Below are 86,698 nucleotides of genomic sequence, written 5' to 3'. Positions count from 1 at the left end.
CCAGAGAGTTGCCAATATGTTTTTTCATTGATCTAGCTTCCCTGCCAGATGTGGAATCGAGGATTGAGTGTAGATAGGAGTTGGCAGATGCCAAGTTGGACTCGAAGCGATGTGGTGATAGTGGGTGGCGGGGTAATGGGGTTGCTTAGTGCTTTGGTTCTGGGGCGTCAGGGGCTGAGGGTGACTTTGCTAGAGCGTGGCGAGGTGGGTGAGGAATCCTCATGGGCGGGCGGGGGCATCGTCTCTCCGCTTTACCCGTGGCGCTACAGCCCTGCCGTTACTGCGCTGGTATCTTGGTCGCAGGACTTCTATCTGCCCTTTGCCGCCCGTCTTGCCGAACAGGTCGGGATTGATCCTCAGGTACATCCAACGGGGCTGTATTGGCTTGATTTGGAGGATGAGGTACAGGCGTTGTCCTGGGCTTATAGCGAGGGCAAGATACTTTCACGTCTGTCAATAGATACGGTCCGTGCATTCTTGCCGGCGCTTGGAGTGGATTTCGCGAGTGCTATCCACATGCCTGGTGTGGCCAATGTACGTAATCCCAGGCTAATAAAAGCTCTGCATAAAGCGCTGCTGGGACTGTCAAATGTGCAACTGCATGAGCAGTCAGAAGTACAGGGATTCTTGATTGAGGCAGGGCGCCTCATTGGTGTTACTACCCCAGCAGGTGATCAGTATTCGGATCGAGTCTTGTTAGCGGCGGGAGCTTGGAGTGGTCACTTGCTTGCGCAGCTTGATATTCGACTTCCAGTTGCGCCGGTCAAGGGGCAGATGATCCTTTACAAGTGCGAGCCGGGCTTCCTGCCGGCCATTGTCCTGGCCAAAGGGCGCTACGCGATTCCGCGCAAGGATGGGCACATCCTGGTCGGCAGTACGTTGGAGCATGTCGGTTTTGACAAGACGCCCACCGAGGAGGCTTTGGCGAGTCTCAAGGCCTCTGCCGAGGAGCTTCTGCCGGCGCTGGCCGACGCTGAAGTGGTCGGCCACTGGGCGGGGTTGCGTCCCGGGTCGCCGGATGGCATCCCGTTCATCGGAGAGGTGCCGCAGTTTCCGGGGTTATGGCTGAATTGCGGTCATTACCGTAATGGCCTGGTGCTGGCGCCGGCGTCCTGCGAGCTGCTGAAGAACCTGATGCTGGGCGAAACCCCCATCGTCGATCCAGCGCCGTATGCGCCTGCTGGGCGCTTGGGGTTGGTCTAGGGGGATTCGGTGTCAGTCAATGCCCAGCTTCTTCAGGCGATAACGCATTGAGCGGAAGGTCAGGCCCAGGCGCTGGGCGGCGGCGGTGCGGTTCCAGCGGGTTTCCTCGAGGGCCTGCATGATCAGCTTGCGCTCGATCTCTTCCAGATAGTCTTCCAGGTTGTCGATCTGCGCCAGCGAGGCCTCGCCGCTCTCGCCCGCCGGTGCAGCATCTGCCAGGCGCAGGTCGGCGGCTTGGATCTGGTCGTTCTCGCACAGGGTGTAGGCGCGCTCCAGCATGTTCTCCAGTTCGCGCACGTTGCCGGGAAAGCGGTAGCACTTGAGCTTGTCCAGCGCCTCCAGGCTCAGGCGGGCCGCCGGCAGGCCGCTGCCCTCGGCGAGGCGTTTAAGCATGGTGTCAGCCAGCAGCGGGATGTCCTCGCGGCGCTCGCGCAGCGGCGGTACGCGCAGCTCGATGACGTTCAGGCGATAGAACAGATCCTGACGGAAGCGCTCTGCAGCGACTTCGGCAGCCAGATCCTTGTGTGTGGCGCAGAGGATGCGCACGTCCACCACCACCTCCTGTTGGCCACCGACGGCACGCACGGCTTTCTCCTGAATGGCGCGCAGCAGCTTGACCTGCATGGCCAGCGGCAGGTCGGCCACTTCGTCGAGGAACAGGGTGCCGCCATTGGCCGCCTGGAACAGGCCCTGCTTGTCCTCTATCGCGCCGGTGAAGCTGCCCTTCTTGTGGCCGAAGAATTCGCTTTCCATCAGTTCTGACGGGATGGCGCCGCAGTTGACCGGTACGAAGGGTTTTTCGGCGCGCGGGCCTTGCTCGTGGATCAGGCGCGCCACCAGCTCCTTGCCGCTACCGGACTCGCCGCTGATATAGACCGGCGCCTGGCTGCGCGCGAGCTTCTGGATCTGGTTGCGCAGCGCCTTCATTGGCGGCGATTCGCCGAGCAGGCGGGTGTCTACCGGTCCCTCCGTGGTTTCGCCGCTGCGCAGGCGCAGGGCGGTGGCGACCAGCTCACGCAGGCGGCCGAGGTCTACCGGCTTGGTGAGGAAGTCGAAGGCACCGGCCTTGAGGGCGTTGATCGCGGTGTCCAGGCTGCCATAGGCCGTGATCATGGCGACCGGTACTTCGGCATGGCGCTGCTGGATGTGCTGGACCAGTTCCAGGCCGGTGCCATCGGGCAGGCGCATGTCGGTCAGGCACAGGTCGAAAGGCTCCCGGGCCAGCCACTCGCGGGCTTCCTTGACGTTGCGGGCGCTGCGAGTGTCGAGCTTCATCCGCCCCAGGGTGATCTCCAGGAGTTCGCGGATATCGGGCTCGTCGTCGACGATCAGGGCTCTCTGCCGGGTGCTCATGTTCAGCTCAGCTTGCGTGGGTGGGCGAAGGTGATGCGGAAGCAACTGCCGCCCCCCTCGCGCAGTTTGTAATCGAGGCGTGCTTGATTGCTCTCGCACAGTTCGCGGGAAATATACAGGCCGAGGCCGGTACCCTTGTTGTCCGTGGTGTAGAAGGGCTCGAAGATGTGCTGCATCTGGTCGACCGGTACGCCGGGGCCGTCATCCAGCACCTCGAGTGTCGGCAGGTCGCTCTCCGGATCGCGATAGAGCTTGAGCCAGACCTGTCCGAGTTGGTGCTTCTGCGCGCTGTAGCGCAGGCCGTTCTGCACCAGATTGCTCAGGATCTGCGTCAGCTGGTGCGGGTCCATGCGGGTCTGCAGGCTGCCGCTCTGGGTCTCCAGGTGCAGTGTCTGGTCCAACCGTGCGGAACTGCGGAACTCGCTGGCGAAGCGATGCAGCCAGTATTTCAGGTCAAGCAGCTGAGGCTCGGCCTGACGCCTGCGCGACAGTTGCAGGACGTTTTCGATCACCGTGTTCATGCGCCGCGAATGGTCCTGGATGATCTGCGCCAGGCGTCGATCCGGCTCTTCCAGGTCCTCCGACTCCTGCAGCAGCTGGGCGGCGTGGCTGATTGCGCCGAGCGGGTTGCGGATCTCATGGGCGATGCCGGCGGTCAGGCGACCCAGGGAGGCCAGCTTGAGCTGCTGCGCCTGCTGGGTAACCTGCGAGATATCGTCGAGGAAGATCAGGGTGTGCTGTTCGCCGCTGCGTTGTAGCGGGATGAAGCTTGGCTGCAGCAACGGGCCGTCCGGCATGGCCTGCAGGCTCTGCGGGCGCAGGGTCGGGTTGTGCTGCCACTGCTGCAGGCGCTGGACCAGCTCCGGGCAGTGCGGGTCGAGCAGTTTGTGCTCCAGCTTGCTGCGACCGAGCATGCTGAGGGCGCCCTGATTGGCCAGCAACACGCGATGCTGCTTGTCCAGGACCAGGATGCCGGTGCGCATGCGTTGCAGGATCAGCGAGTTGAGTGCCTCCAGGCTGGCAACATCGACGGCACGCTGTTCGGCCAGGAACTCGCTCTGCTGCAGTCGGCTGGCCAGGCCCTGGAGGAAGATCGCGGCGGCGAAGCACAGGGCGCCGAGGGCGCCTGCCTGGACGAACTGCGGAGCTGGCGTGTTGCGCAGCAGGCTGAGATAGAAGGTCAGGGCCAGCATGCCGATGGCGGCGACGGCGGCGATCAGCAGGCCGATACGGCCGCGCAGCAGGATGTTGGCGATGGCCACCGCGACTATCAGCAGGTTGCCGATGCCGCTCGGGGTGCCGCCTGCGGCGAAGAACAGGGTACACAGCAGCAGCACGTCGAGCAGTGCCAGGCTGAAGACCTGGGCCAGGTGGCTCGGGCGCTGCAGCAGTACGGCGACCAGCACGTTGAGTACCAGGTAGGTCCAGCTGCCATAGCGGAACAGCTCGGCGTGTGCCAGCTCCAGCAACTGGTCGTCCAGGTCGCTGGAAATCAGCAGCACCAGCGCCAGGCCGATGATCACCCGATAGAGGTTGTACAGGCGCAGTATGCGTCTGCCGGGGGCGCCGTCGAGGGTCAGCTGCTCGGTGCTCACTGGCTGCCCTGATCCAGATGGGCCTGGCTGCAGAACCACTGCGCCCCTTGCGCCAGCGCCTTGTCACGCGGCACGTGCACGCCGCATTGGGCGCACCGCACCATCGGCGCGGGCGCATCTTCCCTGGGCGTGGCCTGGGCGCTGGCGGCGGGTTTCTTGAAGCGCCGCCACAGCCAGACAGCGGCGGCGATCAGGGCAATCCAGAACAGCAGGCGGAACATGGTGTGCTCTTCTTGTTGGCAAAGGCGCAGTTTAGCCAAGTGCATCGGCGCAGCGCAGCAGCTAATGCGAGAGGCATGAAAAAGGGAGGCCTAGGCCTCCCTTTTTGCAGTGCTGCATGGCTCAGTCGAACAGGCCAAAGGTCATGTAGCTGAACCAGGAGCGGTCGTCGGCATTGCCTTCGGCCTCGCTCTCCAGGTCCTCTTCGACCTCGTCCTGGTTCTCCGGCTGCAGCTCGTCCGGGATTTCTTCCTTGGCGTCTTCGTACTGACGGATCACGTCCTGGCTGGCGCGGGTTTCGCCGGGCGGCAGCGGAGCATCGGATTCGATCAGGCCCAGCGTGGCTTTGGCCAGCCAGGAACGGTTGTCGGCTTCCTCTACTACCGGCACGAACTGGCCATCGACCAGAGTCGGGTGATCCGGGTAGTTGAGCTTCAGGGTTTCCAGGCTGGTGGCGGCCAGGTCGTCCAGGTCCAGGCGCTGGTAGGCCTCGACCATCAGGGCCAGGCCGTCACCAACGGAGGGCGTCTCCTGGAGGTTTTCCACCACATAGCGGCCGCGGTTGGCGGCGGCCACATAGGCCTGGCGGGTCAGGTAATAACGACCGGCGTGGATCTCATAGGCGGCCAGCAGGTTGCGCAGGTAGATCATGCGCGCCTTGGCGTCCGGTGCGTAGCGGCTGTTGGGGTAGCGGCTGGTGAGTTGGGCGAACTCGTTGTAGGAGTCGCGCGCGGCGCCCGGGTCACGCTTGGTCAGGTCCAGTGGCAGGAAGCGGGCGATCAGGCCGCGGTCCTGGTCGAACGAGGCCAGGCCCTTGAGGTAGTAGGCGTAGTCGACGTTGGCGTGTTGCGGGTGCAGGCGGATGAAGCGCTCGGCGGCGGACTTGGCGGCCTCCGGCTCGACATTCTTGTAGTAGGCGTAGATCAGCTCGAGCTGGGCCTGCTCGGCGTAACGGCCGAAGGGGTAGCGCGACTCCAGGGCCTTCAGCTTGGCGATGGCGTTGTTATAGCTGTTGCTGTTGAGGTCGTCCTGGGCCTGCTGGTAAAGCTCGGTCTCGCTCAGGTTCTCATCCACTTCCGGTTTGTTGGAGGAGCACGCGGCGGTCAGAACGAGGGTGGCGATCAGCAGCAGGTGTTTCACTTGCATGGTGGCTTGCGTCCCTGTGACGGCGGCTGTCTAGGCCTCTACCGTCCTGTTATGATGGGCGCCCCGGAAAATGCCGGGGCAAAGACGCCGTATTTAACCACAGCGTGCCGCCGAAACCAAAAGCCGCACCGCCCTCCGCAGCAGCCCATGTCCGAAGATTCCGATCAGCTCATTCAACTCACCGCCGAAGTGCCCTCCGACCTCGGTGGTCAGCGCCTCGACCAAGTCGCCGCTCAGCTGTTCGACGAGTATTCGCGCTCGCGTCTGACCGCCTGGATCAAGGAGGGCCGCCTGACCGTCGATGACGCCGTGCTGCGGCCCAAGGACGTGGTGCACGGCGGCGCCATGCTGAGTCTGCAGGCCGAGCAGGAGGCGCAGGGCGAGTGGGTGGCGCAGGATATCCCGCTGAATATCGTCTACGAAGACGAGCACATTCTGGTGATCGACAAGCCGGCCGGGCTGGTCGTGCACCCGGCCGCCGGGCATGCCGACGGCACGCTGCTCAATGCATTGCTGCACCATGTGCCGGATATCATCAACGTGCCGCGCGCCGGTATCGTCCATCGCCTCGACAAGGACACCACCGGCCTGATGGTGGTGGCCAAGACCCTGCAGGCGCAGACCAAGCTGGTCGACCAGCTGCAGAAACGCTCGGTCAGCCGCATCTATGAATGCATCTGTATCGGCGTGATCACCTCCGGCGCCACCATTGATGCGCCGATCGGCCGCAGTTCGGCCAACCGCCAGCGCATGGCGGTGATCGACGGTGGCAAGCCGGCGGTCACCCACTACCGCGTGCTGGAGCGTTTCCGCTCGCATACCCATGTGCGGGTCAAGCTGGAGACCGGCCGTACCCACCAGATTCGCGTGCACATGACCCATGCCGGCTACCCGCTGGTGGGTGATCCGCTGTACGCCGGGCGCTTCCGCATTCCGCCGGCCGCCAGCCCGACCCTGGTGCAGACGCTCAAGGAATTCCCGCGCCAGGCCCTGCACGCGCGCTTCCTCGAGCTGGAGCATCCGGCCACCGGGCAGCGCATGAAGTGGACCTCGCCGCTGCCCGAGGATCTGGTCTGGCTGCTGTCGCTGCTGCGCCAGGACAATGAATCCTTCGTCTGACTGGCTGACGCCCGACTGGCCTGCGCCCGCCAGCGTACGTGCCTGCGTCACCACGCGTGCTGGCGGCGTCAGCCTGCCGCCCTTCGACAGCCTGAACCTCGGTGATCATGTCGAGGATGACCCCTTGGCCGTTGCCGCCAATCGCCAGGTGCTGGTCGATGCCCTGGGTTGCCGTCCGGCCTGGCTCAAGCAGGTGCACAGTCCTGATGTGGTCGAGGCCGATCCCTGGCAGGTGCCGACTGCCGATGCCAGCTGGTCCGCCACCCCGGGCACCGCCTGTGCGGTGCTGACCGCCGACTGCCTGCCGGCACTGTTCTGCGACCGCGCCGGTACGCGTGTGGCGGCGGCGCATGCCGGCTGGCGCGGGCTGGCCGGCGGCGTATTGGAGAATACCGTCGCCGCTCTGGGTATCGAGCCTGCCGAGCTGCTGGTCTGGCTGGGCCCGGCCATAGGTCCGCAGTCCTTCGAGGTCGGCGCCGAAGTACGTGAGGCCTTCGTCGCCGTGCACGCCGAGGCGCAGCGTGCTTTTGTGCCGAGCGCCAATGCCGGTAAGTTCATGGCCGATCTGTACGCGCTGGCGCGCATCCGCCTGGCCGCCAGCGGTGTCACTGCCGTGTATGGCGGCGGGCTGGACACCTTCAGCGACCCGCGTTTCTTCTCCTACCGCCGTGCCGCCCGTACCGGGCGCTTCGCCTCGCTGGTGTGGATCGCGCGGCCCTGATACGGCAGCAATCCGCGCGCGACTGATCCGTATCAACGGCTCGACGCTTGAATCGGTAAAAACTGTCCTCATCTAGAGAGCAACTTCGGGCTTCACTATTGGGAGCAGTTCAGCGCTCCGGCCCGCTCACAGAGGAAGGACACATTTCATGCGAATCGACCGTTTGACCAGCAAGCTGCAGCTTGCGCTTTCCGACGCCCAATCCGTTGCCGTGGGCCTCGACCATTCCGCCATCGAACCGCTGCACCTGATGCAGGCTCTGCTGGAGCAGCAGGGTGGTTCGATCAAGCCCCTGCTGATGCAGGTCGGCTTCGATGTGGCAGCCCTGCGCAAGGCGCTGACCAAGGAACTCGACCAGCTGCCCAAGCTGCAGAGCCCCACCGGTGACGTGAACCTGTCGCAGGACCTGGCGCGCCTGCTCAACCAGGCCGATCGCCTGTCGCAGCAGAAGGGCGACCAGTTCATCTCCAGCGAACTGGTGCTGCTCGCCGCGATGGATGAGAACACCAAGCTGGGCAAGCTGCTGCTCGGCCAGGGTGTTTCCAAGAAGGCGCTGGAGAATGCCATCGCCAACCTGCGTGGCGGCCAGGCGGTCAACGACCCCAATGTCGAGGAGTCGCGCCAGGCCCTGGACAAGTATTGCGTCGACCTGACCAAGCGCGCCGAGGACGGCAAGCTCGATCCGGTGATCGGCCGTGACGACGAGATCCGCCGCACCATTCAGGTCCTGCAGCGCCGTACCAAGAACAACCCGGTACTGATCGGCGAACCCGGCGTCGGCAAGACCGCCATCGCCGAGGGCCTGGCCCAGCGCATCGTCAACGGCGAGGTGCCCGATGGCCTCAAGGACAAGCGCCTGCTGGCCCTGGACATGGGCTCGCTGATTGCCGGCGCCAAGTTCCGCGGCGAGTTCGAGGAGCGTCTGAAAGCCGTGCTCAATGAACTGGGCAAGCAGGAAGGACGCATCATCCTGTTTATCGACGAGCTGCACACCATGGTCGGCGCCGGCAAGGCCGAGGGCGCGATGGACGCCGGTAACATGCTCAAGCCGGCCCTGGCCCGTGGCGAGCTGCATTGCGTTGGCGCCACCACCCTGGACGAGTATCGCCAGTACATCGAGAAGGACGCCGCGCTGGAGCGCCGCTTCCAGAAGGTGCTGGTGGACGAGCCTTCCGAGGAGGACACCATCGCCATCCTGCGTGGCCTCAAGGAGCGCTACGAGGTGCACCACGGTGTGACCATCAACGATGGCGCCATCATCGCCGCGGCCAAGCTGTCGCATCGTTACATCACCGACCGCCAGCTGCCGGACAAGGCCATCGACCTGATCGACGAGGCCGCCAGCCGCATCCGCATGGAGATCGACTCCAAGCCGGAGGCGCTGGATCGTCTGGATCGTCGCCTGATCCAGCTGAAGATCGAGCGCGAGGCGCTGAAGAAGGAAGACGACGAAGCCGCGCTGAAGCGCCTGGAGAAGCTGCAGGACGACATCGCCAAGCTGGAGAAGGAATACGCCGACCTGGAGGAAATCTGGAAGTCGGAGAAGGCCGAGGTGCAAGGCTCGGCGCAGATCCAGCAGAAGATCGAGCAGGCGCGCCAGGAGATGGAAACCGCACGGCGCAAGGGCGACCTGGAAACCATGGCGCGTATCCAGTACCAGACCATTCCGGACCTGGAGCGCAGCCTGCAGATGGTCGACCAGCACGGCAAGGCGGAAAACCAGCTGCTGCGCAACAAGGTCACCGACGAGGAGATCGCCGAGGTGGTCTCCAAGTGGACCGGCATCCCGGTGAGCAAGATGCTCGAGGGCGAGCGCGACAAGTTGCTGCGCATGGAGGACGAACTGCACAAGCGCGTCATCGGCCAGCACGAGGCCGTGGTGGCGGTGGCCAACGCGGTGCGTCGCTCGCGCGCCGGCCTGGCCGACCCCAACCGGCCGAGCGGCTCCTTCCTGTTCCTCGGCCCTACCGGTGTGGGCAAGACCGAGCTGTGCAAGGCGCTGGCCGAGTTCCTCTTCGACACCGAAGAGGCCATGGTGCGCATCGACATGTCCGAATTCATGGAGAAGCACTCGGTGGCCCGCCTGATCGGTGCGCCGCCCGGCTACGTGGGTTACGAGGAGGGTGGTTACCTGACCGAGGCGGTGCGCCGCAAGCCCTACTCGGTGATCCTCATGGACGAGGTGGAGAAGGCTCACCCGGACGTGTTCAACGTGCTGCTGCAGGTGCTGGAGGACGGCCGCCTAACCGACAGCCAGGGCCGCACCGTGGACTTCAAGAACGCCGTGGTGGTGATGACCTCCAACCTCGGTTCGGCGCAGATTCAGGAGCTGGTTGGTGATCGCGAGGCGCAGCGCGCGGCGGTGATGGATGCGGTGAGCAGCCATTTCCGTCCGGAGTTCGTCAACCGCATCGATGAAGTGGTGGTGTTCGAGCCGCTGGGCCGCGAGCAGATCGCCGGCATCGCCAATATCCAGTTGGCGCGTCTGCGTCAGCGCCTGGCCGAGCGTGAGCTGAACCTGGAGCTGACCGACGAGGCGCTGGACAAGCTGGTGGCGGTCGGTTTCGACCCGGTCTACGGTGCGCGGCCGCTCAAGCGGGCGATCCAGCGCTGGATCGAGAACCCGCTGGCGCAGCAGATCCTGGCCGGCAAGTTTATGCCCGGTGCGCTGATCCGGGCGCGAGTGGAGGGCGAGGAGATAGTCTTCGCCTGATCGCGCTGCTCAGCCAAAGCCCCGGGAAACCGGGGCTTTTTCATTCAGGCCTGCAAGTGGCGCAGCAGCAGGGCCAGGGCGCTGATCTGGTCGTCGGCGAGATCGATGATGTGGAAGCCGCACCAGCCGCTGTGGCCGGGCTCGCCGGCGCGGCTCCACAGGCAATCGGCGCCGACGCGGATTTCGTGAATGCCGTCCAGGGGCTGATCCAGCACCAGGCGACATTCCCAGACCGAGTCGGCCTCCGGCGGTGTCTCGCTGATCAGCATGAAGCCATCCTCGGATAGGTCGACCACCCTGCCGAGCCTGCGCCCGCTGTGCAGGTCGAGTGCCTCGATATTCAGTTGCGCGGTGTGGCGGCTGTGCTGGCGGCGGTCGTCCATTCAGGCTCCTTGTCCGACTTCTTGGGCGCGTCCGGTGAAACGCTGCAGAACCCGGTAGATGGCGCTGAGGGCGCGATCCACCAACGGGGCGCTACGTTCGGGCGCGACGATGCGCGCCAGGCCTTTTTCCATTTCGCCGGCCAGCTGGCGGATCGGCTTGACCGCGACCCGCTGGCCGCTGTGGTCGACGAACATGTAGTTGTGCGTGGTCGGGCTGAACCAGGACAGCTTGAGCGTGACGGTTTCCTTGTTCTGCACGAATTCGAACCAGGTGCCGAACTCCAGCTGCTGCAGCTCCTTGATCAGCGCCTGGGTGCGCGCCGAGAGCGGCGTGTCGCGCTTGATCGGCTCGGCCAGCGCGGCGTCCTCGCCGAGCATGGCGCCCAGCGGGCTTTCCGGTAGCTGTGTCTTGATCTGCGCGGCCAGCTGCGGCTGCTGAGCCTGGACTGCGTGCTGGCAGGCAACGATGTCCTGCAGCAGACGACGGATGCCGTCTTCGTGGTAGCCGCCGAGCAACTCCAGGCCTTTGCGCAGCTCGTCGAGCAGGGCGACGCGCAGGCCCTGCAGGCGGGTGCGGCCCTCGGCATCCAGCGGCGCACCGCTCCAGGCCAGCTGCTCGGCGACTTCGCCGGCGCGGTGCCACTCGGCACTGCGTTCGCCATGGCGCAGCAGGATGAATACCAGCACGTCGGCCCAGGTCAGTTCCAGAAAGTTGTGGATCACTCCCGGCAGCTGCCGCTCGCTGAGCACCTTCTGGATCACCGCGACGGCCTGCTGGCGGGCGCCGAGCAGACGGTCGCGGCCCTTGGCGGCCTCCACGGCACGGCGCTCGCGCAGTTCGACCTTGTGCCGCAGGGTGGCGACGAACTCGTTGAATTCTTCCAGCAGGCTGTCGAACAGCTGCAGGTCGCCGTTGAAGTCGTGGATCACGCGCTCCACCGCCCAGTGGATCTTCGCCAGCAGGCCGCGTTCGTCGCCTTCGCCGCCGTACAGCACGCCGGCCTGGGCCATGGCGTTGAGCAGGCGGCGGGCAGGGTGGTGGTGCTGGGTGAACAGGGCCTTGTCCTGTACCGCCACCTTCAGATAGGGCGTGTGCAGGTGCGACAGGGCGGTCTTGCAGGCGTGCGGCAGGTTATCGTCGTCGAGGATGAAGTCGAACAGCATGCCTACCAGGTCGATGACGTCGGTTTCCTGATCTGCCAGCTTCTGCTGGCCTGGCAGGCTGCTGAGCGATTCCAGCTGTTGCTGCAGGCTGACCTTGAGTTCCTCGACCGGCTGCGGCCCCTGTAGGCGCTGGGCCAGGGTGCTGGCGGACTGCTGCTGCAGGCGGGTCAGTGCCTGTAGCAGTTCGCCGGCACTGTAGGTGCTGGTGGCCGTGCGCGGGGCGAAGCTGGCGATACTGCGTGTGCCGCCGGGCAGCGGCGCGTCGAGGTCCTGCTGGCGGCGCTCGCCGAGCAGCGCGGCCAGGCCGCCGAGCAGCTCGCTGGGATCCTGCGGTGGTGGTGCGCTGAGGTCTGTTGGCGGGTGGATGGGTCTTTCTGCCGCGCGCGCGCTGTCTTGCACGCTTGCACCGCCCGAGCCGGCCGCCGGCGAGGTGGCAGGTGCGGCCAAGGTTCCTGTTTCGCTTGCAGGCGCCGCGGCCTTGGCCGGCGGTGCGGCGGACGAGGGTGTACGCTGGGCGGTGAACTTGAGGTTGGGCAGGATGCCGGCATTGATCAGGCGCTGATTGAGCATCTCGTACAGGGTGTCCAGCCCCTGCATGATGTGGCGATCGAACAGCGTGTAAAGAATCACCTTGATGCGCAGTGGCAGCGGGTGCGGCGTCAGTGCGTCATGGAAAGCCTCAGCCAGGGCCTGCGGGCCGAAGGGATTGCTGTCTTCGCCAAGCTTCTGGCCGTTGTTGAGCAGCGCCAGACGTTGCTCCAGGGCGAACAGGGTACGAGCGCTGCGCGCCTTGACCTTGCTGACCATGTTGGTCACCTGCAGGCTTTCTTCGTACTCCTCGTTCTGCACCAGGGTCAGGCTGTCGGTGTCCAGGGCGTCCTGGGTGGTCTTGGGCTTGAGCTTGCCGTCGAGGAAATCGGCGAAATTCTGTGCGACGCGCTGGTGGTAGCTGCGCTCGATCTGCGGGCGCAGTTTGCGCACGTCGCGCATGGCGTCGAAGAACAGGCTCTGCACCTTGTTGTTCTCGGCTTTTTCCGCGCAGTCGAACAGCGTGTCATCAACCTGGGTGAACAGCCCCGAGAGGTGCTCGGCGAGATTGTTCATCACCAGCTTGCGGCAGTCCTGCACCAGTTCGCCGAAGCGTGGCTGGATGGCGCGGCTGGCAATGCCGGGGCTGTGGGGTGGTGGAGCGTCCTGTGAGCTCATGCAAAGTCCTGGGGGCGGCGGTTGGCCGCCATGTGAGACGAGTCAGACTGATAGGCAATATCCTAGCCGTTTATCTGGCACTAAGGTGCGAATCAAATAAGTCGTTGTCAGGCTTGACATAGTTTTCCCGCTACGTAAAATGGCGCGCCTCTGATACGGGAAACGGCGCAAGCCGGCCGTTGAAGAGGTTGGAATAGAGTTGTTCCGCGATAGCTCAGTCGGTAGAGCAAATGACTGTTAATCATTGGGTCCCTGGTTCGAGTCCAGGTCGCGGAGCCAAATTCCAATCGGGGTATAGCGCAGTCCGGTAGCGCGCTTGCTTTGGGAGCAAGATGTCGGGAGTTCGAATCCCCCTACCCCGACCATATTTGGGTCGTTAGCTCAGTCGGTAGAGCAGTTGGCTTTTAACCAATTGGTCGTAGGTTCGAATCCTACACGACCCACCATCATTGAAACAAAAAGCCCGCCTAGTGCGGGCTTTTTGTTGTCTGCCGTTCATGACGGCAAGCCTCCGGGCACGGGGCGGCGAACCGCCCCGGTCCTCTTCAGTGCAGCTTCAGGCGTGGCTCGGTGCTGCGGCCCAGGCGATCGGCGAGCATCAGCAGGGCGGTGCGGGGCAGGCCATACAGTGCCATCTGGTGCATGCGGTACAGCGAGATGTAGAACATCCGCGCCAGCCAGCCTTCCAGCTTCACGCTACCCATCAGGTTACCCATCAGGTTGCCCACGGCCGAGAAGCGCGACAGCGAGATCAGCGAGCCATAGTCGCGGTAGCGGAATTCCGGCAGTGCCTGGCCGTCCAGCCGCAGTTTGAGTGCCTTGGCCAGCAGTGAGGCCTGCTGGTGCGCCGCCTGGGCGCGTGGTGGGACGGTGCGCTCGCCGTCACCCAGTGGGCAGGCCGCGCAGTCGCCAAAGGCAAAGATGTTGTCATCCTGCGTGGTCTGCAGGGTCGGGCGGACCAGCAACTGGTTTATCCGGTTGCTTTCCAGGCCGTCCAGTTGTCCCAGGAAGGCCGGTGCGCGGATGCCGGCGGCCCAGACCTTGAGGCTGGCCGGCACTTCCATGCCCTGGGCGGTGAGCAGCGCATCCGCGGTCACCTGGCTGACGGCAGTGCCGGTCAGGACAGTAACGCCGAGCTTCTCCAGGGTTTTGTGTACCGGGCCGCTGATGCGCTGGGGCAGCGCCGGCAGTACGCGCGGACCGGCCTCGATCAGGGTGATGCGCATGTTCTGCGGCTGAATGCGATCCAGGCCATAAGAGGCCAGTTCATGCGCCGCGTGGTGCAGTTCCGCCGCCAGCTCCACCCCGGTGGCGCCGGCGCCGACGATTGCCACGCTGATGCGGCCATCGTCGCGCTTGCCGGCATGGGCGCGCAGGTAGTGGCTGAGCAGTTGGCGATGGAAGCGTTCGGCCTGCTCGCGGGTGTCGAGGAAGATGCAGTGCTCGGCCGCGCCGGCCGTGCCAAAGTCGTTGGTGGTGCTGCCGACGGCGATCACCAGGCTGTCATAGGCCAGTTCGCGTTCGGGCAGCAGGATGCCGCCGTCTTCGTCCAGGGTGGCGGCCAGCTTGATGACCTGGCGCGCGCGGTCGAGGCCGCTCATGCGCCCGAGCTGGAACTCGAAGTGGTTCCACTTACCCTGGGCTACGTAGTTCAGCTCATCTTCGGAGGAGTTCAGCGAGCCCGCGGCCACTTCATGCAGCAGCGGCTTCCAGATATGGGTGAGGGTGGCATCGACCAGCACGATGCTGGCCCGTTTGCGCTTGCCCAGGGTTCTACCCAGGCGGGTAGCAAGCTCCAGGCCGCCGGCGCCGCCGCCGACGATCACGATGCGATGGGTCATGGGGATTTCTCATAAGGCTTAAGGAAAGCGGTAGGCCCGGATGGGCGAGCGCGAGGCAGCTCATAGCACCAGTCCGGCAAGCAGGCGGGAAAGCAGGCCGAGGCCGATCGTCACGGCGATCACCAGCAGCAGGAGAAGCCAGGGGCGGAACGGCTTGCGTTGCACCTGGTGCTGCGGAGCGCTGAGGTACTGCTCGACGCGCTGCTGGTCTTCCGGGCTGAGGCGACTGGACATGGCGATCCTCTCGAAGAATGCCCTCATTCTAGACGCGCCGGTCACGCCGGCTCAACGCGCACTTCATCGTCCAGGCGAATGATGCCGCCCTCGATCACCCTAGCAGTGATGCCGCCATGCCCGCGCATGGCCTGGAAGGTGCCGGGGCCGAGGCGCTGTTCAAGGCGCGCGCAGGGTTGGCACCAGCCGGTGGTTTCCAGCAGCGCGCGGCCGATGCGGAAGCGCCGGCCCTTGAGGCTGAACAGGTTGATGCCGCTGACCGCAATGTTGCGGCGCAGGTCTGCCGGGGTGATCTCGCGGCCCAGCAGGGCGCTGACCACGGCCAGGTGCTCCCACTGGATCAGGGTCACCTGGCGCGCGTTGCGCGGGCCGGGGCGGGCATGGTCGCCGGTCAGTCCGGCTTCGCGGCGCGCCTCCACGGCCTCGGGTTCGAGCATGGCCTCGCGCGATTGCGGGCGCACGCCGAGCCAGCGCACGCGGCCGCGTTGTGGCACCTCGGCGAGCAGTTCCGGCAGCGTGTTCACAAGGCGATACCGACGTCGAACAGCACGGTGCGCCCGAGGCTGTGGCGCAGGAAGTCCGGGGCATCGCGGTGGGCGAAGAGTACCCGGGCGTAGTTGGGGCCGACCAGCGACAGCGAGCGCCAGCCCTGGCGCAGGTATTCGCCGGGCGGTGGGAAATGGCTGTTGAGGTCGAGCACGTCGCGCTTGAGGCTGACATAGGCGAGCAGATCCAGGTCGCCCAGGTCGAGGCCGCGTTCGCGATAGTTGTGCGCCTTTTTGCGTAGGGTAGGGCTCAGGCGCGCCTGCAGTTCGACGGCCGGAATACGCCGGGGGCGCGTTTCACGGCGCAGCAACTGGCTCAGTGACAGCGCGCTGCGCCGGCGTTCGAGTTCTTCCTTCCATTCATCGTTGAGGCGGCGGCCCTTGTCGAGCACGAAGAAGACTTCGAAGTTGGCGTCGCGGAACAATACGTCCGGGGGCTCCTGTCCGGTGCTGAATTCGTCCTGTCGATGGCGCACGTTGAGGGCCGTCAGCAGGCGCTGGCAGACCCAGCGCTCACGCTCCCATCTGCGGGCGTTGGAGAGGAATGCGTTGGCTTCTTCGGCCTGGCGTGTGAGCAGGCGCAGGTAGTCGGAGTCGTCCATGGCGGCAGCATAGCGTAAAGCCGGGTGAGCCGGCTGCGGTGTAAGATGAGCCGGCCATTGCGAGGTTTTGCATGCTCATGCGCGCCGCTACACCTGCCGATCACGCCGCTCTGTTCACCCTCTGGCGCAGTGTGCCGGGGATTCAGCTGCGCGCCGAGGATGAGTACGAGCCCTTCTGCCGCTATCTCGAGCGCAATCCCGGATTGAGCCTGCTGGTGGAGGCCGAGGGCGGGCCGATTGCCTCCCTGTTGACGGGGCACGATGGGCGACGCGGCTATCTGCACCATCTGGTCGTGGCGCCGGCCTGGCGCGGGCGCGGGCTGGCCAGTGCGCTACTGGCCGAGGTGCTTGCGCGCCTGGCGGAGCAAGGGGTGCGCAAGTCCCATGTGTTCGTGCTGGGGGCGGCGCCCGAGGCCCTGGCATTCTGGCGCGCGCGCGGCGAGTGGCTGGCGCGTGATGATATCGAAGTCTTTTCCACGAGGAGTTGAGCGATGAGGTTGCTGCGCTGGTATTGTTTGCCGCTGCTGATCACCTGGATGGGCGTTGCCCTGGCGCAGGGCGAGGCGACTCGCCTGGCGCCCTGGACGCTGCTCGATCAGTTCGACCGCCCCTACACCCTGGAGCCGGACCTGCGCGTGCTGCTGGTCGCGCGCGGCATGGACGCCTCCGGGCTGCTGGACGAGGCGCTGGCCGAGCTCGGTGGCGATTACCTCGAGCGCCACTCGGTGGTGTTCCTCGCCGACATCAGCGGCATGCCGGCACCCATCGCGAGCCTGTTCGCCGTGCCGGCCATGCGTGATTATGGCTATCGCGTCATGCTCGACCGCAGTGGGCGGGTGGCCAGTCGCTATCCGGGCAAGAAGGCCGAACTGCTCTGGCTGGACCTGGATAACGGCGAGCTGCGTGGTCAGCGCCAGTTCACCGATGCCGGCGCATTGCGCCAGGCCTTGCAGGCGCTGGGGCAGTGATCGCCAGCGAGCTGCTGCTGCCGACCAGCCAGTGGCTGGGCTGGCTGCTGTATGCAGCTGTCCTGGGCTGGGCGCTGTGGCGTTCGCCCTGGCTTGAGCTGTTCAGCGATCAGCGCCGCCAGCATCTGCTGTTCGGTACCGTGCTGGCGCTGTTTCTGCTCTGGCTGGTGCGGCGCGACTTCGCCTCGGGGTTGTCGTTCCACTTCATCGGCATGACGGCCGTTACCCTGCTGCTCGACTGGCCCCTGGCAGTGCTTGGCGGCTTTGCCGCTCAGCTCGGCCTGCTCGCCCTGGGGCGCCTGGATCTGTTCGCGCTGGGGGTCAACGGCATGCTGCTGGTGGTCGTGCCGGTTGTCATCACCGAGTTCTGCGCACTGCAGGTGGAGCGGCGGCAACCGCGCAACCTGTTCGTCTATATCTTCTGTTGCGGCTTCTTCCCGGCCGCGCTGGCGGCATTGGCCTGCCTGCTCGGCGGTCTGGCAGTGCTCTGGCACGATGGTCTGTATGCCATGCCTCCGTGGCTGGACGACTTCGTCGGCTACCTGTGGCTGGTGATGTTTCCCGAGGCGTTCATCAACGGCATGTTGGTCACCGGCCTGGTGGTGTTCTATCCGGACTGGCTGGAAACCTTCAATCGTACGCGCTACCTGTCTGCACCCTGGAAGGACGGCGGTCCGGATGGTCCGCCATAAGCGGGATTTATCCCGGCGCCAGGCCTGATCTGGATCAAGATTCGCCAGCGCCACGCCCTCATGCTGGAAAAAATTGCAGAGGGTGAGGCCATGGGTGTGCATCAATGGGCGCGGCAGGAACTGGAAAGCAGTCTTGAGCGGGCGCGAACGCAGGGGTTCGACCCTTTGATGACGTTGCGTGCACTACTCAGCGAGGCGGTGGAGCTGAATCGCCTGGAGCGGGAATTGGCCGACCTGGCGCAGGAGCTGCAGTTTCTCGCCGACAATCTCGACCCACAGCGCGACTACGCCTTTATGCGGCCCTGAGCCCTAGTGCTCGCGCGGCGGCAGATCCCCGGAGAAGGGCGAGTCCTCCAGCGTGTCGCCGGGAATCGCATGTGCCTCGGAGGCCCAGGCACCCAGGTCGATCAGCTTGCAGCGCTCGCTGCAGAAGGGGCGGTTGGGGCTTTGCGGTCCCCACTCGACCGGCGCGCCGCAGGTCGGGCATTCAACAGTGGCGCTCATGCTTGGCCTCCGCGCAGGGTCAGGTAGAACTGGTGCAGGCGCTCGACCTCGCCTTTCAGCCAGGTCAGGTCCTTGTCGTTGGTCAGTACGTCGTGGGCATGGCGCAGGCGCTCTTCGCGGCTGGTCTGTGCCTTGAGGATGGCGCGGATCTGCTCCTCGGAGCTGTTGTCGCGGGCCATGCTGCGTTGCAGCTGTAGATGCTCCGGGGCATCGACTACCAGTACTCGCTGGGTGATGCGGTGCTGGCCGGACTCCACCAGCAGCGGCGATACCAGAATGGAATAGGGCGATTCGGCGCGAGCCAGGTACTGGGCGATTTCCTGGAAGATCAGCGGGTGCAGCAGGCCTTCCAGCCAGCGGCGCTGCGCTTCATCCTGGAAAACCAGTTGGCGCAAGGCGGTACGATCCAGGCTGCCGTCGGCCTGCAATACCTGCGGGCCGAAGCGTTCGGCAATCTTCGCCAGGGCCGGGCGCCCCGGCTCCACCACCCAGCGAGCGGCATGATCGGCATCCACCAGGTGAATGCCGAGGTCGATAAAGTGCTGTGCCACGGCGCTCTTGCCGCTGCCAATGCCTCCGGTGAGGCCGAGAATCCAGGGTTTGCTCATCTAAAACCGGCGAACTGCAGATAGGTCGCGGTTATTTGATCACCCCAGAGCAGTGCGATCCAGCCGGCAATGGCCAGATAGGGGCCGAAGGGGATGGGCGTGCTGGTTTCCTGGTTGCGCAGGCGCAGCATGATCACACCGAGTACTGCACCGACCAGCGACGACAGCAGGATGGTTAGCGGCAACACCTGCCAGCCACCCCAGGCGCCGAGCATGGCCAGCAGCTTGAAGTCGCCGTAGCCCATGCCTTCCTTGCCGGTCAGCAGCTTGAACAGCCAGTACACCGACCACAGGCTGAGGTAGCCGGCGATGGCCCCCCACAGCGCATCCTCGAGGCTGGTGAACAGGCCGAACTGGTTGCCGATCAGGCCCAGCCACAGCAGTGGCAGCACCAGGGCGTCGGGTAGCAGCTGGTGATCGCAGTCGATCATGCTCATCGCCAGCAGCCCCCAGGTCAGCAGCAACATGCCGGCCGCCTGCCAGCCAAAACCGAAATGGAAGGCGACATAACCGGACAGCAGGCCGCAGGCCAGCTCGACCAGCGGGTAGCGCTTGCTGATTGGTGCCTTGCAGCCGGCGCACTTGCCGCGCAGGAACAGGTAGCTGAGCACCGGGATATTCTCCCAGGGGCGAATCTGGTGGCCGCAGTTGGGGCAGCAGGAGTTTGGCAGCACCAGATTGAAAGTGCCCTGCTCGGGTTCTTCCGACAGCTCGAGAATCTCCCGCGCCTGCTTGCGCCAGTCGCGCTGCATCATCACCGGCAGGCGGTAGATGACGACGTTGAGGAAGCTGCCGACCAAGAGGCCGAGCAGCGTGGCCAGTAAAACAAAGGCCGGCAAATTGCCGGCCAAGAGGTCGATTTGCATTGATTAGCCGCCTACGACCTGGCCCATCTGGAAGATTGGCAGGTACATGGCAATCACTAAGCCGCCAACCAATACGCCCAGTACGGCCATGATCATCGGTTCCATCAGTGCTGTTAGGCCGTCGACCATATTGTCCACTTCGGTCTCATAGTAGGTTGCTACCTTATCCAGCATCTCGTCCAGTGCGCCAGACTCCTCTCCGATTGCGGTCATTTGCAAGGCCATAGCAGGAAACACGTTGGTGCTGCGCATCGAGAAGTTGAGCTGCATACCGGTTGAAACATCCTGTTTGATTTTGTTTACCGCAGTACGAAAGACCACATTGCCAGTTGCACCGGCCACTGAGTCAAGCGCGTCGACCAGTGGAACACCGGCTGCGAAAGTGGTTGCCAGTGTGCGGGCGTAGCGAGCTACCGAAGACATATAGACAATCTTTCCCATAATGGGAGCCTTTAACACTGCGCGGTCTACTCCGTCGCGAAATTTTTCCGAGCGTTTATAGACGGCCGAAAGGCTATACATTGTGGCGGCGATTACCAAGAGTACAGCGAGCCACCACTCCTGAAGCAGTTCGGAAAGGCCTACTACCATGAGGGTGAATGCCGGAAGCTCTGCGCCGAAGCCGGCAAAAACCGACTGGAATTGCGGTACAACTTTTATAAGTAGAATGGCCGATACAATTAGCGCCACGACAATAACTGCGATTGGATAGTTCATCGCCTTCTTGATTTTGGATTTTAAGGCTTCGGTTTTTTCCTTATAGGTCGCAACCCTGTCGAGCAACGTTTCGAGGGCGCCAGATTGCTCACCGGATTCGACTAGGTTGCAATATAGGTCATCGAAATAGAGTGGTCGCTTGCGCAGTGAGGCTGCCAGGCTATTGCCGGCGGCAACATCTTGTTTGATCTCATCTACCAGCTTGCGCATGCTCGGTTTTTCCAAGCCTTCTCCGATGATGTCAAACGACTGCAGGAGCGGTACGCCCGCCTTCATCATGGTGGCCATCTGGCGAGTGAAGATGGCGATATCCATGGGCTTGATCTTGCCGCCGCTGCCGCCGAAAAGCGGCTGAGCTTTCTTGCGCACCTTTAGCGGGTTGATACCCTGTTTGCGTAGTTGTGCTTTCACCAGGGCGGGATTTTGCCCGTTCATCTCTCCCTTGATCTTGGATCCGCGCCGGTCGGTGCCTTCCCAGGCGAAGGTGCTGGTTTTTATTGCTTTTTCCGCCATGGTTTAGTCCTTGGTCACGCGGTTGACTTCTTCCAGGCTGGTCACGCCCTGGATTACCTTGATCAGGCCGGAGCGGCGCAGGTCGTTGAAGCCGTCCTTGCGCATCTGTGCGGCGATATCGATGGAGTTTCCGTCTTCCATGATAATCCGCTGGAGCGATGGAGTGTTTTTAACCACTTCATAAATACCTACACGGCCTTTGTAACCGCCCTTGCAGTTTTCGCAGCCGACCGGGCCGTAGACCTTGAAGGTACCGATCTCCTGCTCAGTGAAGCCTTCCTCCAGAAGGGCTTCTTTAGGCAGGTTGACCTCCTTCTTGCAGCTGGAACAGAGCTTGCGCGCCAGGCGCTGGGCGATAATCAGATTGACCGAAGTGGCGATATTGAAGCTGGGCACGCCCATATTGCGCAGACGTGTCAGGGTTTCGGCGGCGCTGTTGGTGTGCAGGGTGGACATTACCATGTGGCCGGTTTGCGCAGCCTTGATGGCGATTTCGGCGGTTTCCAGGTCGCGAATCTCACCGACCATGATCACGTCGGGGTCCTGACGCAGGAAGGCGCGCAGCGCTTGAGAAAAGTCCATGCCCTGTTTGGGGTTGACGTTGACTTGGTTGATGCCCTCCAGGTTGATCTCCACCGGATCCTCTGCCGTGGAGATATTCACGTCCACGGTGTTGAGAATGTTCAGGCCGGTATAGAGGGATACCGTCTTGCCCGAACCGGTGGGGCCGGTGACCAGAATCATGCCCTGCGGCTGCTTGAGGGCTGTCAGGTAGAGTTCCTTTTGGAATTCCTCATAGCCGAGCGCGTCAATGCCCATCTGTGCGCTGGAGGGGTCCAGAATCCGCATCACGATCTTCTCGCCCCACAGGGTGGGTAGGGTGTTGACGCGAAAATCGATGGCCTTGGTCTTGGAAATCTTCATCTTGATTCGACCATCCTGCGGCTTACGCCGCTCGGAGATATCCAGGCTGGCCATGACTTTCAGGCGTGCGGAAATGCGCGGGGAGAGCTGGATCGGAGGGCGGGCTACTTCATGCAGGATGCCATCGGTACGAAAACGCACGCGATAGGCCTTCTCATAGGGTTCGAAGTGCAGGTCGGAGGAGCCGCCCTTGATGGCGTCCAGTAGCATCTTGTTGACGAAGCGCACAACGGGGGCGTCATCGGCCTCATTGCCCTGCCCGGCGTCCTGTTTGTCGTCATCGACCGCTTCTACGTCCAGGCCGTCGAGGTCCATGTCGCCGAGGTCATCTATGCCGCTGCCGGCATTGTCGAAGAACTTTTCGATGGCCTCGCCTAGCTTGTCATCGTCAACCAGAACGCCTTCGGTATTGAGACCTGTACTGAACTGGATGTCGGTGATCGCTTGATGATTGCTGGGGTCGGAGACGCCAACGTAGAGTTTGTTGCCTCGTCGCCAGAGGGGTAGTGCTCGGTGCTGGCGAATCAGTTTCTCGGTAACCAGATCGCGAGGCTGCCCCTCCTTATCCAGCGCTCCAAGGTCGAAGAAAGCTACGCCGAACTGTTCGGCAGCGAGCTCAGCGAGTTCGCGAGCTTTGACCAGCTTGTTCTGTACCAAGTAGGTGATGAGCGGCAGTTTGTTGCGTGTCGCTTGCACTTGCGCCAGCTGCGCGCCTTTTTCATCGAGAAGGCCTGCTTGGGCCACCTGGCGGGCCAGGCCAGAAAGGGAAACCGCATCGTTCATCTGTAGAATCCATGCCAGGGGGCAGATATTCGTGCCTTATAGCCTAGTTGCTCTGGGCTGCCAAACTCAGCTTGTCGGGGTGACAAAAAGTGTCGCAAGGTGTCTGTTTGCGTTGTTTGGTGCGGCGCGGGCTTTGCGTGCACGTAACCTGCGCGGGTTTTTAGGGTTGGCATGTTGAATGCATGATCAGCAATAGGCATTTGCCTAATCACATCCCAAGGGAGACTATTATGAAATCTCAAATGCAAAAAGGCTTCACCCTGATCGAGCTGATGATTGTTGTTGCTATCATTGGCATCCTGGCCGCCATCGCCCTGCCTGCTTATCAGGATTACGTCAACCGCGGTCGTACTAATGCGTGCTTGGGTGAGGCTTCTGCTCACACTAAGGCTCGCGCTGCCGCAGTTATTGGTGGTACAACTCTCTCCGACTACACCGCGAGCGCGAACACTGCCTGCTCCGCTGCAACCAACCAGAACCCTACTACTATTGCCGCTCTGACTGGTAATGCGACCTTCACTGCTCGTGATGCCGCCCCAACTACTATTACTTGCGATTGGACTACCACTACCTGCAGTCGCTAACATTTTGGCCAAGACCCCGGCTTGTTCGGGGTCTTGTTTGTTTGGTTTCTTGGGGTTTGTGTTTTGCTGGGGCTTATTCTTTACTTCGTTCGGATTTTAGATTCTAACTTGGATCTATAGGATTCGAGTTTGGTTGGGAGTAATGGTGGTTTCTGTTAAGGATGCCCCTGAAGATTGCCTGTATTTAGTTTGCTATTGGTCATGATTTTTGGGTGGTGGCTGCTTTTCCTTCCCTTCTCCCCTTCCACATTTTTGATGGGGTATTCATAGATAGCCCAGTGCTTTTTTAATTTGAAGGCCTGGGTCGATCTTTTTTTGCATCATTTCAAAAAATTGTCCCGCGATGCGCGAGGCTTTGTGTTTTTTGTGTGTTTACAAGCGCAGTCTCATTGATAAGTCGACTGCCTTGATGTCCTTGGTCAGGCTGCCGATGGAGATGTAGTCAACGCCGGTCTCCGCAATCGTGCGCAGGGTCGTTTCGTTGATGCCGCCTGATGCTTCTAGCTTGGCGCGGCCGGCGGTGAGTCTTACCGCGGTGCGCATGTCTTCCAGGCTGAGTTCGTCGAGCATGACGATATCGGCCCCGGCTTCCAGCGCCTGCTGCAGTTCATCCAGACTTTCCACTTCAACCTCCACCGGCTTGCCGGGGGCGATGCCGTGGGCGACGCTGATGGCCTGGGCGATACCGCCGCAGGCGGCGATATGGTTTTCCTTGATCAGGAATGCGTCATACAGGCCTATGCGATGGTTGTGGCAGCCGCCTTGGGTGACGGCATATTTCTGCGCCAGTCGCAGGCCGGGCAGGGTCTTGCGGGTATCGAGCAGCTTCACCCCGGTGCCTTCGACCAGGTCGGCAAAATGGCGGCAGCGGGTGGCGACGGCCGAAAGGGTCTGCAGGAAGTTCAGGGCGCTGCGTTCGCCGCTGAGCAGGGCGCGAGCCGGGCCTTCGAGGTTGAAGAGGGTCTGGTTGGGGGCGACCCTTTCGCCATCGGCGACCTGCCAATGCACGGCCACGCGCGGATCGAGCTGGCGGAATACCGCATCGACCCAGGCGCTGCCACAGATAACGGCGGCGTCACGGGTGATCACGCGGGCCTGGGCCAGGCGTTCTTCAGGTATCAGTTGGGCGGTGATATCGCCGCTGCCAATGTCTTCGCTCAGGGCGCGACGTGCGTTGGCTTCGATTTCGGCGCCGAGTTCGGCGAGGGTCAGGTTGGGCATCGTGGCCTCCGCATGCTAGTGGCGCGATTATAGGGATAGCCGACGGCTGGTGCAGCGTCGTCGGGCGAATCGACTAGACCCTAGAATGAGCAGCTCGGCCGCTGCGAGTGACCGTTCGTAACCTTGATCTCCCCGCTCTGTGATCTGAGTCATGTCTGCGATAGGGGGTATTTGGTCATGCTTCGCATCCCCCTATACTGAGGGTGGCTGCGATTTTTGGCGCCATCTATTTGACGTTTTTGGGTGATGCCCAGCTGATCGTTTAGCAGGCCTGTTCTGATCTGGCAGCCTGCGGGAGACTCGCAATGAAGACCGACGCGAAAGTGGTGCACCTGAGCAAGGTGGCGCCCGAGCAATCGCCTACTTCACCAGCAGGAAGGCTTCCCGTGGCCCTCATTCAGGTACGTGACAAGGCTGCGCAGCAGCTGAAGCTGAGTCTTCAGGGGCTGTTTGATAACGCCGACGACACACTCTTCGAAATGGCTGATCGTGCTGCCAGCAATGCCGAGCAGAATGCCTTTTTCGAGGCGATGCGTGATCTGCGCCTGAAGCGCAAAACCATCGAGCGAGGCTTCCTGCAGCGAGTCTTCGAGAGCTTTGCCACGCTGAATCAGTACGAAATAGGTGTTCCGGCACCGCAGCTCGGAAATGTGTCCTTCGAGAACCTTTCCTTGGTTCAGGATGATGTACTGGAAGAATCGGTGGCTCTCGATGCCATGGTTTCCCGCGTACTAAGTCGTGATGGCACTGCCCTCGGCCACCTCACGACCCGCCTCAATGCGGTGATCAGCAAGAAGCTCGACGATAAAACCAACCCGCTGGGGCCACGGCTGCTCTGCGAGCAGTTCCTCGCCGCCTGCGAGGGGCTCGGGGTGGAGATCCGCGTCAAACTGATCATCCTCAAGCTTTTCGAAAAACACGTGCTGGGCGATCTCGATCAGCTTTATGCCGATGCCAACCAACAGTTGGTCGAGGCCGGCGTGCTGCCGGAGCTGAAGTCCGCACCGCCGGTCCGTCGCCAGCCGGGCCGGTCGCCGGCTGGCGCTGCGCGTACTGCACGTGAGGAAGGCGCCGAGTCGAGGGGCGCCGCCTCAGCTGGTTACGCCGACGAGGGCGTTCAGGAAGTCTTTGGTGCCCTGCAGGAACTGCTGTCGCAGGTGCGTGGCAGTGCCGTGTTGCCGCGGCGCGAGATTCCTGCCGATGCCGTGCCGATTTCCAGTAACGACCTTATGCGCCTGCTGTCGCACCTGCAGCAGCATTTCCCGGTGGGCGGCCAGCAGGCCAGCGACGACTATGACCTGCGCAACCAGCTCGAAGGCCTGCTGACTCGCGTCAGTGCCAAGAGCGGCAAGGCCCGGGTGGTGGGCGAAGTCGATGAGGATGTGATCAATCTGGTGGCCATGTTGTTCGAGTTCATCCTCGACGATCGTACCCTGCCGGATTCGCTCAAGGCCCTGATTGGCCGTCTGCAGATCCCGATGCTCAAGGTCGCAGTGCTGGACAAGACCTTCTTCAGCCGCGGCAGTCACCCGGCCCGCCGCCTGCTCAACGAGATTGCGACTGCCGCACTGGGTTGGAATGCCCAGGGTGACGAGCAGCGCGATGCCTTGTACCAGCGCATCGAGCAGGTTGTGCAGCGTCTGCTCAACGATTTCACCGACGACCCCGCGATCTTCTCCGACGTGCTCGCCGAGTTCATTGCCTTCACCGGCGACGAGAAGCGCCGCAGCGAGCTGCTTGAGCAGCGCACCCGTGACGCCGAGGAGGGCCGCGCTAAGGCCGAGCTGGCGCGCCAGCAGGTCGAACAGGCGCTGAACTCGCGTCTGCTCGGCAAGGTCCTGCCCGAGGTGGTGGTGCGCCTGCTGCAGGAAGGCTGGAGCAAGGTGCTGCAGCTGACCTGCCTGAAGCATGGTGCCGAATCTGCCGAGTGGGTATCCGCCCTGGCGGTGATGGACGACCTGATCTGGAGCGTCGAGCCCCACGAGTCGCCGGAAGACCGCCTGCGCCTGCTGGAGCTGGTGCCGAGCCTGCTCAAGTCGTTGCGCGACGGCCTCGCGAGTGCGGCCATCGACCCCTTCGTCACCAGCGAGTTCTTCAGCAAGCTGGAGAGCGTGCATGTGCAGGCCTTCCAGCGCTTCAAGCGCGAGGTCGCCGAGCCTCAGCCCGTGCCGCCGAGCGAGGTCGACAGCGGCGCCGCCGAGGTGCAGTCCGACAGCGTCGTCGAGTTGGGCGCGGGGCCCTTGCTGGAGCTGCCGCCGCAGGAGCTGGAAGAGATTGTCGAAGCACCTGCCATGGTCGAGGTGGTCGAGGAGATCGTCTTGTTGGCGCCCGGCGAGAATCGCCAGCAGGAGCCGGAAGCCAGCCTGCCAGACGATGATGAGGCGCTGCAGAAAGTGGACGAGCTGCGTGTCGGCAGCTGGGTGGAAATCCAGGAAGACGAGGAGCACAAGCTGCGCGGCAAGCTGGCGGCCATTATCAAGCCGACCGGCAAGTACATCTTCGTCAACCGCACCGGCATGAAGGTGATGGAGAAGACCCGCATGGGCCTGGCCGTGGAGTTCCGCCGTGGTGCCATTCGCCTGCTCGATGATGCCCTGCTGTTCGATCGTGCTCTGGAGTCGGTGATCGGCAACCTGCGCAAGCTCAAGGGCGCCTGAGGCGCTGTTGGCTGCAAACGCCCGGCCCTGTGCCGGGCGTTTTCGTTAGCGCACTTCTGCTAGAGTGGCGGCCAGTCATTAAGGAGCCCTTATGCGGCTGGACCCTGCCAGCGGCTGGTGTGACGGCGTTCGTCACTGCCCCTCGCCGAATTTCAACGAGCGCCCGCAGGGGGAGGTGTCCCTGCTGGTGCTGCACAACATCAGTCTGCCGCCGGGGCAGTTCGGGACCGGCAAGGTGCAGCAGTTCTTCCAGAACCAGTTGCCGGTGGACGAGCATCCCTACTTCGCCGGTATCGCCCAGCTGACCGTGTCCGCGCATTTCCTTATCGAGCGCGATGGCGGCGTGATCCAGTTCGTGTCGTGCAACCAGCGAGCCTGGCACGCCGGGGTATCGCGCTTCGGCGAGCGGGAGAACTGCAATGATTTCTCCATCGGTATCGAACTGGAAGGCACCGACGAGCTGCCATTCGAGGATGCTCAATACCGGGCCTTGACCGAGCTGACCCGTGCGTTGCTGTGCGCCTATCCTGAGATTAGTGTCGAACGCATCTGTGGTCACAGCGATATTGCGCCGGGGCGCAAGACCGATCCCGGCCCCTGTTTCGACTGGGCGCGCCTGCGCGATGCCCTGCAGCATGAGGAGAGTGGAAGATGAACTTTCTGGTGTTGTTGCTGGTGCTGTGGGTGGAGAAGTTCTCCGCCGGGCGCCTGCGCATCCAGCAGGACGGCCCCTGGCTGCAGTGGCTGACGGCCAGTTCGGGGCGCTCGCCCTGGTTCACCCTGGCGCTGGCGGTGTTGCTGCCCGTGGCCCTGCTCGGGTTGCTGGTGCTCGCGCTCGAGCCGCTGGCGTATGGCTGGCTGTTGTTGCCGGTGCATCTGCTGGTGCTGGTCTACAGCCTGGGGCGCGGTGACCTGCTGGCGGACCTGGGGCCGTTCCGCGACGCCTGGCGCCGGGGTGATGATCAGGCCGCCCTGCATGTGGCCGAGCGTGACCTGGGGCTGGTGGCCGATGCCGAGGCCGAGTTGCTCGAACGCGTGCGCGCCTACGAGTTGTGGCAGGCCTACCAGGGCTTTTTCGCGGTGATCTTCTGGTACGCGCTGCTCGGGCCGCTGCCGGCACTGGCCTATCGCCTGCTGGCGCTGACCGCCGAGCGGGCGGCCGATACGGCAGTGGCCGAGCGTGCGGCGCAGCTGCGACATGCCATGGACTGGCTGCCGGTGCGGGTGCTGGCGGCCAGTTTTGCCCTGGTCGGCAATTTCTCTGCCGTCAGCCATGCCGTGCTGCATGACCTGCTGGCCTGGGACATCCCTGCTGCGCAACTGGTGGCCCGTGCCGGTGTCGCCGCTGCCGAGCTGAGTGAGGCTCAGCCCGGCGAGCCCGGTGTCGCCAGCCTCGACGAGCTGTGGCAGCTGCTGATCCGTGCCGCCGTACTCTGGTACGCCGCCTTCGCCGTGTGGATCCTGCTGCTCTAGTTACTCGGGCCATAGCCAGGCGGCGCCGCGTACGCCGCTGGAGTCGCCGTGGCGGGCCTGGACCAGGCGGGTGTTGACCTGATCCGAGAACACATGGCGCACCAGCAGCGGCGGTACCTCGTGGTACAGCGCCGGGATGTTGGACAGGCCGCCGCCCAGCACTATCACCTGCGGGTCGAGGATGTTGATCACCGAGGCCAGCGCCCGCGCTAGCTGCTCGCAGTAGCGCGCCAGCGCCTCAGTGGCCGCGGGCTCGCCGCGCTCGGCGGCGGCCACCAGCTCGCGGGCGTTCAGCCCCAGGTCGCTGCGGGCGGCCCAGCCGGGGCCGCTGAGAAAGGTCTCGATGCAGTCGTCCAGGCCGCAGTAGCAGCGCCTGGTCGGGCCGTCGGCGGTACTGCGCCAGGGCAGCGCATTGTGCCCCCACTCGCCGGCGATGGCGTTGGGGCCGCTCAGCAGTCGGCCGTGGATGGCGATGCCGCCGCCGACGCCAGTACCCAGAATCACCCCGAAGACGTTGTCGGCACCGGCGCCAGCGCCATCACTGGCCTCGGACAGGGTGAAACAGTCGGCGTCGTTGGCCAGGCGCACCGGCCTCTCCAGCAGGCGCTCCAGGTCGCCTTGCAGGTCCTCGCCGATCAGGCAGGTGGAGTTGGCATTCTTGATTAGCCCGTGGTCCGGCGAGCGGGTGCCGGGAATACCGACCCCGACGCTGCCGCAGCTACCCAGTTGCGCTTCGGCTTCGCGCACTAGACTGACGATGGTCTGCAGGGTGGCCGGGTAGTCGCCCTGCGGAGTGGGGAGGCGACGGCGTAGCCGCTCGTCGGAACCCTGCAGGGCGATGATTTCCGTCTTGGTACCACCCAGATCAATGCCGAAGCGAAGAGACATGCGCATTCTTAACCTTAAGTTACACAGACCGGCGCCGATATCCGGTATACAAGTGGTGGGGGAGCTGCGCCTGGCAAATGGCCAGCCCCGCTAGAATTCAGAAAGCCTCGACACCTTGCCGTTCAAGCGACCAGCCTTCTCCCGGCTGGCATACAACAATAATGGCAACAGGAGACGTCTAGTGAATAGCGTGTTGTACCCTGCCATCGCGCTGATGAACCGCCTGAGCTTCGGCATGAAGTTCAGCCTGATCAGCGTGCTGTTCTTCCTGCCCATGCTGGTCACCAACTACTACTTGGTGCGCGAATCCTACGACGCCTTCGTCGATACCCGAACCGAGCTGCAGAGCCTGGAATTGCTCAAGCAGAGCCAGAAGATGCGGCAGGAGCTGGAGCGCCTGAACGATCTCTACGAGATCAATGCGGTGCTCGGCCAGTCCGGCGAGGCGGACAAGCTTGCGGCACTGATTGCACCTCTGGAGAAAAGCATCTCCGAGACCCTCGACGCCTTGACCTCGCCCAGCGATGACGCGCAGAAGATCGAGGAGTTCAACGCCCAGCGTGATGCCATCAAGACGGCCCTGGACGCGGTTGCCGCCGAGTCGTCGCTGCGCAGCAAGGCCGGTCTGGTGGTCAAGGCGCTGGACAATGCCGAGGTCTTCATCAAGTTCGTTGCCAGCCAGTCCGGCCTCAGTCAGGACAGCGACCTGACCGTGCGGCAGATGGCCGAGCTGCTGACCACTGCCACGCCGCCGGTGACCGAGGCGCTGAGCAAGGGGCGTGCGCTGGGTTCCTACTCGCTCGGCCAGGGCATTCTCGGCTCTTCCGACAGCACCAAGCTCGACGAGATGCTGGCCCAGCTGGAGCAACTGCACGCCGAGTACGGTTTCAAGCTGCAGAGTGCGCTGGATGGCAACGCGCGTGCACGCAATGAGCTGAGCACGGCAGCCGAGGCCAGCCGTGCCTCGCTGATGGAAATCAGCGGTGTGCTGGAAGAGCAGCTGCTCATGGCCGACACCCTGGACGCGCCTTGGCAGGGCTTCTTCGACCAGCTCAGCGCCGCCATCGACAAGACCTACACCTTCAACGACCAGATGCTCGGCTTCCTCGATCACGAGCTGAGCCAGCGTCTGGAAGGCAAGCGTACGCAGATGGTACTGCTGGTGGTGGCGCTGGTGTCGGTGTTCCTGGCCATCGGCTATCTCTACGGCGCTTTCTACGTCTCCACCCGCGCCACCCTCAAGGGCTTCGGCAGCACCCTCAATCAGGTGGCCGCCGGCGACATGACGGTGCGCGTCAATGTGCGTAGCCAGGACGAGCTGGGCGAGCTGGGCGAAGTCTTCAACGGCACCGTGGCGAAGATTCGCGACCTGATCGACCTGGTCGGCCAGACCGTGGTCGAGGTAGAGCGCCAGGCCGATCGCGTCGAGCTGGTCTCCGGCGAGAGCAGCCAGGCCGTGACCGCTCAGCGCGGTCAGATCGAGCAGGTCGCCACGGCGATGAACGAGATGTCCGCCACTGCCCAGGAAGTCGCGCGCAGCGCTGCCGCGGCGGTGAGCAGTGCGCAGAGCGTCAACGACGAGACGGTCAGCGGGCGCGCCATGGTCGAGTCGCAGGTCGGCAGCATCCAGCGTCTGGCCAGCGAGATCGACCAGTCGGTCGGCGTGATCAATCAGCTCGCTGCCGACAGCGCCTCCATCAGCCAGGTGCTGGACGTGATCAAGGGCATCGCCGGGCAGACCAACCTGCTGGCGCTCAACGCTGCCATCGAGGCCGCGCGTGCCGGCGAGCAGGGCCGTGGCTTCGCCGTGGTGGCCGATGAGGTGCGCAACCTGGCCAAGCGTACCCACCAGTCCACCGAGGAGATCGAGCAGATGATCGGTCGCCTGCAGAATGGTGTGGGCGCCACTGTGACCGCCATGAACGGCAGCCACCAGATGGTGGAGAGCACCGTCAACCAGTCGGCCCAGGTGCAGCAGGCGCTGGAGAACATCCTCGGCGCGGTCGGCATGATCGTCGACCAGAACCAGCAGATCGCCGCCGCTGCCGAGCAGCAGACCGCCGTGGCCCACGATATCGACATGAATATCGTCGAGATCAACCAGGCCGGCGAGCGCACCGCCGAAGGCGCAGTGCAGACCGAACAGGCCAGCCGCCAGCTGTCCGATCAGGTCGCGCGGCTCAAGGAGCTGATCAGCGCCTTCCGCGTCTGATAAGTCCTGTGCAATGTGCAAGGCCCGCCATTTGGCGGGCCTTGTCGTTTGTGGGGGGAGGGCAGGTGAATCCGTGTTGCCGGCTCGCGGGTTGCACCCGCCCTACGAGGTTGCTTTCCAGCCGAACAGCTCGGCGGCATTGCGGCTGCTGGTGGACGCCAGTTCTTCAGGCGTCACCCCGCGCAGTTCGGCCAGGGCTGCGCAGATGGCCGGCAGATGCTCAGGGCTGTTGCGCAGGCCGGGGTACATGGCCGGTGCCATGTCCGGCGCGTCCGTCTCCAGCACGATGGCCTCGGCCGGCAACTGCGCCACCACCTTGCGCAGGCGCAATGCCTGCGGCCAGGTCGGCGCGCCGCCCAGACCCAGTTTGAAGCCGAGGCGCAGGTACTCGCGGGCCTCCTCGTAACTGCCGGCGAAGGCGTGGATGATGCCGCCGCGCTTGAGCCGCTGGCGCTTGAGCGTGGCAATGGTGGCGGCATGGGCGCGGCGCACGTGCAGCAGGGCGGGCAGCTCGAACTCTGCCGCCAGCCTGAGCTGGGCCTCGAACAGCTCCTGCTGGCGCTGGCGGTCGAGCGTCTCGATGAAGTAGTCCAGGCCGAACTCGCCGACCGCGCACAGCCGCGGGTGGCCGGCCAGGCGCTGCAGCCAGGCGCGCAGTTCGTCCAGGTGCTCGGGGCGGTGCTGGTCGAGGTAGACCGGATGCAGGCCGAAGGCGGCGTGCAGGCCGTCGTGCGCCTGCACCAGGTCCCACAGGCGCTGCCAGTTGCCCTGGTACACGCCGAGCACCACCAGTTTCTCCACACCCAGCTCGTGGCTGCGCTGCAGCATCTCGGCGCGATCGGCGTCGAATTCGGGGAAGTCGAGGTGGGTGTGGGTGTCGATCAGGCGCATGGGCGCAGCATCGGCGATTTGCCGGCCCTGCGCCAGCCCCGGAGCGGCGCCTTCCCAGCGGCCGCAGCGTTCGGTTGTAACAAGGCGCCGATCTGACAGTGCATGGGCTTGGTAGGCATCGACAAGGCCTGACGGGGCTGCCCGTCGGCGCCGGCAGCCAAGGTTGCGCCTTACCATGTTGCCAAGCTGTTCGGCTAACTGGAGGTGCTGCACAGCCAGCTCGGCGTGCTGGAGCGCCGTCGCATGTCCCTGACTGCAGGCAGCTGTTCGCAGCCGCCTGACCTCTATGATCAGCAGCATCGGCGTCCAGCCGGTTCAGGCCAGCAAGCCTCAAGCCAATGCCACTAACGGACTGTGCGTGGCGGTCGAGCACGACTGGGAACCTGCTCAAAGCCTGTTGCGTGTCGGCCGCCGGGACACGACGTATCAGAATGCTCAGTCCGTGTGCGGGTCCAGTGCCTTTTTCGCTTCTATTGCTTGTCCTGGCTCTAGTTCGCGAGACCTTGAACAGGTTCTAAAGCGAACGGTTAAACTGGCAGCTTTCCGCTTCCGGTTGCTCCGCCATGTCCTTCGCCAACCTTGGCCTGATCGATTCCATCCTGCGCACTCTTGAGGCACTCGATTACCGCGAGCCCACGCCGGTGCAGAAGCAGGCCATTCCCGTCGTGCTCAAGGGCCGTGACGTACTCGCTGCGGCGCAGACCGGTACCGGCAAGACCGCCGGCTTCGCCCTGCCGCTTCTGCAGAAACTGACCATGGAAGGCTCGCAGGTGGCGGCCAACTCGGTGCGCGCGCTGGTGCTGGTGCCGACCCGCGAGCTGGCCGAGCAGGTGGCGCAGGCGGTGCAGCAGTACGCGCAGAATCTGTCATTACGCACCTACACGGTGTACGGCGGGGTCAGCATCAACCCGCAGATGATGAAGCTGCGCAAGGGCATCGACCTGCTGGTGGCCACCCCCGGTCGCCTGCTCGACCTGTACCGGCAGAATGCTGTGCGCTTCGACCAGTTGCAGGCGCTGGTGCTGGACGAGGCCGACCGCATGCTCGACCTGGGCTTCGCCAAGGAGCTGGACGAGCTGTTCAGCGCACTGCCGCGCAAGCGTCAGACCCTGCTGTTCTCCGCCACCTTCTCCGACGCCATCCGCCTGATGGCCAAGGAGCTGCTGCGCGACCCGCTGTCCATCGAGGTCAGCCCGCGCAACACCACGGCCAAGGGGGTCAAGCAGTGGCTGGTGACGGTGGACAAGAAGCGCAAGAGCGAGCTGCTGCTGCACCTGTACCGCGAGCGCGGCTGGGACCAGTTGCTGGTGTTCGCCAAGACCCGCAAGGGCGTTGACGAGCTGGAGCAGCTGCTGCTGGCCGAGGGCATCGCTGCCGACTCGATCCACGGTGACAAGCCGCAGCCGGCGCGCCTGCGCGCGCTGCAGCGGTTCAAGGCCGGCGAGGTGCGTGTGCTGGCCGCCACCGATGTGGCCGCGCGTGGCCTGGACATCAGCGAACTGCCGCGGGTGGTCAACCTTGACCTGCCGATCGTCGCCGAGGACTACGTGCACCGCATCGGCCGTACCGGTCGTGCCGGCGCCACAGGTGAGGCGGTATCGCTGGTCTGCGCCGACGAAGTCGAATTGCTGGCGGCCATCGAGACGCTGATCGGCCAGGTCATCCGCCGCCAGGACGAGCCGGGCTTCGAACCGGATCACCGGGTACCGGTCACGGCCCCCGGCGGCGCCGTGCTGAAGAAGCCGAAGAAGCCCAAGGTCAAGCTGGTGCCGGGTGCCGGCAAGGGCAAGATCCACATGGGCAACTGGTTCGAGGCCGACGACGACAAACCCAAGGCCAAGGCCGTGCGCGCGGTGCCCAAGTTCGGCGAGAAGCCGCGGCCGAAGAAGAAGTAGCGGGCCTAGGGCGCCTGGCGCAATTGCGCCTCGGCCGCCTCGGTGACGTCGTAGATCATCAGGCAGACGTGCTCGACCTCACGCCCTGCGGCGGCCAGCGGCATGATGGTGAGGTTCTGGTACATGAAGTCGGCCTGCCCGGTGATCGGCCGGTAGGTCTCGAAGCGCAGCAGGTAGGGGCGCTGCTGCCACAGGCTGAAGGCGCGGGTGCCCAGGCGCAGCACGGTGCCGACCTTGCGCTCCAGCCAGACCCGGTCGATTTCCGGGAACAGCTGGAACAGGCTGCGCCCCTGCACCTGGTCGGCGCCCAGGCCCGAGTGGTTCTCCATGAAGCTGTTCCACACTTCCACGCGGAAGTTGCGGTCCATCACCAATACGCCGACATCCAGGCACTGGACGATATCCAGCAGCCAGTGCAGTTCGCGCATGTCGATCTGGGCTTCGCCGGCCATGGTCTACTCCATCAGGTACTGGATCTTGGCAGTCAGCCGCGGAATCGAGTTCTCGGTGAACAGCAGCAGCAGGTCGAAGTTCACCGCGTGGTCCTCCAGTCCGTAGCTGATTTCCACCGCCAGGGTCTTGCGCCAGCGCGCACCGTTGAACTGGATCAGCTCGTCGATGCTGCGCGCATGCTGGCCGAGCAGTTGCGGATGGCCCTGGGAGAAGCGGATGTCGAGCTGCTCGGCGATGCCGGACAGGCAGGCGCCGATCAGCACGCTGGCCAGGTCCAGCAGCATTTCCGAGGTGGCGACATCACCGCCTGGGCGCAGGCCCAGCAGGTGGGCGATGTCGGCGGTCTGCGAGTCGTGAAACAGCAGCAGCGCCTCGCCGGCAATGGCCTCGCCAACGAAGCCCTGGCACACCGCGCTGAGCTGTTCGCCGCGGTTGGCGTCGGTCAGGGCCATGTGCAGCTCGCTGGCCTCGAACAGGTTCACGGCGGGAATCGGCAGCTGCACGAACACGCCCAGCTCTTCGGCCAGCAGGGCGGCGGCACGGCCCATGGCCACGTTGGTGACTTCGCGCAGGGCGTCGCGGAAGCCGACCTTGGTCTCCACCGGCGCGGCGCCGGCGGCCGCTGCGGTGTCAGTGCCGGCCACCGACAGCTGCAGCAGGCCGAGGGCGTCGAGGGTTTCACGCAGCGCCTCGGCCGGGGCCGGTTTGCGGATGAAGGCCAGCGCCCCCAGCTCGGTGACGCGGCGCCGAGCTTCCTCCTGGACGTCCCCGGAGACCACCAGAATGCGACAGGCGTGGCCCTCTTCGCGCACCTGGGCCAGTACCTGGTAGCCGTCCATCACCGGCATGGTCAGGTCGAGCAGCACGACCTCGCCCAGTCCCTGGCGAATGGCGGCCATGGCTTCCTCGCCCTGGCTGGCCTGGGTGATGCTCACCGGCCATTCGGGGGGCAGGGCGCGAATCAGCTGCTTGCGCGCCATGGCGGAGTCGTCGCAGACCAGCAGTGGAATCACCGAAATCACCACGCGAGATTTAGGGTCGATAGCGCAAGCATAGACTCAGCGCTGCTCGTTGGACTCATAGCTATAGGTATTACGACCGGCGTTCTTCGCCACGTACATGGCGCGGTCGGCCTGCTGCACCAGCGATTCGATGTCGTCGCCGTCGCGCGGGAACAGGCTGACACCCATGCTGGCCTGTACCTTGACCTCGTGGCCGTCGAGCAGCATGGGCAGCTGGAAGCGTTCGTGCAGCTTGTGCAGCACCGCCACCACCCGGCCGGGATCGTCCAGCTGCTCGATGAGGATGACGAATTCGTCGCCGCCCAGGCGCGCCACCGTGTCGCTTTCGCGGGTGGCCGAGCGCAGCAGATTGGCCACGGCCTGCAGCACGCGGTCGCCGATGCTGTGGCCGAGGCTGTCATTGAGCTGCTTGAAGTGATCGAGGTCGACGAACAGCACGGCCAGCGGCTTGGCGCTGCGCCGCGCGGCAGCCAGGGCGTGTTCCAGGCGCTCGAAGAACACCCGGCGGTTGGGCAGGCCGGTCAGCGGGTCGTGCCGGGCCAGATGCTCCAGGGCGTTACGGCTGCGGCTCAGCTCCTCCAGGTGTTCGACGATTTCTTCCTGCATCTGCACGAAGCTGCGTGCCAGCTGGCCCAGTTCGTCCTGGCGCTGCACCGGCAGGGGGGCATTCTTGCGCTCGCGGGCGAACTGCTGCACGGCCAGGTTGATGCGCTTCAGCGAGCTGGTCATGGCACGTGAGGCGATGGTTGCGATCAATACGGCCAGCAGGCTGGCGAAAATCACCACCTGGATGATGCGCTCGCCGAGCCGGCTGCTCTCCTTGAGGACATATTCCTCCGGCTGGGCCAGGCCGAGTACCACGAAGCTCTCGCGGTTGCCGGCGTTGGTCGCGAGACGCACGAAAGCGGCCACCAGGCTGGTGTCCTTGCCATCGCTGCGGCCGATCAGGCTCTCGGTGTGTGTATCGAGCAGCTGCTGCACGTCCGGGAACTCGTCCTGCAGGAAGCGCCGGCGGCCCTGATCGAAGCCGAAGGTGCGGCGCTGGTCGGGGTGGATCAGCAGGTCGCCCCAGCGGTTGCTCAGGTAGACCTGGTAGTGCGCTGGCAGGTCGCTGCGCAGCTGGTCGAACAGCTGGTTGAGGTCGATGTTGATGACGATCAGCGCGCTCGGCTGGCCGTCGGCTCCCGCTACCGGGGTGGACACATGCAGGGTCGGCCTGCCCACCCCGGAATGGGTGCCCAGCTCATGGTTGATCACGATGGGCGACAGGCGCACCTGGCCAGGAGGCAGGCGCAGGGTGTCGAACACGTAGTCGAAGTGCGCCTTTTCCTGCAGGCCCGGGTAGAGGATGCGCACTGGCTGCTCGCCGTCGAGATCGACACGGACCTGCTCCAGGCCGTGGCCGGCGGCGCTGATCAGGCGAATCTGCATGTACTCGGGGTGCACGCGCATCAGGGTCTCGAACAGCTCGGCCAGGTCGTTCTCCGCCTGCTCGCGGACGGGGGCGCTGGGCGCCTGGGGCAGTGACTTGCCCTGGGCGATGCCGGCCAGCACCAGGGCGTCGCGCGAGACGCCGTCGATGTTGCCGCGCAGGTTGCGCCCTAGCACCTGGGTGGCGGTCAGCAGGTCGCGCTCGGCGGCCTTGAGCAGGGTGGCGCGGCTGCTGCTGTAGCTGTAATAGCCGGTCAGGCCGCAGGCCAGTACGCCGAAAACAGCCAGCAGGCAGCCCAGCTTGAAGGCGATGCCGAACTTCATTGCGCCTCCACCAGCGGTGTCCGCTCGCCGGAAAGGATGCGCTCCCACAGGCGCGCGCGGCGCTCGGCATCCTCCACCGGGCGCAGCCAGATCATGCGTCCGGGCAGGTCCAGGCTTTCGGGCTCCTGCAGGGTATTGGACAGGCCCTGACGTTCGAGCAGGGCGCGGCTCATCGGCTCTTCCAGGCTGAAATCGATCCACGCTTCGGCCAGCGCCAGGTCGCGCGCGCCACGGCTGATCGCCCAGCAGTCGAGCCAGGCCAGCGCGCCCTCGCGGGGAATCACGTAACCGACGTCGGCTCCGGCGTCACGCAGCTGCTTGAGCTGTTGGCGGCCGTAGTTGGCCCAGAGCAGGGCGATGCGATGTTCCTCGAACAGGCTGGCCGCTTCCTCGGGCAGCGAATAGAAGGTCAGCACGTTGCGGCGCAGGGCGATCAGCTGCTCGCCCAGCTGCGGGAAATCGTCGGCGGCGATGCGGAACGGGTCGCGGCCGCGCGCCTGGCTGGCCAGGGAGAAGTTATGGCTGCTGCCGTTGAAGGCTAGCACCCGGCCCTGCAGTTTGGGGTCCCACAGGCTGGTGATGGACTGTGGCGGCTCGCGGAACTGGCTGCGGTCATAGATCAGGCCCATTTCCGAATAGGTGTAGGGAATGGCGTAGACCTTGCCGTCATGGGTGATGCCGGGAATTTTCGGGTAGTCGCGGAAGCGCCAGAGCTGGCGGGCGGTGTTCTTGATGCGTGCCGGCTGCAGCGGCTGCAGCAGCTTCTGCTGGACATAGTGCTCGATCTCCGCGGTGTTGGCGGCGATCAGGTCGTAGTCTTCGCCGTTGTTGCGGGCCAGCTTGCTGCGCAGTACGTCGTCATTGCCGACCAGGGTGACTTCCACCCGGACTCCATGGCGTTGTTCGAACTGCCGGACCAGATCGGCATCGGCATAACCGGGCCAGGTCAATAGCCGCAGCGTAGCTTCGCCGGCGGCAAGGCCCGGGGCCAGGGGTAGCAGTACGGCAAGCAACACCAGGAACGGGCGCATCATCGAGTTGACCGGAAGCAGGGGGCGCACCAGCAGTGTATACGATGGCAAATTGCCCTGCCGCCAGCGTTTTTGCGGGTCCGTGCTAGCGTTTTTCCAGTCATCCACCGCATGCGGGAGAACATCATGGAAGAAGGGCAAGCTCTGGTCTCGGCGGGTACCGCCAAGGTCAATCAGTTGTTGGAACTGGCGGCGCAGTACGGCGCCGCCTTCGCCGTGAAGATTCTCGCGGCCATCGCCTTCTGGGTGGTCGGCCGCTGGCTGATCGGCTTCGCCGTCGGCCTGTTGCAAAAGGGCCTGGGCCAGCAGAAGGTCGACCCGACCGTGCTGCGTTATCTGGGCAACTTCGTCACCGTCACCCTGAATATCCTGCTGGTGATCGGCATTCTCGGCTACTTCGGGGTACAGACCACCACCTTCGCGGCGCTGATCGCCGCGGTGGGCCTGGCGATCGGCATGGCCTGGTCGGGGTTGCTGGCCAACCTCGCGGCCGGCGGTTTCATTATCGTCCTGCGGCCGTTCAAGGTGGGTGATTTCGTCACCGTCGGCGGCGTGACCGGCACGGTTACCGAGATCGGTCTGTTCGTTACCGCGATCAATACGCCGGACAATGTGCTGACCCTGGTGGGCAACAACAAGATCTTCGGCGACACCATCCAGAACTACTCGCACAACGCGTTTCGTCGCGTCGATCTGAAGGCACAACTGGCGGGATCGGCCGACTGGAAGGGGGCTGCGGCGCTGCTCCGGCAGCGCATCGCCACCATCGAGCATGTGCTGGCGACACCTGCAGTGGAGGTCGAGATTCTCGAGTTCAACCTGGTCGGGCCGGTGCTGGCGGTACGGCCCTACTGCCATACCGACCATTACTGGCAGGTCTACTTCGACACCAACAAGGTGATCAAGGACGCCCTCGGCGAGGCCGGTTTCCCGGCACCGATGCCGGCGCAGACGGTCATCGTGCAGCAGGCCGCTGGCTGAGGGCTGGCGTCAGGCGTTCTGCTGCTGCGGAGCGTCCAGCGCCTTGAGTTCGTCACGCACCTGCGCCAGGCAGGCCTGGTGCAGGTTGCGGTAGTGCTTGGGCGCGCGCCGCGCGTACTGCTCGATCTGCTCCAGCTGGGCGCGCGCGTCACGCTCGCGACCGGCCTGGCGCAGCAGCTGGGCGTAGTGGTAGCGCGCCTCGGGGCCGGCGAAGTGGCCGAGCAGGGCGTGGTATTCCTCCTCGGCCTTGGCCAGCTCGCCGAGTCGGGTGAGGGCGCGGGCATACAGCAGATGCCCTTCGCTGGAACGGTACTGTGGGTTGTGCTGGATCAGCTGGTCCAGGGTGTCACGGCAGCCGGCGGCATCGTCCAGGGCGAACTGGGCGCGTGCCAGGCCGAGCATGATGTCCGGTGCGTGGCTGTGCACGCCGCGCAGGGCAGCACGGTAGTGGTCGGCGGCCTCAGCGGGCTGATCCAGGCGCAGCAGCTCGTCGGCCAGCTGCACGCGGGTTTCGCGGGTGTCACTCAGTTCCAGGGCGTCGCGCAGGGCGCGCAGGTGGCGCTGCGGGTCGAGGCGGTCGTGCAGACGGTTGACGGCGCGGCGGCCGCTGCGGCTGCCGAGCAGGTCCGGCAGCATGATGCCGAGGAAGTAGATCAGGCAGCCGAGGCCGGGCAGGGCGATGATCAGGTACAGCCAGTTGCGTTCCTGGCCGCTGCGGACCACGTGCAGGCCACAGATGATCTGGCAGGCGATGAGCAGCAGGGCGAGCAGGGGCATGGGCACAACATCCTTGTTTGGCGGGAGCCCTGTTTAGCATGGCGTCGCCCCGCTGTCATCGCCGCCGCCGGCGTTATGTGCGGTCGACCCACTTGGGCGCGGCGGTCGGTTGCCAGGCATCCATGCGTGCCAGCAGCTCGGCGGGTGAGGCGCTGACCTGAAGGATGGCGCGGTGCTGCTCGCGGACGAAGCGCTCGGCCACCAGGTGGTCGAGGAAGTCGGTGAGGCGGGCGTAGAAGCCGTCCACCTCGAGCAGGCCGAGCGGCTTGGCGTGGTAGCCGAGCTGGCCCCAGGTCCAGACCTCGAACAGCTCCTCCAGGGTACCCAGGCCACCGGGCAGGGCGATGAAGGCGTCGGCCAGCTCGGCCATGCGCGCCTTGCGCGCGTGCATGCCGTCCACCACTTCCAGGCGGGTCAGGCCCTTGTGGCCGATCTCGGCGCGCTCCAGGCTCTGCGGGATGATGCCGATGACCTCGCCGCCAGCGGCCAGGGCGGCATCCGCGACCACGCCCATCAGGCCGACGGCGCCGCCGCCATAGACCAGGGTCAGGCCGCGCTCGGCGATGTGGCTGCCGAGCTGGGCTGCAGCTTCATGGTAGATGGGCCGGGCGCCGGGGCTGGCGCCGCAGAATACGCAGACTGACTTCAGGCTCATGCACTGTGCTCCCGTGAACGAAAGGGCGCACAGGGTAACCCTGTCCGATCGGTCAGGCGAGTTCCTGCGGGCAGCGGCCGCTGGCGCCGGCGGCGTAGGTGGCGAGAAGACTGTGCAGCAGGTCGTGCAGGTTCATGGCGATCACTCCCGGGCAATGGGTTAAGCCTAGGTGGTACCGCCGGCGAATGCCGGTTGATTGTCTCGATCAGGCCGATAGCCAGGCGGGGACACTCAGGGCAGCGAGGTCAGGTTCTTCCCCGGGCGCTCGCCGAAGAACCTGTCCAGCCAGGCCTGGTAGTGCTTCACCGTGGCGGCTGGCACATAGGCGTGCTGGGCGGCGACGAAGTGCGCAATCACTTCCGGTTGCCGGGCGATCTGGTCGATGCGCCGGACCAGCTCGGCGCCGGCGGCGTTCTTGCTGCAGTAGATGCCGCTGACGAAGGGCGTGTTGGCCTCCTGCAGTGGCAGCAGCGTGACCGCGAGCGAGGTCTGGCGCTGCTGCTGGGCAAACTGGATGACTTCCGCGTACTCCAGCAGGTAGTCGACACGGCCGCGTTCGAGCATGTCGAACAGGTTGTTGCCGGCGCTGCTGGTCTGCACGCGTATCAGCTGTGGCTGGGCGCCGGGGGCCTGCAGCAGCGGGTCGAGCACGGGCCCGTAGCTGCGGTCCTGGATCAGTCCGCCGCGCAGGCTGGGATTGCGCAGCAGCTGTTGCAGGGACACTTCCGTCTGGTCGCCGGCAATGCGCTGACGGTCTTCGCTGCGAATCAGCAACTGATGCGGCATGGCGACGAATAGGCTGACGTAATGGCCGAGCTGATCCCGCTCGGCGGTGCGGAAGGTCGGCAGGAAGCAGCTCAGGGGCTCGCGCTTGACCTGCTCGAAGCCGCGCGTGAGGTTGACCAGGCTGTAGCGGTGTTGGTACTCCGGCAGGCGCAGGGTGATCTGCTGCAGCAGGTCGATGATCACGCCGCTGCGCGGTTCCCCATCCTCGATGTTGACCAGTCCCGGCCAGGGGCTCATGCCCCAGGTGACTTCGAGTGGAGTGGGGCTCTGCGCCCTGGCCAGGCCGGTGACGCAGAGCAGTAGGCCAAGCAGCAGGCGCGCGAGCATGGAGTAAACCGCGTTGAGGGAAATCCAGTGGCAGTTTAGCAACAGCCGGCCGATATCAGCTCCCCAGCAGCCACAAACCGGCACCTGCCGATGCCGCGCCGGCCACACGCACCAGCGGCGCAGCGGCTTGTGGCAGCCAGCGCACCAGCGCGTAGCCGGCGCCATGCAGGGCGGCGGTGGCGGCGACGAAGCCGGCGGCGTAGCCCCACGGGCTGGCCAGTGCCGGCAGCTCCAGGCCATGGGCCACGCCATGGGTCAGGGCGAACAGCGCGGTCAGGCCCAGTGCCATGGCTACCGGCAGGCGCGCGGCAACCGCCACCAGCAGGCCGAAGGCCAGTACCGAGCCGGCGATGCCAGTCTCCATCAGCGGGATCTCCAGCCCGGCGAAGCCGAGCAGACCGCCGAGCAGCATGGTGGCGACAAAGGTGCCCGGCAGCGCCCAGCGTGCCGCGCCGCTCTGCTGCGCGGCCCACAGGCCGACGGCGAGCATCGCCAGCAGGTGGTCGAGACCGGTGATGGGGTGGGCGACGCCCGCCAGCAGGCCGGAGTGGTCGTGGCCACCATGGGCGAAGGCCAGCGCGGGGCTGAGGAACAGGGCGATGGCGAACAGGGTTTTGCGCAGTTGCATGGTGGATCTCCTTAGGCGGCGCCGAGCATGCCGTGGCGTTCGATGAAGTCGATGATCTGGTCCAGACCCTGGCCGACTTTCTGGTTGCTGAACACGAAGGGCTTGTCGCCGCGCATCTTGCGCGCGTCGCGGTCCATCACTTCCAGCGAGGCGCCGACCATCGGTGCCAGGTCGATCTTGTTGATCACCAGCAGGTCGGACTTGCAGATGCCGGGGCCACCCTTGCGCGGCAGCTTGTCGCCGGCGGACACGTCGATCACGTACAGGGTCAGGTCCGACAGCTCGGGGCTGAAGGTGGCGGAGAGGTTGTCGCCGCCGGACTCGACGATGATCAGGTCGAGCCCCGGGAAGCGCCGATTGAGCTGGTCGACCGCCTCCAGGTTGATCGAGGCATCCTCGCGGATCGCCGTGTGCGGACAGCCGCCGGTTTCCACGCCGATGATCCGCTCGGGCGCCAGGGCTTCGTTGCGCACCAGGAACTGGGCGTCTTCCTGGGTGTAGATGTCGTTGGTGACCACGGCGATGTTGTAGCGCTCGCGCAGGGCCTGGCACAGCGCCAGGGTCAGGGCTGTCTTGCCGGATCCGACCGGGCCGCCGATGCCGACGCGCAGGGGTTGGCTGTTCATGGCTGAGTTCCTTGTTTCATGAGCGGAAGAGACGGCTGTACTGGCGCTCGTGCGCCATGCTGGCCAGGGCCAGGCCGAAGGCGGCGCTGCCCCAGTGTTCGGGTTCCAGGGTGATGGCCTGATGGCGGGCCTGCTCCAGCAGCGGCAGCAGTTCCGAGGTCAGGCGCTGAGCGGCCTGCTGGCCCAGCGGCAGGGTCTTCATCAGCACCGCCAGCTGGTTTTCCAGCCAGCCCCACAGCCAGGCGGCCAGGGCATCCTCGGCGCTGATGTCCCAGGTGCGCGCGGCCAGCGCCCAGGCGGGGGCCAAGCCGAGCTCCGGCTGCGTGTGCAGAAAGGTTCGGGCCGCCTCGTCGAGCTCCGGCAGGCCCTCGAGCAACTGCTTCAGCGAGTAGCCCATCTGCCGGCTCTCCAGGGCCAGTTCGCGGCTCTCGCGGCTGGCGCGGTGACGCTCGGCGAGGTCGGCCAGGCGGTCCCAATCGGCCACCGCTGCGGCGCGGCAGTGGGCCAGCAGCAGTGGCGCCTCGAAGCGCGCCAGGTTGAGCAGGAGTTGATCGGCGATCCAGCGCCGGGCGCTGTCCGGGTCGTGCACCAGGGCGCTGTCGACCGCCATTTCCAGCCCCTGGGAGTAGCTGTAGCCACCGATTGGTAGCTGCGGGCTGGCCAGGCGCAGGAGTTGCCAGGCGGGATTCACAGGCGCACGCCGAACTGGTGCAGGCGCGGGCCGTAGTTGAACTCGGCGTCACCATGATGGGAGTGGTGATGGCCGCCGCCGTAGGCGCCGTGTTCGGGCTGGAAGGGTGCTTCGACCTGGCAGGTGCTGGCGCCGAGCTGGTCGAGCATGGCTTGCAGCACGTGGTCTTCGGGCAGGCGCAGCCAGCCGTCGCCGAGCTGCAGGGTGACGTGGCGGTTGCCCAGGTGGTAGGCCGCGCGCAGCAGTTCGAAGCTGCTGGCGCAGGTGACGTGCAGGAGTTTCTCCGGGCGCGCGCAGACCCGCACGATGCGCCCGTCCTCGGCGCGCAGGCAGTCGCCGTCATGCAGCGGCGGCTGGCCGCGTTCGAGGAACAGACCGACGTCCTCGCCGGCCGCGCTGAAGCAGCGCAGGCGGCTTTTGCTGCGGGCATCGAAGGTCAGGTGCAGTTCTTCATCCCAGTAGGGCTGGGGGGGGAGGCGGTGATGGATCACCAACATAAGAGGCTTCCGGCCAGGCAATGGTCCGGTGACCAGAGCAAGGCCCTTGCCAAGCCGCTGATGCCCGCCGCTGGCGGGGGTGTGCCAGAAGTTGGGGCTTACGGATGCCTTATGTTGGTGCGCCGTCTATCGAGAAGAGCTGTTCTGGTGCGTTCAGTCGCGGCCCTGGCCGAGACCGCGCCAGTGCTTGGCACCAATGAAGATGAAGCGCAGCTGCTGGGTCATCTTCGCTTCGGGCGTGAGGTGCGCGGGCAGGCCTTCGGCGGGCGGGTCGATCAGCTCCGGCAGGGTGGCGAACACGGTCTTCACCACTAGGTCGGAGACCACGTCGAGTGCCGCGTCGTCCAGGTGCGGGGTGCGGTTCATCAGCTTGAGGTCGGCGGCCAGGTCGTCGGTGATCTGCTGGCGCAGACGGCCAATGGCCTGGCGCACCGGTTGCGAGCCACCGTACTGCTCGCGGGCGAGGAAGAGGAACTGGCTGCGGTTGTCGCTCACCGCGTCGAGGAAGATGCGCGTGCTGGCCTCGATGATGCTGCCCATCTCGAACTGGCTGCGGCGCACTTCGCGCAGGGTGCTGCGGAAGGTGGCGTCGACCTCGGCGACCAGGGCCAGGCCCAGCTCGTCCATATCCTGGAAGTGCCGGTAGAAGCCGGTTGGCACGATGCCGGCGGTGCGGCTGACTTCGCGCAGGCTCAGGCTGCCGAAGCCGCGACCGCTGTCCATCAGGTTGCGCGCGGCATCCATCAAGGCCTGGCGGGTCTGCTGTTTCTGTTCGGCGCGTGGTGACATGGCATTCGGCAGGTGGCGAGGTAGCGGCGCACTCTAACAAAAGCGTTTTGCCGGCGTCGAATGACAATCAGTGAACACTTGTTGACTGAAATGGAGGGCTTCTGGCATTTTGTGAACACTTGTTCACTGGAATATGCCGCATGTCGCTCTTGCCTCTTTCCGTCATCCGCTGGCTGGCACCGCTGCTGGGGCCTTTGCGCGTACTGGTTGCGCGAGGCTGGCTGCGCGAGTCGGAAGTCGACGCCGTGCTGGCCTGGCTGCACCCGGCCTGGCGCCTGAATCGGGTCTTCGCCCGGGTGGCGGGGCGCTGCTGGGTCAGTGACGACCTGCTGGCGCTGCGCCTGCGCTGCAATGGCAATGCGCGTGGCTGGCGCCCAGGCCAGCATGTGCAGCTGTACCTGCCGATCGACGGGGTGCGCCACAGTCGCAGCTACAGCCTGACCCGGGTCGAACGTGGCGGCGGCATCGAGCTGGGCATTCGTCGTCAGCCGGGTGGCCGCTTCTCCAATCATCTGCTCGACCACCTGGCGGTGGGCGATCTGGTCGAACTGGGCGTGGCCCAGGGCGAGCTGTGCTGGCCGCAAGCGGCACCTGGCGTCGGGCTGCTCGCCGCCGGCAGCGGTATCACGGCACTGCTCGGGCTGCTGCGCGAGGCGCTGCAAGCCGGCTATGCGGCGCCGGTGACGCTGCTGCACTACGTGCGTGCCAGCGGCCAGCAGGCATATGCCGCCGAGCTGCAGACGCTGATGCAGCGCCACCCGAATCTGCAGGTGCACTGGCAGCTCACCGGTCCCGAGGCGGAGCCGCAGGGCGGGCGCTTCCGGGCTGCGCACCTGCAGGGCATGGAGGGCTTTGCCCTGCTCGCCTGCGGGCCGGCAGGGTTCGTCGAGGCGGTGCGGGCGAGCGCTGTCGGCGCGCTGCAGGCGGAGGCTTTCAGTCCCCTGCGGTACGCGCCGGAGGCCGGCCAGGCGCTGCGCCTGAACTTCTCCCGCAGCCGCCTGGAAAGCCAGGGCGACGGCTCGCGCAGCCTGCTGGAGCAGGCCGAGGCGGCCGGCTTGCGGCCGGCCCATGGCTGCCGCCAAGGCATCTGTGCCGGCTGTACCTGCACCCTGCTGGGTGGCGCGGTGCGCGACCTGCGCAGCGGCCAGGCCTTCGCCGAACCCGGCCAGCCGATCCGTATCTGCGTCAGCGCGCCGCTGGGCGATGTGCAACTCGATCTCTAGGACAACGACGATGCGACTTGACCGTGAACTGACCCCCGTGGAACTCGACGCCTTTGCCGCCGAGCTGGATGAACTGCGCCGCCAGACCCTCGCCTCGCTGGGCGAGAGCGATGCCCGCTACATCCGCCGGATGCGCGGCGCGGTGCGCCTGTGCTGCTGGAGCGGCCGCGCGCTGCTGATGTTCGGCTGGTTCCCGCCGACCTGGTTGCTTGGCAGCCTGTTGCTGGGCCTGGGCAAGATCCTCGAGAACATGGAGCTGGGCCACAACGTGATGCACGGCCAGTACGACTGGATGAACGATCCGGAGCTGGCCGGGCGTCGCTACGAGTGGGACATCGTCGGCCCGGCCGACTTCTGGCGGCACACGCACAACCATACCCATCACACCTGGACCAATGTGATCGGCATGGATGACGACGTCGGCTACGGCGTGGTGCGCCTGTTCCCCGAGCAGCGCTGGAAGCCCTTCTACCGCTGGCAGCCGTTGTGGGTCACGCTGCAGGCGCTGCTGTTCCAGTACGCCGTGGCGATCCAGCACCTACGCCTGGACAAGTGGTACAAGGGCCGCATCAGCGGCGCCGAGGTACGCCCGCTGCTGCGCCAGTTCGGCCTCAAGGTCGCGCGCCAGTGGTTCAAGGACTACGCCCTGTTCCCCCTGCTGGCGCTGCTGCTCGGTGCCAACGCCCTGGCGGTGCTGGCGGGCAACGTGCTGGCCAATCTGCTGCGCAACCTGTGGACCTTCCTGGTGATCTTCTGCGGCCACTTCACCGAGCGCGCGGCGGTGTTCAGCCAGGAGTCGGTGCAAGGGGAGAGCCGTGGGCACTGGTACCTGCGCCAGCTGCGCGGCTCCAGCAACCTGGAGGGGGGTCGCCTGTTCCATATCCTCACCGGCAACCTCAGCCACCAGATCGAGCACCACCTGTTCCCCGACCTGCCGGCGCGCCGCTATGCCGAGCTGGCGCCGCGTGTACGCGAGATTGCCGCGCGCTATGGCCAGTTCTACAACAGCGGGCGCCTGTCGCGGCAGTTCGCCAGCGTATTGCGGCGCATCTGGATCTACCGCCTGCCGCCGCTGACGCCGGCACAATAAAAAAGCCCGGCAGGCGCCGGGCTTTGTGGGGCTGCGCGAGGCCTGATCAGGCGGTGCGACGCGCGACCCGCTCGGCACCGCCTTCGGCAACACGGCGGTTTTCGAGCAGGCGATCAGAACCGCCTTCGGCGACATGGCGGATCTTGATCAGGCGGTCCGCGCCGCCCTCGGTGACAGTGGACGGGCTGCGGATCTGCTGCAGCTCGGTCAGTGGCGGTTGTTCGTCACCCGGCAGGGCGAAAGCGCCAAAGCTCAGGGTGGACAGGATCAGGCTGGCGATCAGTTGCTTTTTCATCTCGGGTCTCCTCGAAGGAGCAGGAAAGTGGCTACGGAGCACATGGTACTCAGGCGCCGGCGAGACAAAAGTTGATCGTCCTGATGTTGCCCATCGATGCCGCTAATGGCGGCTGCGCAGGCTCTGCAACGGGCTATTCGGCGATGAACAGGCAGGTCAGGTAGCGGTTGCTGAAACCGTAGCGGAGCATCGATGCCAGGCGCGCGAGCAGGTAGGTGGGGTGGCGTCGGTAGTAGTTCAGCACCGCGTTGCCTACGCCTTCGGAGCGATGACGCTTGGCGTGGTCCGGACGGCGGGAGAACAGGCCGCGGAATTGCCACCACTGGATCTGCTCCAGCTCCTGGGTATCAGGGCGCAGGCGATGGTGACGGAACAGGGCGAGGAAGCTCCTGCGGCTGAAGTCGTGCAGGTGGTGCGGGTTGCCGTCGAGGGTCGGCGTGATCGGCACCGAGGCGATGACCCGGCCGCCGGCCGCGAGCAGGCGCGCGTAGTTGGCCACCAGCTGGCGCGGGTTGGGCAGGTGTTCGATGGTTTCCAGGCTGACGATGCTGTCGAAGCGCTGCGTGGCGGCGAAGGATTCGGCATCGGCGCAGACATAACGCAGGTTGGGCAGCTGGTAGTGCTGGCGGGCGTAGGCGATGGCGGCAGGGTCGATGTCGACGCCCGTCACCTGTTTGTCCGGGTGTCGCTCGGCCAGCAGGGCGCTGCCGTAACCGCAGCCGCAGGCCATGTCCAGCACCTGCTCGCCGCACAGATGACGGGCGGCGAACTCGTAACGTTCCAGGTGGATGCGCAGTGCGTTCTGGTCGCCCGGGCTGGCAGGGTCGAGGTCGGGCGGGTAGATGCGTTCGATGCTGTGCATGGCGTATCCCTCGCCGGAGCCCTCAGCCCCGTTGCTCGCGCCGTTGGCGCCATTGTGTCCATTCGAAGCCGAGCACCACCAGCAGCGACAGGGCGAACGGCAGCAGCAGGTAGAAGGCGCGGAACACGATCAGCGCGGCCAGCACATCGACCTTGGGCAGCTCCGGCATGGCGGCGAGGAAGGTCACTTCCAGCACCCCCAGGCCGCCGGGGGCATGCGACAGCAGGGCCAGGGAGAAGGAGGCGAGGAATACCCCGAGCACCACCAGGTAGCCCGGATTGCTCTCGGCCGGCAGGGCGAAGTAGATGATCGCCGCGGCGCAGGCCAGCTCCAGCGGACCGGCAACCAGCTGGCGGGCGACGATGCCCAGGCGTGGATATTCGACGCGCAGTTTGCCCCAGGTCCAGGGCTTGAACTGGCGCCAGGAGCCGAGCACGTAGAGCGCCACCAGACCCAGCAGAATCGCGCCGATGGCGACCGACAGCCAGGGCCCGACATCGACCACGCGGCGGATCAGCTCGGGCTGGCAGATCAGCACGGCGCCACCTGACAGCAGCACGCCGAGGGCGAAGGTGAAGGAGCAGAACACTATCAGCACGCCGATATCCTGCGGCGCCAGGCCCTTGCTCCTGTAGGCGCGGTAGCGCACCACCGCACCGGAGAACACCGACGCGCCGATGTTGTGGGCCAGGGCGTAGGTGGTGAAGGAGCAGAGGGTGATGAACCACCAGGAGATCTTCTTGCCCAGGTGAGCGATGGCGATGCGGTCGTACCAGGCCAGCGCGAAGTAGGCGCCCAGGGTGGCGCCGGCGGCCATCAGCCAGTTGTGCAGACGGATGGCGTGGAGACTGTCCTGCAGCTCGTCCAGGGAGATGGTGCGAATCTCCTTGTAGAGCAGGTAGCAGGAAAATACGACTGCGGCCAAACCGATGACGGTCCAGATCCAGTCGCTTCTCTTCATCATCGACGATGGCTCCCCGTCTTCTTTCAACGCAGTCCATTGGCTACTTGGGCGCACACGCGGTAAAGCGGGCAGGCGGTGTGCAAATCGGCGTGCAGTATCCCGAAGGCGAGCGCTGGGCTCAAGCTGCGCGTTTGCGGCGGGTGTTACAGAGTGCTTCGCCCCGGGCTGTCGGAGTGCCGCCATTGCTGGTGTGCAGGCGAATAACGACGGCGGCTGTGACGGTCTCCAGAGGGCTGCCGCTGGCGCCGTGCTGAGCGTCGCCGCCAGGCGTTGCCCGGGAACGTGGCAGTGCGGCGTGATGGCCATGCCGGGGCCGGCGCTGCAGCGCTGAGGTCGTGGTTGTACTGTCAAAAATATGCAACTGCCCGCTGCCGGTGTGCCGGGTTCTAGTGCAGGTTTTTCAGTGGTTTACAGTTCGTAACAAGGCATGTCGTCGGCTGTGAGCATAAAAACGGCCAATTTTGTTTGACATATTTTACGGTTTTGCCAGACTGCGCGGCCTGGCGCGGGGATCATCGGTGCTCCGTGTTCAAAGCAGGCCAGGAGGGCCATAACAAAAACCTGTAGCCCGCCGTCCCAGCCCCTCCGCCTTGCGGGGCAGCCTGTGGCGGGCCGATGTCGCTGGAACGGAAAAATGCTGATCTGGTTCGTCGCGCTGTACCTGCTGGCCACCGTGGCCATCGGTTTCTATGCCTCCACCCGGGTACACAACACCCGAGACTTCGCATCCGGCGGTCGCAGCATGGGCTTCCCCATCGTCGCGGCCATGGTGTTCGCCACCTGGTTCGGTTCCGAGGCGGTACTGGGCATTCCCGCCACCTTCCTCGAGGAAGGCTTCGCCGGCATTGTCGAGGACCCCTTCGGTTCCTTCTGGTGCCTGTTCATCGTCGGCGCGATTATCGCCCGTCCGCTGTATCGCCTGAACCTGCTGACCATCGGTGACTACTTCAAGAAGCGCTATGGCTCGCAGGTCGAGCTGATCGTCAGCCTGGTTATCGTCATGTCCTACCTGGGTTGGATCGCCGCCCAGCTGATCGCTCTCGGCGTGGTGTTCAACGTGCTTTCCGATGGTGCCATCAGCACCACCCAGGGCATGCTGCTGGGCACCTTCATCGTCCTGCTGTACACCCTGTTCGGCGGCATGTGGTCGATCGCCCTGACCGACTTCTTCCAGATGATCATCATCGTGGTCGGTCTGATCTACCTGGTCTGGCTGTTCAGCGACATGGCCGGCGGTGCCGACCTGGTGATCAGCAAGGCTGCCAGCGAAGGCAAGTTCACCTTCATGCACAGCTTCGAGCCGAAGGACATCGTCGCCTTCATTGGCGCGGCGGTGACCATGATGCTCGGCTCGATTCCGCAGCAGGACGTGTACCAGCGCGTGATGTCGGCCAAGACGGAAAACATCGCCGCTCGCGCCTCCATGGCCGGCGCCGTGTTCTACCTGGCCTTCTGCATGCTGCCGATCTTCCTGGTGTACGCCGCCTCGATGATCGATCCGGCGCTGGTGCAGAAGTGGCTGGCCGAGGATGCGCAGATGATCCTGCCGCTGCTGATCCTGGAAAAGACTCCGCTGTTCGCCCAGATCATGTTCTTCGGCGCGCTGCTGTCGGCCATCATGTCGACCGCCTCCGGCACCCTGCTGGCGCCGTCGGTAACGCTGACCGAGAACGTGCTCAAGCGCTTCCTGCCGGAGCTCAACGACAAGCAGTTCCTGCTGCTGATGCGCTGCACCATCCTGGTATGCGCCGTTGCCACTCTGACCTTCGCCCTGTACTCCGATGCCAGCATCTACGAGATGGTCGGCAATGCCTACAAGGTGACCCTGGTCGCCGCCGTGGTGCCGCTGTTCGCCGGCCTGTTCTGGAAGCGTGCCACCACCCAGGGCGCGCTGGTCGCCATCGCCTTCGGCCTGTGCTCGTGGATCTACCTGGAGTACAGCTGGACCGAGGAGGCCTTCTGGCCGCCGCAGCTGGCTGGCCTGCTGTTCAGCATCGCCGGCATGGTCATCGGTACCCTGCTGCCGCAGTTCAAGCGCAACGACAACGGCATGCTGATCGCCCAGCCGCAGTAAGCGTCGCGTATTGATAAAGAAGACCCCGCCCCGGCGGGGTCTTTTCGTTGCGGCCGGTAATTCGGCATAGGGGGAGAGGGCATGCACAGGCCCGGCCTGACGTAGCCCGGATGCAATCCGGGAGCGGGGCCTCCTGCCTCCCCGGATTGCATCCGGGCTACCTGCCCTCAGCTCAGCCGGCGCAGCAGGCCCAGATAGCAGTGCGCCTGCTGGCCATGCAGGTGCAGTTCGCCCGGCTCATCGTTCAGCAGCAAGGCCTGGCGCGCATGCAGGCTGAATGCGTGGCCATCCTGCAGGCGCACCTCGGCGAGCTCGGTCAGTGGCATTTCTCCATGCAGCTGCAAGGACTTCAGCCCCTGCTGCCAGTCGGCGCGCCGACTCATCAGGTTCAGATCGAGCACCTCGCCGGCCAGTGGCCTAGCGCTGATCGGCTCCTCGCCGGAAAAGTCCAGCGACTTGCCGCCGGCGCACAAGGTCGTGGTACCGCTCTGCCGTTGCAGCAGCAGTTCGCCCTCCAGCAGCGCCAGGCTGCGCTGGATGCCGGGGAAGGCGGAGAAGGGGCCGGCGCCGCTCACCCGCGCGCAACTGATGCGCCAGGCGAAGTCATCCAGCCCGGCCGCGGCCGGGGCGATGGCCAGCTGGCGGGTGCTGCCACCGCCGTTCTTCCAGGTGCTGGCGGGCAGACAGTCGAGGTCGATGAGCTGGATGGGCATGTTTTTCTCCCCTTAATGTATATACATATTTGAGCAAAAGACGGCTCCCCGTCCATCCCGCGGTGCGGTTTCCATGTGTCTCTATGGTTGTTTAGCCGTCTGGATTGCAGCGTGGGGGTTGACGACTCGCTGGTCACGGTTTAAATGTATATACATTAACGCCGAGGATAGCTCCGCAATGTCCCAGTCTTCCCGCAAGCGCCTGCTCTGGCGCGACCTGACCCTCTTCGATGGCCTGCAGGTGCTGCCCGAGCCCATGGCCGTGCTGGTGGAGGGCGACCACATCGCCGGCCTGTGGCCCGAGCGCGAGTTCGACCCGGCCCTGGCCATCGGTGCCGACAAGGTCGGGTGCGGTGGGGTGATGACCCCAGGCCTGGTCGACTGCCATACCCACCTGGTGTATGCCGGCGACCGTGCCGGTGAGTTCGAGCAGCGCCTGGAAGGCGTCAGCTACGAGGAGATCGCCCGCGCCGGCGGCGGCATCCTCAGCAGCGTGCGCGCCACCCGGACCGCCAGCGAGGACCAGCTGATTGCCGCCAGCCTGCCGCGCCTGGATGTGTTGCTGGCCGATGGTGTGACCACGGTCGAGATCAAGTCCGGTTACGGCCTGACCGTCGCCGACGAGCTGAAAATGCTGCGCGTGGCCCGCCGCCTCGGCGAGCTGCGTCCGGTGCGGGTAATGACTACGCTGCTCGGCGCCCATGCACTGCCGCCGGAATACGCCGGCCGTGCCGACGACTATGTGCGCCTGGTCTGCGAGCAGATGATCCCGGCGGTCGCCCGTGAAGGCCTGGCCGACGCGGTGGACGTGTTCTGCGAGGGCATCGGCTTCTCCCCGGCGCATTGCGAGCGCATCTTCCAGGTCGCGCGCGAGCATGGCCTGGCGATCAAGGCACACGCCGAGCAACTGTCCAATCTCGGTGGCAGCGCCCTGGCGGCCAGGTACGGCGCACTGTCCGCCGACCATGTCGAATACCTCGATGAGGCCGGCGTGCGCGCCATGGCCGAAGCCGGCACGGTGGCCGTGCTGCTGCCCGGCGCCTTCCAGGTGCTGCGCGAAACCCAGCTGCCGCCCATCGAGCTGCTGCGCCAGTACCAGGTGCCGATGGCCGTGGCCAGCGACGCCAACCCCGGCACCTCGCCGATCTGCCTGCCCACCCTGATGGCCCATCTGGCCTGCACCCTGTTCCGCCTCACCCCGCGCGAGGCCCTGGCCGGCATGACCGCCCACGCCGCCCGCGCCCTCGGCTTGCCGGAGCTGGGCCGCATCGCCGTCGGCGCGCCCGCCGACCTGTGCCTGTGGGATATCCGCCAGCCCGCCGAGCTGGCCTACGCGGTGCAGGCCGGGCGCCTGCGCCAGCGCATCTTCTGTGGAGAGATTACCCATGCACGCTGACCGCCATTCCATGGCCTGCTGGACCGGCCGCGTCGACCCCGAGCCGGACAGCCCACGCTGGCACCAGCGCATAAGAGCGCTGAGCGAAGACAGCCAGCCTGGCCTGGCCCTGCTCGGCTTCGCCTGCGACGAGGGCGTGCGCCGCAACCACGGCCGCGTCGGCGCCGCCGGTGGGCCGCAGGCGCTGCGCAAGGCTCTGGCCAACCTGGCCTGGCATCGCCGGGCGCCGGCCTATGACGCCGGCGACGTGGCCTGCGAATACGGCGACCTGGAAGGCGCGCAGGCGCGCCTGGGGCGCAACGTCTGCGCGCTGCTGGATGCTGGCCACCTGCCGCTGGTGCTCGGTGGTGGCCACGAAGTGGCTTACGGCAGCTGGTCCGGGCTGGCCGAACACCTGTCCGGCAACCATGCCCCGAAGATTGGCATCGTCAACTTCGATGCCCATTTCGACCTGCGCGACCCGGCCCATGTGCACTCCTCCGGCACTCCCTTCGCTCAGATCGCCGAGGCCAGCGCCGCCCGCGGCTGGCCATTCCGCTATGCCTGCCTCGGCGTCAGCCGCGCCAGCAACACCCGCGCGCTGTTCGCCCGCGCCGCCGAGCTGGGCGTGCTGGTGCGCGAGGACCGCGAGATCCGCGAGTCGACCCTGGACGCCATCGGCGCCGAGCTGGACGCCTTCGCCGCCAACTGCGACGCCCTCTACCTGACTTTCGACATCGACGTGCTGCCGGCCTGCGAGGCCCCCGGGGTCAGCGCCCCGGCCGCGCGCGGGGTGCGCCTGGAGCTGCTGGAGCCGCTGCTCGAACGGCTCAAGGCCAGCGGCAAGCTGCGCCTGGTCGACTTCGCCGAGCTCAACCCCGAACACGACATTGATAGCCGCACCGCCAAGGCGGCGGCGCGCCTCATCCACCTGCTCAGCCTCTGAGCGCCGAACAACAAGAGGAAACCGCTGTGACCACCAAGTACCGTGACGTTGAAATCCGCGCCCCGCGCGGCACCACGCTGAATGCCAAGAGCTGGCTGACCGAAGCGCCGCTGCGCATGCTGATGAACAACCTCGACCCGGACGTGGCCGAGAACCCCAAGGAACTGGTGGTGTACGGCGGCATCGGCCGCGCCGCGCGCAACTGGGAGTGCTACGACAAGATCGTCGAGACCCTGAAGGAACTGAACGACGACGAGACCCTGCTGGTGCAGTCCGGCAAGCCGGTCGGCGTGTTCAAGACCCACAGCAATGCACCGCGCGTGCTGATCGCCAACTCCAACCTGGTGCCGCACTGGGCCACCTGGGAACACTTCAACGAGCTGGACGCCAAGGGCCTGGCCATGTACGGCCAGATGACTGCCGGCAGCTGGATCTACATCGGCAGCCAGGGCATCGTCCAGGGCACCTATGAAACCTTCGTCGAGGCTGGTCGCCAGCACTACGGCGGCGACCTCAAGGGCCGCTGGGTACTGACCGCCGGTCTCGGCGGCATGGGCGGCGCCCAGCCGCTGGCCGCTACCCTGGCCGGTGCCTGTTCGCTGAATATCGAGTGCCAGCAGTCGCGCATCGACTTCCGTCTGCGCAGCCGCTACGTCGACGAGCAGGCCAATGACCTGGACGACGCCCTGGCGCGCATCGCCAAGTACTGCGCCGAAGGCAAGGCCATCTCCGTCGCCCTGCTGGGCAACGCCGCCGAGATCCTGCCGGAGCTGGTCAAGCGTGGCGTGCGCCCGGATATGGTCACCGACCAGACCAGCGCCCACGACCCGCTCAATGGCTACCTGCCGATCGGCTGGACCTGGGCCGAGTACAAGGACCGCGCGCAGACCGACCCGCAAGCCGTGGTCAAGGCCGCCAAGCAGTCGATGGCCGTGCACGTGCAGGCCATGCTCGACTTCCAGAAGATGGGCGTGCCGACCTTCGACTACGGCAACAATATCCGCCAGATGGCCAAGGAGGAGGGCGTGGCCAACGCCTTCGACTTCCCCGGCTTCGTCCCGGCCTATATCCGCCCGCTGTTCTGCCGCGGCATCGGCCCGTTCCGCTGGGCCGCGCTGTCCGGTGATCCGCAGGACATCTACAAGACCGACGCCAAGGTCAAGGAACTGATTCCTGACGACGCCCACCTGCACCGCTGGCTGGACATGGCCCGCGAGCGCATCAGCTTCCAGGGCCTGCCGGCGCGTATCTGCTGGGTCGGCCTGGGTCTGCGCGCCAAGCTCGGCCTGGCCTTCAACGAGATGGTACGTTCGGGTGAGCTGTCGGCGCCCATCGTGATCGGTCGCGATCACCTGGACAGCGGCTCGGTGTCCAGCCCCAACCGCGAGACCGAGGCGATGCAGGACGGCTCCGACGCCGTGTCCGACTGGCCGCTGCTCAACGCCCTGCTGAATACCGCCAGCGGCGCCACCTGGGTCTCGCTGCACCATGGCGGCGGCGTGGGCATGGGCTTCTCCCAGCATTCCGGTATGGTCATCGTCTGCGACGGCACCGATGAAGCCGCCGCGCGTATCGCCCGCGTGCTGACCAACGACCCGGGCACCGGGGTGATGCGCCACGCCGATGCCGGCTACCAGATCGCCATCGATTGCGCCCGCGAGCAGGGCCTGAACTTGCCGATGATCGGCTGAGAGCATGTCCAAAGCCTGCTGCGCGTCGGCCAAACGGCGTTGCAAATGGCTTCGGACTGCTCATTTACCGCTCGTAAACTCCGCGTCCTCAGCCATTTGCGCCACCCTTTGGCTCTAGCTCGCGAGACTTTGAACACGCTCTGTGGAAGACAGAACATGAATACGCTGAACCTGAAACCCGGCCAGCTGACCCTGGCCAATCTGCGCGCCGCCTACCAGGCGCCCGTGCACCTGACCCTGGACGCCGCGGCCCATGAGGCCATCGACGCCAGCGTCGCCTGCGTCAACCAGATCATCGCCGAGGGCCGCACCGCCTACGGCATCAACACCGGTTTCGGCCTGCTGGCCTCGACCCGCATCGCCACCGCCGACCTGGAGAAGCTGCAGCGTTCGCTGGTGCTGTCGCATGCCGCCGGCATCGGCGAGCCGCTGAGTGATGCCATGGTGCGGCTGATCATGCTGCTCAAGATCAACAGCCTGGCGCGTGGCTTCTCCGGTATCCGGCGCAAGGTGATCGAGGCGCTGATCGCCCTGGTCAACGCCGAGGTCTATCCGCATATCCCGCTGAAAGGCTCGGTGGGCGCCTCCGGCGATCTGGCGCCGCTGGCGCATATGTCGCTCGTTCTTCTGGGGGAAAGCCAGGCGCGGCATAAAGGTGAGTGGCTGCCGGCGACCGAGGCGCTGGCCATCGCCGGCCTGGAGCCGATGACCCTGGCCGCCAAGGAGGGCCTGGCCCTGCTCAACGGCACCCAGGTGTCCACCGCCTACGCCCTGCGCGGGTTGTTCGAGGCCGAGGACCTGTACGCCGCCGCCAGCGTCTGCGGCGCCCTCACCGTGGAAGCGGCGCTGGGCTCGCGGGCGCCCTTCGATGCGCGCATCCATGCCGCCCGTGGGCAGAAAGGCCAGATCGACGCGGCCGCCACCTACCGCCACCTGCTCGGCGCCAGCAGCGAAGTCGGCCGCTCCCACGCCGCCTGCGACAAGGTGCAGGACCCCTATTCGCTGCGCTGCCAGCCGCAGGTGATGGGTGCCTGCCTGACCCAACTGCGCCAGGCCGCCGAGGTGCTGGCGGTGGAGGCCAACGCGGTGTCGGACAACCCGCTGGTGTTCGCCGCCGAGGGCGAGGTGATCTCCGGCGGCAACTTCCACGCCGAGCCGGTGGCCATGGCTGCCGACAATATCGCCCTGGCCATCGCGGAAATGGGCTCGCTGTCCGAGCGACGCATCTCGCTGATGATGGACAAGCATATGTCGCAGCTGCCGCCCTTCCTGGTGGCCAATGGCGGGGTCAACTCGGGCTTCATGATCGCCCAGGTCACGGCCGCGGCCCTGGCCAGCGACAACAAGGCCCTGGCCCACCCGCACAGCGTCGACAGCCTGCCCACTTCGGCCAACCAGGAAGACCATGTGTCGATGGCGCCGAACGCCGGCAAGCGCCTCTGGGACATGGCCGCCAACACCCGTGGCGTACTCGCCGTGGAGTGGCTGGGTGCCTGCCAGGGCCTGGACTTCCGCGAGGGGCTGAAGAGCTCGCCGGCCCTGGAACAGGCCCGTGAGCTCCTGCGTGCCAGGGTGCCCTATTACGTCGAAGACCGCTTCTTCGCCCCGGACATCGCCGCCGCCGACGAGTTGCTCGCCGAGCGCGTGCTGACGCCGTTGCTGCCGGCCGGGATGCTGCCGTCGGTGGGCTGATGTACTAAAGAAGCGTGCTACGGACTGAAGGGACAGACGGGCCGCCCCCTCTCCCGTTCACGGGAGAGGGTTGGGGAGAGGGCTGGGCCTACGCGGGCCGCCCCGTCCTCTCTCCCACCAGTGGGAGAGGGGCGCCAAGCTCCGCTATCATCCGCCGCAACCGGGCAATTCCAAGGAGCCACCGTGACCAGCAGCACCCCGCGCTACAAGGCCATCGAGGACTTCCTGCTCGAACGCATTCGCGGCGGCGCCTACCCGGTCCACCACCAGATTCCCCCGGAAGAGCAGCTGGCGCGCGACTTCGCCGTCAGCCGCATGACCGCCAACAAGGCGATCAACAACCTGGTGCAGCAGGGCTACCTGGTGCGCCAGGCCGGCCTCGGCACCTTCGTCACCGACCGCAAGGCCGAATCCTCGCTGCACGAGGTGATGAACATCGCCGCCGAGGTGCGCGGCCGTGGCCACGCCTACAGCAACGACGTGCTGCGCTGCGAGGCGCTGGCGGCCGACGACGAGGTGGCCCTGCGCCTCGGCCTGCGCCTGGGCGCCCAGGTGTTCCACAGCATCCTGGTGCACCGCGAGGACGGCGTGCCGATCCAGCTGGAAGACCGCTTCGTCAATCCGCGCTGGGTGCCGCATTACCTGGACAGCGATTTCAGCCAGCAGACGCCCAACGAGGTGCTGGTGGCCAGCTGCCCGATCTCCGATGTCGAGCACGTGGTCGAGGCCGTGCTGGTGGACGCGCAGACCGCCGCCTGGCTGGACATCGACCCGGCCGCGCCCTGCCTGTCGATGATCCGTCGCACCTGGTCGGACGAACACCTGGTCAGCTACGCCCGCCTGCTCCACCCCGGCGACCGCTACAAACTGCGTTCCCATAACAAGCGCCGCTGATACCTGGCCGTTGCGTCAGGCTTGGCGAGCGATGGTGATGCTTCCTGCTCTACAATCGCTGTTTTCCCGCCAGACCAAGGAGCCGCCGTGGAATCGGTAATCGCGGTCGAGAACCTGAGCAAGACCTACAAGTCCGGTCACTCCGCCCTCAAGCACATCAATCTGGAGATCCGCAAAGGCGAGATCTTCGCCCTGCTGGGCCCCAACGGCGCCGGCAAGACCACCCTGATCAGCATCATCTGCGGCATCGTCAATCCCGGCGCGGGCCGGGTGCGGGTCGCCGGCTTTGATATCAAGGCCGACTACCGCGCCGCGCGCTCGGCCATCGGCCTGGTACCGCAGGAGCTGGTCAACGACGTGTTCGAGACGGTCTGGGCCACGGTCAGGTTCAGCCGCGGTCTGTTCGGCAAGAAACCTGATCCACAGTACCTGGAGCAGCTGCTCAAGGATCTGTCGCTGTGGGACAAGCGCGACGCCAAGATCTTCGAACTGTCCGGCGGCATGAAGCGCCGGGTGATGATCGCCAAGGCATTGAGCCACGAACCGTCGATCCTGTTTCTCGACGAGCCCACCGCCGGCGTCGACGTCGAGCTGCGCCGCGACATGTGGAACATGGTGCGGCGCCTGCGCGAGCGCGGCGTGACCATCATCCTCACCACCCACTACATCGAGGAAGCCGAGGAGATGGCCGACCGCATCGGGGTGATCCGCAAGGGCGAGATCATCCTGGTGGAGGACAAGCAGGTGCTGATGCACAAGCTCGGCAAGAAGCAGCTGACCCTGCAGCTCAAGCACCCGCTGGCCAGCGTGCCGGCGCAGCTGGCCAGCTATGGCCTGGAGCTGACCGACGACGGTCATGCCCTGGTGTTCACCTTCGACGCCCAGCACGAGCACACCGGCATCGCCGAGCTGCTCAAGGACCTGGCTCAGCACGGCATCGACTTCAAGGACCTGCAGTCCAGCGAAAGCTCGCTGGAGGACATCTTCGTCAGCCTGGTGCACGACAAGGAGCGCGCATGAACCTTTATGCCATCAAGGCCATCTACCTGTTCGAGCTGGCCCGCACCTGGCGCACCCTGCTGCAGAGCATCGCCACCCCGGTGATCTCCACGTCGCTGTACTTCGTGGTGTTCGGCTCGGCCATCGGCAGCAGCATGACCGAGGTGCACGGCGTCAGCTACGGCGCCTTCATCGTGCCCGGCCTGATCATGCTGGCGCTGCTCACCGAGAGCATCGGCAACGCCTCGTTCGGCATCTACATGCCCAAGTACTCGGGGACTATCTACGAGATCCTCTCGGCGCCGGTGTCCTACTTCGAGATCCTGGTCGGCTATGTCGGCGCGGCGGCGACCAAGTCGGTGATCCTCGGCCTGATCATCTTCTTCACCTCGATGCTGTTCGTCGATTTCGAACTGGCCCACCCGTTCTGGGCCCTGGCGCTGCTGGTGCTGACGGCCATCACCTTCTGCCTGTTCGGCTTCATCATCGGCGTGTGGGCCGATGGCTGGGAGAAGCTGCAGATCGTGCCGGCGCTGATCGTCACGCCGCTGGCCTTCCTCGGCGGCAGCTTCTACTCGATCAGCATGCTCCCTGAGCTGTGGCAGAAGATCACCCTGTTCAACCCGGTGGTGTACCTGATCAGCGCCTTTCGCTGGGCCTTCTTCGGCGTCGCCGACGTCAGCCTGGGGCTGAGCCTGGGCATGATCGGCGGCTTCCTGCTGGCCTGTGTGGCGGTGGTCAGCTGGATCTTCAGGACCGGCTATCGGCTGCGTCACTGAGCGGTAGCTGCGTACAGAAACGGAGGCCTAGGCCTCCGTTTTCATGAGCACGTCGTGCAGCGCCTCAGCACTCGATGATATTGACCGCCAGGCCGCCCCTGGCGGTTTCCTTGTACTTGCTCTTCATGTCCGCGCCGGTGTCACGCATGGTGCGGATCACCCGATCCAGCGAGATGAAGTGCTGACCATCGCCGCGCAGGGCCATGCGCGCGGCGTTGATCGCCTTGATCGAGCCCATGGCGTTGCGCTCGATGCACGGCACCTGGACCAGCCCGCCGACCGGGTCGCAGGTCAGTCCCAGGTTGTGCTCCATGCCGATCTCGGCAGCGTTCTCCACCTGTTGGATGGTTCCGCCCAGCACTTCGCACAGGGCCCCGGCGGCCATCGAACAGGCCACCCCGACCTCGCCCTGGCAGCCGACTTCGGCGCCGGAGATCGAGGCGTTTTCCTTGTACAGAATGCCGATGGCCGCGGCGGTGAGCAGGAAACGCACCACCCCGTCGTCATTGGCGCCGGGCACGAAGCGCCGGTAGTAGTGCAGCACCGCCGGCACGATACCGGCCGCGCCATTGGTGGGCGCGGTGACCACGCGGCCGCCGCTGGCATTCTCCTCGTTGACCGCCAGGGCGTAGAGGTTGACCCAGTCCATCACCGTCAACGGGTCGCGCAGGCTGGCCTCGGGGTTCTGGCTGAGCTGGCGATGCAGGGAGGCGGCGCGGCGGCGTACCTTGAGGCCGCCGGGCATGGTGCCCTCGTTGCGGCAGCCGGCGGTGACGCAGTCCTGCATCACCTGCCAGATGTTCAGCAGGCCGGCGCGGGTCTCCGCCTCCGGGCGCCAGGCCGCCTCGTTGGCCAGCATCAGCTGGCTGATCGACAGGTTGTGCTCGGCGCACAGCGCCAGCAGCTGCTTGGCGGTCTTGAAGGGGTAGGCCAGCTCGGTGCGGTCCTCGACGATGCGGTCGGCGCCGGCCGCTTCCTCGTCCACCACGAAGCCGCCGCCCACCGAGTAGTACTCGCGGGCGCGGAGCTGCAGGCCGGCGGCGTCGAAGGCGCGGAAGATCATGCCGTTGGGGTGGTAGTCCAGGGGCTTCCTGATCAGTGCCAGGTGCTCCTTCTCGACGAAGCGGATGGTCTTCTCGCCGCCCAGTTGCAGCTCGCCGCTGGCGCGCAGGGCGGCCAGGCGGCTGTCGATGGTGGCGGTGTCGACCGTGTCCGGCTGCTCGCCCTCCAGGCCCAGCAGCACGGCCTTGTCGCTGCCGTGGCCCTTGCCGGTGGCGCCGAGCGAGCCGTACAGCTCGACCTTGAGGCTGGCGGTGGCTGCCAGCAGCCCCTCGCGCCGCAGCCCGTCGATGAAACGCGCGGCGGCGCGCATCGGCCCCACGGTGTGCGAGCTGGAGGGGCCGATGCCGATCTTGAACAGGTCGAAAACGCCGAGGGCCATGAGGTACTCCTGTGACTGGATGGTCACAAGCTTACACCCTAAGCCTGCGGCGATCCGTCGCGGATGCGACCCCGAGTTGCCGACCTTCGCCGCGCTACAGCCCGAACATCTGCCGCGCCTGGCTCGGCACCAGGCCGGTCCAGCGCTTGAACGAGCGGCGGAAATTGGTGGTGTCGTTGAACTGCAGATAGGCGGCGACTTCCTCGTTGCCATAGCCGCGCACCTGGTACAGGTACAGGGCGACGTGCTTGCGCGCCTGGTCCAGCTGTTCCTGGAAATGCGTGCCGTGCTTCTGCAGCTTGCGCTTGAGGGTCGAGGCGCTCATGCCCAGGGCCAGGGCCACGCCCTCCAGCTGCAGCGGTTCGCGGATATGCGCCAGCAGGTAGCTGTACAGGCGATCCAGCAGGCCAGCGCGAAAGCCCAGGGCATCGAGCTGCGCCAGGCCCTGTTGCTGCGCGGCGCGCCCGGCGGTGAGCGCGGCGCCGGGCCAGGGCTGGTGCAAGTACTCGCGTGGCAGGCGCATCAGGTCCAGCGGCGCGTCGAAGCGTACCGTCTCGCCCAGGTGTACCCAGTACTGTTCCACGTAGCGCGGCTGGGCGTGGCTGAAGCTGCATTGCCAGGGCAGGGCCTGGCCGGCCAGCCAGCGGCTCATGGCCACCAGCGCGGTGCACGAGGCTTCCAGCAGGAAGCGCCGCTGGGCGCCGATGCCACAGCTATCCAGCCAGTACAGGTACAGGTACTGCTCGTCGAGCAGCAGGCGCGGGCTGAGCAGCGGGCTGAGCAGGGCGCGCTGGTCGGCGAGCACGTCCAGCGCCTGGCGCAGGTCGGCGGCATGCTGCAGGGCATGGCTGGCCGGGCCGTAGTGCCCCGGCAGCAGACGCTGACCGAACAGGAAGCTGCTGTCGTCGGCCTCGAGCAGGCGCCGCGCATTGTCGATCAGGCAGAGGAACTGCTGCGGGCTCAGGCGCGCCTGGCCGCTGAGGATGTCCTCGTGGAACAGGCCGCTGCCGCGCAGCAGGCGGTGGCTGTCGATACCGCGCGACAGGGCCAGGTCGAGCAGCACGGCCGGCTGCCAGTGGCCGGGGATGAAGCGGCTGTCGCATTCGTACCAGTCGGTCGGCAGGGTCATGGCGGCGGCCTCAGGCGCTGTGCGCGTAGGGCGGCTGCTTGGCCTTGGCCAGCGCCAGGTTGAGGCGTTGCAGTAGACCATCGGCATCGTCCTGCAGGGCCATCACGGCGGCCGTGCTGGCCTGCAGCTGCAGGCGCTCGCCATGGGCGCGGGCCTTGTACGCCAGGTGCGCCACGGCCAGGCGCAGCTCCTCGGCCAGCAGTTGCGCTTCGCGTGCGCCGGTATTGGGTAACAGCACCACGAAACGATCACCGGCCAGGCGGCAAAGCAGGTCGCGGTGGCGCAGGTTGAGCAGCAGCAGCTGGGTCAGCGCCTGCAGCACGCGGTCGCCCTCGGCGTGGCCATGCAGGCGGTTGATCTGGCTGAAGTCGTCGAGGTCGAGGATCACCAGTGACAGCGGCTGCTGCGCGGCGCGCGCCTCGGCCAGGCTCTGCTGCAGCTGCCGGCGCAGGTAGTCGGCGGTGTTCAGCGGGGTCAGCTTGTCGAACAGCAGGTGCTCGCGGAACAGCCGCTCGCGCTTCTCCATCTGCGCGCTGATGGCCAGCTGCTCGCGGTGCCAGTGGTAGATGCCAAGGGTCAGCAGGACCAGGCCGAGCGGCATTGGCGCCGACTCCAGCCAGTGGTCCCAGCTTATGGCATCCGGCAGCAGGATGAACTCGTCGAGGGCGTCCACCCACCAGGAGAGGAACACCAGCCCCAGGCCCATTGCGAGGAAGTTGGTCACCCGCCCGGCGGGCCGGCTCTTCAGTACCAGGCCGAGCCAGACCAGGCAGAGCAGGGCCGAGCCACCTTCGCCGAGGATATCCAGCCACACCCAGTCGCTCATCGGCTTGAGGTCGCCGGCGCCCAGGTGCAGCAGCAGGGCGGCATTGGCGGCCAGCAGCAGGGCGGCCAGTTTCAGGCGATGCAGACCGAACAGAGTGGGCATGGTGGGCTCCGCGCAAGAGGTTCGGGCGTCAGCAGAGCAGAGCCATGTGACCGAATGGTTGCAGCGGGGGAGGTCGAATCGGCTCAGGGCAGATGCCGATTATTTTTCCCGGGCCCAGGGTAGGGCGGGTCAAACCCGCGCTGGTGCGGGCTCGCGGGGTTCACCCGGCCTACCAGGAAGGCCTGCGCCTGGGTCATTTCGGCTCAGATCGGCCGGCCAATCCGGGCAAATCGGGCCTGCGCCGAAACCCTGTCACAGAAGCGTCATCCGCGGCTCCTAGCTTGCGCCCCAGGTCGCCGGGCACTGGTCCGGCCGCAACGCTTATCTGGGGAGATCAGCATGTACAAACGCCAACTCAATGCCCGCCGTGCGGGTTTTACCGTCAGCGTCCTGGCGCTGGCCATCGCCGCCACCCCGCTGTGGGCGGCCGACGAATATGTCGAGGTGATCGGCCAGGCCGCCAGCATCGATCAGGCACTCAAGGAGCAGCGCCGCTCCGACAGCGTACAGAGCACCGTGCACGCCGACGGCGTGGCCCAGCTGCCGGACCAGAACGTCGCCGAGTCCACCCAGCGCCTGCCGGGCGTGAGCGTCGAGCGCGACCAGGGCGAGGGCCGCTTCGTCAGCGTGCGTGGCCTGGGCCCGGACCTCAACAGCGTCAGCGTCAATGGCACCCTGATCCCCTCGCCGGAGGCCGATCGCCGCGCCGTGGCCCTCGACGTGCTGCCGTCCGAGCTGGTGCAGTCGCTGTCGGTGGTCAAGACCCTGACCCCGGACATGGACGCCAACTCGCTCGGCGGCACCATCGAAGTGGAGAGCCTGTCGGCCTTCGACCACAAGGGCCTGTTCTACACCGGCAGCGCCGAGGGCAGCTACGACGACAACACCGAGCAGACCAGCCCGAAATTCTCCGGCGCCATCAGCGACCGTTTCAGCCTTGGCGACGGCACCGACAACTTCGGCGTAGCCGCCGCGCTGAGCTGGCAGCAGCGTGATTTCGGCTCGGACAACGTCGAGACCGGCGGCGACTGGGACTTCGAGGACGGCGCCCGGCTCGCACAGCTTGAGCAGCGCGACTACGACATCCGCCGCGAGCGCAGCGGCCTGGGCCTGAACTTCGACTACCGCCCGGACGACTTTTCCAGCTACTACCTGCGCACCCTGTACAGCCGCTTCAAGGACACCGAGACGCGCAACGCCGCCGGTGTCGAGTTCGCCGATGCCCAGCAGCCCGGCGAGGCGGGTGATGCCGAGGGCTGGCGCGAGCTGAAGGACCGCGAGGAAACCCAGGAGATCCAGTCCTTCGTACTGGGCGGCGAGCAGCTGGTCGGCCAGTGGACCTTCAACGGCCAGGTCGGCTACAGCCAGTCCAGCGAGGACACGCCCGGACACATTGGCGGCGCGCTGTTCGAAGGCAACGACGACTTCGCCGATGTCGGTTTCGACAGCACCCGCAAGCCGCGGCTGAACGTCGGCGACGACTTCTACGACCCGGCCAGCTTCAGCCTCAGCGAGGTGGAGTGGGCCAAGGAGAACACCGAAGACACCGAGAAGAACATCAAGCTCGACGCCGCCCGTGACTACGACCTGGCCGGCCACGCCGCCCAGGTCAAGTTCGGTGGCAAGCTCAGCCGCCGCGACAAGAGCAACGACACCGATATCTGGACCTACGAGGACCTCGGCGACTTCGGTTTCAGCGACGAGCAACTGGGCATGGACCAGTTCACCAAGGGCACGGTCGACTACAGCCTGGACCGCTTCGGCCCCGGATTGTCGGCGGACCGCATCGAAGACCTGATCGGCGGCCTGGACCGCAGCGAGTTCTTCAACGAAGAGGAGTCGCGGGTCAACGACTTCGACATGAGCGAGGACATCAACGCGGCCTACCTGATGCACACCCTCGACATCGACGACCTGCGCATCATCACCGGCCTGCGCTACGAGGGCACCGAGTTCGAGGCCAAGGGCACCGGCATCCGCGACGGCGACTACGAGAGCATCGAGGCCAGCAACGACTACCACCACTGGCTGCCGGGCCTGCACGCGCGCTACCAGCTGGACAAGGACACCCAGGTGCGTGCCGCCATCACCCACAGCGTGGTGCGGCCGACCTTCGGCCAGCTGGCGCCAGGCTTCGTCATCGACGGCGACGAGGCCAGCTTCGGCAACCCGGCGCTCGACCCGCTGGAGTCGCGCAACTACGACCTCGGCATCGAGCACTACCTGGGCCGCGCCGGCGTGGTGTCCGCCTTCCTGTTCTACAAGGACATCGAAAACTTCGTCTACAACGCCGACCTGGCCGGCACTGGCGAGTGGGTCGATTTCGCCGAGGCCAACACCTTCGCCAACGGTGACAACGCCGACCTGTGGGGCCTGGAGCTGGCCTACTCGCAGAAGTTCGACTGGCTGCCGGCACCCTGGAACGGCCTGCTGCTGGGCGCTAACGCCACCTTCAGCCGCTCCGACGCCAGCATCAGCGGCTTCGATGCCGACAGCGGACGCGAGCTTTCGCGCGATATCGACCTACCGTTCCAGTCCGACACCGTCGGCAACCTGATGCTCGGCTGGGAGAACGACAAGCTCAGCCTGCGCCTGTCGGCCAACTACAAGTCCGACTACCTCTACGAGGTCGCCGGCATCGACGACAAGCAGCACGACCTGCACGTGGACGACCAGGTGTTCGTCGACTTCAGCGCCGGCTACTTCCTGACCAAGGAGCTGCAGCTCAAGTTCGAGGCGCAGAACCTCACCGACGAGAGCTACTACGTCTACACCGGGCGTAATGCCTACAACGCCCAGTACGAGGAATACGGCCCGACCTACAAGCTCGGCCTGACCTTCACCCACTTCTGACTCGTGCCTGCTGCGCGTCGGCCATACGGCCGGCTGCGCGATATAAGCCCCTCTCCCGTTTACGGGAGAGGGGGGGGAGAGGGCCTGAGTCGCCCCCTCTCCCCAACCCTCTCCCCAAGGGGAGAGGGAGCTGTGTCTGCCAGGCAAGCTTCATCACAAGGATTACCGACGCAATGCATCCATCGTTCCCCCTTTCCCTGCTGTTCGCCGGTCTGCTGCTGGCCGGTTGCGACCAGCTGCCTTCCTCGGCTTCGGCCGCAGCGCCGAAGCTGAGCCTGAGCCCCTGGGGCGCCTCCAGCCAGCTCAAGGCCGAGGACCTGCGCTTCGCCGGCGAGCAGCGCCTGGCCGCCAGCGAGCAGCGCGGCCTGCTGCTGCTCGATGCCCAGGGCGCCGAGCTGGCGCGCCTGCCCGGGCGCTTCACCGGCCTCGACAGCCGCGAGCTGGACGGCCAGCTGCTGGTCGCCAGCCTGGACGCCGCCAGCCAGCGCCCGACCCTGGTGCTGCTCGACCCGGCCACGCGCCAGTGGGGCCGCAGCCTGGCCCTGCCTGCCCGCGACTACGCGATGACCGGCCTGTGCCTGTACCGCGACGAGGCGGCCAACCTCTACCTGTTCCTGGTCGGCGAGGAGGGCCGTGGCGAGCAGTGGCTGGTCGGTACTGGCCGCGAGCTGAACACCGAGGCCCTGCGCGTGCGCGGCCTGCCGCTGCCGCCACAGGCCGAGTTCTGCCAGGTCGACGATGCCGCCAACCAGCTGCTGGTGAACGAGGAAGGTGTCGGCCTGTGGGCCTATCCGGCGCATCCGGAGGCCGAAGCTAGCCGCGTGCCGGTGGACATGGTCAAACCCTTCGGCGGCCTGGAGCAGGGCGTGGGCGCCATGGCCAGCGTGCCGGGTGGCGTGCTGGCGCTGGATGTCGGCGCCGGCAAACTGCACCTGTACCAGCGCCAGGGCGAGACCTGGAAGGCCGCCGGCAAGGTTGACCTGCCGGGCCTGGAGGAACCCGAGCGCCTGGCCGTGCGGCCGAGTGCCCAGGGCCTCGACCTTCTGCTGCAGGACGACGGCAGCGGCAGCTTCTACGAGGGTGCTCTGGCCTGGCAGCCGCAGCCGGTGGCGGCGCCCGAGGCGCTGGTGAATATCCCCGCGTTGCGCCAGAGCGAACCGGTCGGCCGCCACGGTGACGCCGCCGACGATCCGGCGATCTGGGTCGACCCGGTCAACCCGGCGCGCTCGCGCGTACTCGGCACCAACAAGAAGCAGGGCCTGCTGGTCTACGACCTGGACGGCACGCTGCTGCAGGAATTGCCGGTGGGCCGGCTGAACAACGTCGATGTGCGCGCCAATTTCAGCCTGGGCGGCGAACGCGTCGACCTGGCCGTGGCCAGCAACCGTGACCGCGACAGCATCGCCGTGTTCGCCATCGACCGCGCCAGCGGCGAGCTGCGCGAGGCCGGCGAGATTCGCACGCCGCTCAAGGAAATCTACGGCATCTGCCTGTTCCAGCCGGCCAGCGGCGAGCTGTACGCCTTCGCCAACGGCAAGGACGGCAGCTTCCTGCAGTACCGCCTGAGTGATAGCGGCGGTGAGGTCGCGGGTGAGCTGGTGCGGCGCTTCGCAGTGGCCAGCCAGCCCGAGGGCTGCGTGGCCGACGACCAGCGCCAGCGCCTGTTCGTCGGCGAGGAGGACACCGGCGTGTGGGCGCTGGACGCCCGTGCCGACGGCCCCACCGAGCTGCACGAGGTGATGAAGGTCGGCGGCGCGCTGCATGCCGATGTCGAGGGCCTCGGCCTGTACCAGTCTGAGGAGCGCGACTACCTGGTGGTGTCCAGCCAGGGCAACGACAGCTACCTGCTGCTCGATGCCGAGCCGCCCTATGCGCTCAAGGGCGCCTTCCGCGTCGGCCTCAACGGCGAGTTGGGTATCGACGGCGCCTCCGAGACCGACGGCCTGGAAGTGACCTCGGCCAACCTCGGCGGGCCCTGGAGCCAGGGCCTGCTGGTGGTGCAGGACGGGCGCAAGCGCATGCCGGAGAGCACGCAGAACTTCAAGCTGGTGCCCTGGGCCGACATCGCCCGTGCCCTCGGCCTGGAATAGCCCTGTCATCAGGCGGTAACCGCCGCGTAATCGAATAGCACCCATTCACCCTCTCCCCCGGGAGAGGGCCGGGGTGAGGGACGTGCAAGCACGACCCGCCCCCACACCTGAGGAGGAGCCACACCATGCACGCCACCCTGGAACAGATGACCGTCTGGAGCCTGGTCAACGACGCCAGCCTGCTGGTCAAGCTGGTCATGCTGAGCCTGCTTGCCGCTTCGCTGGCCAGCTGGTACCTGATCGTCCAGCGCAGCCTGCTGCTGGGTCGCAGCGAGCGCCTGGCGCGGGATTTCCTGCGTCGCTTCCGCGAGACAGGCGATCTCGCCACCCTGTACCGCGAAGGTGCCGAACGCACTGATGACGACGCCGCGCTGGAGCAGCTGTTCCGCGCCGGCTATGGCGAATATGCGCAGTTGCGCCGTGATCCACAGGTGGCGCGCGAGACGCTGATCGACGGCGTGGAGCGCAGCCTGCTGGTGGCCATTTCCGAGCAGGAGGCGCGCCTGGAGAAAGGCCTGACACTGCTCGCCACCATCGGCTCGGTCAGCCCCTACATCGGTCTGTTCGGCACCGTGTGGGGAATCATGAATTCCTTTATCGGCCTGTCGCAGGTGCAGCAGGCGACGCTGTCCACTGTCGCCCCGGGCATCGCCGAGGCGCTGATCGCCACCGCCATCGGCCTGTTCGCGGCGATTCCTGCGGTGATCGCCTACAACCGCTTCTCCGCCCGCGTGGCGGCCCTGAGCACCCGCCTGTATGCCTTCGGTAACGAGCTGCAGGGCCGCCTGCAGCGGCGCCTGCCGGCATCCGGCCTGGCCCAGGCGGCCTGAGGAGAGGCGAGATGCGCAAGCCGCAGTGCAAACACGGCCCCAAGGCCGAGATGAACGTGGTGCCCTATATCGACGTGATGCTGGTGCTGCTGGTGATCTTCATGGTCACCGCGCCCATGCTCACCCAGGGCGTGAAGATCGAGCTACCCAAGGTCGCCGCCGAGGCGCTGCCGACCGACAGCCAGCAGCAGGTGCTGACCCTCTCGGTGCAGGCCGACGGCGGCTACTACTGGAACCTTGGCAGCGAGCTGGACACCGAACACCGCACCGACAGTGCCGTGAGCCTGGAGGAGATGACCAGCAAGGTCGGCGCGCTGATTGCCGCGCGCAGCGACACCCAGGTGTACATCCGCGCCGACGGCCACGCCGACTACGCCACGGTCCTGGCCGGCATGGCTGCGCTGCAGAAGGGCGGGGTGAGCAACCTCGGCCTGATCACCGAGGCACCGCAGTGAGCACGCTGGCCATGTCTCGCCCGTCGTCCTGGGTGTTCGTACCGCTGACCGGCAACGGCTGGCGCAGCTTTGTCGCCGCCGGCGTGGCGGTGGGCCTGCACGCCCTGGTGCTGGCTTTGCTGCTCAGCCACTGGCAGGCCGACACGCCACCCGCACCGCAGGTGCAGACGCTGACCACGCGCCTGGTCACCCTGGCGCCGCCGGCCCCGCCACAGCCCGAGGCCGTGCTGCCGCCCGCGGTGCTGCCCGAGCCCGAGCCGGCCAAGCCGGTAGAGGCACCCAGGCCCGACCCACGCATCGAACAGCAGCAGCTGGAGCAGGCCGCCCTGGCGCGCAAGCGCGTCGAGCAGCAGCGCGAGCGTCAGCGCCTGGAACGCGAACAGGCCGAGCGCCAGCGCATTGAACGCGAGCGCCGTGCGGCCGAGGAACTGGCCCGCCAGCAGGTACAGGAAGCCCAGGCCCGCGCCGCTGCCGCAGCCGCCGAACGCGCCCGCCAGGCCGAGGCCGCGGCGGCCGCCAGTCGCCAGTACCTGCCGATCGCCAAGGACGCGCCGGATTACCCCGAACGCGCCCTGGACAAGGGCATCGAGGGCGACTGCACGGTGAGCTACCGGGTCAACCCGCAGGGCCGCGTCGAAGACCCGCAGGTGGTGGGTGACTGTCATCCGCTGTTCATACGCCCGTCACTCAACGCCGCTAAAAGCTTCCGCTACCAGCCGCGCCTGGTCGATGGCCGCGCGGTGGCGGTGGAAGGGGTGAGGAACACCTTCCACTACCGCATCGAATGACCCAGAGCGGCCAGCCCACTCCGACCACCCCCTCTCCCTCCGGGAGAGGGCCGGGGTGAGGGTATGGCGACCACCTCAGGCCGTAGCCCGGATGCAATCCGGGAAACCACCACAAAATTGCCAAGAGACCCTTGATGAACGAACACAGCCACTTCCACGAACGCCTGGAAGCCCACGACGACATCGCCATCAACCCCAGCAGCAACCCGCCGTTGGCCAACCTGATCAACCCGGCCCGGCGCAATGTGCTCAAGGGCGGCCTGACCCTGGCGGCGCTGGGCTTCTTCGGCGGCGGCCTGGCCGCCTGCGCGAAGGCCACTGCCAGCCCGCTGCTGGGCTTCAAGGGCGTGCCGGTGCAGCTCGACCCGCAGTTCGACCGCGTGCTGGTGGCGGAGGGCTATCGCGCCGTGCCGTTCTTCTCCTGGGGCGACCCGGTGGAAGCCGGCGCGCCGGCCTGGAACCCGGATGCCAGCGACGACTGGCAGGCCCAGCTCAAGCAGGCCGGCGACAACCACGACGGCATGAACTTCTTCCCCTTCGCCGGCGAGACGGATCGTGGCCTGCTGGTGATGAACCACGAGTACGTCAACCCGCCGCTGCACCCGTCCGGCAAGATCGACCAGAGCAAGCCGCGCCCACTGGCCGAGGTACGCAAGGAGCAGGCGGCCCACGGCGTGTCGGTGATCGAGGTGAAGAAGGGCGCAGATGGTCAGTGGCAACGGGTGATGGATTCGCCCTACAACCGCCGCATCAGCATGCTCACGCCGATGCGCATCGCCGGCCCGCTGGCCGGTCACGCGGTGATGAAGACCGCCAGCGACCCGGCGGGGCTGGAGGTGCTCGGCACCCTCAACAACTGCGCCACCGGCGTCACCCCCTGGGGCACCTTCCTCACCTGCGAGGAGAACTGGCCCAACTACTTCATCAACCGCGACAAGGCCGACTTCGAGGCACGCGTATCGCACAAGCGCTACGGCCTGGCCAAGGAAGGCACCAGCAAGAACTACGCGTGGGAGACTGCCGATCCGCGCTTCGACGCCACGCCATACGCCGACCAGCCCCACGGCGGCCACGTCAACGAGCCGCACCGCTTCGGCTGGGTGGTCGAGATCGACCCCTTCGATCCGCAGGCGCAGCCGATCAAGCGCACCGCCTTCGGCCGCTTCAGCCGCGAGTGCGCGGCGCAGAGCCTGGGCAAGGACGGGCGCATGGCGTTCTACTCCGGCGACGATGCCAAGGGCGAGTACATCTACAAGTTCGTCCCCGCCGGCCGCTTCGATGTCGCCAACCCCAAGGCCGCGCGCAACCTGCTCGACGAGGGCACCCTGTACGTCGCGCGCCTCAATGACGATGGCTCCGGCCAGTGGCTGGCGCTGGTGCACGGGCAGAACGGCCTGACCGCCGAGAACGGCTTCGCCAGCCAGGAAGAGGTACTGCTCAACGCCCGCGCCGCCGCCGACCGCGCCGGCGCCACGCCGATGGACCGCCCCGAGTGGGCCGCCGTGCACCCCACGACCGGCGAGGTCTACGTGACCCTGACCAACAATGACGGGCGCGGCGACAAGCAACCCACCGACAAGGCCAACCCGCGCCCGCACAACCTGCACGGGCAGATCCTGCGCTTCAACGAGCAGGGCGCCGACCCGACTGCCACCGCCTTCGCCTGGGAGCTGTTCCTGCTCGCCGGCGAGGCGCGCGGCGCCAAGGACAAGGACGGCAAGCCGGTGCCGGCCAACCTGACCGGCACCATCAATGGCGACCTGTTCTCCTCGCCGGACGGCCTGGCCTTCGACGCTGCCGGGCGCCTGTGGATCCAGACCGACTACGACGACATCGAGCCGGCCATGCACAACATGGGCTGCAACCAGCTGCTCTGTGCCGATCCCGCCACCCGTGAGGTGCGTCGCTTCCTGGTCGGCCCGCGCGGCTGCGAGATCACCGGCCTGGCCTGGAGCCCGGACGGCAAGGCCATGTGGGCCAATATCCAGCACCCGGGCCTCAGCTTCCCGGCCAGCGACGGCAAAACCCGCCCGCGCTCGACCACGCTGCTGATCACCCGAAATGATGGCGGGGTGATCGGTAGCTGAAGCCGCTTCGAGCAGGGCGTGTGCAACTCGCGTGGGCGGCTGCGCGGGCTGCACCCGCCCTGCGGATGGGGCTCGGCGCTAGAATGTCGCTCTGTCTTCATGAGGTGCGACATATGAGCGAGCAGTACGGTGTCGGCGACGCGTCCTACCGGGCGGCCGGGGGTATCGAAGGCCTGCGCCGGCTGGTCGAGGATTTCTACCGCTGCATGGACGAGCTGCCCGAGGCGGCCGCCGTGCGCGCCATGCACCCGGCCAGCCTGGAGATGTCGCGCGACAAGCTGGCCTGCTTCCTCAGCGGCTGGCTCGGTGGCCCCAGGCTGTTCGCCGAGCGCTACGGCTCGATTGCCATCCCCGCGTTCCATGCCCAGTGGCCGATCGACGAGGCCCAGGCCGAGGCATGGCTGACCTGCATGGCCCAGGCCATCGCGCAGCAGGACTACGCGCCGGCCTTCGCCGAGTACCTGCTGACCCAGCTGCGCGTGCCGGCCCGGCGCATCGTCCAGGCCAGCGCCGCACGGCATGGCTGAGAGCGCAGACATGACTCAGCTGCGCGGCGACCTGATCGACACCCCGCTGGGCTGCATGATCGCCCTGGTGGACGGGCACGGCGCTCTGCAGCGCCTGGAGTTTATCGATGAGGCCCCGGACGAGCCGCTGTACTGGCGGGGTGTGTTGGTGCAGCGCGAGTCGGCCGCCGTGGCCCCGGTAGCCTGGCAGTTGCAGGAATACTTCGCCGGCCGCCGTCGGGTCTTCGACCTGCCGCTGGCGCCCCAGGGCAACGCCTTTCTCCAGGAAGCCTGGCAGCACCTGCGCCAGGTGCCCTATGGCACCACCCTGAGCTACGGCCAGCTGGCCCTGAAGCTCAACCGCCAGACTTCGGCGCGCGCCGTGGGCCGCGCCAACGCGGTCAACCCCATCGCCATCATCGTGCCCTGCCACCGCATCATCGGTGCCGACGGCAAGCTCACCGGCTATGCCGGCGGCCTGCCGCGCAAGCAGGCGCTGCTGGAGCTGGAAGGTGTGCTGGCGCGGCAATCCGCGCTGTTCTAGGCGAATCTTTACGCTTTTTTAACGCCGGATGCCCAGTCTGTTGGCGAAAATTGACGGCCAGCTATGCTGCGCTGAGCGGTTGCCTGCCGCTCGCCGTATTCGTCAGTCCCAGCGGGTTCCGGGGAGATCCAGGTGAGTTCCAATACTGCAGAGTCGGCCGCCGAGAGCCACGGCCGCACATCATCCTTCGGCCTGCTGGTGGCCGCCGCCGGCGTGGTCTACGGCGACATCGGCACCAGCCCGCTCTACACCCTCAAGGAAGTCTTCGCCGGACATTACGGGGTGCGTGTCGACGCCGAGGGCGTGCTGGGCATCCTCTCGCTGATCCTCTGGTCGCTGCTCTGGGTGGTGTCGCTCAAGTACGTGCTATTCATGCTGCGCGCCGACAATGGTGGCGAGGGCGGGGTAATGGCCCTGACCGCGCTGGCCCGCCGCGCCACCGCCGGTTATCCGCGCCTGAGCGGGGTGCTGGTGCTGCTCGGCCTGTTCGGTACGGCATTGTTCTATGGCGACAGCATGATCACCCCGGCGATATCGGTGCTGTCCGCGGTCGAGGGGCTGGAAGTGGCACTGCCGGCCCTGGGGCACTGGGTGGTGCCGGTCACCGTGGTGCTGCTGATCGGCCTGTTCGTGATCCAGAAGCACGGTACGGCGCGCATCGGCATTCTGTTCGGGCCGGTGATGGTGCTGTGGTTCGCGGTGCTCGGCGTGCTCGGCATCCAGGGCATCGTGCTGCGCCCCGAAGTGCTGCAGGCGGTCAACCCGGTGTGGGCAGTGAACTTCTTCATCAGCCATCCGGGCATCGGCATCACCATTCTCGGGGCCGTGGTGCTGGCGCTGACCGGTGCCGAGGCGTTGTATGCCGACATGGGGCATTTCGGCCGCAAGCCGATCGCCCGCGCCTGGTTCGCCTTGGTGCTGCCGGGGCTGGTGCTCAACTACTTCGGCCAGGGCGCGCTGCTGCTGGAAAACCCCGAGGCGGCGCGCAACCCCTTCTACCTGCTGGCGCCGTCCTGGGCGCTGTTGCCGATGATCGGCCTCGCCACCCTGGCCACCATCATCGCCTCGCAGGCCGTGATCTCCGGTGCCTTCTCGCTCAGCCAGCAGGCCATCCAGCTTGGTTACATCCCGCGCATGCAGGTGCAGCACACCTCCAGTGCGGCCCAGGGGCAGATCTACATCGGCGTGGTCAACTGGGCGCTGATGGTCGCCGTGGTGCTGCTGGTGATCGGTTTCGGCTCGTCCGGCGCCCTGGCTTCCGCCTATGGCGTGGCGGTGACCACCACCATGCTGATCGATACCCTGCTGGTGGCTGCCGTGGCTCTGTTGCTGTGGCGCGCGCCGCTGTGGCTGGCGCTGCCGCTGCTGCTCGGTTTCCTGGTGGTGGACGGGCTGTTCTTTGCCGCCAACGTGCCGAAGATCTTCCAGGGCGGCGCCTTTCCGGTGGTGGCCGGGGTGGCGCTGTTCGTCCTGATGACCACCTGGAAGCGCGGCAAGCAGATGCTGTTCGCCCGGCTGGACGAGACGGCGCTGCCCCTGCAGGCCTTCCTCGACAGCATCCGCATCCAGCCGCCGCATCGGGTCGATGGCACCGCCATCTTCCTCAGCGCCCGCCCGGACGCCGTGCCCCACGCGTTGCTGCACAACCTGCTGCATAACCAGGTGCTGCACCAGCAGGTGATATTGCTCACGGTGGTGGTAGAGGACTGCCCGCGGGTAGAGGCAGGGCAGCGTATTGAGGTCATGCGGTATGGCGATGGCTTCTTCCGTGTACTGCTGCACTTCGGTTTCATGGAGGAGCCCAACGTGCCGGAGGCGCTGCGTCTGTGCCGGGTCGAAGGGCTGAATGTCGAGCCGATGCGTACCACCTACTTCCTCAGCCGCGAGACGGTGATCCCGACCAAACGCTTCGGCATGGCGCCCTGGCGCGAGCGCCTGTTCGTGGTGCTGCAGAAGAACGCCAACAGCAGCATGAGTTACTTCCAGCTGCCGGTGAACCGGGTGATCGAGTTGGGTACCCAGGTGGAGATCTAACCCGGACGGCGCCGCGACGGTCCAAGTAGAATCGCGCCGAGAACAGTTTTCCGGGACAACCGCGTGGATCTACAGCAGGGCTTCGTCCTGACCCGCCACTGGCGCGACACCGCCGCCGGCAGCGAGGTGGAATTCTGGCTGGCCACGGATGCCGGCCCGCGTCGCCTGCGTCTGGCGCCGCAGCCGGCGGTGGCCTTCGTGCCGTTGCAACAACGCGCACAGGCGCAAGCGCTGCTGCAGGGCGAGCGCGGCGTGGAGCTGCGCGAGCTGGGCCTGCGCGACTTCCACCAGCGCCCGGTGCTCGGCCTGTACTGCGCCTCCTATCGCCAGCTGCTGAAGCTGGAAAAGCGCCTGCGCGAGGCCGGCGTGGAGGTCTACGAGGCCGACATCCGCCCGCCCGAACGCTACCTGATGGAGCGCTTCATCACCGCGCCGGTGCTGTTTGCCGGCACGCCGGATGCCGAGGGCGTGCTGTGCAACGGCCTGCTCAAGCCGGCGCCGGACTACCGCCCGCAGCTGCGCCTGGCCTCGCTGGACATCGAGACCAGCGAGCGCGGCGAGCTGTATTCCATCGCCGTGGAAGGTTGCGGCCAGCGCCAGGTGTACATGCTCGGCGAAGGCGCGGCGGTGGACGACTTCGACCTGACCTACTGCGCCAGCCGCGCCGAGCTGCTGCAGCGGCTGAATGACTGGCTGGCCGCGCATGACCCGGACGCCATCATCGGCTGGAACCTGGTGCAGTTCGACTTGCGCGTGCTGCTGGCCCACTCCCGCGAGCTCAAGGTGCCGCTGCGCCTCGGCCGTGACGGCGGCGAGCTGCACTGGCGCGAGCATCGCAGCCACAACCACTACTTCGCCGAGGCGGCCGGGCGGCTGATCATCGACGGTATCGAGGCACTGCGCTCGGCGACCTGGAACTTCCCTTCGTTCAGCCTGGAAAACGTCGCCCAGAGCCTGCTCGGCGAGGGCAAGGCAATCGACACGCCCTACGAGCGGATGGACGAGATCAACCGCATGTTCGCCGAGGACAAGCCGGCCCTGGCCCGCGACAACCTCAAGGACTGCGAGCTGGTCACGCGCATCTTCGCCCACACCCGGCTGATCGACTTCCTTCTCGAACGCGCCGCCGTCACCGGCCTGCAGGCCGATCGCAGCGGCGGCTCGGTGGCCGCCTTCACCCACCTGTACCTGCCGCCCATGCACCGCCTGGGCTTCGTCGCGCCCAACCTGGGCGACATGCAGGGCGACAGCAGCCCCGGCGGCTTCGTCATGGATTCGCGCCCCGGCCTGTACGAATCGGTGCTGGTGCTGGACTACAAGAGCCTGTACCCCTCGATCATCCGCACCTTTCTGATCGACCCGGTCGGGCTGATCGAAGGCCTGCGCGAGCCGGACGATGCGCATTCGGTGGCCGGTTTCCGTGGCGCGCGCTTCTCTCGTACCCGGCATGCCCTGCCGGCGATGGTCGAGCGCGTCTGGCAGGGCCGCGAGGCGGCCAAGCGCGCCGGCAACGCGGCGCTGTCGCAGGCGCTGAAGATCATCATGAATTCCTTCTACGGCGTGCTCGGCTCCAGCGGCTGCCGCTTCTTCGACCCGCGCCTGGCCTCGTCCATCACCCTGCGCGGGCACGAGATCATGCGCCGCACCCGCGAGCTGATCGAGGCCGAGGGCTACCAGGTGATCTATGGCGACACCGACTCCACCTTCGTCTGGCTCGGCCGCGCGCACGAGAACGAGGCGGCGACGGCCGTCGGCCGGGCGCTGGTCGAGCGGGTAAACCAGTGGTGGCGCGAGCACCTGCAGGCCGAGATGGGGCTGACCAGCGCCCTGGAGCTGCAGTTCGAGACCCATTACCTGCGCTTTCTGATGCCCACGGTGCGGGGTGCCGAGGAGGGCAGCAAGAAGCGCTACGCCGGCCTGGTCAGGCGTGCCGACGGGCGTGACGAGATGGTGTTCAAGGGCCTGGAAACGGTGCGAACCGACTGGTCGCCACTGGCCCAGCAGTTCCAGCAGGAGCTGTACCGCCTGATCTTCGCGCGCCAGCCGCACCGCGACTATGTGCGTGACTACGTGCAGCGCACCCTGGATGGCGAGCTGGACGAGTTGCTGGTGTACCGCAAGCGGCTCAAGCGCAACCTCACCGACTACCCGCGTAATGTGCCGCCGCATGTGCGCGCCGCGCGCCTGGCCGACGAACACAACGACCGCCTCGGCCGCCCCCGGCAGTACCGGCGCGGCGCCTGGATCGGCTACCTGATCACCGTTGCCGGCCCCGAGCCGCTGGAAACCCGGCGCTCGGCCATCGACTACGACCACTACATCCAGCGCCAGCTGCGGCCGGTGGCGGACGCCATCCTACCCTTCGTGGGTGACGACTTCGCTGCGCTGATCGAGCGCCAGCTCGGGCTGTTCTGAGCGCTGTGCCAGGCTCGCACGGTCACGCCCCTGCGTCTTGGCCTGATAGAGCGCCTCGTCGGCGCGCTGCAGCAGGTCGTTGACGCTGTCCCCGGCGCCGAGCTGGGCAACCCCCGCACTCAGCGTGCACGGCTTGCCGGTAGCCAGCGGCAGGCTCCGCGCCTGCGCCAGGATGCGCTCGGCCAGTTGCAGCGCCTGCTCGCCACGGGTTTCCGGGCAGATCAGCAGAAACTCCTCGCCGCCCCAGCGCCCCAGGCAGTCGCCCTGGCGCACGGCGCGCGCCAGCAGCGCGGCGATGTCGCACAGCACCTGGTCGCCGACCAGATGGCCGTGCTGATCGTTCACCACCTTGAAGTGGTCGATGTCGAACAGCACCACCGCCAGCGGCCGATGATGGCGGCGCGCGGTTTCGACGGTGCCCTGGCTGAACCGGTTGAGCTGCTTGCGGTTGGCCAGGCCGGTCAGCGCGTCCGTGACCGCCTGCCGCGCCAGCTTGCGGTTCGCCCGGCGCAGGCGTATCACCCAGAACAGGTTGCTGGCCAGGATCAGCACGAACACAGCGACCACCTGCAGCAGCAGTCGATAGTCGACCGGCGTCTCCACCCGTACCGCCACGTAGCGATTGACGATGGCGTTGACCTCGTCCGGGGTGAGCGTGGCGATGGCCTGATCGAGGATGTCGCGCAGCATCGGCTCCGAGCGCAGCACGCCGATGCGGAACAGGTTGTCCAGTTCCGGCACCTGGCCGGCGATCTTCAGGTTGAACCAGCCCTCGTTCTTGATGGTGTCGGCGGCCATCACCAGCGAGCGCAGGGTGAACTCGGCCTGGCGCTCGTTGACCAGGCGCTAGGCCTCCGCCTCGCTGCCGACGATCACGAACTGCAGGCCGGGATAGAGGCGGCGCAGCTTTTCCTCGACCGAGGTACCCGAGGGCAGGGCGATGCGGGCGCCGACGAAGTCGCCCAGGCTGGCGACGCTGGGGTGCTCCTCGCGGCTGATCAGCACATTGGCGTCGGTGAAGTAGGGCTGGGTGAACAGCAGCCAGGCGTCGCGGTCCGGGCTCTGGTTGAGAAAGCCGAGCAACTGACACTCGCCAGCCTTGGAAGCGGCCAGCGAGGCATCCCAGTCCGGTGTGACGTGGATACGCAGCGTCAGCCCGGCGCGGCTGGCCAGCAGACGCAGCAGGTCGGCGGCGATGCCTTCATGCTCGCCCCGGGCATTGAGGCGCTCGAACGGCGCCCAGTCCGGGTCGACACACATACTGATTTCGGGGTGGGCGCGCACATAGGCCTGCTGCTCCGGTGACAGCGCCACATCACCCCAGGCGTGGGCGCAGAGCAGGCCCAACATCAACAACAGATACCGCACGAACCGTCTCCCGGTCGATCTGCAAAAACGTCCGGGCTGACCGGTACGCGCAGAGCATACCGCTGCCACCGGCGCTCTGCAGCCTGTGCTGATACAGGGCTGTCCGGGCGCGCTTCAGCCGTGCGGCGCGGCCGCGAGGCCGGTTCCTGCGCGTTCACTGAGCTTCACGCCCTGCGGGCGGCAGCGGAAGCATTTGCATTGATTGACGGGTTGCCGATAGGTACGGCAGATGATGGGTGTACTCATGATGAATGCTCATGTCGGGCGCGCCGACGTTGTGCCTGGGCGCGCATGCGTTATGACCGGCAAGCCAGGCATGCGTTCGCAAGCTGGTTCAGCGGCGGCTAGTTGTCTCGACAGGAGGTGACGCCAGTAGGGACGATTGAGATCAAGCAGAACAGCTGCACGAACCTTGTCGAACAAGGCACTGCAGGGGAGGGGCGGCTTGCATCAATGCTGCACAGTGCATCTGCTCCTGATCTCAGGGGGGCAGAACGTGTGCTCAAGTGGAGTGGTGTTCCAGATACATGCCAGGTCCGGGAAGGACTGCATTGCCGCATGGCTCAGGATGGCCGTTGCCATCTGCGCCTATCACCTTGCGGGGGGCGGCACCATAACACGTTGCGGTGGGCGGTTGTCGATTTTTTGATCAGAAAAGAAAAACCCTGATCTTCGGCAGGAAAATCAGGGGGGTGATCTGCCGGAGCCGGGAGGATTTGAACCCATCCTGTCGCGCTTGCAATGCTCTGCATATCCCGGCAGTGCTGACCTCGCTGCACACGTGCTGCCGCATTGAGCTGCATAGCTTTGCTTCTTCTGTGACACTTTATGGTCACTGGCCCTAGTAGCTACGGCTCGGGCAAGATTATTTCTGGCTTTGGAGGCCGGCTTTAATTTGAGAAATAAGAGGGGGTATTTCTGGATAGCCTCTTGTTGAGTAGTCAATTATTTTATTTCTATGGCCTATGGCTTCTAATGTTAGTTCGTAAAATATATATAGGCAGCTATATGTAAGGTCGAAAAGCTTTTGAGTGTCATTGAATAACTTTTGATGGCTGCCATGAAGAGCTTTATGTCTGAGACTGTTCCAGTTGTCTGCTTTGTTGCCTAGTAGCTTATAAAACGCATTTTTTACGGATGGCGAACCTGCAGATTTCAAGTTCCCTGAGATTCTTTGAAAGGCTCTTGGGGATATCGATGACTCTATTTTTGAGATGACATCTAGTGCTTGCAGGCACTCTTTCTCAAAGGAGCTGTCAGCTACTTTATATTTGCTGTAAAAGAAATCTACCATCCCTTCTATGTTTGAGCATATTGATTTCATGAAGGGTTCTATCCCGGCTTGGCTTGATATGCCGATCTCTTTCCAGAACCATATTATTGCCTTTCTTTTTTCTTGAGAGAGCTTGTGTAGTTTATTTGTTATTTCTTCAAGCTCATCTATTTTGTGGTGGCGGTTCAGAGGTGGCAGGATGCTCCACAGCTCTTCGGGGGCAGGGCGGGAATAGAGCGTTATAGAGAAGCTCTTTGGGGTTATGCTGTGATCGTATATTTTTTGAAGATTCTTGCCGGTAGCTAGTTCAATTGCATGCACAATTGATTGTGCTTTTTCATTTGTAATTTGTTTGGGGCTTTTTATCAGAAAGGTCACATGGTTTTCGTGAATTCTAATCTGGCATTTTTTGTCGGCAACAGTGACGTTGGTAATGTTTCTTTTCTGTTCTTTCTCGTTATATTCATTGGTTGGAATCTTTAGGTCTTTTACTTCGCAGGCTATTAGTCGAGTGTTTCCCGTCGGCGGGTGAGCCGTTTTTCCTTTTTGAAAAATGTCGGGTATTTGCCCTTTAAAAACTATGGTGCTTGTTGGGAAGTAGTAATTTGTGCTTAGGTGGATGTCTGTCGCTATCCACTTATGGCCTTCTACGCTTATTCCTTCGATTTTGAAATAGTGTTCTTTTGGGATGATTTGGCCTGGCTCTATGTAGTCCATTCCCCAGTTTGGCTCAAGAGGTTTTCCTTTTGGGGGGCTCCATATTGCCTCCAATATTAGTTGGCCATTTTTGTCTTGTGTTATTTTTCCGTTGGCAATGTATTTTTTCGGGTTTTGTTTGTCTTGAGATATTATTTTTAATGTCTTAAATGTTATCTCAAGCTCTGATTTTAATATGTTGTTTATGGCTTTTTCTGAGTTCATTGGTGCGTGCCCTTGTTTAAGGCGATGCCGCTTTATGTGTTTTAACTAAATGGCAGGCACGGCACTTGTCGCGCTGTAAGTAGGCCGGCCATTTCTGTTTTCTGAGCACGCCTTACGAATCCACCTTTTGCCGGGCATGCCTGCGCCTAGCTATTCCTTGCTTGAGCGCTATCCCGCGTTCGGTTGGCTCAAGTTTCGGTTGGCCTCGTCAGGGTCAGGGCTTGTCTGTCCAATCTCGGGTGCTGTTTGCCCGCTAGCAATCCAAAAAGCGTACTGAGGAAACATCTGCACGATGGCCTCTATGTCCTGTTCGTTGGCACGCCGCTTTCCATTTCTCAGGTGATACCAGCTGCTGCGGTCTATGCCGGTTAGCTTCTCAAGCTTAGGGGCCGAAAGCTGTTCTTTATCCCAAATGGATATCAATCTTTCTCTTATCATTCCTAAAGCATCTAAAAAGCTTGCACATAGTGGTGGTTTCTATGTGGTGGCTGGCTTATATTTTGTCTCTACCTTGCAAATAATGTAAGGCATTTAATGCAAGATAAAGCTGGATATAGCGGAGTTCATGGATGCTACCACCTGAAGGTCTTGACCCCCAAAAGCTGCACGGTGCCCCGCCTTTGATGCCTTGGCAGAGGTTCGCCGAATGGATCGGCATGGGTGACGAACCCATCGTCGTGCGTACCTGGATTGATCGCGGCTACTTGCCCACCGAGAAGGTAGGTAAGCGCGTGATGGTCAACGTGGCGCTTCTGACCCGCCACCTTCTGGAGCGGGAGTGGACCCTATGAGCAAAGACCAAAGCCTGGACCTGTGCAGCGTGAAGACCTTCGCCGAAATGAGCGGTGTGTCGGTGGAAGAGGCAATCAACTGGATCGACACCGGCACCATCCCGAGCATGCGGCTAGCGGACTTCCGCATGGTTAACCTCGCCCGCCTGCGTGAAGACATGGCCAAGGGCAAGACCCAGTTCAAAGAGGGGGACTACAGCCATGTCTAGTAAGCCTGCTGGTCTGGATGTGCTCTCCGCTGTGGGCTTCCTGGGGGAGCCGGTGGTGGTCGAACTGGTCTGGGACGACGATCCCGAGCCGTGCTGGCGTGCCGGCTATGTGATCGGCTTGGTGTTGCCCGTCGAAGGCGTTCATGAGCAGGCGTTCCTGCTGATGAAGAATCCCGGCGATGAACACCCTCTGGACGTGTATCTCTCGGATATCCGTTCTATCCGGTCGATTCGCAGCGAAGCGCGCAGTTTTCTGAGGCGCTTGCCGATCCCTCCGATGTTCCAGAGCCAGCCCGGATTCAAGGAAGGAGAGCGCCGCCATGCATAGCTGCAATGTCGTCACCGCTGCCAATGCGGCGCAGTACATGGGCGCCACCGTACTCGTTGAAATGATCTGGTACCAAGACCCGGAACCGCTGTGGCGCTGCTTCCACATCGTCGGCATGGCCCTGCCGATGGAGGGCGTTTACCACGAGGCCGGCTACTTCCTGACGATGCCCCTGGATGGAAAGGCTGATTTTCCGACCGAGCTTTGCTTCTACAACATCCGCACCATTCGGGCGATACGGCACCGCGACCGGCACAGTTCCGGCAACGTACTGGGCCGTATGACCCGAACCTATCCAGAGAGGTCAGGGGCCGCGCTCCCGGCTCGTCGGAACAGCTCCACCGTTCCGAAGAACGGAAGCACGGGCGCAGCGCACCCTTGACCCTGCACAAACATGAACAGCCTCTGCCGGGGAGTGTGGGGTAGCTTCACCACCCCACGCTCCCGAGCCCTCGGCGGCAAGAGCGGGATGACAAGGGCGGCGCCCTTGGTGTGCATTTCAGCTGATTCCTCCCGCGCTTTACTTCCCGTCTTCTGATGGCCTGCAGGCTATGGCAACCACCCCATCCCTGGAGCGTTCGAAATGGACGGCCTCAATCCCCTCGCAATCCTCCTTCTGTTGCTCTCCCTTGCTCACTGGATCGGCCAAGCCGCAACCCAGTTACCCAACAGTATTCAACCAACCATATGGCTCTACGAAGCGGCAGACGGCGCGCGCGATGGAGCGGCTCGGTACAGAGCGACCACGCGCGCGCCGGCCGCCGCCTGACGTCCCTGTAACACGTCAGATAGTCAGTTTCCGAAACAGCAATTACTGGTCATTGATGGAGAAACCCAATGAAGATGAAAGACCACGTTCGCCTCAACCTGAACGGTGAAGAGAGCCCGAAGGGACGAATCTTCGTGGACCCGGGCAATGCACGGCTGACCGACCTGTCGAACGTCCGCCTGCTGCGCTGCGCGGTCGATACGGTCCGCCAGCTGTACCGGGGGCTGATCCTGCCCCACATCCTGGGCATGTTCGACAAGCCCGGCACCATCGTCGATTTCGCAGGGGAGCGCTGGCATGCCGGCCGTGTCAGCAAGGACTCCGGCTACCAGTACAAGCTGCAGAACGCCGACCTGGGCTTTGTCCTGCTGGTGAAGAACTTCAACTGCAAGTCTGACGTGATCGGTCCCCACCTCAAGATCGAAGTGTCACCCCATGCCATCGACGCCCTGAGCCCCGAGCGCCTGCAAGAGCGCATGGACTATTACGCCAGCCACGTGCTGAGCCACATCGAGCGCAACCAGTGCGCCGTGCATCTGGCCCTGGACGTACAGGGCTGGCAACCACCTGCCGATCTGGTCGCCCGTATGCACTGCCGGGCGCGCACTCACCGCGACATCAGCGGCATCAACCAGATCGAGTGGGCCACCAAATCCAGCGTCTACGGCCGCGGTGAAACCTCCATGTTCGGTTCCGCTGCTGGCGTGCAACTGTGCATTTACAACAAGACCGAGCAGGCCAAGGCCACTGACAAACTCGACTTCTGGGAAGGCGTCTGGAAGCGCCGCGACAGCTTCGACGAGGGCGACCCGGACAACTACAACCCGGCCCAGGATGTGTGGCGTGTGGAACTGCGTTACCACCACTCCATCATCCAGCAATTCGCCAGCGGCTCCATCGATCTGGCCACCGGCAAGGCCATTGAAACCGACTGCTATGCGACCTTCGCAGGGCATCTGGACGGCCTGTGGCGCTATGGCCTGCGGCAGTTCAAGTTCATCTCCCGCCCTGGCTATTTCGAGCCGGTATGGACCCTGATGCGTGACGATGCGCGTGTCGATGTGCCGGTCGATTCCCTGATCGATGCCACCGAGTACAAGCGCCACTACAAGACTGCCCGAGGCTTCTCCGGTAAGAACGTGGAGCTGTTCCTGGGAAACTTCGTAAGCCTGCTGGCTAGGGAGCGAGTGGGCGTAAAAAAGGCGTTCTCCACCCTAAAACAATGGGACTGTTGGCCCGTCATCCGGGAGCACTACGCCGCTAAGGAAATGAGCGAGCGCGAGCTCTATAAGCACATCAAGGGGCTACTGGAGGAACGCCACGTCAGGTGGGGGCGAGCTGTATAGATGGCAATCGAACAGCTACCGGACGGACGTTGGAAGGTCGACGTCGAGCCCGTCAAAGGCAAGCGCTTCCGCAAGACCCTCAAGACCAAGGGTGAAGCCCAGCGATTCGAAGCGACCTGCAGAGCCAGATTTGCACAAAACCCGGATTGGGCACCCAAGCCGAAAGACCTTCGCCGTCTCGGTGAGTTGGTCGGCCTCTGGTTCGATTTACACGGTCATTCGCTGAGAGACGGCGAGCGTCGCCGCATCAAGCTTGAAGCCCTGGCCAAGTGCCTGCGCGACCCTCCTGCCATCAGGTTGGACCCGCAGACCTACGCACAGTATCGCCGGATCAGGTTAGGGGCGGGCACGTCGCCGAAGACTCTGAATAATGAGCTTGGGTATCTGCGTGCCGTCTACAACGAACTGCGCGGCCTGGGCGTCATCGACTACGACAATCCGCTGTCCCTGGTGAAGCCGTTGAAGATCCAGGAGCGTGAACTGTCCTGGCTGACGACAGACCAGATTGCCGAGCTATTGGCTGAGATCCGCAGGGGCT

The 86,698-nt window shown here is 65.3% G+C and carries 80 protein-coding genes, 3 tRNA genes and 1 pseudogene; 44 read left to right on the top strand and 40 right to left on the bottom strand.

Annotated elements, in window-relative coordinates; all coding sequences use genetic code 11:
* Positions 1 to 87 precede the first annotated feature (87 nt).
* Positions 88 to 1,203, top strand: coding sequence for a glycine oxidase ThiO (gene thiO / locus PA6_RS17260; RefSeq protein ID WP_021702240.1), 1,116 nt, complete (start codon positions 88 to 90; stop codon positions 1,201 to 1,203).
* Between the two features lie 12 nt (positions 1,204 to 1,215).
* On the opposite strand, the gene PA6_RS17255 is transcribed toward thiO, so the two are convergent.
* From PA6_RS17255 to PA6_RS17240, 4 genes are all read right to left on the bottom strand, one after another.
* Entirely contained in the window at positions 1,216 to 2,556 is a 1,341-nt protein-coding gene (locus PA6_RS17255; RefSeq protein ID WP_021702239.1) for a sigma-54-dependent transcriptional regulator, read from the bottom strand.
* A gap of 2 nt (positions 2,557 to 2,558) precedes the next feature.
* Positions 2,559 to 4,151, bottom strand: a complete 1,593-nt coding sequence (locus PA6_RS17250; protein ID WP_021702238.1) for a sensor histidine kinase — start codon at positions 4,149 to 4,151, stop codon at positions 2,559 to 2,561.
* Positions 4,148 to 4,372 (bottom strand): PP0621 family protein, encoded by a 225-nt coding sequence (locus PA6_RS17245; protein ID WP_021702237.1) that lies wholly within the window; start codon positions 4,370 to 4,372, stop codon positions 4,148 to 4,150. Before PA6_RS17245 ends, PA6_RS17250 begins: the two co-directional genes overlap by 4 nt.
* Before the next feature lie 121 nt (positions 4,373 to 4,493).
* Positions 4,494 to 5,516, bottom strand: a complete 1,023-nt coding sequence (locus PA6_RS17240) for an outer membrane protein assembly factor BamD (protein WP_021702236.1) — start codon at positions 5,514 to 5,516, stop codon at positions 4,494 to 4,496.
* A 147-nt stretch (positions 5,517 to 5,663) separates the two neighbouring features.
* Between PA6_RS17240 and rluD the strand changes: the two genes are divergently transcribed.
* The 3 genes from rluD to clpB all read left to right on the top strand — a co-directional run bounded on the left by rluD (position 5,664) and on the right by clpB (position 10,069).
* Entirely contained in the window at positions 5,664 to 6,635 is a 972-nt protein-coding gene (gene rluD / locus PA6_RS17235; protein WP_021702235.1) for a 23S rRNA pseudouridine(1911/1915/1917) synthase RluD, read from the top strand.
* A complete protein-coding gene (pgeF, locus tag PA6_RS17230; protein WP_021702234.1) occupies positions 6,619 to 7,356 on the top strand; it encodes a peptidoglycan editing factor PgeF in 738 nt (245 codons plus the stop codon). Before rluD ends, pgeF begins: the two co-directional genes overlap by 17 nt.
* Before the next feature lie 148 nt (positions 7,357 to 7,504).
* The gene (gene clpB / locus PA6_RS17225; protein WP_021702233.1) at positions 7,505 to 10,069 is read left to right on the top strand and encodes an ATP-dependent chaperone ClpB; all 2,565 of its coding nucleotides are present in this window, start codon (positions 7,505 to 7,507) and stop codon (positions 10,067 to 10,069) included.
* Between the two features lie 44 nt (positions 10,070 to 10,113).
* On the opposite strand, the gene PA6_RS17220 is transcribed toward clpB, so the two are convergent.
* Both PA6_RS17220 and PA6_RS17215 read right to left on the bottom strand, forming a co-directional pair.
* On the bottom strand, positions 10,114 to 10,452 hold the full coding sequence (locus tag PA6_RS17220; protein ID WP_021702232.1) for a PilZ domain-containing protein: 339 nt from the start codon (positions 10,450 to 10,452) through the stop codon (positions 10,114 to 10,116).
* Positions 10,453 to 12,822, bottom strand: a complete 2,370-nt coding sequence (locus tag PA6_RS17215) for a DUF1631 domain-containing protein (protein WP_021702231.1) — start codon at positions 12,820 to 12,822, stop codon at positions 10,453 to 10,455.
* Positions 12,823 to 13,025: 203 nt separating this feature from the next.
* On the opposite strand from PA6_RS17215, the gene PA6_RS17210 reads away from it, so the two are divergent.
* The 3 genes from PA6_RS17210 to PA6_RS17200 all read left to right on the top strand — a co-directional run bounded on the left by PA6_RS17210 (position 13,026) and on the right by PA6_RS17200 (position 13,268).
* Positions 13,026 to 13,101, top strand: a tRNA-Asn gene (locus PA6_RS17210).
* Between the two features lie 9 nt (positions 13,102 to 13,110).
* Positions 13,111 to 13,187, top strand: a tRNA-Pro gene (locus PA6_RS17205).
* A gap of 5 nt (positions 13,188 to 13,192) precedes the next feature.
* Positions 13,193 to 13,268 (top strand) — tRNA-Lys (locus PA6_RS17200).
* 99 nt (positions 13,269 to 13,367) lie between these two features.
* Here the strand turns inward: PA6_RS17200 and PA6_RS17195 are convergent.
* Genes PA6_RS17195 through PA6_RS17180 form a run of 4 tightly spaced genes read right to left on the bottom strand, consistent with a single transcriptional unit; the run spans position 13,368 to position 16,044 of the window.
* A complete protein-coding gene (locus tag PA6_RS17195; protein WP_021702230.1) occupies positions 13,368 to 14,663 on the bottom strand; it encodes an NAD(P)/FAD-dependent oxidoreductase in 1,296 nt (431 codons plus the stop codon).
* 60 nt (positions 14,664 to 14,723) lie between these two features.
* On the bottom strand, positions 14,724 to 14,897 hold the full coding sequence (locus PA6_RS17190; protein ID WP_021702229.1) for a DUF3094 domain-containing protein: 174 nt from the start codon (positions 14,895 to 14,897) through the stop codon (positions 14,724 to 14,726).
* A 41-nt stretch (positions 14,898 to 14,938) separates the two neighbouring features.
* Complete coding sequence (locus PA6_RS17185) at positions 14,939 to 15,421, bottom strand: MOSC domain-containing protein (protein WP_021702228.1); 483 nt, start codon at positions 15,419 to 15,421, stop codon at positions 14,939 to 14,941.
* Complete coding sequence (locus tag PA6_RS17180; RefSeq protein ID WP_021702227.1) at positions 15,418 to 16,044, bottom strand: DUF1780 domain-containing protein; 627 nt, start codon at positions 16,042 to 16,044, stop codon at positions 15,418 to 15,420. The genes PA6_RS17185 and PA6_RS17180 overlap by 4 nt, the downstream gene beginning before the upstream one ends.
* 71 nt (positions 16,045 to 16,115) lie before the next feature.
* On the opposite strand from PA6_RS17180, the gene PA6_RS17175 reads away from it, so the two are divergent.
* The 4 genes from PA6_RS17175 (at position 16,116) to PA6_RS17160 (ending at position 18,010) form a co-directional block, all read left to right on the top strand.
* The gene (locus PA6_RS17175; RefSeq protein WP_021702226.1) at positions 16,116 to 16,532 is read left to right on the top strand and encodes a GNAT family N-acetyltransferase; all 417 of its coding nucleotides are present in this window, start codon (positions 16,116 to 16,118) and stop codon (positions 16,530 to 16,532) included.
* 3 nt (positions 16,533 to 16,535) lie between these two features.
* Positions 16,536 to 17,012: a hypothetical protein gene (locus PA6_RS17170; RefSeq protein WP_021702225.1), complete on the top strand. Its 477-nt coding sequence runs from the start codon at positions 16,536 to 16,538 to the stop codon at positions 17,010 to 17,012.
* The gene (locus PA6_RS17165; RefSeq protein ID WP_021702224.1) at positions 17,009 to 17,704 is read left to right on the top strand and encodes an energy-coupling factor ABC transporter permease; all 696 of its coding nucleotides are present in this window, start codon (positions 17,009 to 17,011) and stop codon (positions 17,702 to 17,704) included. The genes PA6_RS17170 and PA6_RS17165 overlap by 4 nt, the downstream gene beginning before the upstream one ends.
* Positions 17,705 to 17,794: 90 nt before the next feature.
* Entirely contained in the window at positions 17,795 to 18,010 is a 216-nt protein-coding gene (locus PA6_RS17160) for a hypothetical protein (RefSeq protein ID WP_043216879.1), read from the top strand.
* Between the two features lie 3 nt (positions 18,011 to 18,013).
* Here PA6_RS17160 and yacG read toward each other — a convergent pair whose 3' ends face one another.
* From yacG to pilB, 5 genes are read right to left on the bottom strand one after another with little or no spacing between them, the layout of a single operon-like run.
* Complete coding sequence (gene yacG / locus PA6_RS17155) at positions 18,014 to 18,208, bottom strand: DNA gyrase inhibitor YacG (RefSeq protein WP_021702222.1); 195 nt, start codon at positions 18,206 to 18,208, stop codon at positions 18,014 to 18,016.
* Positions 18,205 to 18,816, bottom strand: coding sequence for a dephospho-CoA kinase (coaE, locus tag PA6_RS17150; protein WP_021702221.1), 612 nt, complete (start codon positions 18,814 to 18,816; stop codon positions 18,205 to 18,207). The genes yacG and coaE overlap by 4 nt, the downstream gene beginning before the upstream one ends.
* Positions 18,813 to 19,682, bottom strand: a complete 870-nt coding sequence (locus tag PA6_RS17145; RefSeq protein WP_021702220.1) for a prepilin peptidase — start codon at positions 19,680 to 19,682, stop codon at positions 18,813 to 18,815. Before PA6_RS17145 ends, coaE begins: the two co-directional genes overlap by 4 nt.
* Before the next feature lie 3 nt (positions 19,683 to 19,685).
* Positions 19,686 to 20,912, bottom strand: coding sequence for a type II secretion system F family protein (locus tag PA6_RS17140; protein WP_021702219.1), 1,227 nt, complete (start codon positions 20,910 to 20,912; stop codon positions 19,686 to 19,688).
* 3 nt (positions 20,913 to 20,915) lie between these two features.
* The gene (gene pilB, locus PA6_RS17135) at positions 20,916 to 22,619 is read right to left on the bottom strand and encodes a type IV-A pilus assembly ATPase PilB (protein ID WP_021702218.1); all 1,704 of its coding nucleotides are present in this window, start codon (positions 22,617 to 22,619) and stop codon (positions 20,916 to 20,918) included.
* Positions 22,620 to 22,849: 230 nt separating this feature from the next.
* On the opposite strand from pilB, the pseudogene PA6_RS24665 reads away from it, so the two are divergent.
* A pseudogene (locus tag PA6_RS24665) lies at positions 22,850 to 22,955 on the top strand (prepilin-type N-terminal cleavage/methylation domain-containing protein); the annotation flags it as partial.
* Positions 22,956 to 23,575: 620 nt separating this feature from the next.
* Here the strand turns inward: PA6_RS24665 and nadC are convergent.
* Entirely contained in the window at positions 23,576 to 24,424 is an 849-nt protein-coding gene (gene nadC / locus PA6_RS17125; RefSeq protein ID WP_021702216.1) for a carboxylating nicotinate-nucleotide diphosphorylase, read from the bottom strand.
* A 305-nt stretch (positions 24,425 to 24,729) separates the two neighbouring features.
* Here nadC and PA6_RS17120 point away from each other — a divergent pair, with 305 nt between their 5' ends.
* From PA6_RS17120 to ampE, 3 genes are all read left to right on the top strand, one after another.
* Complete coding sequence (locus PA6_RS17120) at positions 24,730 to 27,081, top strand: DUF1631 domain-containing protein (protein ID WP_021702215.1); 2,352 nt, start codon at positions 24,730 to 24,732, stop codon at positions 27,079 to 27,081.
* Between the two features lie 91 nt (positions 27,082 to 27,172).
* The gene (ampD, locus tag PA6_RS17115) at positions 27,173 to 27,736 is read left to right on the top strand and encodes a 1,6-anhydro-N-acetylmuramyl-L-alanine amidase AmpD (protein WP_021702214.1); all 564 of its coding nucleotides are present in this window, start codon (positions 27,173 to 27,175) and stop codon (positions 27,734 to 27,736) included.
* On the top strand, positions 27,733 to 28,554 hold the full coding sequence (gene ampE / locus PA6_RS17110) for a regulatory signaling modulator protein AmpE (protein WP_021702213.1): 822 nt from the start codon (positions 27,733 to 27,735) through the stop codon (positions 28,552 to 28,554). Before ampD ends, ampE begins: the two co-directional genes overlap by 4 nt.
* Here ampE and PA6_RS17105 read toward each other — a convergent pair whose 3' ends face one another.
* Positions 28,555 to 29,442, bottom strand: coding sequence for an ROK family protein (locus tag PA6_RS17105; RefSeq protein WP_043216870.1), 888 nt, complete (start codon positions 29,440 to 29,442; stop codon positions 28,555 to 28,557). It abuts the gene before it with no gap.
* A gap of 181 nt (positions 29,443 to 29,623) precedes the next feature.
* On the opposite strand from PA6_RS17105, the gene PA6_RS24815 reads away from it, so the two are divergent.
* On the top strand, positions 29,624 to 31,654 hold the full coding sequence (locus PA6_RS24815; protein WP_021702211.1) for a methyl-accepting chemotaxis protein: 2,031 nt from the start codon (positions 29,624 to 29,626) through the stop codon (positions 31,652 to 31,654).
* Between the two features lie 102 nt (positions 31,655 to 31,756).
* On the opposite strand, the gene PA6_RS17095 is transcribed toward PA6_RS24815, so the two are convergent.
* Positions 31,757 to 32,545, bottom strand: a complete 789-nt coding sequence (locus PA6_RS17095) for a TatD family hydrolase (RefSeq protein WP_021702210.1) — start codon at positions 32,543 to 32,545, stop codon at positions 31,757 to 31,759.
* A 563-nt stretch (positions 32,546 to 33,108) separates the two neighbouring features.
* Between PA6_RS17095 and PA6_RS17090 the strand changes: the two genes are divergently transcribed.
* Positions 33,109 to 34,440 carry a DEAD/DEAH box helicase gene (locus tag PA6_RS17090; RefSeq protein WP_021702209.1) on the top strand — a complete coding sequence of 444 codons (1,332 nt, stop codon included), beginning with the start codon at positions 33,109 to 33,111 and terminating at the stop codon, positions 34,438 to 34,440.
* Between the two features lie 5 nt (positions 34,441 to 34,445).
* Here the strand turns inward: PA6_RS17090 and PA6_RS17085 are convergent, their stop codons facing one another.
* Genes PA6_RS17085 through PA6_RS17070 form a run of 4 tightly spaced genes read right to left on the bottom strand, consistent with a single transcriptional unit; the run spans position 34,446 to position 38,704 of the window.
* A complete protein-coding gene (locus PA6_RS17085) occupies positions 34,446 to 34,892 on the bottom strand; it encodes a PAS domain-containing protein (protein WP_021702208.1) in 447 nt (148 codons plus the stop codon).
* Positions 34,893 to 34,895: 3 nt separating this feature from the next.
* Positions 34,896 to 35,906, bottom strand: coding sequence for a response regulator (locus tag PA6_RS17080; protein WP_021702207.1), 1,011 nt, complete (start codon positions 35,904 to 35,906; stop codon positions 34,896 to 34,898).
* A gap of 45 nt (positions 35,907 to 35,951) precedes the next feature.
* A complete protein-coding gene (locus tag PA6_RS17075; protein ID WP_021702206.1) occupies positions 35,952 to 37,670 on the bottom strand; it encodes a diguanylate cyclase domain-containing protein in 1,719 nt (572 codons plus the stop codon).
* On the bottom strand, positions 37,667 to 38,704 hold the full coding sequence (locus PA6_RS17070) for an extracellular solute-binding protein (RefSeq protein WP_021702205.1): 1,038 nt from the start codon (positions 38,702 to 38,704) through the stop codon (positions 37,667 to 37,669). The genes PA6_RS17075 and PA6_RS17070 overlap by 4 nt, the downstream gene beginning before the upstream one ends.
* 123 nt (positions 38,705 to 38,827) lie before the next feature.
* Here PA6_RS17070 and PA6_RS17065 point away from each other — a divergent pair, with 123 nt between their 5' ends.
* A complete protein-coding gene (locus PA6_RS17065; RefSeq protein WP_021702204.1) occupies positions 38,828 to 39,682 on the top strand; it encodes a mechanosensitive ion channel family protein in 855 nt (284 codons plus the stop codon).
* 9 nt (positions 39,683 to 39,691) lie between these two features.
* Here PA6_RS17065 and PA6_RS17060 read toward each other — a convergent pair whose 3' ends face one another.
* The 8 genes from PA6_RS17060 to fabR all read right to left on the bottom strand — a co-directional run bounded on the left by PA6_RS17060 (position 39,692) and on the right by fabR (position 45,458).
* The gene (locus PA6_RS17060; protein ID WP_021702203.1) at positions 39,692 to 40,459 is read right to left on the bottom strand and encodes a tetratricopeptide repeat protein; all 768 of its coding nucleotides are present in this window, start codon (positions 40,457 to 40,459) and stop codon (positions 39,692 to 39,694) included.
* A 73-nt stretch (positions 40,460 to 40,532) separates the two neighbouring features.
* Positions 40,533 to 41,114: an LOG family protein gene (locus tag PA6_RS17055; RefSeq protein ID WP_021702202.1), complete on the bottom strand. Its 582-nt coding sequence runs from the start codon at positions 41,112 to 41,114 to the stop codon at positions 40,533 to 40,535.
* A 231-nt stretch (positions 41,115 to 41,345) separates the two neighbouring features.
* Positions 41,346 to 42,227: a hypothetical protein gene (locus PA6_RS17050; protein WP_043216868.1), complete on the bottom strand. Its 882-nt coding sequence runs from the start codon at positions 42,225 to 42,227 to the stop codon at positions 41,346 to 41,348.
* Positions 42,228 to 42,282: 55 nt separating this feature from the next.
* On the bottom strand, positions 42,283 to 42,855 hold the full coding sequence (locus PA6_RS17045) for a HupE/UreJ family protein (RefSeq protein ID WP_021702200.1): 573 nt from the start codon (positions 42,853 to 42,855) through the stop codon (positions 42,283 to 42,285).
* A gap of 11 nt (positions 42,856 to 42,866) precedes the next feature.
* Positions 42,867 to 43,481 carry an urease accessory protein UreG gene (gene ureG / locus PA6_RS17040; RefSeq protein WP_021702199.1) on the bottom strand — a complete coding sequence of 205 codons (615 nt, stop codon included), beginning with the start codon at positions 43,479 to 43,481 and terminating at the stop codon, positions 42,867 to 42,869.
* Between the two features lie 16 nt (positions 43,482 to 43,497).
* Entirely contained in the window at positions 43,498 to 44,172 is a 675-nt protein-coding gene (locus PA6_RS17035) for an urease accessory protein UreF (protein ID WP_021702198.1), read from the bottom strand.
* Positions 44,169 to 44,669 carry an urease accessory protein UreE gene (gene ureE / locus PA6_RS17030; protein ID WP_021702197.1) on the bottom strand — a complete coding sequence of 167 codons (501 nt, stop codon included), beginning with the start codon at positions 44,667 to 44,669 and terminating at the stop codon, positions 44,169 to 44,171. Before ureE ends, PA6_RS17035 begins: the two co-directional genes overlap by 4 nt.
* A 153-nt stretch (positions 44,670 to 44,822) precedes the next feature.
* Positions 44,823 to 45,458 carry an HTH-type transcriptional repressor FabR gene (gene fabR, locus PA6_RS17025; protein ID WP_021702196.1) on the bottom strand — a complete coding sequence of 212 codons (636 nt, stop codon included), beginning with the start codon at positions 45,456 to 45,458 and terminating at the stop codon, positions 44,823 to 44,825.
* A gap of 140 nt (positions 45,459 to 45,598) precedes the next feature.
* Here fabR and PA6_RS17020 point away from each other — a divergent pair, with 140 nt between their 5' ends.
* Together PA6_RS17020 and PA6_RS17015 are read left to right on the top strand one after the other, a co-directional pair.
* Complete coding sequence (locus PA6_RS17020) at positions 45,599 to 46,681, top strand: ferredoxin reductase (protein ID WP_021702195.1); 1,083 nt, start codon at positions 45,599 to 45,601, stop codon at positions 46,679 to 46,681.
* Positions 46,682 to 46,691: 10 nt separating this feature from the next.
* On the top strand, positions 46,692 to 47,771 hold the full coding sequence (locus PA6_RS17015) for a fatty acid desaturase family protein (RefSeq protein WP_021702194.1): 1,080 nt from the start codon (positions 46,692 to 46,694) through the stop codon (positions 47,769 to 47,771).
* Positions 47,772 to 47,817: 46 nt separating this feature from the next.
* On the opposite strand, the gene PA6_RS23905 is transcribed toward PA6_RS17015, so the two are convergent.
* The 3 genes from PA6_RS23905 to PA6_RS17000 form a co-directional block, all read right to left on the bottom strand.
* Complete coding sequence (locus tag PA6_RS23905) at positions 47,818 to 48,066, bottom strand: hypothetical protein (RefSeq protein WP_021702193.1); 249 nt, start codon at positions 48,064 to 48,066, stop codon at positions 47,818 to 47,820.
* A 133-nt stretch (positions 48,067 to 48,199) separates the two neighbouring features.
* A complete protein-coding gene (locus PA6_RS17005) occupies positions 48,200 to 48,928 on the bottom strand; it encodes a class I SAM-dependent methyltransferase (RefSeq protein WP_021702192.1) in 729 nt (242 codons plus the stop codon).
* Between the two features lie 22 nt (positions 48,929 to 48,950).
* Positions 48,951 to 49,892: a lysylphosphatidylglycerol synthase transmembrane domain-containing protein gene (locus PA6_RS17000; RefSeq protein ID WP_043216866.1), complete on the bottom strand. Its 942-nt coding sequence runs from the start codon at positions 49,890 to 49,892 to the stop codon at positions 48,951 to 48,953.
* A gap of 634 nt (positions 49,893 to 50,526) precedes the next feature.
* Here PA6_RS17000 and PA6_RS16995 point away from each other — a divergent pair.
* A complete protein-coding gene (locus PA6_RS16995; protein WP_021702190.1) occupies positions 50,527 to 51,966 on the top strand; it encodes a sodium:solute symporter family protein in 1,440 nt (479 codons plus the stop codon).
* A gap of 167 nt (positions 51,967 to 52,133) precedes the next feature.
* On the opposite strand, the gene PA6_RS16990 is transcribed toward PA6_RS16995, so the two are convergent.
* Complete coding sequence (locus tag PA6_RS16990) at positions 52,134 to 52,679, bottom strand: HutD/Ves family protein (RefSeq protein WP_021702189.1); 546 nt, start codon at positions 52,677 to 52,679, stop codon at positions 52,134 to 52,136.
* A gap of 178 nt (positions 52,680 to 52,857) precedes the next feature.
* Between PA6_RS16990 and hutI the strand changes: the two genes are divergently transcribed.
* The 7 genes from hutI (at position 52,858) to PA6_RS16955 (ending at position 61,055) form a co-directional block, all read left to right on the top strand.
* The gene (hutI, locus tag PA6_RS16985; RefSeq protein ID WP_021702188.1) at positions 52,858 to 54,075 is read left to right on the top strand and encodes an imidazolonepropionase; all 1,218 of its coding nucleotides are present in this window, start codon (positions 52,858 to 52,860) and stop codon (positions 54,073 to 54,075) included.
* Positions 54,065 to 55,000 (top strand): formimidoylglutamase, encoded by a 936-nt coding sequence (gene hutG / locus PA6_RS16980; protein ID WP_021702187.1) that lies wholly within the window; start codon positions 54,065 to 54,067, stop codon positions 54,998 to 55,000. The genes hutI and hutG overlap by 11 nt, the downstream gene beginning before the upstream one ends.
* Positions 55,001 to 55,026: 26 nt before the next feature.
* On the top strand, positions 55,027 to 56,691 hold the full coding sequence (gene hutU / locus PA6_RS16975) for a urocanate hydratase (protein ID WP_021702186.1): 1,665 nt from the start codon (positions 55,027 to 55,029) through the stop codon (positions 56,689 to 56,691).
* 156 nt (positions 56,692 to 56,847) lie between these two features.
* Positions 56,848 to 58,383, top strand: a complete 1,536-nt coding sequence (gene hutH, locus PA6_RS16970; RefSeq protein ID WP_021702185.1) for a histidine ammonia-lyase — start codon at positions 56,848 to 56,850, stop codon at positions 58,381 to 58,383.
* 183 nt (positions 58,384 to 58,566) lie between these two features.
* Positions 58,567 to 59,277, top strand: coding sequence for a histidine utilization repressor (gene hutC / locus PA6_RS16965; RefSeq protein ID WP_021702184.1), 711 nt, complete (start codon positions 58,567 to 58,569; stop codon positions 59,275 to 59,277).
* A gap of 87 nt (positions 59,278 to 59,364) precedes the next feature.
* The gene (locus tag PA6_RS16960) at positions 59,365 to 60,297 is read left to right on the top strand and encodes an ABC transporter ATP-binding protein (RefSeq protein WP_021702183.1); all 933 of its coding nucleotides are present in this window, start codon (positions 59,365 to 59,367) and stop codon (positions 60,295 to 60,297) included.
* On the top strand, positions 60,294 to 61,055 hold the full coding sequence (locus tag PA6_RS16955) for an ABC transporter permease (RefSeq protein WP_021702182.1): 762 nt from the start codon (positions 60,294 to 60,296) through the stop codon (positions 61,053 to 61,055). The genes PA6_RS16960 and PA6_RS16955 overlap by 4 nt, the downstream gene beginning before the upstream one ends.
* A gap of 64 nt (positions 61,056 to 61,119) precedes the next feature.
* Here PA6_RS16955 and PA6_RS16950 read toward each other — a convergent pair whose 3' ends face one another.
* The 3 genes from PA6_RS16950 to PA6_RS16940 form a co-directional block, all read right to left on the bottom strand.
* The gene (locus PA6_RS16950; RefSeq protein WP_021702181.1) at positions 61,120 to 62,496 is read right to left on the bottom strand and encodes an L-serine ammonia-lyase; all 1,377 of its coding nucleotides are present in this window, start codon (positions 62,494 to 62,496) and stop codon (positions 61,120 to 61,122) included.
* A gap of 94 nt (positions 62,497 to 62,590) precedes the next feature.
* A complete protein-coding gene (locus tag PA6_RS16945; RefSeq protein WP_021702180.1) occupies positions 62,591 to 63,625 on the bottom strand; it encodes an AraC family transcriptional regulator in 1,035 nt (344 codons plus the stop codon).
* A 10-nt stretch (positions 63,626 to 63,635) separates the two neighbouring features.
* Positions 63,636 to 64,553, bottom strand: coding sequence for a GGDEF domain-containing protein (locus PA6_RS16940; protein WP_021702179.1), 918 nt, complete (start codon positions 64,551 to 64,553; stop codon positions 63,636 to 63,638).
* 339 nt (positions 64,554 to 64,892) lie between these two features.
* Here PA6_RS16940 and PA6_RS16935 point away from each other — a divergent pair, with 339 nt between their 5' ends.
* The 10 genes from PA6_RS16935 to PA6_RS16890 all read left to right on the top strand — a co-directional run bounded on the left by PA6_RS16935 (position 64,893) and on the right by PA6_RS16890 (position 79,155).
* Positions 64,893 to 67,406, top strand: a complete 2,514-nt coding sequence (locus PA6_RS16935; protein WP_021702178.1) for a TonB-dependent receptor — start codon at positions 64,893 to 64,895, stop codon at positions 67,404 to 67,406.
* Between the two features lie 173 nt (positions 67,407 to 67,579).
* Complete coding sequence (locus tag PA6_RS16930) at positions 67,580 to 69,496, top strand: phytase (protein WP_021702177.1); 1,917 nt, start codon at positions 67,580 to 67,582, stop codon at positions 69,494 to 69,496.
* 125 nt (positions 69,497 to 69,621) lie between these two features.
* Positions 69,622 to 70,326, top strand: coding sequence for a protein TolQ (gene tolQ / locus PA6_RS16925; RefSeq protein ID WP_021702176.1), 705 nt, complete (start codon positions 69,622 to 69,624; stop codon positions 70,324 to 70,326).
* Between the two features lie 11 nt (positions 70,327 to 70,337).
* Positions 70,338 to 70,781, top strand: a complete 444-nt coding sequence (gene tolR, locus PA6_RS16920; RefSeq protein WP_021702175.1) for a protein TolR — start codon at positions 70,338 to 70,340, stop codon at positions 70,779 to 70,781.
* Positions 70,782 to 70,792: 11 nt separating this feature from the next.
* Positions 70,793 to 71,569, top strand: coding sequence for an energy transducer TonB (locus PA6_RS16915; RefSeq protein WP_021702174.1), 777 nt, complete (start codon positions 70,793 to 70,795; stop codon positions 71,567 to 71,569).
* Between the two features lie 134 nt (positions 71,570 to 71,703).
* Positions 71,704 to 73,656 (top strand): PhoX family protein, encoded by a 1,953-nt coding sequence (locus PA6_RS16910; RefSeq protein ID WP_021702173.1) that lies wholly within the window; start codon positions 71,704 to 71,706, stop codon positions 73,654 to 73,656.
* Positions 73,657 to 73,769: 113 nt separating this feature from the next.
* A complete protein-coding gene (locus PA6_RS16905) occupies positions 73,770 to 74,183 on the top strand; it encodes a group II truncated hemoglobin (protein WP_021702172.1) in 414 nt (137 codons plus the stop codon).
* 10 nt (positions 74,184 to 74,193) lie between these two features.
* Positions 74,194 to 74,706 (top strand): methylated-DNA--[protein]-cysteine S-methyltransferase, encoded by a 513-nt coding sequence (locus PA6_RS16900; protein WP_021702171.1) that lies wholly within the window; start codon positions 74,194 to 74,196, stop codon positions 74,704 to 74,706.
* 132 nt (positions 74,707 to 74,838) lie between these two features.
* Positions 74,839 to 76,740 carry a potassium transporter Kup gene (locus PA6_RS16895; RefSeq protein WP_021702170.1) on the top strand — a complete coding sequence of 634 codons (1,902 nt, stop codon included), beginning with the start codon at positions 74,839 to 74,841 and terminating at the stop codon, positions 76,738 to 76,740.
* A gap of 63 nt (positions 76,741 to 76,803) precedes the next feature.
* On the top strand, positions 76,804 to 79,155 hold the full coding sequence (locus PA6_RS16890; RefSeq protein ID WP_021702169.1) for a DNA polymerase II: 2,352 nt from the start codon (positions 76,804 to 76,806) through the stop codon (positions 79,153 to 79,155).
* Here the strand turns inward: PA6_RS16890 and PA6_RS24285 are convergent.
* The 3 genes from PA6_RS24285 to PA6_RS23455 form a co-directional block, all read right to left on the bottom strand.
* Entirely contained in the window at positions 79,096 to 79,953 is an 858-nt protein-coding gene (locus tag PA6_RS24285) for a GGDEF domain-containing protein (protein ID WP_021702168.1), read from the bottom strand. The two genes, PA6_RS16890 and PA6_RS24285, sit on opposite strands and share 60 nt — an antisense overlap.
* Positions 79,954 to 80,001: 48 nt before the next feature.
* On the bottom strand, positions 80,002 to 80,523 hold the full coding sequence (locus PA6_RS24280; RefSeq protein ID WP_255209935.1) for a transporter substrate-binding domain-containing protein: 522 nt from the start codon (positions 80,521 to 80,523) through the stop codon (positions 80,002 to 80,004).
* Positions 80,524 to 81,388: 865 nt separating this feature from the next.
* Positions 81,389 to 82,717 (bottom strand): hypothetical protein, encoded by a 1,329-nt coding sequence (locus PA6_RS23455; RefSeq protein WP_021702166.1) that lies wholly within the window; start codon positions 82,715 to 82,717, stop codon positions 81,389 to 81,391.
* A gap of 623 nt (positions 82,718 to 83,340) precedes the next feature.
* Between PA6_RS23455 and PA6_RS16880 the strand changes: the two genes are divergently transcribed.
* The 6 genes from PA6_RS16880 to PA6_RS16850 form a co-directional block, all read left to right on the top strand.
* Positions 83,341 to 83,508 (top strand): DNA-binding protein, encoded by a 168-nt coding sequence (locus PA6_RS16880; RefSeq protein ID WP_172491641.1) that lies wholly within the window; start codon positions 83,341 to 83,343, stop codon positions 83,506 to 83,508.
* Positions 83,505 to 83,717 carry a MerR family transcriptional regulator gene (locus tag PA6_RS16875; protein WP_021702163.1) on the top strand — a complete coding sequence of 71 codons (213 nt, stop codon included), beginning with the start codon at positions 83,505 to 83,507 and terminating at the stop codon, positions 83,715 to 83,717. The genes PA6_RS16880 and PA6_RS16875 overlap by 4 nt, the downstream gene beginning before the upstream one ends.
* Positions 83,710 to 84,045, top strand: coding sequence for a hypothetical protein (locus PA6_RS16870; RefSeq protein WP_021702162.1), 336 nt, complete (start codon positions 83,710 to 83,712; stop codon positions 84,043 to 84,045). Before PA6_RS16875 ends, PA6_RS16870 begins: the two co-directional genes overlap by 8 nt.
* Entirely contained in the window at positions 84,038 to 84,427 is a 390-nt protein-coding gene (locus PA6_RS23900) for a hypothetical protein (RefSeq protein WP_021702161.1), read from the top strand. Before PA6_RS16870 ends, PA6_RS23900 begins: the two co-directional genes overlap by 8 nt.
* A gap of 455 nt (positions 84,428 to 84,882) precedes the next feature.
* Positions 84,883 to 86,160, top strand: a complete 1,278-nt coding sequence (locus PA6_RS16855; RefSeq protein ID WP_021702159.1) for a hypothetical protein — start codon at positions 84,883 to 84,885, stop codon at positions 86,158 to 86,160.
* Positions 86,161 to 86,698: phage integrase (locus tag PA6_RS16850; RefSeq protein WP_021702158.1), on the top strand; the 538-nt coding region annotated here is incomplete at its 3' end. It lies immediately after the preceding gene.

Source organism: Aquipseudomonas alcaligenes NBRC 14159 (genome assembly GCF_000467105.1).
Taxonomy (GTDB): Bacteria; Pseudomonadota; Gammaproteobacteria; order Pseudomonadales; family Pseudomonadaceae; genus Aquipseudomonas; species Aquipseudomonas alcaligenes.
The sequence above is the reverse complement of the archived record's forward strand: the minus strand, read 5'-3'. Positions and strand labels throughout refer to the sequence as shown.

Coding starts and splice junctions, on each gene's coding strand:
- thiO (WP_021702240.1), top strand. CDS start 88: ATGCCAAGTTGGACTCGAAGCGATGTGGTGATAGTGGGTGGCGGGGTA.
- PA6_RS17255 (WP_021702239.1), bottom strand. CDS start 2,556: ATGAGCACCCGGCAGAGAGCCCTGATCGTCGACGACGAGCCCGATATC.
- PA6_RS17245 (WP_021702237.1), bottom strand. CDS start 4,372: ATGTTCCGCCTGCTGTTCTGGATTGCCCTGATCGCCGCCGCTGTCTGG.
- PA6_RS17240 (WP_021702236.1), bottom strand. CDS start 5,516: ATGCAAGTGAAACACCTGCTGCTGATCGCCACCCTCGTTCTGACCGCC.
- rluD (WP_021702235.1), top strand. CDS start 5,664: ATGTCCGAAGATTCCGATCAGCTCATTCAACTCACCGCCGAAGTGCCC.
- pgeF (WP_021702234.1), top strand. CDS start 6,619: ATGAATCCTTCGTCTGACTGGCTGACGCCCGACTGGCCTGCGCCCGCC.
- clpB (WP_021702233.1), top strand. CDS start 7,505: ATGCGAATCGACCGTTTGACCAGCAAGCTGCAGCTTGCGCTTTCCGAC.
- PA6_RS17220 (WP_021702232.1), bottom strand. CDS start 10,452: ATGGACGACCGCCGCCAGCACAGCCGCCACACCGCGCAACTGAATATC.
- PA6_RS17215 (WP_021702231.1), bottom strand. CDS start 12,822: ATGAGCTCACAGGACGCTCCACCACCCCACAGCCCCGGCATTGCCAGC.
- PA6_RS17195 (WP_021702230.1), bottom strand. CDS start 14,663: ATGACCCATCGCATCGTGATCGTCGGCGGCGGCGCCGGCGGCCTGGAG.
- PA6_RS17190 (WP_021702229.1), bottom strand. CDS start 14,897: ATGTCCAGTCGCCTCAGCCCGGAAGACCAGCAGCGCGTCGAGCAGTAC.
- PA6_RS17180 (WP_021702227.1), bottom strand. CDS start 16,044: ATGGACGACTCCGACTACCTGCGCCTGCTCACACGCCAGGCCGAAGAA.
- PA6_RS17175 (WP_021702226.1), top strand. CDS start 16,116: ATGCTCATGCGCGCCGCTACACCTGCCGATCACGCCGCTCTGTTCACC.
- PA6_RS17170 (WP_021702225.1), top strand. CDS start 16,536: ATGAGGTTGCTGCGCTGGTATTGTTTGCCGCTGCTGATCACCTGGATG.
- PA6_RS17160 (WP_043216879.1), top strand. CDS start 17,795: ATGGGTGTGCATCAATGGGCGCGGCAGGAACTGGAAAGCAGTCTTGAG.
- yacG (WP_021702222.1), bottom strand. CDS start 18,208: ATGAGCGCCACTGTTGAATGCCCGACCTGCGGCGCGCCGGTCGAGTGG.
- coaE (WP_021702221.1), bottom strand. CDS start 18,816: ATGAGCAAACCCTGGATTCTCGGCCTCACCGGAGGCATTGGCAGCGGC.
- PA6_RS17145 (WP_021702220.1), bottom strand. CDS start 19,682: ATGCAAATCGACCTCTTGGCCGGCAATTTGCCGGCCTTTGTTTTACTG.
- PA6_RS17140 (WP_021702219.1), bottom strand. CDS start 20,912: ATGGCGGAAAAAGCAATAAAAACCAGCACCTTCGCCTGGGAAGGCACC.
- pilB (WP_021702218.1), bottom strand. CDS start 22,619: ATGAACGATGCGGTTTCCCTTTCTGGCCTGGCCCGCCAGGTGGCCCAA.
- nadC (WP_021702216.1), bottom strand. CDS start 24,424: ATGCCCAACCTGACCCTCGCCGAACTCGGCGCCGAAATCGAAGCCAAC.
- PA6_RS17120 (WP_021702215.1), top strand. CDS start 24,730: ATGAAGACCGACGCGAAAGTGGTGCACCTGAGCAAGGTGGCGCCCGAG.
- ampD (WP_021702214.1), top strand. CDS start 27,173: ATGCGGCTGGACCCTGCCAGCGGCTGGTGTGACGGCGTTCGTCACTGC.
- ampE (WP_021702213.1), top strand. CDS start 27,733: ATGAACTTTCTGGTGTTGTTGCTGGTGCTGTGGGTGGAGAAGTTCTCC.
- PA6_RS17105 (WP_043216870.1), bottom strand. CDS start 29,442: ATGTCTCTTCGCTTCGGCATTGATCTGGGTGGTACCAAGACGGAAATC.
- PA6_RS17095 (WP_021702210.1), bottom strand. CDS start 32,545: ATGCGCCTGATCGACACCCACACCCACCTCGACTTCCCCGAATTCGAC.
- PA6_RS17090 (WP_021702209.1), top strand. CDS start 33,109: ATGTCCTTCGCCAACCTTGGCCTGATCGATTCCATCCTGCGCACTCTT.
- PA6_RS17085 (WP_021702208.1), bottom strand. CDS start 34,892: ATGGCCGGCGAAGCCCAGATCGACATGCGCGAACTGCACTGGCTGCTG.
- PA6_RS17075 (WP_021702206.1), bottom strand. CDS start 37,670: ATGAAGTTCGGCATCGCCTTCAAGCTGGGCTGCCTGCTGGCTGTTTTC.
- PA6_RS17070 (WP_021702205.1), bottom strand. CDS start 38,704: ATGATGCGCCCGTTCCTGGTGTTGCTTGCCGTACTGCTACCCCTGGCC.
- PA6_RS17065 (WP_021702204.1), top strand. CDS start 38,828: ATGGAAGAAGGGCAAGCTCTGGTCTCGGCGGGTACCGCCAAGGTCAAT.
- PA6_RS17060 (WP_021702203.1), bottom strand. CDS start 40,459: ATGCCCCTGCTCGCCCTGCTGCTCATCGCCTGCCAGATCATCTGTGGC.
- PA6_RS17055 (WP_021702202.1), bottom strand. CDS start 41,114: ATGAGCCTGAAGTCAGTCTGCGTATTCTGCGGCGCCAGCCCCGGCGCC.
- PA6_RS17050 (WP_043216868.1), bottom strand. CDS start 42,227: ATGCTCGCGCGCCTGCTGCTTGGCCTACTGCTCTGCGTCACCGGCCTG.
- PA6_RS17045 (WP_021702200.1), bottom strand. CDS start 42,855: ATGCAACTGCGCAAAACCCTGTTCGCCATCGCCCTGTTCCTCAGCCCC.
- ureG (WP_021702199.1), bottom strand. CDS start 43,481: ATGAACAGCCAACCCCTGCGCGTCGGCATCGGCGGCCCGGTCGGATCC.
- ureE (WP_021702197.1), bottom strand. CDS start 44,669: ATGTTGGTGATCCATCACCGCCTCCCCCCCCAGCCCTACTGGGATGAA.
- fabR (WP_021702196.1), bottom strand. CDS start 45,458: ATGTCACCACGCGCCGAACAGAAACAGCAGACCCGCCAGGCCTTGATG.
- PA6_RS17020 (WP_021702195.1), top strand. CDS start 45,599: ATGTCGCTCTTGCCTCTTTCCGTCATCCGCTGGCTGGCACCGCTGCTG.
- PA6_RS17015 (WP_021702194.1), top strand. CDS start 46,692: ATGCGACTTGACCGTGAACTGACCCCCGTGGAACTCGACGCCTTTGCC.
- PA6_RS23905 (WP_021702193.1), bottom strand. CDS start 48,066: ATGAAAAAGCAACTGATCGCCAGCCTGATCCTGTCCACCCTGAGCTTT.
- PA6_RS17005 (WP_021702192.1), bottom strand. CDS start 48,928: ATGCACAGCATCGAACGCATCTACCCGCCCGACCTCGACCCTGCCAGC.
- PA6_RS17000 (WP_043216866.1), bottom strand. CDS start 49,892: ATGATGAAGAGAAGCGACTGGATCTGGACCGTCATCGGTTTGGCCGCA.
- PA6_RS16995 (WP_021702190.1), top strand. CDS start 50,527: ATGCTGATCTGGTTCGTCGCGCTGTACCTGCTGGCCACCGTGGCCATC.
- PA6_RS16990 (WP_021702189.1), bottom strand. CDS start 52,679: ATGCCCATCCAGCTCATCGACCTCGACTGTCTGCCCGCCAGCACCTGG.
- hutI (WP_021702188.1), top strand. CDS start 52,858: ATGTCCCAGTCTTCCCGCAAGCGCCTGCTCTGGCGCGACCTGACCCTC.
- hutG (WP_021702187.1), top strand. CDS start 54,065: ATGCACGCTGACCGCCATTCCATGGCCTGCTGGACCGGCCGCGTCGAC.
- hutH (WP_021702185.1), top strand. CDS start 56,848: ATGAATACGCTGAACCTGAAACCCGGCCAGCTGACCCTGGCCAATCTG.
- PA6_RS16955 (WP_021702182.1), top strand. CDS start 60,294: ATGAACCTTTATGCCATCAAGGCCATCTACCTGTTCGAGCTGGCCCGC.
- PA6_RS16950 (WP_021702181.1), bottom strand. CDS start 62,496: ATGGCCCTCGGCGTTTTCGACCTGTTCAAGATCGGCATCGGCCCCTCC.
- PA6_RS16945 (WP_021702180.1), bottom strand. CDS start 63,625: ATGACCCTGCCGACCGACTGGTACGAATGCGACAGCCGCTTCATCCCC.
- PA6_RS16940 (WP_021702179.1), bottom strand. CDS start 64,553: ATGCCCACTCTGTTCGGTCTGCATCGCCTGAAACTGGCCGCCCTGCTG.
- PA6_RS16935 (WP_021702178.1), top strand. CDS start 64,893: ATGTACAAACGCCAACTCAATGCCCGCCGTGCGGGTTTTACCGTCAGC.
- PA6_RS16930 (WP_021702177.1), top strand. CDS start 67,580: ATGCATCCATCGTTCCCCCTTTCCCTGCTGTTCGCCGGTCTGCTGCTG.
- tolQ (WP_021702176.1), top strand. CDS start 69,622: ATGCACGCCACCCTGGAACAGATGACCGTCTGGAGCCTGGTCAACGAC.
- tolR (WP_021702175.1), top strand. CDS start 70,338: ATGCGCAAGCCGCAGTGCAAACACGGCCCCAAGGCCGAGATGAACGTG.
- PA6_RS16915 (WP_021702174.1), top strand. CDS start 70,793: ATGTCTCGCCCGTCGTCCTGGGTGTTCGTACCGCTGACCGGCAACGGC.
- PA6_RS16910 (WP_021702173.1), top strand. CDS start 71,704: ATGAACGAACACAGCCACTTCCACGAACGCCTGGAAGCCCACGACGAC.
- PA6_RS16905 (WP_021702172.1), top strand. CDS start 73,770: ATGAGCGAGCAGTACGGTGTCGGCGACGCGTCCTACCGGGCGGCCGGG.
- PA6_RS16900 (WP_021702171.1), top strand. CDS start 74,194: ATGACTCAGCTGCGCGGCGACCTGATCGACACCCCGCTGGGCTGCATG.
- PA6_RS24285 (WP_021702168.1), bottom strand. CDS start 79,953: ATGGCCGCCGACACCATCAAGAACGAGGGCTGGTTCAACCTGAAGATC.
- PA6_RS23455 (WP_021702166.1), bottom strand. CDS start 82,717: ATGAACTCAGAAAAAGCCATAAACAACATATTAAAATCAGAGCTTGAG.
- PA6_RS16880 (WP_172491641.1), top strand. CDS start 83,341: ATGCCTTGGCAGAGGTTCGCCGAATGGATCGGCATGGGTGACGAACCC.
- PA6_RS16875 (WP_021702163.1), top strand. CDS start 83,505: ATGAGCAAAGACCAAAGCCTGGACCTGTGCAGCGTGAAGACCTTCGCC.
- PA6_RS16870 (WP_021702162.1), top strand. CDS start 83,710: ATGTCTAGTAAGCCTGCTGGTCTGGATGTGCTCTCCGCTGTGGGCTTC.
- PA6_RS23900 (WP_021702161.1), top strand. CDS start 84,038: ATGCATAGCTGCAATGTCGTCACCGCTGCCAATGCGGCGCAGTACATG.
- PA6_RS16855 (WP_021702159.1), top strand. CDS start 84,883: ATGAAGATGAAAGACCACGTTCGCCTCAACCTGAACGGTGAAGAGAGC.